We start from the raw sequence: 113,559 nt of genomic DNA, 5'->3' as shown, positions 1-113,559 counted from the left end.
CACACGGTATGACCAATACCGGACAGAATCCGCCCGGTATCCGGGAGATACTCGACGGCATGGCCCGACCCATTGCCCGCGTACTCACCCTCCTCGAACTCCTCCAGTCCGGCGGCACCCGAACGGTGTCCGAACTGGCCGCCCGGCTCGACGTGGACGAGCGGACGGTGCGGCGCTACGCCCAGCACCTCCTGGACCTCGACGTGCCCGTCGAGTCGGTGCGCGGCCGCTACGGCGGCTACCGGCTGGCCCCCGGCTACCGCATGCCGCCACTGATGCTGAGCGACGACGAGGCCCTCGCCGTGCTGCTCGGCCTCGTCGCCGGTCAGCGGGCCGGCCTGATGCCGAGTACGGGGGTGGCGAGCGAGACGGCCGCGGCCAAGATCCGCCGTGTGCTCCCCGAGCGGCTCGGCCGAGCGATGGACGCGGTCCTCGACTCCCTCACGTACACGGCTCGGCCCGATGCGCCCCCGGCCCCGCCCGGCCCGCCTCCCGGCGCCGTTCTGCTGCCGCTCGCCGACGCCGTGCGGCATCACCGGCCGGTCGCCCTCCGGTACACCTCCGCCGACGGGCGGCGCAGCGCGCGCACCCTGCATCCGCACGGCCTCGTCGCCCACTCGGGCAAGTGGTACGTGACCGGCACGGATCCCGCGGTCGGCGCGGACCGGACGTTCCGGCTCGACCGCATTTCCGAAGCGAGGGTGCTGCCCGGCTCGTTCGTGCCGCCCACCGGGCCCGATCCCGCCGAACGCGTCCTGTCCGGGCTCGCCGCGGCCCCGTACCGGCACGAGGTGAGCCTGCGCATCCAGGGGACGGCCGAGCAGATCCGCCGCCGTCTGCCCGCCGACCTGGCGGCCCTTGCGCAGCTGCCGCCCGGCGCGGGAGGAGATGGTGAACCCCCGCTTTTCCGCGCCGAGTTGAGGGTCGAGCGGCTCGACTGGCTGCCCGGCGTGCTGGCCGGGCTCGACCTCCCGTTCACCATCGAGCGCCCCGCGGAGCTCCGCACCCGGGTCGCCGCCCTCGCCGACCTGCTCGCCCAGGCGGCCCGATCACCCGATCCCAACGTGCCATGAAGCGGGGCCAGTTGAGGAGCCCGCGGAAACCCGGTGCGCACGGAGCCACCCCGTGCCAGGCTCCCCCGATGAACCGTGAACAGATCTCCGGACTCGCCCACGCCGACCACCCCATCGCGGCCCCGCTCGACGACGACGCCGTACGCCGGCTCCTGGAACACGGCATCCCGCGCGGCGACGCCCGCGTACTGGACCTCGGCTGCGGCGGCGGCGAGTGGCTGCTGAGGGCGCTGGCCGGACACCCCCGGCTGCGGGCGGAAGGGGTGGACATCGCCGAGAGCGCTCTCCGCCGGGCCCGCGAGGCAGCCCGGGAGCAAGGTGTCCACGAACGCCTCACCCTTCACCGCGAGGACGCCGCACGCTTCGCCGCCGAACCCGTCTTCGACCTGGTGATCATCATGGGCTCCGCGCACGCCTTCGGCGGCCTGCTCCCCACCCTCGCGGCGGCCCGCGCACACCTGGCGCCGGGCGGACGTGTGCTGATCGGCGATGGCTACTGGGAGCGCGAACCCGGCCCCGAGGCAACGGAGTTGCTCGGCGAGCTGGACGCCCTGCCCATCTTCCTGGACCGGGTCGTGACCGATGGATGGACCCCTGTCCACGGACACCTCAGCACCCGCGCGGAACTCGACGCCTACGAATGGGCCTGGACGGGATCGCTCTCCTCGTGGGCCCTGGACCATCCCGACGACCCGGACAGCGCCCAGGCCCTGGCGGCGGCGACGGTCCACCGCGCCGAATGGCTGCGCGCCTACCGGGACGCGTTCGGTTTCGTGTCCCTGGTCCTGCGCCGGACGCCGAAGGAGACCCGACGCGCGCAGTGAGAAGCGCTTTCAACCGGCTTCGGCAGCGGGCCAGTTCACGCGTGATCCCGTAACGCCGCGGCGATCAGGTCATGGATGAAACGCTCCGCGGGGGCCCGGCCCTCCTTGAGCCGGGGCAGGTCTTCGACCCCGAACCAGCCGTGACCGGTGTGCTTGGGCCACTCCAGGACGGGGTGGTCCAAGTCGCCGTCGACGTCCACGAGAAAGTCCGCCTCGCGCCGCGGTCCGCCGCCGTCGTCCCCCGTCCAGCCACCGACCGCCAGCAGCGCGCGCACCCGGCGCAGCCGCCGGCCCGTCTCCTCCTCTACCTCCCGGGCCAGGGCCTCCATCAGGGACTCCCCCGGTTCGACGTGGCCGCCCACGATGTCCCAGCAGCCGGGAAAGAGCCGGCGGTCGGGACCGCGCCGCTGGGCGAAGGCCCTGCGCTGCCGGTTGAGGATCACCGCGCCGACCACCCACACCTCACCGGCGGCCGGCAGCGGCACCTCGACGCCACTGTCGACCGCCACGGGACCGTACCGCCTCTCCCCCATGCCCTCACCGTAGGACAACCCCCCAGTCATTGCCTCGGGTTTACCCGCACTCCCTTCCCAAGCCATGTGACATATGCAATTTTACAGAGCGCATCATCAAGTCGCTTTCATGCAAGCCGCGTTCATGCCGAATGATCAGCCAGGCCCGCGGGTCGACGGGTCCGCTCCGCCACGCCCCGAGGCCGGGGCACCGTGTCCCCGAGCCGGGGACGCACGTCACGTCCCGGAGCCCGGGACGGCGGGGCGGCCCAGGCCCGCGGTATCCCCCACCGCCGCGCCCCGGGCGCGGCCTTCACACCGCTGGGAGGCGGCACGTGAACACCCGACCAGAGGGACTGAGACGAAGTCTCACCGGTTTCCTCATACTTGCCCTCGCACTCTGCCTGGGCCTCGCCGTGCTGGCGCAGCCGAGCCGCGCGGCCGCCGCGGACGGCTCGCCGGGGGCAGGCCGTACCGGCGCCGGGGCAAGCCCCGCGAAGCCCAACTCGGCTCCCAGGCCGCTGAGTTCGACGAGTGACGCGTCCGACCGCTCGGACGCCCGGCGCACCCCGATCGACCGGACGCACCTCCCCCCGAGCCGTCCGACCACCTCCCCGGCACCGCAGGAGGCGCGGAACAGGGCCGCGAAGGGAACCGCCGCGTCCTGCGCGCCGGGCGATTTCGGCAGCCGCACGGGACCGGCCCTGGTCGCCTTCGTCCAGGCGTCGACCACGACCTGTGTCAACACCCTGTTCAGCCTCACCGGCACCGACGCCTACAACGCGTTCCGCGAGGCGCAGATGGTCACGGTCGCCAACGCCCTTGCCGCCGGCGCCCGTTCCTACCCGGGCGACAACTCCACCAACGTGTGGCAGCTCGTGCTGTTCCTGCGCGCGGGTTACTACGTGCAGTCCTACAACGCCTCCGCCGTCGGCCCCTACGGCACGGCGCTGGCCACGGCCAGTGAGTCGGCGCTGGACACGTTCGTCGCGTCCCCGCACTTCATGGACGTCAGCTCGGCCAACGGCGACATCATGGGCGAGGTCCTGATCCTGACCGACAGCGCCAATGAGCAGGCCCGCTACCTGAGCACGTACAAGAAGGTGCTCAACGCCTACAACAGCTCCTACGACGCGTACTGGAGCATGGACACCGCCGTCAACGACGTGTTCACCCCGCTCTTCCGCGGCCACTGGAACCCGGCCTACATCGCGGCGGTCACCGCCGACCCGAGCATCATCGACACGCTGAGCGCCTTCGCCCACAACCACCTCGCGAAGCTCGACGACGCGTGGTTCTACCTGGACGCCAACGCCGGCAGCGAGATGGCCCGCTTCCTGGACACCCCCGCGCTCCAGGCGAAGGTGCGGCCACTGGTCAAGAGCCTGCTCGGTGTCTCCGCCATCACCGGCACGACGGCGCCCCTGTGGGTCGCGGTGGCCGCGATGACCGACGCCTACGACAAGGCGCAGTGCTCGTACTACGGCACCTGCGACTTCGTCGGCCAACTCACCGCCGCCGCGCTGCCGATCACCTACACCTGCGACGCCGACCACACCTTCCGCGCCCAGTCGCTCAGCGACGCCGCCCTGGCCGCAGCCTGCACCAGCGTCAAGGGCCAGGACGCGTACTTCCACGGCATCGTCAAGGACAGCGGTCCGGTGGCGAACGACCACAACACCAACATCCAGATCGTGACGTTCGCGAGCCCGAAGGACTACCAGACGTACTCCGGCTGGATCTTCGGCAACAGCACCGACAACGGCGGCGAGTACCTGGAGGGCGACCCCTCCGACCCGGCCAACCAGGCCCGTTTCCTGTCGTATGTGAAGAGCGTGGGCGACGGCTTCCCCGGCGACATCTGGAACCTCAACCACGAGTACACCCACTACCTCGACGGCCGCTACGACATGGCCGGCGACTTCAACGCCGGGCAGGACGTCCCGGACATCTGGTGGATCGAGGGCTTCGCGGAGTACGTCTCCTACAGCTACCGCGGCCTGCCCGACACCGAGGCCATCGCGGACGCCGCCCAGCACACCTACGCGCTGAGCACCCTGTGGCAGAGCTCGTACGCCAACTCGGACCTGACCCGCACCTACCCGTGGGGCTACCTGGCCACCCGGTACATGGTCGAGAAGCACCCCGCGGACGTCCAGAACATGCTCGCCAAGTTCCGTTCCGGTGACTACCAGGGCGCGTACGCCGTCTACGGCACCGGGATCGGCACGCGGTACGACGCCGACTTCAACACCTGGCTCGACGCGTGTGCCGCCGGCGCCTGCGGCGGCGGCACGGGCAGCGGCCCGACGGCGGCGTTCGACGCGGCCGTCGCGGGCCTGACCGTGAGCCTGACCGACCGTTCCACGGAAACCGGCGGCACCATCACCGCGCGCTCCTGGAACTTCGGCGACGGCACGACCTCCACGGCGGCCAACCCGTCGAAGACCTACCAGGCGGCCGGTACGTACACGGTCTCGCTGACCGTCACGGACTCGAAGGGCCTGACCGCCACCACCTCCAAGGCCGTCACGGTGACCGGCGGCCTGCCGAACTGCACGGACCCCGACACCCGCGTCCTCGGCCAGAACTGCTCGCGCTCCGCCCTCGCGGCCGGCACGGGCGGCCTCGACTACTTCTACCTCTACCTGCCGGCCGGAAAGGTGACCCTGAGGATCACCACCACGGGCGGCACCGGAAACGCCGACCTCTACTACAACCCCAACACCTGGGCGAGCAGCACGGCCTACACCGCCCGCTCGGTGACGTCGGGCAACAGCGAGAGCATCACCGTCACCAACACCGCGGCCGGATACCGCTACATCAGTCTGTACGGCCAGAGCGCCTTCAGCGGGGTGACGCTGACGACGGCGTACTGACCCGGCGGCTCACGGCTCAGGACCGCACTCTCCCCCGTGTCCGTACCCCGGCGACCACGGCCGCCCGGGTACGGACGCGGGTGTCCTTCAACTTCGCCCCAACCATGTCGAGTTGATGAGAAACGATGAGAACTCGCGACCGGCCGCCCCCATGTCGTACAGTCCCCCGGCACCCGCCCGAAGGCGGGGGCTCGATGTGGTGACCAGGGGGGATAACGGAGTATGTCGGGTTCATCAATGAGATCCGGTGAAGACGAAGGGGACGGCTGGGCCAAGGGGTTCGAGACGTACGCCGGTCTGGACACCCTCGGGCTTCCCCGCACGGCGGGCGCGGGCGGGGCGAACCGGTTCCGTCCGCTGCGCGGGCTGGCGCTGACCGTCGGCGTGCTGCTTCTGCTGGCAGCAGCCGCCGCCGTCCACGGCCTCTTCGTCGACGTGGACGCGTTCCGACTCTCAGGGCCCTCTTCGCCCGGGGGCCCCACCGCGCCGCCGAACGGCCTCGACGCCGCCGTGGACCGCGAAGGCCCGGCGTCCCGGCTCCAGTCGTGGGCCATGGCCGCCACGGCCGGTTTCTTCATCGCCTGGTTCCACCGGGCGAGGACGAACGCCGAAGCCCTCGACCCGGGGTCGTGCTCGACGGGCCCGGGATGGGCCATCGGGGTCTGGTTCGTGCCGCTCGTGAACTTCGTCATGCCCTGGCTGATCGCCCGTGACGTGACACGCGCGAGCGTCAGGTCGGCCCCCGCGCACACGGGAGGCAGGGCGCCGCTCGCGTTGTTGAACGCGTGGTGGCTCGCATGGGTCGCGTCGAAGGTGCTGCCCCTGATCGGCTCACGCCTGCCCGCGACGGGCGACGAAGTGGCGACCGCGCACCGGACCGCCGGCGCGTGCATCGCCACCGACGTGCTGAACCTGGCGGCCGCGGTCCTGGCGATCCTCTACGTATGGCAACTGACTAACCGTCAGGAGCGCGCGAGCGCGGCGTCGCCCGCCTGAACCGAGGGGCGGCGGGCGGGGGCCGGCCCTGCGTCCCAGTGGGGCGCCCGGGCCCGGGCGCGGCCTCAGAGTCGTCCGGACGCGGGAGCCTTGCCCAGCGCCGTCAGCGCGAGGGCCGCGACGGCAAGCCCGCCGCCCAGCCACATCACCGCGCCGACCCCGGCAGCGTCCGCGGCCAGCCCACCGGCCAGCGCGCCCAGGGCGATCGCCCCGTTGAAGACGCCGACGAACAGCGAAGACACGGCCTCCCGAGTCCGGGGAGCCGAAGCCAGCAGCCAGGTCTGGGTGCTGACCGACACGCCTCCGTAGGACAGGCCCCAGACGGCGAGCAGCACGCCCGCGGTCAGGGCGGAGCCGCCGAGCACCGGCACCAGCAGGACCGTGGCCGCCAGCACCGAGCTGATCACCAGCAGGGTGAAGCGCGGCGATCGCCCGGCACCCGCGCCGGCCGCGAAGTTGCCCGCCACGCCCGCGACTCCGTACATCAGCAGCAGCGTTCCGATCATCCCGGCGCTCACCCCCGAGACCTCCTCAAGGGCGGGGCGCACATACGTGTACGCGGCGAAGTGGCCGGTGACAAGGAGTGCCACGACGCCGAGGCCGGTCCGCACCCTCGGCTCGCCGAACAGCCGCAGCACACCGCCGAGCCGTACGTCCTGTTCGGCGGGCAGTGGCGGCAGCAGGACCGCCAGGGCGACCAGGACCACCAGCGCCAGCCCGCCCGCCGCCAGGAACGCCGCCCGCCAGTCGGCCAGTTCGCCGAGGTACGTGCCCGCCGGAACGCCGAGCACCGACGCGACCGCGATACCGCTGAAGATCAGCGAGGTCGCGGATCCGACGGACCTCGGCGGCACCAGACGCACCGCCAGGCCCGCCGCGATCGCCCAGACGCCGCCCATGCCCACGCCGACCAGGACTCGGGCGGCCACCATCACCGCGAATCTCGGAGACCGGGCGGCGAGCAGGTTGCCCACCGCCAGGACCGCCATCAGCGCACACAGCACCGTCCGTCGGTCGAACCGCCCCCACAGCGGTGTCAGCAGTGGCGCCGAGACCGCACCCACCAGGCCGGTGACGGTCAAGGTCAGTCCTGCGGTGCCCTCGGTCACCTTCAACGCGGCCCCGATGGGCGTCAACAGCCCCACGGGCAGCATCTCGGACGTCACCACCGTGAACGTCGCGCCCGCGACAGCGGCGACACCCAGCCGGCCGCGGGCCGCCGAGCGCTCCGGCACTCCGCTGGTTCCTGCGCTTTCCCCGATCTGTGCCATGTGCTGAGCCAACCCGCCCCGACCTCCGGGAACAACGGCCGATCCCTCATCCTTCGATAAGCGGGGCTACTGGATCGGTCGCGTCGCACCGCGGGGTGGCGGTCCGGCGGCGTGGCGGTATGGCAGCGTGGCGGTCCAGGGGTGGCGAAAGGGAACCATGAGCGCTATCGAGCTACGCGAGCTGGAGTCCTTCCTCGTGCTCGCCCAGGAGCTGCACTTCGGGCGGGCGGGTGAGCGGCTGTACATCTCCCAGAGCCGGGTCAGCCAGCTGCTGCGATCCCTGGAGAGCCGCATCGGCGCACCGCTCGTCGAACGCACCAGCCGCCGGGTGCGCCTGACCCCGCTGGGTGAGAGCTTCCTCGCCGGTCTGCGCCCCGCGTACGACACCCTGCGCGCCACGGTCGACGAGGCGCGGGCCGCCGCGCGGGGCGTGGGCGGAAAGCTCCGTATCGGCTTCCAGGGGACGATCGACGACTGCCTCGGAGAGGCGATCGCCCGGTTCGGCGACCGGTATCCCGACTGCGCGATCGATATCGTCGAGATCCCGCTCTGCGACCCCTTCGGACCGCTCCGCCGCCGAGAGGTGGACTGTGCTGTGGTCCTGCTGCCGGTGGCCGAGGACGATCTCGTCCTCGGCCCGGTCTTCTCCCGGCAGCCGCAGGCCCTCGCCGTGTCGGTCCGGCATCCCTTCGCTGCCCGGGAATCGCTGTCCGCCGAGGAGCTGGCCGACTGCCGGCTCATCGGCATCGCCGGCGGCGCACCCGAGTACTGGCGCCACGCACAGGCGCCCGGCCTGACCCCGGGCGGCTGCCCCGTGCCGGCCGGACCCAGCGTCAACACGCTCCAGGAGGGGCTGAGTCTGACGGCAACCAACCGCGGCGCCATGCTGCTGTGCCGGTCCACGGCCGAGTACCACGGGCGCCGCGACTCGATCACCTTCGTCCCGGTGCGGGGCCTGCCCGACTCCGAGCTGGGCCTCGTCCGACCCCGCCTCCGGCCCTCCGCGCAGGCGGAGGCGTTCGCCGGGGCGGTCGGCGAGACCACAGGGACGCCGAGCTGACGGGCACCGGAATCGGCGGTGGCCCGCGTTGATCGCGTGGTTGGTCGCGCCGCGCCCCAGAAATGCAGAAAACCCCTGATGAACAGGGGTTTCAGCTGGTGGGACGTTCACGAGTTCCCTTGACCAGGCACAACAGGACTAATTGATGTTGAGGTTCCCGCGGCCCGCAAGATCACTCCCCGAGAGCATGCATATGCATTTATTGAACCCGCACCTACGCCCCTGAGGTAGTAGGGGCCTTACCCGCTGAGGAGACGAGGGGTGAGTCTCCCTCGACTTCTCAGCGGGAAGCTTCATTCGTCGTCATCCCCGTCATCGAGGTCGAAGTCGAAGGCCAGCTGGCCCGACAGAGCGTCGTCCGGCGCGGCCGCAGCCTGGGGCTCCGTCGGATCCAAAGCCTCCTCGATCTCGTGAGGCAGAGCGTAATCGTCCGCGAGTCGCGCAAGATGGAGGATCAAGGGCAGAGCCAACCCCTCGCGACCAGCACGGTAGTCCTCGCTGAAACGCTGCTGGTGGACAAATACGGCCCATGCTTCCGCGTCGTCACCGGGCTGAAGGCACGCGACGGTCAGTTCGAGGAGGTCCGGGTTCCAGGCGTTCGCCGTCGGCCGGTAGGCGTTGTTGCCCGAGGCGTTGGTGTGCGGAGTCAGTTTGGCGTCGTCGTTGGTGAGGTTCGGCTGCGAGCCGGACTTGCCGGTCGTGCTGTAGAAGACGCGGTCCGAGTCACCCCGCACTCCGGGCCGCCACAGCCCCATCGCGATGCCCCCACGCTGCTGGCCCTCCAACTTGGGAGAGCGTTCCTCCGCCTCGGCCCAGCACTGTGCCGTTTCGTCCCGGCTGCCATCGGCGATCCGAACGATACGAAGCTGCTTGCCGTACAGACCGATCCGCTGAACGGGACCCCCGTCGAGGCCGAGCCTGTCCCGTTCCAGCCCGTCATTCCTCAGCCATGGCCAGCGCTTCCGGACGTCCTGGGCGTGGGTCAGAACGAGCGTCGGGGTACTGCGCAGCTGCGCGAGAGTCTTCTTGACGAAGGCCGCCATGAGGGCCGACTGCTCCGCGCTGTTCTTCTTGCCTTCGACCCTTCCCGTCAAAGACTTGAGGAGTTCGGGGTACGGCACCCATGCGTGCATGTCGGCCGACTTGCCCAGCACGCATTTCGCGCCCGGTCGGATGAGAACCGCGATCGGCGTGAACTGCTGCTTGCCCGTGGGCCCATCAAGGCGGCGTTCCACAAGGTGGAGGGCCACCTGGTTCAGGTTCGCGGGGATGAGCGTGTCACCGAGCGTGTGCTGGGGCACCAGCCGCATACCGGTCTGGCGCAGGCCGTCCGACCAGGCCGCGGCGGCACGCAGACCAGAATCGGCGAGAGCCTCCTCCATCTCCGCATCCGGGTCTGGTGGACGGATGAACTGGGTCACCAGGCCTGCGTCCGCGCAGCCGAGGCGGATCGCGTGCTTGGGGTCGGTCCGTCGCTTGGCGTGGCGGAAGGCATCCTGCCCGTCGAGCTCCACGAAGGCCAGCCGCACCCCGGGGACGGCTTCCCGAAGGGCGGCCATCGCCCGCGCGACACCGATACGGCGTTCCTCGACGGCCTTGTCGTGTTCCTGCCCCCGGCGCGGCACGCTGTCGCCTCCCAGCGGTGCGCCAAGAGCGCCCAGGGGCCGCGCGTGCAGCCGGACGGTCAGCTCCTCCGCCTCCCACACCCAGGTATCGGGGCCCTGCGTGTGCCGGTGCCCGGCCAGCCCCAGCCCCATCTCCGCCGCTGCGATCATCTGATCGCGGATGGCATCGTTCTGGTGGAGCACGACCGCGGTGAGGTCTTCCCCTTCGAGGGCTTCGGCCAGGCGTGCCCGCAGAACCTGAGCGTTGTGGGCCGCGTTCAGCTCACGCTGGTCCAGGATGACCGCGCGCTCTTCGGGATCCTTCTCTTCCATGTTCTTGGGAATGGACGGCAGCTTCTTGAGCTGCTTCTTGGGCGGCCGCGCGTACGCACTGCGCTCGAGCTTCGGAACGGAGACGAACTCGGGAGCGATCGCCTGCTCCGCCCACTCGATCAGCCGTCGGCGTTCACTGGGCATCAGTCCGGTGCCGATCGTGTGCCTGCCCATGGCCGCCTGGTGCCCGATCGCGATCCGGATGCCGTCTCGGCCGTGGATCCAGTGGTCGGCCTCCTTCACCAGCCGGTCCGGGGACGGCAGTGCGTCGAGTGCGCTGATCCCGGCGAGCATTCCTTCTGCTCCGCCCTGACGCCAGTCCGTGGTGCCGTTCTTCCACTCCAGCATGGCGACGGCGAAACGCTGCGGCTGCGGACCGTCGTGGACGAGGGAGTCGTCCGGGAGCAGGTACGCGGACACGCCCTTGCCGTACGGCATGTAGACCTTGCCGGTGACGAACCGACGCACGCCGGCGGCCACGTGGACGCGCGGGACGGGTGAGAAGGGAACGGTGCGCACGGTGATGCGGAGGGTCGCCGCGTAGTGGGCCGGCTTGCCGTCGCCGCCACCGCGCCGCCCGGGTACGTACTCGATCACGTTCGACATCAGCTCGGCGCCCCCGCTTCCCTGCCCCCTGGCCCCCGTGCGGCCGGCGACCTGTCGAAACGACAGCTGCTGCCCGTGGTGTTCGTACGGTCCCTGGCGCGCGATCCTTTCGGCGAGGACGTCGGGAAGCAACCGGTACACGTGGGGGGCGGGCAGAGCTGTTCCCCCGGGCGACACCTTCTGCTCAAGGAGGTCGACCCTGCCGGGCCGCCAGCTGAGAGCCGCGGTGTCGAGGTCACTAAAGCAGTTCATCAGCAGGGCCGCGGTCTCGGGATCGCCGGCATCGCGCGGGAGGCTCTTGAGCCAGGTGGCGATGTAGAGTTTCGTCACCGCCATCGGGTACGCGTCCTGGCAGTACAGCCAGGGGTTCTCCGAACCGAACCGTGCCGTGGAGTCGACCGTGACGATGTCCGGCGCGGTGGCGCGCATCAGCTGGTTGACAGCCGCTGTGGGTACGCGGCGCCGTCGCTCGGCCTGCCCCTCGGTCATTCCGCCGTGGTAGAGGCGCAGGAGTGGTTCCTCCCAGTGAGCAGGCAGGGAGAGAGTGTGCATCGGGACGACGAAGGGGCCCTGCGCCGGGTCGGGCAGGTACGCCGCCGGACGGTTGTACTTGTAGGCCATGGTGTCGGTTCTCCTCGGAGCAAGGCGTGAAGTCTTCGGACGCGACGCGAACACGTCGGGGGTGCGGTGTGGTGACGGATGCCGTCAGCCCATGTCCACCAGGGCGCGGTAGAGCGGTTCGTACAGCTCACGGACCAGGGACTTGTCGATCGGGGCAAGGTGCCGCTCCGCCGTGTTCCCGTCCTCGAAGAACGGGGCGAGCACCTCACGCATGCTCGCCAGCAGGCTGGTGTCGGGGGTGTCCGTGTCCTGGAATCCGGCTTCTCTGGGAGAGAAAGCCGCGTCGACGAAGACCACCCGGGCTGGCACGCCGCCGCGCACCAGACGACCGATGACCTGCCACATGACGACGAGCTGGTCCCAGGTGAACGCCGTCTTCTCCTCGTCCCGCAGGCTGGACCAGGCCAGCCGCCGGGTGAGGAAGCGGTTCCACTGACGGCGTGCGCGGCTGCGGAACGCCACAGCCGCCTGGTCGGGGGTGGCGGCGGCGAGCGCGTTCTGCCTGAAGGATCCGTCAGCATCCCGGAGTTGGCGTACGGCCCAGTCGTTGATGGACTGGATGGCGAGCGCGATGTCGTCGGGCCGAGGGTGTGGGCGTGCCAGGAAGTAGACCGTGCCGATGGCCGCCTTGCCATCGCGCAGAACGATGTTGTGTCCCCGCTCCACGGCGAGCAGCGGCGCGACGAGAATGTCGCCGCCGACCGAGGGGAAAGCCTTCACGTCACCGCGGGGCAGTGTCCGTGCGGCGGCGTCCTCCGGCAGCCGGGTCCAGGCGGTGTCGGAGTCCGCGTCGTCGGACACGAGTCGGGTGACGCGGCCGTTCCACTCGGGGATCTGGTTGAGGTACTCGGCGGCCCGACGTGCCTCGTCGTAGCTGCCGACGAGCAACAGGATGCGGCGGCGGTCCGGATCGTCGATCTCCTTCAGCTCGGCGTCCAGCATGCTCTCGGCGTCGGGCAGACTCCGGTCGGGCACCGCGAGCTGGTGCAGCATGTGCAGAAGGGCCTGTGGCCGTTCTTCGGGGTCGCAGCCGGACAGGCGCAGCGGCTTGGGCCGGTCGTTTCCGGTCCAGTACAAGAACTCCTTGCGGAACTCGCTGCCCAGGACGGCTTCGACTTCCTCGTCGTGAGGACGCAGAACGGCACCGACGTCGGCGTGCACGTGGTACCTGCTCGACGTGCCCGCCCAGCTCGTTGCGGACATGAGCAGGACATGCGGGCCCGGGCGGCCGTCCACGGCGCACAGGTCACCGAGCCGCACGAGCAGTTCGCGGCCCACGCCGTTGCAGTGGAAGAAGCGGAGTTCACCGCTGCGGTCACCATCGCGCTCACGGTCGTCGTGGCGGAACTGGAAGCCGAGCACGTTACCCATGGGCGACTCGGGGATGACCGCCTCGTAGTCCTTGGGGGGCCTGCGGGAGAGCACGTTCGAGGCGCTCTCGAGATTGAGGGCGGCCTCGACGCGCGGCCACAGCGTGGTCATGAAGTCGAGGCGGCTGTGCAGAGCGGAAAGGAGCAAGGTGAACTCGAAGCGCCGGGCCTGGAGGTCGGCGTCCGCGAGCACCGTGCTGTCGTCTCCGACGATGTCGGTGAGGGTGTCGCGCAGCCTCTCACGCGTCCGTGCTCCCTGGGGCGCGTGCAGGAGTTCCAGGGCGAGGTGGACGAAGGTGTTCACCAAGGGTGTCACTTCATCGTCGTCTCCCGTGCTCTGTTGCTCGTGCAGCGGGTCGTCGCGGAACCGGCCGAGCGCACCGTCCAGCGTCCGGGCCGCCGCCGGTGGGCGTTCGCCCTCCTTCCGCCCCGGGAACCAGCTGTCCAGCAGCAGGTTGTGGAGGGTGAAGGCACTGAAGTAGTCGACGCTGATCCACCGCCTGAGCTTGTCGTCCTTGACGAGCAGGGCGAAGAGGCGGTCGGTGGCGGCGCTGACCGTGTTGACGGCGTTGGTCCAGTCGTCGACGTCACGGGCGGACAGCTGGAGCCGGCCGTCCCGGGCCATCTGCTGGAACTTGTGGACGGCGACCTCGTCGAACCAGGAGTTCGGGGCCTTGCCCACCAGAGTGCTGGCCGGCGCGAAGGCCATGTCGAGCTGCATCTGCACCCGGTCGGCCTCGTCGACGATGATCAGGTCGCTGAGCCGGCATGCGAGTTCGAGGTACCGGAGCTGTTCCTGGTGCTGGTGCAGCGGGACGGAGCTGTGCACCAGACCGGCCGGGGTGGCGACCCACACCTGTGCGTCGACCAGATCACGAGCCCCGCGGTGGCGCGGACAGCGGTTCCACAACGGGCACAGTCTCCGCTGCGGCTTCGGACCTCGTGCGTCGCGCTGCGTGCTGTTCTCGTCATCGAGGAGGGGATCGCTGTCCGTGACCTCCTGCTCGGGGGCGGTGTACAGCGTGATGCACGGTGCTTCACGGACGCCGAGCGGGCGGCGGGCCTCCAAGCCGCGCAGCACGTCGACGGGGCAGGCGCTACTGAGGTAGGCGAAGCCCGCGTGGTCGTGCCCGAGCATGGTGGCGGCGCCGGCCGTGGCGGTGCGGCGGTGCAACCGGTTGATGTTGCGCTCCCTGGTGGAGTGCCCGAGGATCGGCGCAGCCCGCACACCAAGCCGGTTGAACTGCTCGACCACGGCGAGCGTCTCGGCCACATCGCCGACGACGATGGTGACTCGGCGGGGTGTCCGGGTCACGAGGTGGTAGGTCAGGATGTCCCGGAGGGTGGACTTGCCGGCTCCCACCATCCCCACGAGGTGCAGCAGCCGGTCGATCCTCAGCCGTCCCCGTTCGGTGAAGCGGCCGAGTTCCGCGTCGCGCACGAGCAGTTTCACCCGCCGGAGCCGCCCGGCCCAGCCGTTGCGCGCCCTCTCCGGTGCCGACGCCTCGAGGGCGTCCATCTCGTCGGCGGCCTTCTCGAGCTCTTCCCATGTGACGTCGACGGGCTCTCCACGCCCGGCCAGTGGTGCGTCAAGCGCGTGGGCGCGCGGCAGGGTGTCCGTCAGCAGTTCCTCGTCGAACACCACGGAGTGGGTACGGTCCTGCACCCGGAAGGTGTGCTCTCCCTCCTCGGCGAACGGAATGGACCGCGTCGCGAACCGCGGAGCGGTGCTGAGCAGTTCTTCGAAGATCTCGAAACGGCGTGCGGCTCGCGACGGCTCGCGACGGCTCGGTACGGAGCCGGGTCCGTCGATGTCGTATCCGCGCAGGTGCTGGGGGACCTTCAGGTAGTCGGTCAGCGCCTCCGACCAGGCGTGCCGTCGCCGCATGTCCCACAGATAGTGGCGGGCGCGCAGAACGCGCAGCCGCTGTTCGTCGGTGCGGACGTCTCCGAACACCTCGCTGTACGGGTAACCGCCCAGCAGCGGCCAGACATCGGCGGCCGTGCGGGTGGGGGTCACGTCCTCCAGGAGGTACAGGCCCAGTTCGACGTCGAGAAGGTCGCCGGGGCGGAAGCTGCCGAGGTTCGCCGGCCACACCTCGGTGAGCTGCTGCGGCGAGCAGCGCCGGTGCCATCCCCTACGGTCACGCACGGCGTCCTCCTTCGGTACGCGGGTCCCCCGCCTTGTCACGTGGGGTGGAGATCTCATCGGCGACCAGCCGCAGGAAGGCCCGGTCGTCCAGCAGGGTGACCCGATCGGCCAGGTCCTCCGGCAGGTTGCGGCGGAACTGTCGCCCATACGCCTCGTTGTCGCGGAAGCGGTAGCGGGGCACGACGAGGAACGCCCGGTCGTACGGCGGCTCGTTCCTGAACGGCGTGAGGGAGCGCGCCAGGAGAACGGGGTTCACCCGGTCCTTGACGTCCACCGCCCAGTGCTGTCGCCCCGGCAGGGGGACGCGCAGGTCGTACGCGTCGTAGTTGGGCCACATCTCGGCGGTGATTCCGAACTTCTTCTCCAGGGCGGCTTGCAGATCGGTCTCCGCGAGCCCGGGGCTGGTGATGAACATCCGCAGGGGACGGCTGAGCTGGAAGACCCCGCCTTTGTCGGCACGAAGCGGCGTGCCTTCGTCCGAGGTGCCGTCGCGGCGGCACCGGTCCAGTTCACATCGGTGGCCGCCGTGCAGCAGCGGCACCATCAGGCAGCGGCAGCGAGCGCACTGTCGGTACGTGCCGCGCCGCAGGTAGGAGGCGGGCACGGGCTCGTAGCAGCGCTTGATCACGTCGTGCAGCAGCACCCCGCAGTCGGGATCGCCGCCGAGCAGCGCCAGCTCGGCGCCGGTCAGCACGGGCCTGGAGGTGAGCAGAGCCCGGAACGCGGCGTAGGCCTGCGGGGCCTTGGCCGCACGGCACACGGCGAGTGCTTCCCGGATGCGTTCGTTCTCGAAGAGCTCGGCGGCCGGGTCGGCCGCGCTCACCTCCCACTCCAGACACAGCTGGTGCGGCAGCCGGGTCTCCGGATCGACGAGCAGGGCCGCTCCGGGAAAGTTATCGGGCGGCAGCTCCAACGGCCACTCGATCAGCGGCCGTTCACAAGCCCAGCGGACCATCTGCGGCACGCTGCCCGGCGGTTCCTCGCCCCGGCGCAGGCAGTGCAGGACGAGGCGGTTGTACGCGTTCTGCACCTTCGCCGGGTAGACCGGGTTGGGTACGGTCCTCTGCCGGGACAGGCACGCCAGGGCGCTGGCGATCTGTCGGAGCAACCCCTCGTCCGTGCCGACGGCGTCCTCGGACCGTGCGTCCCTCATGTCGGTCGTGGTCACGCCTCCCCCTCTCCCGCGACGGCGCCGTCGGGCGCGGCGCTCGGACACCACCGGGAGACCGGGCAGGACTGGCAATGCGGTCCGGGGCGGGCGTCCCATGTCTCGTCCTCCCGCCACGGACCGGCGTATCGCCGCAGCACCGACAGCGCCTTCCGCTGTCGGCCGGGGTCCGTCGGGTCGATCACGTGGGGATCGGAACCGTCCGGCCGGAGGATCTCCACCTCGACGCGCGAGCCTTCCGGATCGCCACCCAGCGCGCCCTGCGCCAGGAGCGCGACCGCCAGGGCGAGTTGGGGGTAGGTGTCGAGAAGGTCCTCGTGGTGGCGGCGCCGCTTCCGTGTCGTCTTGAGCTCCCGCCACACCCAGGAGCCGTCCTCCTGATAGAGCAGGTCGGGTTTGGCGATGACGACGGCCTGCGCCGCGGTGTCGTGGACGACCCGGAGGGCTTCGGGCTCGACCCGCTGGATAAGGGCGGCATCCTGGAAGGGACAGGCGTCGATGTGGTGGAGCAGCATGTCCCGACCGGTCGCGGCGTCCTCGTCGGAGACCCGCCAGCGTCCCTCTGTCCAGTTCTCGCCCTCCGGGGGCATGTCGCGGACCGCGCACGGCGGCCGTCCCGGGCGCCGGTGCAGCTTCTCGACCCAGCCGTGCACCGCCTGGCCGAGCCTGGCCGCGCTGCCGTACTCGTCGGACTTCGGCAGGTGCAGGGCACGGAGGAATCCCTGTGCCGGGCAGGCTGCGTGATAGCGCAGATCACTGACCGACACCTTCCTCAGCGGTGCCACCCGCGAGGAGAGCCCGAGGACACCGGGCCTGCGCGGCACGGCCTCGCAGCCCGTGAACTGCTTGCAGTCGACGCAGGATGAGCCGGGTACCGGCCTGCCGCCCGCCACGACACGGGCCACGTGCGCGTGTCCGTACTCGGCGTAGTACGCCTCGGCCTCCTCTGCCGTCCCGTCGAACTGCACGCGCGGCTGTCCGTCGGCGAGCCCGACTTCGACAACACGCACCCGCCCGGGCCGGGCGGTGGGTCCGTACGGCTGGAACGCGCGCGCCCACTTCCGCGGCCAGGCCGCCTGGCGCCCGTGAACGGCCACGTACACGGCGATGGCGATCTCGCCGGGCTCGGAGTCCTTGGCCTCGCCGTGCCGCAGCCGCCGGTACTCGCGCAGTCGTCCGTCGGCCGACTCGTACCTGCGCCACCAGGCGTACATCTCCCAGAACTTGCCGTTCTCCCGCTGGGCCACCCAGTACGGGCGGACCGGCCGCAGCCGCTGCTCACCGTCGCCGGTGCACGCTTCTATGTACGTACGGAGGGCGTGCTCGGCATACGTCAGGTGACCGGGGTGGAGGGCGGGGGTGCGGGAGCGCAGCCCCGCCAGGGCCTGGTCGGGTGTCTCACCGTGGAACTCGACCCGGTCGACGGCGTCCATCACCGGCCCGAGGGTGAACGTCTCGAGCTCCGGCTTCGGAAGCCGGAGAGGCCGGGTCGGCCACAGACCGGGCCGGGCCTTGGCGGCGGCGTGCGAGGGGCAGGTGTGCTCCTCGCTCCCACCGGTACCGGGCCCCACGCGCACGAGGCCGCCGTTCCCAGTCAGCCAGTGCGGCTTGTGCCATGCCGTCGTGTCGTGGCTCATTGCCTCCCCCTTGTCTCGGAACAGACGGCACCCTCGGTCCGGCCGGGTGCGCCGCCGCATTCGACCGTAGCAGGTAATCTTGGAACTCATTGGAAGTTCTTGGCATAGGTTGGTTGCTGCGCTAAGCTGCCCCGCATGGCGGCATCACTGGAGGAACTCGAGCAGCGCCTGTCCCACCTGCGCACCGAGCTGCGCGGTGCCGTGCGCGCACGGGACAAGGCCGAAACCGCGCGCATCCGTCGCGCGCTGCGCGAAGCCGAGGCCGCCTGGGAGCACGCCCTCGAGACCGAGGCGGAAGCGGACGGCGAGGCACTCCCGGCCGAGCCCCCGGCCTCGCAGACGTCGGCAACCACAGGCGCACCACGCCGCACGGAGCGCCCGACGCACGGCTCCGTCCCGATCCGCGAACAGGTCCACCAGGCACTCATCCTGCTGGGTGCCCCTGCCTCCCCGAAGCTCATCTCGTCCACGTACGAGGCGTTCTTCACCGAGTCGCTGGTCGCCACCAAACTCGCGTCCCTGCGCCGCGACGAGGAGCGCTCCTTCACCGCACAGGGCTATGCCCGCCCGTACTACATCTGCGCGGCACTGACCCACGACCGCCTGGTCCCCGCACGCGGACTCCTGGCCCTGTCCACCTGGCCCGTGGAGCGGCGGATCATCGGCCCGCTCAGCCCGCGTGCCGACTTCCTCACCCACGCGGTGGGAACCGCCGAGCAGATCCAGCGACTCACCACCACGGGGCATCCGGCCCCCGACGCGGCCTGGCGGCTGCTGCGCCGTTTCGCCCTCACGATCCCGGGCGCCTACGATGCCGCGGCCCCGGAACCCGACCCCGCCCGCGTGATCGCGGCCGCCCACGCCGAAGCGGCCGTCCACCAGCGGGAGGACGACCAGCAACGGCAAGCGGCCGCGCAGCGCGCCCGTCCCCAACTCTCCGACGTACAGCAGCTGTTCGGTGCGGCACCGATGCGTGACGCCCTGCGCGACGCGAGTGGGACCCTGTCCTGACGACCCCTTCACGACGGCGATGACGTCAGACGCCTCGCACGCCGGTGAGCTCCCGAAGACGTTCCCGAAGTAGAGACGATGCCCTCGCAGCAGTCCGAACCTCCCAACAACCGACTCGCGCGGCTGCGCGGACCGCAGCCCCCTCAGCCGTACACCGCCCGTAAGATCACCGCCCTGACCGCCAATCCCGCCTGCGCCCGCCGCGCCGTCCTCGACGCCGCCGGAGTGGACAAGGCGCTGCTCGCCCAGCAGGTCGGATACGAGCCGCGCTTCGGCCAGTCACCCTTCGCTCTCGCCCGCGAACAGGCGTTCCACGGCCTCGTGAAGTGGGGCAGCTACGCCGAGCTCATCCGGCTGCTGCGCGAGCAGCTCTGCGTCCCCGTGGCGGAGGCCCATGTCACCGACCTCAACGAGGTAGGGGGCAACACGGCCCTGCACCTGCGCGAGCGGGAGACCCGCCGCCTCATCGCGCACGTGGCCTCCGGCCAGGACGTACGGCTCATCCTCGACCGTCCCGTGCTCACCCTCGAAGTCGCCGGTCAGACGGCGTACTTGGAGCCGGACTCGCTCACCCACCGCATCGGGGGGAAGTTCCACGTCGTCCTCATCCGCTCGTTCGCGGCGATCGACGGCCAGGCCAATCCGACCGCCGTCGCCGAGACGGCCAAGCAGGCCGCGGTGTACGTCCTCGCGCTGCACCACGCCTTCGAGACGGCCGGCCTGCCCACCGAGCAGATCTCCCACGAGTTCCTGCTTGTCTGCCCCAAGGACTTCTCCAACCGCCCCTACGGCCGCATGATCGACCTCCGGCAGGAACTCGACGCTCTCCAGTTCCAGCTCTCGCGGCTGCGGCGCGCCGAGGACCTCGCGGCCCGGCTCCCCGAGACGACGACCCTGGATACGACCCGAAGCGCGGACGAACTCTCCTCTTCCATAGAGGCGTTGGACGCGTCGTACACACCCTCCTGCCTGTCCTTCTGCGAAATGGCGCGGTATTGCCGCGACGAGGCCGCCGAATGCGCCTCACCGGCCCGCCTGGGCAGCGGTGTGCGCAACGACCTGCCGGGCATCGACTCCACCCGCACCGCGCTCGACTACCTGGACGGCGTCGCCGCCCCCGGAGAGGCCGAGGCGGAAGCCACCGACCTGCTGCGCGCCGCCGCCCGGCTGCGCCGACTCCGCCGGGGGGCCGCATGAGCGTCCTGTCCACCGTCGCGACGCTCACGGCGTCCCGCACCGGCCGTGCCGAACCGCTGACGACCGTCCGCCACCAGCACCTGGACGAGAAGCCGTTCGTCCTGGTGCCGCTCACCCTCGCCGGCGAGGCATGCGCGCCCCTGGCCGCGCTCGCGGGTACGGACCCCGAGCACCCGACCCTGCTGACCGTCCACCAGCCGCGCAACCGCGCCGAACGCTTCCGGTTCGCCGAGCGCCTCGCCGCCCTCCTCCTCGCGTACATCGACGGGTGCCGGACGGAGACGGAGCCCTACACCGTCGGCCGCGGCAAGGAGAAAGAGGAACGCCTGCGCTGCCGGCGGGCCCCGCAGCTCCTCGTCCCGAACGGCGAGGGCATCTCGTATGTGCGCCTGCTCGGTCGGCTGACCAGGCTGCGCGCCACCGAGGGGCCGTACGCAGTCGAGCAGTCCGTGCCGACCCTCGGCAAGTGGCTGACCTGGTTCGCGGACCTGGCCGAGTTCCCGAACTCCGGTGTGCTCTTCGCGATGACCCGGCTGCTCGCCGCCAACTGGGCCACGGGCCAGAGTTCTTCCGAGGACTCCCACCTCGCGTCCCTGCTCGCCTGGATCGATCCGCCGGAGGGCAGCGACGGCGCGCGGGCGGCACGGGAGGCGGAGGACCCCGCCGTGTGGCCGCCGGCGGGTCCGTCCACGGACCCGGTCTTCGACCGGACCCTGCACGAGTTGATGACGCGCTACGACGAGGCGTCCGACGGCCGCGGACGCGAGGCGGTCGGCCGGCAGATCGACCGTGAGCTGAGCGGCCAGATGCTGCCCACCTGGCGGCTGATGTGGCGCGGCGTGGAGCTGCTCCGCGAGCTGCCGGAGGGCGCCCACGTCCCCGGCCGCTGGGCCCTCGACCGGCGCTGGTTCTCCGAGTACGCCGAGTACGTGGAGGCCGACGGCCGCCCGCAGGCCCGCCGCGACCAGGCCGTCCGAGCCGCCCGCCGCCTGGCCCGGCTAGAGGACGCGGTCACCCGCTTCGAGGCGCAGCGCGCGTACGACGACCCGCTGGTGATGGCGGAGTACGAGCTGACCGGCGAGGCGTTCACGGGCACGGTCACGACCAGGGATGAGGACCGCTTCGTCCCCGGCGACCGTCCCGGATCCCAGGTGTGGCGTCCGACGATCACCCTCCGCACCGGCACCGACACCCGCGTCGCCCTGGCGGTCGGCACGGCGGTGAAGTCCCCGGCCCGGCCCGGCCAGGAGGCCCGCATCCTCGAAGTCAGGCAGGAGGACGACGGCGGCCACACCGTGGTGCTCCAGCTCAAGGGCGGCTTCGACAGGAAGCGCACACCGCCGGCACCGCCCGGCACCCTCGCGGAGACCGGCGAGGAACTGACGTACACCGCGCTCAACCCCACGGCCATGCCGTCCGCCCTGCCCGACGAGGAGAACACCCCCTGGACCCACGGCGGTCCGCCCCATCCGTACGAACCCACCGACGAGGACGCAGAGGAGACCTGGGAGTGACCGCCCTCCTTCCCGACACCGTGGAGCCCGAAGCCCTCACCCCCGGCGAACGCGCGGACCGGGCGGTCGAGGGCATCCTGACCAGCCTCGACACCGCGCCCGGCCGGGGCGTCGTGGTGGACTCGCCGCCCGGAGCCGGGAAGTCCACGCTGGTGGTGAAGGCCACCGGGCACCTGACGTCCGCGGGCCACCAGCTCATGATCGTCGCGCAGACCAACGAGCAGGTCGACGACCTGGTGGACCGCATCGCGCGGGAGCATCCCGGCCTGGCGCTCGGCCGCCTCCACGCCGGCGGCCACGTCCTTCCGCCCCGTGTCACCCGGCACCCCAACGTCACCGGGAGCAGCCAGGTGGCGGACCTGCGCGACCTGCCCGTCGTGGTGTCCACCGCAAAGAAGTGGTCGTTCGTCACGCCGGACAAGTGCGCGCCGTGGCGGTGGGCCATCGTCGACGAGGCGTACCAGATGCGCTCGGACGGACTGCTGGCGACGGCCCCGCTGTTCGCCCAGGACGACTCGCAGGTCCTCTTCGTCGGCGATCCCGGCCAGCTCGACCCCTTCGCCACCGTGGAGTCCGACCGCTGGCACGGCCTGACCTGGGACCCCTTGCGTAACGCGGTCGACGTCACCCTCGCCCACAACCCCGACCTCGTACGCCACCAGCTCCCCGTCTCCTGGCGCCTCCCGGAGACGGCGGCACCCCTGGTCGAGGAGGCCTTCTACCCCTTCTACCGGTTCGTCCCCGGCACGACGGCACCGGAGCGCGTCCTGTCGTACGCCAGCCTGTCCCACGGCTCCACCCCACTGGACGACGTCCTTGCCCGGGCCGCCGACTCCGGCTGGGGCCACCTGGAACTCCCCGCCCGCCACACCCTCGACCAGGACCCGGAGGTAGCGGATGCCCTCGCGGCGACAGCGGCCCGGCTGCTGGAGCGCGGCGCGCTGGTCAACGGGGAGCCTCTGACCGCGGACCGCATCGCGATCGGCACGGCACGCACCGTGCAGGCGGACGCGGTCCGCACCCGCCTCGCCGCCCGCGGCCTGACCGACATCACCGTGGACACCGCCAACCGCCTCCAGGGCCGCGAGTTCGACGTCACCCTGGTCTGGCACCCACTGTCCGGCCGCCAGGACGCCTCCGCCTTCCACCTGGAGACGGGCCGCCTGTGCGTCCTGCTCTCCCGGCACCGCTTCGCCTGCATCGTGGTGGCCCGCGCCGGCATCCGGGATCTGCTGGACCGGCATCCACGGAGCAGTCCTGTGTATCTGGACGTGCCGCCGAAGTTTCCGGATGGGTGGCGGGCGCATCAGGTAGTGATGGGGCATTTGGAGCGGGGGGAGCACCGGGTGCGGGCGGCGTGAACATGGCACGAATGGGGTCATTGTCGGTGGCAGGCTGTACGGTCCACGAAGGCGTGGCGTGAGGGAGATATCCAGAACATGGCAGCAGTGATCGAAAACCCGATCATCAATTCGCCGTACGCGGAACCGGCCTGGCACTGGGAGCTGGACCAGCGGGGCCAGCCGACCGGCGAGCGGGTTGCGGGGCGCCGCCCGAGCGAGACCTGGATGCCTGTACCGCGTGCCAGGAAGGGACGCAAGACCGGCGCCGGCGTTCAGCACGAGCTGTTTCTCGACGGCATCCTGGAGGAGCGCAAGGGCCAGGACGTCATCGGCAACATCCGAGCCGAGGTCTCCCGCTGGCGCCAGGCGGGGTATCCGAACATCACGCCCACGACGCGTCGTCTTCTGGAGTACTGGACGGACGGCACCCGGGAGCGAAAGCTGTTCTTCGCCCAGGTGGAAGCCGTGGAGACCGCCATATACCTGACCGAGGTGGGCACGAAGCTCGGCAAGACGTGGATCGGCGCCCACCTGGACGAGGCCAATCAGGAGCACAACGCCGGCCTGCCCAGAGTCGCCCTGAAGATGGCGACGGGCGCGGGCAAGACCGTGGTGATGGCGATGCTGATCGCCTGGAACACCCTCAACAAGGTCGCCGGCCCGCAGGACCGCCGGTTCGCCAAGCGCTTCCTCCTGGTGGCGCCCGGTGTGACCATCCGGGACCGGCTGCGTGTGCTGATGCCCTCCGACCCTAACAACTACTACAAGGAGCGGGACATCGTCCCCGCAGACCTGTGGGGTGCGCTCGGTCAGGCTCAGGTGGCGATCACCAACTACCACACGTTCATGCTCCGGACGACGCGGGAGGGTCAGGGACTCGCGTCCAAGACCAAGAAGCTGCTCCTGGCCAGGTCCAAGGACGACCCCTTCCTCGAGACGCCCGCCATGATGGTCAACCGGGTCCTGCGCGATCTGGGCGGGAGCAAGGGCGAGATCATCGTCTTCAACGACGAGGCTCACCACTGCTACCAGACCCGCGGGGCCGCCCTGGAGGGGGCCATCACCGTGGACGAGTTGAAGGGGGAGGAGAAGAAGCAGGCCGAGGAGGAGAACAAGCACGCTCGTCAGTGGTTCGACGGTCTGAACCACATCATGCGCAAGACCGCCATCAAGACCGTCTACGACCTCTCCGCGACCCCCTTCTACCTGAACGGCTCGGGCTACCCGGAGGGAACCCTCTTCCCCTGGGTGGTCAGCGACTTCGGGCTCCTTGACGCCATCGAGTCGGGCCTCGTCAAGATCCCGCGTGTACCTGTGGACGACGACGCGGAACACAAGGACGTCTCGTACCTGAACCTGTGGGAGCACATCAGGGACAAGATGCCGACGCGCGCCCAGAAGCCGGAGACGCTCGCAGACAAGACGCTCCCCCCTGTACTGGAAGGTGCCGCCCACAGCCTGTACCGGAACTACGCACAGGCGTTCGCGCGGTGGGAGGAGGAGACCCAGGCCACCGGATCCACGCCCCCGGTGTTCATCATCGTCTGCAACAACACGACGGTCTCGAAGTGGGTGTACGACCAGATCGCCGGACGTGAGCTCCCGGACGCGGACGGTCTCGGCAAGCCGGGCATGCTGGAACACTTCTCCAACTACGACGCCCAGGGCCGCCGCTATGCCGTCCCCCGCACCATCCTGGTCGACTCGGCGCAGCTAGAGTCCGACAACCCCCAGCTCGACGCCCAGTTCAAGGCAGCGGCGGCCGAGGAGCTGGAGGCGTTCAAGGAGGAGTACCGCACCCGGTTCCCGGACCGCGACGTGGAGGCTCTGAAGGACGCCGACCTGCTGCGAGAGATCTTGAACACCGTCGGTAAGAAGGGCAGACTCGGGCAGGACGTGCGGTGCGTGGTGTCCGTGTCCATGCTGACGGAGGGCTGGGACGCCAACACGGTCACGCACATCCTGGGCGTGCGTGCCTTCGGAAGCCACCTGCTGTGCGAGCAGGTGGTGGGCCGCGGCCTGCGCCGCATCTCTTACGCGGTCAACGAGGAGGGGCTGCTGGAACCGGAGTACGCGGACGTGTACGGCATCCCGTTCCAGTTCATCCAGACCGATCCGAACCGGGAGCTGAAGTCCAAGCCCCGACCGGAGCCGAAGCACGTCCGGGCCATGAGGGACCGGGAGGACCTGCGCATCACTTTCCCTCGCCTGGAGGGATACCGGGTGGAGGTGGAGGAGGCGCAGTTCTACGCGGACTTCACCGAAGCGGAGCCGTTCAAGGTCGACGAGGGCGTCGCCACGCGGGCCGATGTGGAGGGCATCGTCGGAGAGCAGGCCCGGCACACGCTGGTCGATGGCAGGGGCATCCGCGTGCAGCAGGTCTCCTTCCAACTAGCCAAACACGCACTGGACTTGCTGGAGGATCCGAAACTCGGACGCAAACCGTGGATGTTCCCGAACCTGGTACGGCTCGCCAAGGATTGGATCACACACTGCGTCGGCACGGACAACCAGCGTGCCCTGGCGATCATCTCCCAGGTTTCCGAGGAACGGCAGCGGGCCGCTGAGTTGTTCTTCGCCGCGCTGAACCGCCAGGAAGGCGACAACGCGTCCAAGGTGCTGCCCATCTTCGCGCGCTATGCGCCGGAAGGCTCCACGGACAACGTGGACTTTTACACCACCAAGGCAGTCTACGAGGCCGACGAGGACAAGTCGCCGGTGAACTACGTCGTGCTCGACGGGATAGACGGCAACACGTGGGAGCAGATCCTGGCCACGCTGCTCGACGGCAACAAGAACGTGCAGTCGTACGTCAAGAACGACCACTTGGAGTTCGCGATCCCCTATCTCTTCGCGGGACGCACGCACCGGTATCTGCCCGACTTCATCGTCCGGCTGAAGCCCCGGGACGAGGACGACGAGCAGCGCCACCTGATCGTGGAGGTCTCGGGCTCGCGCAAGTCGGCCGGCAAGCGGGCGGTGAAGGCGGAGACCGCGCGGATGTGGTGCGCTGCCGTGAACAACCACGGCGGCTTCGGCAAGTGGGGCTATGTCGAGCTGTCTCAGAACCCGACCACGTTCAAGTCCGGCCTGGCGGCGGCAATCGAGGCGCTCTACGGCGACGGGGCGCTGACGGGTCTGTACGAGGAAGGGCTCAAGAGCGTGGACAGGCTCAAGAGCGACGATAACGAAGCGGACTGGGGCGACGACGACTACCCCTGGGACGACGACCTGTTCAGCGCGGCGCGCGAGGCCGAGGGCGAATCCCGGCAGCGGCAGCAGCAGCACGACGGCAACAACGACGAGGAAGGGAAGTAAGCACGATGGCCGCTCCCCGGAAGCGCAGTGCGAAGACCGCCGCGAACAGCACCAAGGCCGTGCAGGCCATACAGCATGAGGAAACACGAGTGAACAACCCGACGGCGGACGCGTTCGACCTGGTCACGGAAGCGGTCGAGGCTGCCATGACCTGGCGCGGCAAGCGGGACTTCGCCAAGGACCCCCAGCTTGTCTGGAAGGGCAAGGACGAGCAGGACCGCGAGGACCTGGAGGTCCCGGCGCCGCCGATCTTCCGGCAAGAGCGGATCGAACCGCGTTACCTCGTCAAACAGCTGATGGACGAGACGAAGAGGCCGCGGGAGAGCGCGGGAGGTGAGAGCGCTGGGGAAGAACTCTCACTCTTCGGTAGCGAGTTCTTCGACGACGGTATCCCGGATGAGCTGGACAAGGTTGACTGGTACAACCACCAGATGAACTGGACCAACCGCATGATCCTGGGCGACTCGCTTCAGGTGATGGCGAGCCTTGCGGAGCGGGAGAATCTGCGGGGCAAGGTTCAAATGATCTACTTTGACCCGCCCTATGGAATCAAGTTTAATTCGAATTGGCAGGTCTCAGTAGATTCTCGCGAGGTCAGAGACAATGACATCGCATCAGTCTCGCGAGAAGTGGAACAGATTCACGCCTTTCGCGACACTTGGGACCTAGGAATTCACTCCTATCTCGCATACTTGCGCGATCGGATCTCAATTTCCCGAGAACTACTGACAGAATCAGGTTCCATCTTCGTGCAAATCGGCGATGAGAATGTCCACCTGGTTCGCTCCATCTTGGATGAGGTATTCGATCCCACAAATTTCGTATCCCTCATTCCATTCACCAAGGCAGCTGCAGGCCTGGAATCAACCAGGAGGATTCCTTCACGCGTGGACTACTTGGTCTGGTACGCGCGAGACGCGAAGCGCGTCAAGTACCATTCCCTGTACGAAGAGCGAGGTGATGCACTCGAAGCCGGATTCGATTATATCCAATTTTCGGACGGCAAGTACAGGCGCGTCACCTCTGAAGAGCGATCCGGAAAGGCAGCACTACCTGACGGACGACTTTTCCGGCCGATCTCACTCACGAAGCCTGGGCCAGGTTCCAAGTATGAAATCGAGTTCAACGGGCAGAGTTACACCTCTGGAAAGCGTTGGTGGGGCACGCCAAAGGAATCACTGGAGCGACTCATCGCCGTGGGCAGGGTACTGCCTTTCGGTAACACGCTGCGCTACCTTAGCTTCGCAGACGACTTCCCCTACAAACCCATCGGTAACCTTTGGGCAGGGTTCGTCGGAGCATCCAATCCGACTTACGTCGTGCAGACCAACGAAGCCATCGTTCAGCGTTGCATCCTGATGGCAACAAATCCTGGTGATCTTGTACTCGACCCTACATGCGGATCCGGAACCACCGCCTTCGTGTCTGAGCAGTGGGGGCGGCGATGGGTGACCGTCGACACTTCTCGGGTGGCCATCTCCCTAACTCGACACCGACTCATGGGAGCCACCTTTCCGGCTTACCTACTTGCCGATTCCCCCGAGGGAAAGAAAAAGATCAGCGAACTTTATGGGACCCCGTTGGATCGTTCGCCATCCAAGAGCGACGTACGCAAAGGTTTCGTAACACTGCAAGTGCCGAGAATTCAGCCAAGCACGATCGCTAATTGCCCTGATATTCGCGAAGGGCTATCTAAGGAAAAAGTCGATCAGGCGATCCTTAGGAACGCTAAGGTCGAGACTATCTGGGATAAGCCACACGAGAATAAGAAGGCTGTTCGGGTCGCCGGAGCCTTCACCGTGGAGTCCTTGTCGCCACACCGCGTCCTCTCCGAGCAGGAGGTTCCCGCCTCCGAAAGGGGCGCCGAGATGATGCCGTCCGGCGCCTCGTACGAGGAGACGATCCTGGAGCACGTCAAGAAGGCGGGCGTGCAGAACGGCTACCGGAACGAGCGGCTGGAGTTCGAGTCGGTCGAACCGGTGTCCGGGCGGATACTGACCGCCGTCGGCATCCGCAAGGATGCCGAGGAGGGGACACCGGCCCGCGTCGGTATCGCGCTCGGTCCCGAGTACGGAACCGTCGACTCCCTCTTCATCAAGAACGCGGCCCGTGAAGCCCTCCGGTTCGGCGAGATCGATCTTCTGCTCATCCTCGGTTTCGCCTTCGACGCGAACGCGACCGAGGCGACCAACGAGATCAACCAGGAGCGAGGCGAGTTCTCCGTCATCCAGCAGCGTCAGGTCGGCAAGATGGCCGTGCTCAACGTCCGTATGAACCCGGACCTCGCCATGGGCGACGAACTCGCCAACACAGGCGCCGGAAACCTGTTCACGGTCTTCGGTGAGCCCGACATCGAGCTGACGGAGACGAACGACGGCCAGCTCGTCGCCGAGATTAAGGGACTCGACATCTACAACCCGACGACGGGTGACGTCCGCGCCGAGGGTCCTGACGACATCATGATGTGGTCCATCGACACGGACTACGACGCCGAGGCCTTCATCGTTCGCCACGTCTACTTCGCGGGCGAGAACGGGAAGTCCACGGGGCTCAACCCCTACGAGCGGCTCGGCAAGGCGCTCAAGGGACAGATCGACGACGAGGCGCTGTCCACCCTCTTCACCACGAAGTCCCGCCCCTTCCCCAAGCCCGAGTCCGGACGCATCGCCGTCAAGGTCGTCAACTACTACGGCGACGAAGTCCTCAAGGCCATCGACATCTGACACCACCACCGGGTGGGGTGCGTACCGCCACGGCACACACTCCACCCGCCACCGATCACGCCACACGAAAGCACCAGGTCACCGCACCAGCACCAGCACCAGCACCAGCACCACAGCCAGTTTCGGGGGGAGCAGTGCAGTTTACGGACGCCCAGCGCACCGCCATCGACACCCACGACGACAACCTCCTCATCGTCGCCTGCGCCGGTTCCGGCAAGACGGAGGTGATCTCGCAACGGATCGCCCGCCTGATCGGGCGGCCCGGTGTCCAGCCCAGGAACATCGTCGCCTTCACCTTCACCGAGAAGGCCGCAGGCGAGTTGAAGGAGCGTGTGCACACACGGATCCGCGAACTCCACGGCGAGGTGCACGGCCTCGCCGAGATGTACATCGGCACCATGCACGGCTACGCCCTCGACCTGCTGCACAGCCACGTGCCCGAGGCGTTCAAGTACAACGTCCTCAACGACGTGCAGACCCGCCTGATCATCGACAAGTACAGCACCCAGTCAGGGCTGACCACGACGAACGCGATCGTCCAGGGAACCCCGAAGCCCCTGCGGCGCTGGGTCAACTCAAAGCTGTACCAGCAGGTCATGTCGATCCTCCGGGAGGACGACGTAGATCTGGACGGGCTCCGCCCCGACGTGGCGGACGGGCTTGACAAGTACATGCGACTGCTCAGCGAACGCGCGTACTTCGACTACACAGCCATCCTCCACAATACCGCGGTCCTGCTCAATGACAAGACAACGACGAGGGCGACGAGTCCGTCCTGAGCCTCCAGCGGCACGTCAAGGAGACCGTCAGGTACGTCGTCATCGACGAGTACCAGGACACCAACCCGGTCCAGGAGCAGCTGATCCGCGGACTCACCCGCCACGGGGCGAACCTCTGCGTGGTCGGTGACGACGACCAGTGGCGCGGCAGTGCTGTCGAGAACATCCTCACGATCGAGAACCGCTACCCGGGCGTCCGCCGAGCCACGCTGAACGAGAACTTCCGCTCCAGCCCCGCCATCGTCGACCTCGCGCGCCGAGTCGTCGAGCAGATTCCGCCTGGCGAACGCCTCAGCAAGGCGATGACGGCCGCCGGCCACCAGACCTTCGACCGCGGCGACCTGCTGGCACTCGAATTCCCGGACACGGAGGCGGAGGCCGGCTGGCTCGTGGACCGCATGGAGCGGCTGCGCGGCGTGCCGTTCCAGGACCGGGAAGGCAGCGAGCCCCGAGGACTCGACTGGTCCGACTTCGCCGTCCTGTTCCGCTCCGTCAAGGCCGACGCCGGCCCGCTCGTCGAAGAGCTCCGACGCCGCGACATCCCGTATGTCATCAAGGGCCTGACCAATCTCTTCGAGACACCGGAGGTCCAGGCGGCCGTCAGCTGCTTCCGGTTCGTCGCGGGGGAGGCCGACGAGCAGGACGTGATCGACGCATGGGTCGACGCCGGCGTCGGGCTCACGGAGGGGGATGTCCGCGCCGGACTCCCCGTGCTCACCGCGGCCATGCGGTGGGACGCGTCCAAGCCCTGGGACCCCACCACGCTCCAGGGCGTCTTCCTTGATTTCCTCGAAGCCGTCGAGCTGCGCGAGGAGCGCCTTCCGCGCGATCGGGGCGAACTCGTCTACTACTACCTCGGTCGCTTCTCCACCGCGATCGGGGACTTCGAGCGCATCCACCTCACTAGCGAGCCCCAGCAGCGGTTCGACGCGTTCGCCAAGTGGGTCGAGTACCAGGCTCCCGACTACTACGAGGAGTCCGACGGGGACAACGGCTACGCCCAGCCCAACGCCGTCGTCATCGCCACGGTCCACCAGGCCAAGGGCATGCAGTGGCCGGCCGTCATTCTGCCCGCCCTGCGCAAGAACACCTTTCCCGCCTCCGGCCGGGGCGGACTCGGCGTATTCCATGTGGTCGAAGAGAGCCTCGTCCCGGGCGCGGCCCGATACCGGGGCACCGAGGCGGACGAGCGCCGCCTGTTCTACGCCGCTGTCACCCGCGCCCAGAAGTACCTGGCACTCTCCTTCGCCCCCACGGAGAAGCGCACAGGCAAGAAGCGTTCGGACTTCTTCAACGAGGCCACGCAGGTGCACACGTCCTGACGCGCGAGGTCCGCCCTTCCCGACGGACGGCTCACGCCAACCCCCATGCGTGGTATCCCCGAGGTCGTCATGTCCTTCTCGGACCTCAAGTACCTCTTCGAGTGCCCGTACTCCTTCAAGCCGCCTTCTGTACGGCTTCGACTCGCCTCTGCAGAAGGAACTCGGCTTCGGCAAGTCGCTCCACGACGTCATGGCGGAGATCCACAAACGGGCCATCGAGGGCGACATCGCTGCCCCAGAGGAGGCGGAGGACCTGGTGGACCGCCACCTCAACCTCCCCTTCGCGAACAAGGCGGCGGCAGACCAGCTCCGCCCCGCCGCCGAGACGGCGGTGCGGCGCTACCTGGAACGCCACGGCGCGACCCTGCACCAGACGAGATACTCCGAACAGCCCGTCGAGATCCACCCGGTTCCCGGCGTCACTGTGACCGGCCGTGTCGACCTGATCAAGCGACTGGACACGAACGAGACGTCGGTCGTCGACTTCAAGTCGAGCGAGCGCGCCCAGGCCGAGAACCTCACCCGTGACCAACTGCACCTGTACGTGCTCGGGTACCGGGAGCTGACGGGACAGAACGCGGATGTTGTCGAGGTCCTCAACCTCGACAAGGCGGGGGCGTGACACGCGCGAAATGGTGGACCCCGAGGTCATGACCGACCTCGGCAAGCGGGTCACCGAGGCTGCCGACTCCTTGCGCACCAACCGACTGCCCCCCTGGACAGTTGGTGTTCGTCCTGCGCCGGCTGCGACTTCGTGGGCATCTGCCGAAGCCGCGAAAGCTGACGGAACTCTGCCATCCCATTTGATGATCTCTGCGGCACTAATCCGATGCAACTTCCTTTCCACTGTCAGCAATTTCACGGGAGCCGGGGACTCCCACGCCTGGACGAGGGCTTCACCATCTACTGTTGTATCGACGACAGCGTGAGCACCCGCCACGTCCGGCACGAGGGTCGACAGGGACCGAAAGAGTTTTGTCATCCCTCTCATTCAGCACTCAGCGACACACGTATCCCTTGCCCCGTGCGTCTGGGTGCCACGTTAACGTCCTGCGCACCAAGATCACACCGAGCTGGACGACCTGCTCGATCGTCAGGTCCGGCGTGGGATGCTCCGATAGACGAAGTCGGGCGCGAACCCGTTGCAGGCCAACGGAGCATGCGGGGCGGTTGTGGGTCGCTCGGGACCGATGTCGCCCGGCAGGGTACGTGCCCGGTCAAAGCAGAAGTAGTCGCCGTAGGCGCGGGCCTCCTGTTCGCGGACTGCCCGCCGTGTCGGGCCGGGCCGGTCAGGTGGACCAGCCAGACCTGGCCTTCCTGGATCTGCCAACCGGACAGGGTGTCGTCTCCGCGGTGAACATCTCCACGATGCCCTGGTCTCGGCTCATTGCGGTCCGCACGATGACGCCGACCTGCTCCATCTCCTGCGCCAGCTCTGGCCGGACGAGGCTGTGCAAGCAGGCACCTTCTGCACGGTCGCGTCCAGTCGAGCGTTCTTGAGGACTGCGACTGCTTCCTCTGGCACCAGCAACGGTTCGGCCCCCGCGGGGTGCCGACCCTTGGCGGCCAGTCGCACGAGCTTGTCGATCAGGTCGAGCCAGTGCTCGAACACACCGGCGCCGAACCCGTCCGCCCGCCGGAGATCGGGCAGACAGGACCGCAGCGCGGCACACAGGTCCTCGTGGCTGCGGTATCGCCAGGTCAGACCGTTCGGGGTCGTCCATGAGCCGTCCGGCCAGCCGGGAGCGACCAGGCTGAGCAGTACCAGGACGGGATGGTCCAGGCCGTGGAGATTGCTCGCTGCGTACACGTTCGACTGGCCGCTGTCCGGGAGCGAGACCCGCCAGCATTCAGGCCATCGAAATCCCTTGCGGAACTCGAGACCATCCGGCCGCTCCTGCTGGGCGCCTACTCAATCCAGATTCGGCATACCGGAGCCCACAAGCCGACCAAGTTCGCCAGCTCAACTCCGCGATAAGACTCTCGTCGGCGCGGGATAAAACTGGCCGGTTAAGCGGCCGCATGTCAGGATCGGGCTGTGCCTGCTTTTCTGGACGCCGCCGAGAGTGCGAGGTGCCCTCCCGTGCCGCCCCCGCAGGATGCGGCGGGTGGTGTTCGTTGCGTTGCTGAGCTCGGACGGGCGGCTCGCTTTTGTGGCAGACGACTTGCCTGGAGCTGTTCCCCGATGGGTGCTCCTTTCAGGATCCGTCCGAGCCGCAGAGTCCTACCGTGAGGCGGCAGCACGCATACTCCGCAATGTAGTCGGCGCGATGCAGGTGCGCGCGGGCGCTGTTGAAGGTTGCCACTGGGCTCAGGTGCCTGTGCCCGTAGGTCGGAGCCGCTGAGAGGCGCGCGTGTTCATTTTTCGTCTCGCTGCGGCTGGTGATCCGCCGGAGCATCTGCCCTGGAGGGGAGCGACACACTGGGCACGGCCTGAGCAGTGGCAGGAGTTGTGCACGCGGTGCGATCTGCCAGATGTGGATGTGCTGTTGACGGGATACCTGGAGGGGTGGATCCCGGACGGGCGGATCACGTTGGGGCCTTGAGCCCCGGGCACCTCGGCGACCGCTGTCACTCTGCCCTGGCGATCGTGGTGGCGGTCTCCTGCAGGGCCGTGGCAATCGCTGGCATGTCCTGTTCGCGCAGACGTACGGCGGGTGCGTACACGGAGATCGCGGCGAGCGGCTCCCCGATGCGGTTGCGGATGGCCAGGCCTACGCCGTGCAGGTCGTGTGCACTTTCCTCGAGGTCTGCCGCCCACCCCCGGGGCTATGACTTCCTCCAACTCCACCTCAAGCAGCGGCCACTCAGTGATGCTTCCTGCCGCCGTGGCAGGGAGCGCGGCCGGGAGTGTCGCGCGTACATCTGCCGGGTCGCGCAGTGCGAGCAGGGCCTTGCCTGCCGCTGTTACGTGGGCGGGGAGCTCCCGTCCGAGCGGAACGCTGACGCGCAGGACGTGCCGGCACTCGACTCTGTCGAGTGGGCGGACGACGGCCGCATCCAGGGAGTACAGGCACACCGTCTCCTGCAGCTTCTCGGAGAGCTCCTCCAGGGGGCTGCGCGCCTGTCGTCGGACGTCCAGCTGGGCGATCGCGGTCAGTCCCATGCGTACGAGCTGCGGCCCCGCTGAGTATCCGTGCTGGCCAGCATCGTGGCGGAGGAAACCCGCGCGCTGCAGGGTAACCAGGATGCGGTGTGCGGTGGAACGTGAGATACCGAGCTCCCGGGCGGTTTCGGTAACACCGACTTCCCCCGGTCATACGCCAGGACTAGAACATCTAGGGCCTTCGTCACCGACGCCAAGGCCTCTGTCGCCGACAGATGCTTGCCATCCACCATGAAGGAACCGTAACGCTCAAACGTTCCCGGAGACCGGGAGCTTCGACAGAATCCACACGTCAGAATTCCGCGATGGCACGTCTCACAGTTCCGGTGCGGCATCGCACGAACCCGGCTAGCCAACTCTGCTCTGCGCCAAGACAGGTCGAGTCCTGCGATAACCTCGACCGGACTTGCCGTGCTTGAGCGCACTGTTGACCGTTTGATAGCACCTCACAAGAACTGCGTGCGTGCCACAGTGTGCCGTCCCTACACTGGCAGCGACCTTCCTTAGGAGTTCGCTATGGCGGGATACCGGACCAGCGCACCTGCGTCAGACAAGGGTGTATACATCGGCCAGGCCCGGCATGCCGTGAAGGAGCTGATCACTTCACTGCGCGGCGAGTTGGCGACATTGGAAGCTGTGTGCGCGATGATGTGCCAGGGCGCCGAATCCACCGATGGCCGCGAAGAGCCGCCGGCCACTGGCGAGGACGCGGAAACCTCCCAGGCTTCCCGGGAGAGTCCGTCTGAAGTTTCCGTCGCCGACGAGGATCCTTCGTCCGAAGATGCGCGCCCGGGGATTGGCACTCGGACCCTGGGGCCACCGCGTAACGGAAGCATGCGCGATGCGATCCTCACACTCCTGTGCGCTGCTCAAGAGGCAATGTCCATCACTGATATCGCGGCGGCGGTGCGCCCGGGAGCGGACGCGACGGTCCGCTCATCCGTAGGAAAAACCCTCAACCGCATGAAGCAACTTGGTGAGGTGGAAAACGTAGCACCGGGAATGTTCCGGGCCGTGCTGTCATCCCGAGCTGCTTGATCCACCCGAGAACGACCCTAAGCCAACAAGCAGGCCTCCCTCGATTAGCGGTCGAGGGAGGCCGCCAAACACGCGAACGGACGCTTCTCCTAGCAGGGTTCCGGTCCGTCGCGCACGTTCACTCTAGCGCTCCCATGGGTGGCGCTAGAGGGCGTCTACGCCATTCCGTACTTGAGCGTGCACGACTGACCTCAAATTGGCAAATGGGGATCAGTCATGAGCACATTGGGTCGCATTCGATCCGGGCCAAAGCGCCAGGCCCAGGGCCCGTTCCAGTCGGCAGACCGTCAGCACATCCGGCCAGGTGGCGCCCGCCAGCAGATCGCCGATGGTCTGTCTGCCGACGTTGCTCTGGGCGGCCAGGGCACGCAGCGAGAGCTCCGGCCTCTCGCGCAAGGCGGCGGCGAGGCGGCGGGCAATCGTCTGGACCACCGCCGCGGCGGGCTCCCCGGCGATCCGGGCATCCGGCCACTCCTCCGGATCGACGGCGTAGCTCCATGGCGGCGCCGTGCGCGCTCGGCCTCCGGTCATAAAGATGCATTCCTTCAGATCGTGATCGACACTGACACCAGCGGCCGGTTAACCGGCCGCCTGTCATGGGCCTTGCGCCTGGAGGTCGCTGTGTCGAATCGCCTGCTGGCTTACGCACAGACTGGCAGGACCGCACCAGCAAGCACATCGCATCGGACTGGCTGGCCAGGTAATCCGCGGATCATCGGCCGTTGTGACGGTGCAGTGCTGCAGACCCAGCGGCTGCGTACGACCTGGCTCGTCGAACCGCTGAATGCAGGCATTCCGCTGAAGGTGATCCTCAAAGCGTCGGGACTCGGGACCCTGCACAGCCTCTCGCGATACCTCGTCTTCCTCCACGACGTGCCCGAAGCGGAGGCATCCGATTTGTTGAGGGGGCGGCGGCATGAGCAGGAAGAACCAGAAGGACAAACCCTGCCGGCGTACCGGCCTCGCCTTACGCCCTGCACCGCAGGCCCCCGGCCGTACCCTCAGCGACCGCGTTGTGAGGCAGGTCTTCGACCTCGTGCGCCACAGCGGAGTACTGGAACGCCTTCCCTCCAACGAGCACCGGCCAGGCCCGAAGGGCTTCCCGTTCCGCACAGTGCTGATCGGCCTGATCCTGTCGCAGTACATGGGCAAGAGCGCGAACATCAACGACGCATGGGAGACACTCTTCTTCGCCCTGTCTCCAGGATCCAAGGCCCTCCTCTGGGGCAAAGAGCCGGACTACCACCAGGACCGGGCCTCGCTTGAGATCACCGCCGGGATGTACGTGAAGCGAGGAACGCAGAAGAAGCAGAAGAAGGCGGGACCCAGCGGCAAACCTGCGGCTTCCACGAACACTGGCACCCGGCGTGGCACGGCGAACAAGCCACCGCCTCGCAAGACCAAGTCGAAACAGGAGAAAAGGGCCAAGGCGCCGGAGAAGAGAGAGTTCCGCTACGCCATGCCGACCTCGCCGACGCCCACCCCGCGGTCTGCCTCGGCATGATCCTTCACACCCCGGGCACCGAACCCGGCCCGGCCGCCCTGCGCGCCATCCAGCCGGCCTTCGAACGAGGCCTGGTCAAAGACCTGTTCTGCGCCGACCGGGGCATCACCCAGGCCAAGCCTCACAACCTGCATCTGCAGCTGCTCAAACTCGGCCTCAACGCGGTGAAGCACTACAACGACGACAAGGTCGACCGGCAGGGAGAGTTCCGCGGCATGCAGCTGGTCGGCGGCGAGTTCTACTGCCCGCTGATGCCCACCCCGCTCATCACTGCGGGCGCCACATACATCGACAGCCGCACGGACGAGGACCGAGCCCATGCACTCAACTTGATCCAGTCCCGGAAGGACTACCAGACCAAGATCAAGGAGTACGGGCCCGCAGGGGACCAGCGTCGCCAGTGCCCCGCCCTCGGGTCCCACGCCACGGTCACCTGCTACCGCCGGCCCCAGCCACGCCCGTCCACCGTCGTCGACCTCGACGCTCCCACTGTCCGTACCCCGGCAGCCCTGCCCACCATCCCAAGGCCCAAGCGGGACACCCCCGTCTACCCCGACATCTGCAGGGGGAAGAGCATCACCGTCCCAGGCACCGTGTTGGCCAAGTGGCGGCAGAAATACCCCCTGTTCACCCCTCTGTGGCAGGAAGCCTGGTCCGGACTGCGCAGTCAGAACGAGGGCGGCAACGGCAACCTCAAGAAGTCCGCCCTCGACAGCATCGACAATCCCCAGCTCCGCCTGCCGCACGGACGCGTCGCACAGACCCTGCTCAACACCGTCATCATCTTCGTGGCGAACCTCAGAGCCATCCGACGGTTCCTCCGCGACCAGGGCATCCAGCCCCGCAAAGCCGGCACGCAGAGCGCCACAACCCAACCCAGTGAGCCTTCCGCCCCGCTCCAGGCGCGACCGCTTCCGGCCGAGCAGGTCGAGCCTCCGCCGCGCTCCGCCCCCTGTAAACCCCACATGCCTGCGTCACGGCTACCAGCCGTCGCGCAGGCATGTCCTGTTTCCGCAGGTGAGAGGTGCAGTGCCTGGACCGCCACCGCCTCACCCCCTCATCGGGCCGATCACGAGGCTCGAGGCCCCAGAAACGACGAAATACCGGCGAGTAACGTGACTCGACCGGTAATTCGTGAACGCTTCGGGACGATCTCGTGAACGTCCCCAGCTGGTGTCCGAGGGGGGACTTGAACCCCCACGCCCGATAAAGGGCACTAGCACCTCAAGCTAGCGCGTCTGCCATTCCGCCACCCGGACAAGGTGTCTGTCTTCGCGGTGTGTTCCCCGCGGCGACATAGAGAACTCTACCAGGGGTTCGAGGTGCTGTTCACCCGCATATTGCGTGGTCAGGCGAGCGTCAGGCCCCCCTCGCCGCGACCCAGTCGTCGTTCGCCTGCCAGGCGTACAGGGTGTTCCCCTCCATGTACGCGTAGTACAGGCCGCAGCGGGCCGCCACGCGCTGCTCGGCGTTCTTGGGGAACCAGGTCGACCTGATGGCCGGGGGGCGCGGTGCCGTGTCCGGCTTGTGGGGCGTGCAGGTGGCGGGAAGGGCGGGCGAGGGCAGCGTGGCCTTGATGAGGCGGTCGCCGCCGGTGGTCTTCATCGCGTACTCGATGCGCTTGGCCCCGTCCGGCAGCCAGCGGGGCACGGAGGCCCGGTCGCCCTTCGCCTCCTGGCCCGAGCGGTAGGAGGCGGCCTCGTCGTGGCGGTTCTGGTACCAGTCCTTCGCCGCCGGTACGGCCACGACCGCCGCGAATCCCAGGGCCACCAGGACCGACACGACCGTGATGACGATGGTCCGGGGCCGGCGGGGAGTGCGCTTCGGAGGCATGGCGATCGCTCCTGGTTCTGCTCGGGCGAGGGTGGGGTGATCAGGTGATCAGTCGAGTGCGTCGTGTTCGTTGTCTTCCATTCTTCCGGCGCGGATGTACCGATTCGTACTCCGTGAGGACCAATGTGTGTACGTCTGTGGGACCACTGGGTGGCGTGGCGGCCTCCGCCTCGCGACGCACGCCTAGCCTCGCCGGGTGAGCAACAGCAAGGGCGAGGGCAACAGCGACGCCGATGGCGGCGGCAGGGACGGCGGCGCGAGCGAGGGCGGCGGCGAGGGCGCCCGCGCCCGCAGGGGCAAGGGGTACCGGCGGCCGCGCGCGCTCTCGCCGCTGCGCGAGCACCTGCGCGACACCTTCTGGTTCGCGCCCACCGCCGCCATGGTGCTGATCTTCGTGCTGTGGACCGGCGCGTCCGCACTCGACGCGGCCATCGTCCGGCTGCTCCAGGAGCATCAGAACCTCGCCGAGATCGACGAACTCATCCGGATCGTCAATGACATCAAGCCCGTGGTCAGCACGGTCAGCTCGGCGATGATGACCTTCATCGGTGTGGTGTTCAGCATCTCGCTGGTCGCCGTGCAGATGGCGAGCGGCCAGTTCAGCCCGCGCGTGGTGCGGATCTTCGTCCGGTCCCGCATCACCAAGCTGACCTTCGCGGTCTTCCTGTCCACGTTCACGCTGTCGCTGCTCGTCCTCACCTCGTTCGAGAGCGAGGCCGAGGCGCGGCACGTGACCACCGTGCCCATCGTGCAGAGCGTCCTCACGCTGCTGATGGTCGCGCTGAGCCTCTTCCTGTTCATCGCGTACGTGAACTCGACGCTGCGGCTCATGCGCGTCGGACACGTCGTCGACCGGATCACGGGTGAGTGCCTGCGGGTCCTGGACCGGATGCCGCGGGGCGACTTCGACGAGGCGCTGGTGGGTCCGGAGCGCGGGCGCATCGGTTACGTCGGGCAGTCCGGGGTGCTGCGGGACGTCAACATCGCCCGGCTCGTGCGCGCCGCCAAGGCTCAGGGCGTGGTGCTCCGACTGCTCCCCCGCATCGGGGACTTCGTGGTGCCGGGTACGCCGCTGCTCTCGGTGCACGGGAGCGGGCAGGGCGACGGGCCGACCCGGAGCGCGCTGCGCTACACGGTGATGGTCGGCGTGGAGCGTACGTTCCACCAGGACCTGGCGTTCGGGCTGCGCCAGCTCTGCGACATCGCTCTGCGGGCGCTGTCCCACGCCATCAACGACCCGACCACCGCCGTGCTCTGCCTCGACCGGATCGTCCAGCTGCTCACGGTGCTGGCCAACCGGCCGCTCGGCGCCGTCGGCCATCCGGACGGCAAGGGCGAGATCAGGCTGGTGCAGGATGTGCCGAGTTGGGCCGACCTCGTCGATCTCGCCTTCGCCGAAATCCGGCTCTGCGCGGTCGGCAGCCCGCAGGTCACCCGTCGCATCATGGCGGGCCTCGACGATCTGCTCCGGATCGCGCCCGGAGAAAGGCGCCAACCGCTGTTGCGGCAGCGGGAGTTGCTCGCACAGGCCGTCATGCTCGCGGTCCCGGAGGCCGAGCGGGGCTTCGCCCTGGAACCGGACCGGCAGGGCATCGGGTGAGATCGCCATGCCGGTCCGGAGTCGTGGGGCCCTGAGTCCCGGAGTCGCGGGGCCCCTGAGTCCTGGGCCCGACGTTGGGGCTCGGCGCGGGGGCCCGGCTCGATGCGGGGGCCCGGCTCGATGCGGGGGCCCGGCTCTGTGCGGGGGGGGGCACAGCGCGGGAGGCCGGCGCGGGGGCCCGGTGTTCTACGGGATCAGCTGGTACGCCGGGAAGTTGCTGGGAGCGCGCTCACCGGCCGGGCCCTCGGTCACGGCCCGCACGAGCAGCTCGCCCCCGACGAACGCTCCGCGCCACGACGCGCCGAAGCCGCCGAACAGCTCCTCGCGGTCGCCGCGCGAGCGGGGCTTGCCCCTTCCGACCTTGAACGCCCGGATGTGCGGAGCCAGGCGGTCGTACGTCTCCGGGTCGTCGGTCGACAGAGTGGCGACCAACGCGCCGTTGGAGGCGTTCATCGCGGCGAGCAGCTCCGCCTCCGTGTCGACCAGCACGATGGTGTCGACCGGGCCGAATGGCTCCGCGTGGAAGAGCGGCGAGGACGGCGGCGGGTTCAGGAGGGTGACCGGCGGCAGATAGGCGCCGGTGTCCTGGCCTGGCAGGAAGCGGCCGTCGGCCAGGGTCGCGCGGTGCAGCGGGACGGCGCCCCGGTCGATGGCCTCGGCCACCTGGTCGCCGAGCTCCTTGGCCTTCGCCGCGTTGATGAGCGGCCCGAAGTCCAGTGCGGGCAGGGCCTGTTCGGGGTGCTCGACGGCCAGGGGATGGCCGAGGCTCACGGAGCGTACGGCCGGCAGGTAGGCGGCGAGGAACTGGTCGAACAGGGAGCGCTGGACCACGAACCGGGGGTAGGCGGTGCAGCGCTGCTTGCCGTAGTCGAAGAGCTTGGGGACGACTGCGGCGAGGGCGTCCCAGTCGCTGAAGTTCCAGATGCCCCAGGTGTTCAGGCCCTCCTGTTCCAGGATGTGCCGCTTGCCGAGGTCGGCGACGGCGGTGGCGATCCGGGCGCCCGTGTCCCGGCCGCCGACGAAGGAGACGCAGCCGATCTCCGGGGAGCGCACCAGGGCTTCGGACAGCTCTCCCCCGCTGCCGCTGACCAGCGTGATCGGGATTCCCTCGCGCACGGCCAGGGCGGCCGCCAGGGTGAGGCAGGCGACGCCGCCGTCGGTCGGGGCCTTCGCGATGACGGCGTTGCCTGCGAGCGCCTGCACCAGCATCGCGTGGACCAGGACCGACATCGGGTAGTTCCAGCTCGCGATGTTCGACACCGGGCCGGGGAGCGGGGTGCGGCCGTCCAGCATCGTGTCGATGCTGTCGGCGTACCAGCGGACGCCGTCGATCGCCCGGTCCACGTCCGCCTGGGCGAGGCGCCAGGGCTTGCCTATCTCCCAGACGAGAAGGAGGGCGAGCAGCTCGCGGTGTTCGGCCAGGGCGTCGAGGGTGGCGCCCACGCGGGCCCGGCGCTCGGCGAGCGCCACGTGGCGCCAGGCCCGGTGCTGATCGAGCGAGGCGCGTACTGCCTGCCCGGCGGCGGGCCCGTCGAGGCGGGGCGGGCCCGCGATGGGGGTGCCGTCGACCGGGGATGAGGCGGCGAGTGCCCGGCCGTCGGTGTGCCACTGGCCGGCCCAGAGGTTCAGGACACGGTCGTCCCGGAAGGCCTCGGGGGCGACGGCCCGACTGCGCCCCCAGGCGTCGGACCAGGCGGTGCCGGGCTTGAGAACGAGGGGGGCGGACTTCCCGGCGGGGCCGCTGCCAGGTGCGGGGCCGCTGCCAGGTGTCCGAGTGGTACCGGGTGCGGGGCGGGAAGCCGGTGCGGGGCTGGGGCTGGGGCTGGGTGCGGGGCTGGGACTGGGTGCCATGAGGGTCTCCGCTCTCGGTGCGCAGGCTGTCGGGGCGGGGGTGCGATGGCTTGTGTTACCGGACGGTAGTGAGTTGGAGGGCGGTTCGGCACGTACAGGGCGTGAAGGTGAGTGACGTCACGTGATCGCGGGGGGGGGGGCGGGCGTAGAGGCGGTGCCTGGGGCCGTGCGTAGGTGCGGGCTCGCCTCGCGCCTACAGCGGGGCTCGTTCGCCCGCCCCGTCCGCACCGCTCCACCCCTTCCCGTTCCCCTTCCCACCGTGCCACTCGCGGCCCCGCCGCGCGATGTCCGGCGGTGGTGCGCAGCTTGGGGCCGAGGCGCGACCTCTGCAGCGCCACCAACTACGACCTGGTCTGGAGCGGCAAGCTGCTGAGCGGCCTGTTCGGCGGCGGCCTCGGCTCCATAGCCGTGAGGTGATGCGGGCCCCTGCACGTACGGCCGCCCCGGAGCTGGGCCAGTCCGAGCCGGCCGCACCACGTCTCGTACGCCGCACGCTGTACGCCGCACCCCGTCGGCGCCTGCGTCGGCCCGGTGCAGTCAGGTCGGGTCAGGCCCGGTCGGACCGCTCGTGGTAGGTCGTGCGCGTGTGCTCGGTGTGGGCGCGCATGACCTCCGTGGCACGGCGCTCATCGTGCGCCGAGAACGCGGCGATCAGATCCCGGTGCTCGATCCAGGACTGCTTGCCGCGTTGGCGGGCGACCGGCGTGTAGTACCAGCGCACTCGTCGGTCGACCTGGCCCGCGAGCTCGGCGAGCACCACGTTCCCGGCGAGCTCCATGACCTTGGCGTGGAACTCGGCGTTGGTCGCCACCGCCAGGTCCACGTCGCCGTCCGCGGCGGCCTGCTCGCCCTTGGCGCACAGCTTCTCCAGGGCCGCGATCCCGGCCGCGCCGGAGTTGGCCGCGGCGAGCCGGGCCGCCTCGGCCTCCAGGACCGTACGCACCGAGAGCAGTTGGTCGGCCTCCTCCTCGGTGGGCTCGTGCACGAACGCGCCCTGCGCGGGCCGCAGATCGACCCACCCTTCGGTATTGAGCCGCTGGAGCGCCTCGCGCACCGGCTGCCGGGAAACCCCGAGTTGGCCCGCGAGTTCGCTCTCGACCAGGTGCTGGCCGGGGCGCAGGGCGCGGGTGGTGATCAGTTCGAGGAGGGCTTCGTAGACGCGCTCACGCAGCGGCCCGGGCCGCTCCAGCTTGGGCACGGTTCCCTGCGGCAGTCCTGCGGACACCATCGCCTACCCCTCTTGCACCACGGGTTGCACCACGGGCGTACGGCCGACCATGCAGATTGGTTATCGTCTACAGTCTACGAGCGCAATCCTCCCAGCACGTTCGCCGGCCTGATCCGGTCCCTGCGGGGCGCAACTCGGCGGCCCGGCCGGACGTCCTTCGGAGCATGGCTTCCACTCTGATTCTCGGCTTCGACCCGCACACCGTCCCCGGCCTCGACGGGGACGGTCTGCGCGCCCTCCTCGACGAGGAACTGGCCCGGTTCGCCGCGCACGGCATCGAGGCGTCCATGGCGCTGATCAAGCCGGACGACACGGCCGAGTCCACGGTGGTGGCCGCGCTGACCGAGCGGGCGTGGGACGTCGTCGTCATCGGTGGCGGCATCCGCAAGCCCGAACCGCTGCTCACCTTCTTCGAGTTGGTGGTGAACCTGGTCCGCCGGCACGCTCCGGGGGCCGCGATCGCGTTCAACACCAGCGGGGGCGACAGCGTGGAATCGGCCCGGCGCTGGCTCTGAGGCCGGTGGCGGGGCCCGGAGGTTCCTCCGGTACGGGGTACCTACGGAGGCCGTGCGGGGAGGGCGTACCGGGGCCGTACGGGGGTCCGTGCGGAGGCTGCTGCGAGGGCGTTGTCAGTGGCGGGTGCGACAGTTGGCCACATGCTCGCGATCACGGTGGACACGGAGAACGGCCGACGGCACAGCACGGTCACGGCAGCTCAACTCGCCGATCTGGTGCGCCAGATCGGTGCCGAGGGCGACCGGTTCCTGGTGCTCCAGCGGATACCGGATCGACCGGACGTGTTCGTCCAGGTGTGGCACGAGAGCGAAGCCACGGGCATTGGCTCGGGGGCGGGGGCCGGGTCGGGGTCCTACACGCTGGAGTACCGCGACGGGGCCTACGACCGGCACTTCCGGGCGACGCTCGGCTCACCGGACCCGGTGATCGCGGCCATGACCGGGTGGGCCCGCGCCCGCGCGGACTGGAACGCGGGGCTTGAGTGGGAGCGGATGGAGTTCGAACCTCCGGCCGCCGTCCCCGAGTTGGACCTCACGGATGAGGACCGGGAGCTGCTCGAAACCCACGTACGTCAGGTCATGACGGGTGGCTATGCGACGCGGGCGGAGCTCGCGGAGCTGGCCGAGGACTATCTGGTGTCCGATGGAGTCCACCCCATATCGCTCGCGCAGGCACAGCAGTTGGTGGACCGCATATGGCTGGAGCGCGTCGCCGAACAGGCCACCTGGCAGGGCGAGACCGACCCCGAGCGGCTCACCCGGGCCTTCGCCGCGCTGGAGGCGACGGGCATCACGGCGCGGGAGAACTTCACCTGCTGCCGCTCCTGCGGCCAGTCGGAGATCGGTGCGGCGGGATCGCCACGGGCTCGCGGCTTCGTGTACTTCCACGCCCAGAGCACCGACGCGGCGGCCTCCGGACACGGACTGACCCTGCACTACGGCGGGTTCGACGGTCTGCCGGAGACCACCGCGTCCGTGGGCCGCGAGGTGGTGGCCGCGGTGGAGCGGTGCGGCCTGTCGGTGGAGTGGGACGGTGATCCCGGCCGCGCCCTCGACCTCACACCGCTGGACTGGCGCAAGCGCCTGACTGGTTGAGCGCAGCCGGGCCGCGCGGTTGAGCGCAGCCGGGCCGCGCGGTTGAGCGCAGCCGGGCCTCGCGGTTGAGCGCAGCCGGGCCGCAGGAACCCCGTGAGTGCGGCGGCCTCGGCCCTGGCCTGCTCGGGCGGGCCAACCGCGAGGTGTGTCACGGGCAGCGTACGACCTGCCCCGCGTACGACAGGTTGCCGCCGAAGCCGAAGAGGAGGACCGGGTCGCCGGTGGTGATCTCGCCGCGCTCCACCAGCTTGGACAGGGCCATCGGGATGCTGGCCGCCGAGGTGTTGCCGGATTCGACGACATCGCGGGCGATGACCGCGTTCACGGCGCCGATCTTGCGTGCGACGGGCTCGATGATCCGCAGGTTGGCCTGGTGGAGCACCACCGCGGCGAGATCCTCGGGGGTGAGCCCCGCACGCTCGCACACCTGGCGGGCGATGGGCGGCAGTTGCGTGGTGGCCCAGCGGTACACGGACTGGCCCTCCTGTGCGAACACCGGCGGGCTGCCCTCGATCCGTACCGCGTGACCCATCTCCGGCACCGAACCCCAGAGCACCGGTCCGATCAACGCTTCCTCGCTCGCCTCGACGACCGCCGCGCCCGCGCCGTCGCCGACCAGGACGCAGGTGCTGCGGTCGCTCCAGTCGGTGACCGCCGTCATCTTGTCCGCGCCGATGACGAGGGCGCGCCTGGCGGTCCCGGTGCGCACCAGGCTGTCGGCGGTGGCCAGGGCGTGGGTGAATCCGGCGCAGACCACATTGAGGTCGAGAACCGCGGGCGAGCCCATGCCGAGGCGTGAGGCGACCCGGGCCGCCGTGTTCGGGGAACGGTCGGTGGCCGTGGAGGTGGCGACCAGTACGAGATCGATGTCGGCGGGAGTCAGGCCCGCGCCGGCCAGCGCCTTCGCTCCGGCGTGCGCGGCCAGTTCGTCCACGGGCTCGTCCGGCCCCGCGACATGCCGGGTACGGATGCCGACCCGGCTGCTGATCCATTCGTCGCTGGTGTCGACCAGCTCGGCGAGGTCGTCATTGGTGAGCACCTTGGCGGGCTGGTAGTGCCCGACTGCGACAAGACGTGAGCCTCGCATGCCGGTCATGGCGGATCCCCTCGGTACGAGCATTTACTGCTGACATCCGGAGCCATCCAGTCTTCGTGGCTACTGATGGGTACAGGGGCGCGAGATCCAACAGGATTCACTGCCGCACCTTTGGAGCCTTGTGTCAGCGTTTCGCCCCGGGACGCCCGCGCGGAGTGCGACGCGCGTCGTAACCCTCGGGAAGCGCATCCGCATACTGTAGACAATATTCTGCCGACGAATGACCTCTACGGTTCCGTCTTCCGCGCTCCATCTACCGCGCCTCCTCCTCCCCGGGACGGCCACCGGTCCCCCGGTTCCGACCCTGCGGGCGGTGCACGCGCCCGCCGCCCCCTCGCCCGGACGTCCGACACCCGAACAGACCGCCGATGCAGGCGAGTTGGAAGGAAGCACCGAAGGCCGCACTCGGATTCGGTCGGCCTCGCCGCACTCCCCGTACCCCCGCACCCTCGCAGGCTCGCGGCGCGCCGAGGCGGGCATGTCGGCGTACACCGACACCGAGCGCGTGTGCTGCGACGTCGGCGGCGACCTCACCCTCCATGTGCAGGACAATGAGAGCGTCATGGGTCAGCCCGCCGTACCACAGCCCGGTGACCCACGGCAGCCTCTGCACCATGGGCCGATTCGGCTTCCAGCACATGCAGACGCGAAACTGACGAGAGTGCGAACCTGAAAAGTTCGACGGGTTCAACGAGAGCGATCGAGGGACTGAGACATGGGACGGGTCACCGAGCGCCGCCGCGTCATCCGCATCCGGGACGGGGTGGTGTCGGCCCGCCCGGACACCCTGGTGGCCGAGGAGCCGCTGGAGATCCGGCTGAACGGAAAGCCGCTCGCGATCACGATGCGCACCCCCGGCGACGACTTCGCGCTCGCCGCCGGGTTCCTGGTGAGCGAAGGAGTGCTCGGCGCCGCGTCCGAGCTCCGGTCCATCGTGTACTGCGCCGGGGCCACGGCGGACGGACAGAACACCTACAACGTGGTCGATGTACGGCTCGCGCCGGATGTCGAGGTCCCCGACATCACCCTCGAACGCAATGTGTACACGACATCCTCGTGCGGCCTGTGCGGCAAGGCCAGCCTGGACGCCGTCCGTACCCAGGCCCGCTTCCCGATCGCCGACACTCCCCCGGTCCGGGTGGAGCCCGAACTGCTCGCGAGCCTCCCCGACCGGCTGCGCGCGGCGCAGCGGGTCTTCGACCGGACCGGAGGCCTGCACGCCGCAGCGCTGTTCTCGCCCGAGGGCGAACTGCTGGACATACGCGAGGACGTGGGCCGGCACAACGCGGTGGACAAGCTGGTCGGCCGTGCTCTCCAGGACGACCGGCTTCCGCTGTCGCACTGCATCCTGCTCGTGTCGGGCCGGGCCTCGTTCGAGCTCGCCCAGAAGGCGGTCATGGCAGGCATCCCGGTCCTCGCAGCCGTCTCCGCGCCGTCCTCGCTGGCCGTCGACCTGGCCGTCGAGTCGGGCCTGACGCTGGTCGGCTTCCTGCGCGGCAGCTCCATGAACGTGTACGCGGGGGACGAGCGCATCACCCTGCACTCGGGCGTCTGACCCCCTCTCCCGCTCTCCCGCTCTCCCGTTCTACCGCTCTACCGCGCGCGCCTGCGGGCCTCGGCGGGGGCCGGGATCATCTGGAGGGCGAGGGTGGCCGGGGGCTCGGCGACTCCGGGGCCACCCTGCTCGGCCCAGGCCAGGATGTCGTCGGTGGCGTCGTCGTCCAGGACCCAGCCGATCCAGGCCGCGCGGGCCCCGCTCTGGCGGGCCCGGCCGGACGGCTGCACCACGATCACATTGGCCTGGCCGCAGGGGCCGAGGCAGTCGGTGGTGCGTACGGCGATCCGTCCACCGGACTCGGCGGCCGCGCCACGCAGCCGCTCCAACTGGCGCGCGTGATCGGTGCCGGGGGTCTTGCGGGCGTCCCCGCAGCAGCAGCCGCGGCAGACGACGAGGGTGCAGGGACGTGAACCGGCTGCGGATATCGAGAACTTGGGCATGCGCTCAGCCGAACCCGACGGCGGTCGCGGCGACGACGCGGCCGAGGCGCGGGAAGTTCAGGGCGACCGCGGCCCGGTGCTCGTCCTCGGTCAGGGCCGCCATCGCGTCCTCGACGAACAGCAGCTCATAGCCGTGGTCGGCGGCGGCGCGGGCCGTCGACTCGACACCGAGGTTGGTGGCGATGCCGCCGAACACGAGGGTGGTGACGCCGCGTTCGGCGAGCGACTCGTGCAGACCGGTCCGGTGGAATCCGCCTACGGTGCGCTTCACCACGACCAGGTCGCCGTCCTGCGCGAGGCCGCCCACGAGATCACTGCCGGGCGGCTGCACGGCAACTCCGGGCCGTTCCACCCGCACCAGCACGACGGTCGACCCTGCCGCGCGGAATCTCTCCGCCAACTCCCTTGATACAGCGACCACTTGATCCCCGGAGCGGGGGGCGAGGGGCAGCGCGGTGATCCGGTCCATCAGATCGACGAGGACGAGCGCGGTGTGCGCGGGGTCGAGAAGGGCGGGCTCGCCTTCGAGTGCGGTCATGGCGGCACCGTACCGGCCTCGATGATCCACACCAGAGACCGGGGACCTGTTCTGGCCATGCCCGCACGGCGAACGGGGAGGACGAGGGCCCGGGGCGGACCGCCCCGGGAGGGAAACCCAGGGGCCGGGGGGGCAGCGGCCCGAGGGCACGGGCCCGGGGCCCGGGGCACAGGGCCCGGGGCACAGGGCACAGGGCACAGGGCACAGGACACGGGACACGGGATCGGAGGCGGAGGCCTGGAGCCGTTGAATCCCATTGCCTCCGAGCGCCCCTTCGTAAGATCATCACCGCATGGAGCCACCACCTCGGATCATCAGCCTGGACGACACGCTCGCGCTGCGCGCGTTCGCCGGTGAGGCGGACCTCGCGGAGCTGTTTCGCGTCATCGATGAGTCGCTGGAACACCTGCGCCCCTGGATGCCCTGGGTGTCCGAACACAGCCGGGACCGAACCGCCCAGTTCCTGACCAAGCGCACCGAACTGTGGGCGACCGGTGCGGCCTACGCCTACGCGATCACCCTCGACGGTGCCATCGTCGGGATGTGCGGGCTGTTCCGGCGTGATGAGAACCAGGACGGTCTGCGCGAGATCGGGTACTGGCTGCATCCGTCCGCAACCGGCCGCGGACTGGCCACCCGCACCACGCGGACACTGACGGAGCTGGCCTTCCGGCTGCTCGGGGTCGATGTCGTCGAGATCGTGCACGACGCCGCCAACCTGCCGAGCGCGGCCGTGCCCGCCCGGCTCGGCTTCACCGCGTACGAGCGCCGCCCCAAGGAGGCCCTCGCCCCGGCCGAGACCGGCATGGACCAGGTGTGGCGGCTGACCCGGGATCAAGTGGGGCACCTGACCCGGGACGAGGTGCCGCAGCCGGCCCGGGACCGGGTGCGGCGGCCGGGCCGGCCCGCCCTCACGGACGTTCCCTAGCTGCCCGCCCGTACGCCCGAGCCGCTGCCCTGCCCGGCGGGAGCCGGGTCCGCCTCCGCGGGCCGCGGCTCAGGCAGCGGGTCGCGGGCGCGGCGCTTGGCGATCACCGCGCAGACCATCAGCTGCATCTGGTGGAACAGCATCAGCGGCAGCACCGCGAGCGAGGCCTGGGCGCCGAACAGGACGCTGGCCATGGGGAGTCCGGCGGCCAGGCTCTTCTTCGACCCGGCGAACTGGATCGCGATCCGGTCGCCCCGGTCGAACCCGAGCCGCTTCGCCCCGTACCAGGTCAGTGCGAGCATCGCGGCCAGCAGGACGGCCTCCACACAGAGCAGTGCGCCGAGCCTGACCACGCTCACCTGGTGCCAGATGCCGCGCACCATGCCCTCGCTGAACGCGCTGTACACGACAAGCAGGATCGAGCCCCGGTCCACGTACCCGAGCACCTTCTTGTGCCGGACGAGGAACCCGCCGACCCAGCGTCGCAGGAACTGGCCGGCCAGGAACGGCACGAGCAGTTGCAGCACGATCTTCAGGAGCGAGTCCGCCGAGAGGCCGCCCCCGCTGTTGCCGAGCAGGCCGGCCGCGAGCAGCGGTGTGACCACGATTCCGGCGATGCTGGAGAAGGAGCCCGCACAGATCGCGGCGGGCACATTGCCACGGGCGATCGAGGTGAACGCGATCGACGACTGGATCGTGGACGGCACCAGACACAGGAAGAGCAGACCGTTGTAGAGGTCCGGCGTCAGGACGAACGGAACGAGTCCCCTGGCCGCCAGGCCGAGCAGGGGGAACGCCATGAACGTGCAGGCCAGTACGGTGATGTGGAGCCGCCAGTGGCGTACGCCGTCCATCGCCTCGCGGGTCGAGAGCCGGGCGCCGTAGAGGAAGAAGAGCAGCGCGACGGCTCCGGTCGAGGCACCACTGGCCACCGGGGCAGCCGCCCCGGACGCGGGCAGCACGGCAGCGAGCCCCACCGTGCCGAGCAGCGCCAGGATGTACGGATCGACCGGCAGCCAGGAAGGCAGCTTCGGGGTGCGGCGGCGGCTCATGTGCTCCACTTACGTGCTCGGGATGTCTGCATGTTGCTTACGTGCTCGGGGTGTCTGGGTGTTGCTTACGTGCTCAGGGTGTGCGCGCGTTGCTTACCTGCTCGGGATGTCTATGCGTTGCTTACGTGCTCGGGGCGCGTCTACGAGCTCGGTCGGCGTCGGCTCCCCATGTACGTACGCGTGCCGTCTCCATGGTCCTCCCGGCCCCTCCTATCGGGAATCCCGTACACCACTCTCACTGTCATCACGTTCCACGATGGGCAGCGCTAGCGTGGAGGGATGTACGACGCCACCCAGCTGCGGACGTTCCTCGCCGTCGCGCAGACCTTGAACTTCACGCAGGCCGCACAGCGGCTCGGGCTGCGGCAGTCGACGGTGAGCCAGCATGTGCGCCGCCTGGAGGACGCTGCCGGGCGGCTCCTCTTCAGCCGCGACACGCACAGCGTGCGGCTGACGGAGGACGGCGAGGCGATGCTGGGCTTCGCCCGGACGATCCTGGCCGCGCACGAACGGGCCGCCAACTACTTCACCGGGACGCGGCTGCGCGGCCGGCTGCGGTTCGGCGCCTCCGAGGACTTCGTCCTGACCCGGCTGCCGGAGATCCTCCAGTCCTTCCGTCGCGACCACCCCGAGGTCGATCTGGAGCTGACGGTCGAACTGTCCGGCACCCTGCACCGGCGGCTGGAAGCGGGCCGCCTCGACCTCGTGCTCGCCAAGCGGCGGGACGGCGACAGCCACGGCGAACTGGTGTGGACGGACGAGCTGTGCTGGATCGGGGCGCCGGGCCTGCGCCTCGACGCGGAGCGCCCGGTACCGCTGATCCTGTTCCCGCCGCCCGGCATCACCCGGGCACGGGCGCTGGAAGTCCTGGAGGAGCACGGTCGCTCCTGGCGCATCGCCTGTACGAGCGGCAGCCTCAGCGGTCTGATCGCGGCGGCCCGGGCCGGCCTCGGCGTGATGGCCCACACCCGTGGCCTGATCCCGCCCGGCCTCGACCCGCTGCCGCCCCGGGCGGGTCTGCCGGACCTCGGCGGCGTCGACTTCGTCCTGCTGCACAATCGGAGGGGCTCGGCCGCGCAGGAGGCCGCGGGCGCGCTGGCCTCGGCGATCCTGGCGGGCGGCGACCGGCTGCACCGGGGGCGCGGGACGGGCTGACCGCAGGGCAGGTCCCGTCTGAGAGCGCTCTCACCACGGAGCGTGGTCCGGACCAAACACGGTGCAGCCGTGGGCCGAGGGTGACCGGAGCGTACAGATTCCGTGGAGATTGCCTTGCGCAGAGCCTGCCTTTGAGTCAGCTGAGCGCCCGAGCAGTCCCCATGTGGGCCTGTTTCGGCCTCTGACCTGTGAAGACGCCGTACGTCTCGACTTACAGAAGACCCCTGCCACCGCACTTGCCCGTGGGGTACGGTCACCGCGCTGTGCGGAGCGCCACCGGGAGTGGCCACCCCGGAGGGAGGCAGGTCATTGCGCGAGTTCACGGTCCCACCCATGGACGCGGCGCCTCAGGTCGGCGGACTGGCGGACGCCGTCTTCGACCATGCCCTGGACGACCCGCGACGCATCGCCCTCTGCCGCAAGGACGGAGCGGGGCACTGGCAGGACGTGACCTCGGCCCAGTTCCGGGACCAGGTGTTCGCCCTCGCCAAGGGGCTGATCGCGGATGGTGTGCGCTTCGGGGACCGGGTCGCGATCATGGCTCGCACCCGGTACGAGTGGACACTCTTCGACTTCGCCCTGTGGACCATCGGCGCCCAGTCGGTCCCGATCTATCCGACGTCCTCCGCCGAGCAGGTCTTCTGGATGCTGCACGACTCCGAGGCCACGGCCTGTGTGGTGGAGCACGAGGACCATTCGATGACGATCGGCTCGGTCGTCGATCGCCTCCCCCACCTGAAACGGCTGTGGCAGTTGGACACCGGGGCGCTGGAAGGGCTGCTCGGTCTGGGCGGGTCCATCGACGACGAGGTGGTGCACCGCCACCGGCGGGCCGTGACGCCGGAGTCGGTGGCGACCGTCATCTACACCTCGGGCACCACAGGACGCCCCAAAGGGTGTGTGATCACCCACGCCAACTTCATGTTCGAGACCGACATGCTGATCTCCCGCTGGGAGCCGGTGTTCCACTCCCGCCCCGGCGACGAGGCGTCCACTCTCCTCTTCCTGCCGCTGGCCCACGTGTTCGGGCGCATGGTGGAGGTCGCGGCGATCCGGGGCCGGGTGAAACTGGGGCACCAGCCCGCCCTCTCCGCGTCCGCGCTGCTCCCCGACCTCCGGTCCTTCCGGCCGACCTTCATCCTCGCGGTCCCCTACATCTTCGAGAAGGTCTTCAACGCGGCCCGGCGCAGAGCCGAGGCCGAGGGGAAGACCGGCCCCTTCGACAAGGCCGTGGACATCGCGGTCAAGTACGCGGAGGCCATGGAGCAGAAGGCCTTCGGCGTCGGCCCCGGCCCCTCGGCGGCACTGCGCATGCAACACCAGTTCTTCGAGAAAACGGTGTACGGAAAAGTCCGCGAGGCGATGGGCGGGCGGGTGCGGCACGCCATGTCGGGCGGCTCCAGTATGGGGCGCCGGCTCGGCCTGTTCTTCGAGGGCGCCGGCGTCACGGTCTACGAGGGCTACGGTCTGACCGAGTCGACGGCTGCCGCGACCGCCAACCCTCCCGAGCGCACCCGGTACGGCACGGTCGGCCAGCCCATCCCGGGCACCACGGTCCACATCGCCGACGACGGAGAGGTGTGGGTCCACGGTGGACAGATCTTCTCCGGCTACCTCAACGAGCCGAAGGCCACCGAGGCGGTGCTGAGGGAGGGCTGGCTGTCCACCGGGGACATCGGCGCGCTGGACGAGGACGGCTACCTCACCATCACCGGGCGCAAGAAGGAGATCCTGGTGACGTCGGGCGGCAAGAGCGTGTCTCCGGTCGCCCTGGAGGAACGGGTACGGGCGCATCCCCTGGTCGCCCAGTGCATCGTGGTCGGCAACGACCGCCCGTACATCGCGGCCCTGGTCACCCTCGACCAGGAGGGTATCGACCACTGGCTCGCCATGCGCGGCAAGCCCCCGCTCACCCCGTCCGAGCTGGTCCGCGACCCCGACCTGGAGACCGAGGTGCGGCGCGCGGTGGTGGCCGCCAACACCCTGGTCTCGCAGGCGGAATCGATCCGTACGTTCCGCATACTGGCCCACCAGTTCACCGAGGAACACGGCCTGCTCACCCCGTCCCTGAAGCTGAAGCGCCGGGCGATCGAGGAGGCGTATGAGGCCGAGGTGGACGCGCTGTACCGGTGAGGCGGCGGGGCGGAGCGGCACTCCGGGGCGGCGGGGCCTGACGGGGATGAGGCGGCCGGGCCGGACGGCGGCGAGTCCAACGAGGACTGTGCCTCAACTCGACCTGGAATCAAGCCATTTGGGCTAGCCGTTCAGGAGATCGTCGAGTTCGGCGTCGAAGAGCCGGGCCGGGTCGAAGCCCATTCCGTTGAAGTGGCCCGCGGCTTCCAGGGACAGCACGCCGTGCAACCGGGTCCAGAACGTCACCGCCTTGTGGAGCACGGCCGGCGGGGCGGGATGACCCTCGCCCCACTGCCGGTGTTCGGCGAGGTGCGCCGCGAAGGGCGCCGGTTCGCGATCCCCGGGGAGCGCCATGCAGGCGTCGAGGAGCATGCGCATGATCTCGTCGGCGATGACGGTGGTGTCGTCGGGCGCGTGATAGCCCGGCACGGGGGTGCCGTAGACGAGGAAGTAACGGTTGGGATCCTCCAGGGCCCAGCCGCGCAGCGCGTGCGCGAGCTTGGCGAGGTCGGGGGCGAGCGGCGCGCCCTGGGCGCCCTTTCCGGATGCCTTACCGTCGACCACCGCACGCAGGGTGTCGGCCAAGCTGCGGTAGGCGTCCCGGACCAACTCGGTGATCAGTTCGTCCCGTCCCGCGAAATACCGGTAGAGCGCCGGACCACTCAGCCCCATCTGCTTCGCGATCGCGTTCAGCGACAACGCGGAGGCGCCCGCCGTGCCGATCTGCTCCCACGCATGCTGCTTGATCTCCGCGCGCACCTGGGCCCGATACCGCTCCCGCGGGGTACCCCCGCCACCCGTTTCCGCCACGACCAGCCACCTCTCCACATCCTCGCCACCACAGCCACCAGCTCCAGTTAGAGGCTATCACCAAGGTTATTGACGCCCATCCCGTGGGTATGTTAGACCTTATAACGAACACGACAGCACATAACCATAACCGTCGGGGAAGCAGTGGAGGACACCGTGAGCACCGTGGACAGCTTGAGCACCGCGAGCACCCTGGACAACGCGAAGGCCGAACGGCTCGTCGAGGTCGTACTGCCCGGCAGGGTCGAGCCGGAGGGGCTCCAGATCCGATACGGCGTCGTGCCCCCCGCCGGCCCGGGCCAGGTGGTCATCCGCATGGAGGCGACCGGGGTCTCCTTCGCCGAGCAGCAGATGCGCCGCGGGCGGTACTACGACCAGCCTCCGTTCCCCTTCGTGCCGGGCTACGACGCGGTCGGCACGGTGGTGGCGGTCGGCGAGGGCGTCGACGCGACACTCGCCGACAGCCGAGTGGCCGCCCTGCTCAAGGTCGGCGGGTGGGCCAGCCACATACTGATCGACGCGGCGGATGTGGTGCGAGTACCCGAAGGGGTGGCAGCGGCCGAGGCGGAGACCCTGGTCGTCAACGGCATCACCGCCTGGCAGATGCTGCACCGCAAGGCGCGGATCCGGGCGGGGCAGACCGTGGTGGTGCACGGCGCCAACGGCGGAGTCGGCTCGGTCCTCGTCCAGCTCGCCCTGGCCGCGGGCGCACGCGTGATCGGCACGGCCTCCGGCCGTCATCACGAGGCCCTGCGCGAGCGGGGAGTCGACCCCGTCGACTACCGCGATGAAGACGTCGCCGCGCGCATTCGCGCACTCGCGCCCGAGGGTGTGCACGCCGTGTTCGACCACGTCGGCGGCCGCGGCATCGTCGACTCCTGGCGCCTTCTCGCTCCCGGCGGCACCCTCGTCTCCTACGGCAGCGCCGCCACCCGCGACGACTCCGGCTCCAAGCAGTGGCCAGTGCTCAAGCTGCTCGGCCGGGTGTGGCTGTGGAACTCCCTGCCCAATGGGCGCCACGCCTACTTCTTCAACGTCTGGGCCGGGCGGGCCCTGGCCAAGAACCGCTTCCGGACTCGGCTGCGCACCGACCTCACCGAGGTGTTCGCCGCTCTCCAGCGCGGCGACATCACCGCCCAGGTCGCCGCCCAACTCCCGCTCGTCCACGCCGCCGAGGCGCTGCGACTGGCCGAGTCCGGCACGGTCGCCGGGAAGGTCGTCCTGACCCCCTAGACGCCACCACGCCGACAGCCAACAGCCAACAGCCAACAGGTGCGCCTGCCCCACCCCCACAGTGTTTCCGTAGTGCTCCCCCACACCGAAGCAACGAGACACCGCGAGGGACACCACACAGACCGCTGCCGATGCCCTCGCCACACCATCCGGCCCCACGGCGCAGCACCCGTCACACCGCGCCCCACCCGGCACCGGGCTCGGCAACCGGATCACGGGTGTGGGGGCAGGATGGACGCACCCCGCCCCCACGGTTTCCCTCAACCCGCGTACTGCGCAACGATTTTGGTGAAGGCATACGGGGACTGGCCGATCCCGCTGCACGAACTTCCGGCATCCCCGCCCGAGCCGCACTGGCGGTCCCGGTTGACCGCCCAGAAGGTGAAGCGCGCTATGTGGTGCTGTTTGGCATAGCCGAGGATGGTCTGGAAGTCGTTCGTGGAGACGGTCTCGTCGGACTCGTCGGTCTTGCCGTTCATGGAGGAGACACCGATGTGGCGGTAGGCGGCGTCGTCGCTGTAGCCATAGGCACTCTTCACGGCCGCCTTGAGTCCCTCAAGAGCGCTCACCGTGACCGAGCCCATGGTGCCGCTGTGGCCCTGGAAGTCGAAGGGCATGATCGTCCAGCCGTCATTGGCGAGACCTGCGGCGGCTCCCTTGTTGATGAGGTCCTTGCCGTTGCCGTCGGGCCCGTTCGTGGTGGTACCCATGGTCACGTATGTGACGATCCCGGGGTTGTTCGTCTTGACGATCTTGAGCGCGCTCACCACCCGCTGCCGCACCGTGGCGTTGGAGAACTCGGTGTCCTCGATATCGATGTCCAGCGCCTTGAGGTGGTACGCGTCGATCACCTTCTGGTAGGCGCCCGCGAGTGCCGAGGCGCTGGAGCACTTCTCGCCCAGCTTGTTGCCGCTCCAGCCGCCGACCGAGACGACCACGTCACCGCCCGCCCCGCGAATGGATTTGATCGCGCTCTCATCCGAGCCGCCGGTCAGGGCTCGCGAGCCGTCCCACTTCGGGTTGCAGCCGCCGTCGGACAGGATGAACGCCAGCGTGAACCACTTGACGCCGGTAGCTGCCATCACGTCGGTCGGCTTCTGCGGGTTGCCCCAGCCGAGGTACTCGTACGGGGCGACCGCCATCGTGCCGGCCACCGCCGGGGCGGCCTCCGCGGTGGGAACGGCAGGCGCGGCGGCGGCCTGGGGAGGCGTGGCGAGCAGGGGCAGAAGCAGACAGCCGAGAGCGGTCAGCGCCGGGACGAGTCGGCGCGGGGACAAGTCAGCGTTCATGGGGGGGGGTTCCTTCCACGCGAGTTGAGCGTGCGGGACCAGAGCTGCGGTTCACATAGGTGCTCAGCGTTCAGACAGCTGCCCTAGAGTTACGTCTTGTCGGGCCACGGTCAATGGTTTGGACCAAGCTGAACCAAGCTGGGCCAAGAAGGCCGGAGCCGCATCGGAGGGCCACCGCAGTCGGCATCGCACACCCTCCGGAGGGGCGAACCGCGTGCGGCGCTGTTCCCGGCGCAGGGAAGGGCGCGGGGCGCGGGAGAGAAACTCCCTGGGCCAGGGTCGGACACCGAGCGACTCGAATCGGACGGCTCGTCGGGAATGCGACGCTCCGCTCGTTCGTTGACCTGGGGAGTACCAACCGACGACGTAAGGATCGACCGCTCGTGAGCAAGGTCCCCTCCATCACCCTCAACAACGGCGTCGAAATGCCGCAACTCGGTTTCGGCGTCTGGCAGGTGCCGGACGACGAAGCCGCGAAGGCGGTCGCCACGGCCATCGAGTCCGGGTACCGGAGCATCGACACCGCCGCGATCTACGAGAACGAGAGGGGCACCGGCAAGGCCGTCGCCGCCTCCGGGGTAGCCCGTGAAGAGCTCTTCATCACGACGAAGCTCTGGAACTCGGAGCAGGGTTACGACTCGACGCTGCGCGCCTTCGACGCCTCGCTCGACAAGCTCGGCCTCGACTACGTCGACCTGTACCTGATCCACTGGCCGGTCCCGGCCAAGGACGCGTACGTCGACACGTACAAGGCGTTCGAGAAGATCCTCAAGGACGGCCGCGCCCGGTCCGTCGGCGTCTCCAACTTCCAGCCGGAGCACCTGGAGCGGCTGCTCGGCGAGACCTCGGTGGTCCCCGCCGTCAATCAGATCGAGCTCCACCCGCAGCTCGCGCAGACGGAGTCGCGCGCCCTGCACGCCAAGCATTCCATCGCGACCGAAGCCTGGTCGCCGCTCGGTCAGGGCCGAGGCCTCCTTGAGGTTCCGACCGTGGTCGCGATCGCGCGGAAGCACGACCGCACCCCGGCCCAGGTGGTGCTGCGCTGGCACCTCCAGATCGGCAACGTCGTGATCCCGAAGTCCGTGACGCCGTCGCGCATCAAGGAGAACATCGACGTCTTCGGCTTCGAGCTCGACGCGGACGACCTGGCCGCGCTCGCCGCGCTCGACGAGGGCAAGCGCCTGGGTCCGAACCCGTCGGAGTTCAACCTCGGCGCCTGAGCACCCGCGCTGATCAGTACGGACCAGTGCTGAGCAGCGCTGAGCAGCGCATCAAGAGGGGCGCCGCCCGACTCCGGTCGGGCGGCGCCCCTTCTGCCGCTTCCGGGCTCGCGTCGTTCGTCGGCCATCACCGTGACTCAATTGTCGGTTTCCGACTTTGGTTGGTCAGCTCCCAACCAAGAATGTTCATTCAAGTGCACCATCCAGGCAAAGCGTTCGACATCAAGCGCTAAATGCTCTTGTCCTGCCCATGACCTTCCCGATGGGATCGCGAAGACCGCCCCGTGCGGCCTCACCCCCACTCAGGGAGCCTTCATGCGCATAGCCCGCCCCCGGACTCGTACCGCAGCTGCGACAGTTGGGGCCACCGCCCTTGCCGCCGCCGCGGTGATAGCCACCCCGCTGTCCGGGTCCGCCACCGCCGCGCCTGCCGTCCCGCAGGTAAAGCCCGTTCCGGCCATCGCCGGACACCTGCTCGCCCACTCGACCAGCGGCCCGCTCAGCACCGAGCAGTGCCAGGCCAAGTGGAAGATCGCCTGCTACGGCCCCCTGCAATACCGCCAGGCGTACAACCTGAACCCGCTCTACAGGGCGGGCATCACCGGCAAGGGCCGCACGATCGTGATCGTGGACTCCTTCGGCTCGCCGACGATCCAGCACGACCTGGACGTGTACAGCAAGCAGTACGGCATTCCCAGCAGCAAGGTCGATGTGGTCAAGTGGGGCAACGTTCCCAAGTGGGACCCGAAGAACAAGGACATGACCGGCTGGGCCGGTGAGTCCACCCTAGACGTCGAGATGGCGCACGCGGTGGCCCCGGACGCGAAGATCGTCCTGGTGGAGACGGCGATCGCGGAAACCGAGGGCGTCACCGGTCTGCCCGAGATGATGGACGCGGAGAAGCACCTCATCGACCGCGGCATCGGCGATGTCATCACGCAGAGCTTCGGCGCCACGGAGAACACGTTCCCCGGCTTCGACAAGGGCGACTTCTCCAGCATCAAGAAGCTGCGGTACGCGTTCAAGGACGCCGCCGACCACGGCGTGACCGTGCTCGCCTCCTCCGGTGACGGCGGCGCCACCGACAACACCGCGGACGGCAGCGGCTACTACAAGGAGCGCGTCAACTCCTGGCCCTCCTCCGACCCGCTGGTCACCTCCATCGGCGGCACCCAGCTGCACCTCGACGACAAGGGCAACCGCCTCAGCCCTGAGAGCGTTTACAACGACAACGGTTCGGGCGGCGGCGGCCAGTCCCACGTCTTCGAGCGGCCCTCCTACCAGAACGGCGTGCGGGCGGCCGTCGGCAACCGGCGCGGCACCCCGGACATCTCGATGTCCGCCGCGGTCAACGGCGGCGCCTGGGTGTACTCCAGCTACGACCCGACCGCCGTGGGCTGGGACGTGTCCGGCGGAACGAGCGAGGCCAGCCCGCTGTTCTCCGGCATCGTCGCCCTGGCCGACCAGGCAGCCGGGCACCGCCTGGGCAACATCAACGACGCGCTGTACTCGCTCTACAAGAACGAGGGCTACAAGCCGGGGTCCGGCCTCGTCGACGTCAAGGACGGCACGAACAACAGCTACGCCGGCGTCACCGGCTACACCGCGGTGAAGGGCTACGACATGGCGACCGGCGTCGGCACCATCGACGCGGCCCGCTTCGTGCCCGCGCTGGCCCGCGAGAGCCGCCACCACCACTGACGGCCCCCGCACCCACGCGGCCCACATGTGACGCCGCCGCCCGGATTGCTTGGGCGGCGGCGTCTTGCCCTACCTCACGGTGGGGCAACAACTACCTTTTACATGCCGGGGGTTGGGAACTTTGCCGGGAGCACAACGCCCTGAAAAGCTCCCCTGGAAACAGGTGCGTCCATCGCGGGAAGAGGTACGAGGGTGACTCGGGCAAGCGGCGGCCCCAGCCGACGGTCCGTCCTGTTGAGTCTCGCCCTGGCCGCGCCGATCGTCGCGGCGGGCTGCGGCGGAAGCGTCGGCAAGCACTCCACATCGACAGCCACCCCACCGGCGGATTCGGATCGGGACACCACCATCATGATCATCCGGCATGGCGAGAAGCCAAATTCCGGCGATCCCGGATTCGACGAAGCCGGCAAGCAGGACAAGAAGTCCTTGACCCGACAGGGCTGGGAGCGCTCTCGCGCACTGCCCCGCCTCTTCGCCCATACGGTCAACACGGCGGGCGCGGTAGGTACCGCGGGCACGACGGTAGCGAGAGCGAGGGTAGGGGCGACGGACAGAGCGCGGTCGGAAGGACCAGACGCGGCAAGCCCTACCACTGCGGCTGGTACCTCCGGGCTGCCCGGTCCATCCGAACCATCCGAACCATCCAGCACGTCGAATGGCCCCTCCGCTGATTCGGCGGCCCTCCCTCGCCCCACGACGCTCTATGCCGCGGCGGACCAAGGCCCGCACGCCGGTGCGCACAGGATGCGGCAGACCGTCACACCCCTCGGCGAGGCCCTCCACGTGCGGGTGAACACGGAGTTCGCCGAGGGCAGCGAAAAGGAGCTGGCCGCCGCCGCCCTCTCGGCCGCGTCTCCGGTACTCATCTGCTGGGAGCACTCCAAGATCCCGGCGATCGTCGACGCGCTGGAAGCCGCACAGGTCGCCGGAGTTCCGGAGGAATGGCCTGACCGGTTCGATCTGGTGTGGGTGTTCACCCGACGATCCGGCCGCTGGACGTTCCGTTCCGTGCCCCAACACCTCCTGTCGGGGGACGCCTGACTCACCGCCCCCATAAGGGGATTGACAGGGCGACGCCCCGGAACAGCAGGAGGTGCCCGACAGGGACACCCGATAGAGGCAAGCGCCCAACAGAGGCATGGGACGGGCACCCCGCGCCGTTGGGGGGAGGTCGAGCGGCACGGGGTGCCCATCCGGGGGCCGACTGGGTTTAGCCGATCTGCGCCCCGTACGCCGAGAGCGCTTCCGGGACGGGCTGGAAGAAGGTCTCCCCACCCGAGGAGCAGTCGCCACTGCCGCCGGAGGTCAGGCCGAGGGCCGTACCGCCATCGAAGAGCGAGCCGCCGCTGTCGCCGGGCTCGGCGCAGACGGTGGTGTCGATCAGGCCGTCGACCTGGCCCTCCTGGTACGTCACGGTGGCGTTGAGGCCGGTCACCTGACCGCCGTTGACGCCCGTGGTGGAGCCGCTGCGCTGAACCTGCTCGCCGACGGTGGCGTCACCGGCCCCGCTGATCTGCTGAGACGAACCGTTGTACAGGTCCACCGCGCTCGGGTGATCGATGCCGCTGGTGTAGCGCACCAGGGCGTAGTCGTGGCCCGGGAACGTGGAGTCCTGGGTGACACCGATCTCCGAACCGCCCTGCTGGTCGGACCAGCTGGAGACGGCGTTGCCGCAGTGTCCCGCGGTCAGGAAGTACGGCTGGCCGCCCACTGTGACGTTGAAACCGAGCGAGCAGCGGGCACTGCTCCCCCAGATCGCGTCACCACCCGCGATGAGGGGTTGGAAGCGGCCTGCTGTTCTCTTCAGGGTGACCGTGTCGCCGAGACCGCGGACCACCTTGTCGAGCCGGGCCAGCCGGTCACCCGTGACGGTACGGTCGGCCTTGACGACCATCGTGTTGCTGACCGGATCCATCGACCAGGCCGTGCCCGGTATGGACGCCTGCGCCTTCAACTGCCGCCGTGTGGAGTCGAGTTGTGCCATCGAATGCTTGACGGTGCGCGCCTCGGCGCCCGCCGCACGAACGGTGTCGGCGGTCGCGGCGTCGACCACATTCACCACGAGCTTCTTGGTCTTGGCGTCATAGAACGAGCCGGCCGTACGGCCGGCGAGGGTGGTGTCGATCCGGTGCGCCAGCTGACCGGCCGATGCGGCGGTCAACGGGGCGACATTCGGTGCGGGGGCCGCGTCGGCACTCTGCATGGTGAGGGTCGCGCCGAGCGCCAGGGCTCCCGCCGCGGCGGTGGCCGCACGTCGGCCTGACATCCATCGCTGCTTCAACTCACAACCTCCTGTGGGGGGTTGAGCCCGGCCTCGGGTCGTACACCGGGCCCATTGGGGCGCGCCGACCCGGGCGCAGCGGCCAGGATCCCCGGCACACAGCGCGTCCATGTCAACTCGCCGGGTCGAGTATCGTCATCCATTGCTCCCTTGCGCAAGTAATGAACTAGCGCGATACGTGCGGGGGTTGGCGATACTTGAGTGCGAGCAGGGGTGTTGCGCGAAGGTCTGCGGGCCATTCGTGAAGGAACTTGGCGTGCTCGTAAGGACTGTGAAACGGCCGTCAACTAGACTCCGGCAAGGCGGCACCGGGCCCCGCCCGAGGCAGCGGGGCGCCTGCGCCGTACACGGGATAGCGGAGAGCGCTCCCGGCTCACACAGCAACGGGGAGCGCTCCCAACTCACCGGCCGACTGAAAGCGCTCCCAACTTGCGCGATGCGCGAGAGCGCTCCCAGCACACCATTCCGAGCGCGGCAGGTAAGAGCGCTCTCACCTCACCGCCCCACATCTAGCCCTTCCACGCCCCCCAGCACCCGCCGCTCAACAGCCCTCGCCGTCGGCGGAGCCACCCCTCGGCCCCGCCCCCGAGAGCGCTCCCTCCCAGCGGCTGATGTCACCCCGCGCCGTGAACGGCGGCGATCTCCTCGATCCGGTGCGCCAGTTGGAAGTCGCGCTCGGTGAGTGCGCCACCCGCGTCGTGGGTGTTCACGGACAGGGCGACCGTGTTGTAGCCGAGGGTGAGGTCGGAGTGGTGGCCGAGTTCCTCCTGGATCTGAGCGACGTGGACGACCATGGCCGTCGCCGCGAAATGTCCCGTCAGTCGGTAGCTGCGGGAGATCCGGTCGTGGTTGTCCGACAGCGACCAGCCGGGCAGTTCACCCAGCCGGTCCTCGATGTCCTTCTGCGACAGCGGCTCAACAGGCATGTCCGAATACTCCTTACGGGGTGGTGACATGACGGGGTGGAGTGGTGACGGAGAGGCTCCACATCCGTAGCGTCTCCCCTATGCGCGTACTTGTCACGGGAGGCGCGGGCTTCATCGGCTCGCACATTGTCACAGCCCTCACCACCCACGGCCACGAGCCGTTCGTCCTGGATCGGGCGGTCCGTCCGGAGGACGACGTACGTGATCCGGACGTGGTGGCACGGGCGCTGCGTGGAGTCGACGCGGTGTGCCATCAGGCCGCGATGGTCGGCCTGGGAACGGGGTTCGGCGACGCGGCCGAGTACGTGAGCTGCAACGATCTCGGTACGGCGGTGCTCCTGACGGCGATGGCCGACGCGGGGGTGCGCGACCTGGTGCTCGCCGGGTCGATGGTGGTCTACGGCGAGGGCCGCTACGAGTGCGCCGAGCATGGCGTCGTACGCCCTGGGCCGCGGCCGGTCGAATGGCTGGAAACGGGCCGGTTCGAACCTCAATGCCCCCACTGTCAAGCCGAGTTGAGCCCTGGACTGGTGGCGGAGGAGGCGCCGGTCGACCCTCGGAACGTGTATGCCACCACCAAGCTGGCGCAGGAGCACCTGGCTGCCGCGTGGGCGCGGGCGACCGGCGGCCGGGCGGTTTCGCTGCGCTACCACAATGTGTACGGCCCGGGGATGCCCCGCGATACGCCGTACGCGGGGGTGGCCTCGTTCTTCCGCTCGTCGCTGGCACGGGGCGAGGCGCCGCGCGTCTTCGAGGACGGCCGCCAGCGTCGGGACTTCGTTCATGTGCGCGATGTCGCGGGGGCCAATGTGGTGGCTCTGGAAGCGCTCTCGGGCCGCCCGCCGGGCGCGCTCACCGCGTACAACACGGGCAGCGGAACCCCGCACACGGTGGGCGAGATGGCGCGGGCGCTGGCGTCGGCGCACGGGGGCCCCGAGCCGGTGGTGACGGGCGAATACCGGCTCGGCGACGTACGGCACATCACCGCGGACTCGGCGCGGCTGCGGCGTGAGCTGGGCTGGAAGCCGGCGGTGGGCTTCGCCGAGGGGATGGCCGAGTTCGCCACCGCGGAAGCCTAGGCCCGCGCGGTTCGCCACCGCGCAAGCCCGGGCCCGCGCTACTGCCTGGCGGTGGCCGCCTCCACCGGGCGGGGCTTGAGTGCGAGGTGGCCGGGCAGAGCGGTGGCGACGAGCGCCAGCAGCGCGGCGACCCCGACCACGGTGGCGTAGCCGATCGGCACGACAGAGGGGGCGGCGGCGCCCGTCATTCCGATGCTGAACGCGACCAGGACGGCAAGGGAGATCCCGGAGCCGAGCACCGCCGCGATCAGCAGGACGGCCAAGCCCTCGATCCGGAGCATCCGCAGGATCTGCCGGCGGGTCGCTCCGGCGAGCCGCAGCATGGCGAACTCACGGACGCGTTCGGACATGGACATCGCCAGCGTGTTGACGACGGCGATGGCCGTGAAGGCCAGGACCAGTCCCATCGCGAGGTCATTGCCCTCCGCGTTGCTCTGCTGTTTGTCAGCCTGGATCCCGCTTGCACTCGAACGAGTGAGGACGGAGATGCCCTGGAACTCCCGGACGGAACTCACGAGTTCACTGTGAGTAACGGCGGGGCCTGACTGATCCAGAGAGATCAGGACGGCAGACGCGAGGGGGTTGTCCATGTGGCGTGCGAGCAGGTCGTGCGGGAGGGTTATGTCCCCGAAGCCGAGCCCGCGGGCGTATACCGCGGCGACGGTGAGCGTGGCTGGAGTTCCGTCACCGAGAGTGAGGCTGAGCCGACTGCCGGGGTGGAGGCCCAGCTGGTCTGCGGCGAGTTGGCTGACCGCGGCGGACCGGGCCTCGGTCGCGTTGTCCGCGCTGAAGCGGTCGATGCTGCCGCTTGTGACATCCGGGTTCCACGTCCGGGACAGGCCGCCCGGGGTGATGCCTTGGGCCGCGTACTTGTCGAGGCCGACACGCACGGTGCTGTGGACGATCTCGGTGGCGGCGGCGACACCCGGGGTCGTTCGGACCCTGCGGGCCGCTTCCCCCGGTACGCCGGGGCCCTGGGCGGTCAGCACCCAGTCCGCGCGAATGCCGTCGCGGGTCTGGGCGCGGGCGGCGTCAGCGAGGGTGGGCTGGACGAAGAGGACGGTGCAGGTCATACCGATCAGCAGGGCGAGCGGGGTGGCCGCCGCGGCCATACGGGCCGCGTTGCCGCGCAGGTTGGCGGTGGCGAGCCGGCCACCGGGGCCGCCGGCCGCGAGCGGGCCCGAGAGCAGCGCCGCCGCGGCCCGGACCACGACCGGACCGAGCAAGGAGACCGCTACGGAGAGGACGACAACGGACAGGAAAGTCACGGGGGTTGAAGCGGATTCCGTGCGCAGCACGCTCAGCACGGCGACGAGGACCGCGCCTGCGACGAGGGTCGCGAGGCCCGCGACGATCCGGCCACGGGCCGGACGGCGCTCCACCGATGCCTCGGCCATCGCTTCGGCCGGTCGGATGCGCGAGATACGGTGGGCGGAGATACGGGCCGCCGCCCAGGCGGCGAGCAGGGTCGCCGTGACGGCGGCGGCCATCGGGAAGACGCTGACGGCGCGTTCGAGGGTGGCGGGGACGGCACCCATCTCGACGAACCTGTCGTGCAACCAGGCTCCCAGTGGCAGGCCGGCGAGCGAGCCGAGCACCCCGGCGACGACGCCCACGAGCAGCGCCTCGCGGCCGATCAGCCGACGCATCTGCTGCGGAGTGGCGGCGATCGCGCGCAGCAGGGCGAGTTCGCGGTGGCGCTGCTGGATGGAGAGAGCGAACGTACCGACGACGACGAGCAGGGCCACGAAGAGGGCGGTTCCGCCGATGGCACCGCCCAGGGAGACCAGCTTGACCCGCGCTCCGGCAGCGTCCAGGAATTCGACCGGGCCACGGGCGTCCCCCGTGGATACCTGGGCCGTGGATGCCTGGGCCGTGGATGCCTGGGCCGTGGATGCCTGGGTCGAGCTGCCGGACAGTGCCTTGTGGAGCGCTTCGGCCAACTGGGCCGGTGCGATGCCGGTTTCGGGTGTGACACCGATGACGGTGATCTGTCCGGGGCGGTCGGCCAGGCGAGTCGCTTCGGCCGTGGAGAAGAAGAGGGAGGTCTGTTGGCGCAGCCGCCCGCCGTCGGCCGGCGCGGCGATACCCGTGACGGTGTACGCACGCGGGGACTGGGTCGACTGCACCATCAGCCGGTCGCCGAGTGCGAGGTGCGCACGGGTCGCGAGGCCTTGGTCGACAACGAGGTCGTGGGTGGCGGAAGGGGCATGCCCCTGGGTGAGCTCGAAAGGGGTGAGGGCTGCGGAGTCCCAGCTGTGTCCATAGGAGGCGCTCGCGGTATCGGGCCGGAGTTCGCCCTGCGAGCCCGCCGTCCGGCTCGGTGCGTCCGCCGCGCCCGACGGGGCGGTGGGCACCAACGCCCGGGCCGGGAAGGTGAGTTCGGGCGTCGCCGATTTGACTCCGGGGACGGCTCGGACGGTTCGCAGGGTGCTCTCGGGCAGCCAGGCTCGCTCGGCCACGGGCTTCGCCTTGTGTTTGACCTTGGTCCTGCCCTTCTTCTTCTCGACCGTGGTCTGGTGCACGTTCTGGTCCGCGGAGACGATCAGCGGTGCGGCGGCGTAGCGCTCGGGAGCGATTCTGCCGCGCAGGCCGGTTTCGAGGAGAGTGCCGCACGCGGTGATCAACGCAGCCGCACACATCAGGGCGATGAAGGCGCCCAGGAATCCGCCCTTCCGGTGCCGGATACTCGTCAGGGCGTAGCGCAGCATCATGACGCGTCCTCGGGGTTCGGCGGGGCCGGGAAGGCCATCAGTCGGGTGTGGACGGTGCGGGCACCCGGGGGCGCTTGGTCCGGGGTGCGCTTGTAGCGGTTGAGGAGTGCGATGTACTCCTCAAAGAACGCGCCCAGTTCGGCCTCGGTGATGGTCAGCTCGCTGCGGGAGTAGGCGAAGTCGTCGGTGGTGGAGGCTCGTTGGAGGCGCTCGAAGAGTTCGAGGTCGGCCGCATACGCGTGGCGGTTGAGCTCGTCCAGGACGGGACGCGTCTGGGGAGTCTGTCGGCTGCGCGGCGGGAAGCGTCGGTCGGCCGGGATCGCTCGCCACCATCGCTCGCCCCGCGGGCTCTGCCCTGCGGCGTCTTCGACAAATCCGTATCGGGCCAGTTCGCGCAGGTGGTAGCTGGTGGCGCCGGTGTTCAGGCCGAGGCCGCGGGCCAGGATGGCCGCGGTGGCGGGCCCGCCGAGGGTGAGTTGCTGGAGGATCCGCTGGCGCCGCGGCTGCGCCAGCGCCTTCAGCGCGGCCAGTTCCGTGATCTCGATGGGGCGCGGTGTTTGTGCCATGCGTACACAGTCGTCTGCGCACAGGTTCCTGTGCACTGGAGCGCCCCGGCGTCCTGAGGGTGGGGCTAACCCCCGGCTGGCGGTGCCCGACCCCAGGCCGCCCGTGTCGGGGTTGCCCGGTTCAGGACTGCTCCGGGGCATGGACGCCTTGCGTCAGGTTGCGTCAGGGTTATTCCGTGGAGGGCGCCCCTTGCGCGGGTCCGTTCCCGGCGGTGGCGCGCCGGTGTGGTTGGCCGTGCCAGTATGCGGCGGGGAGAGGCCTGGGACGGGTCAGTTCACGGCGTGGGCTGCGGGGAGGGTGAGTTCGAATCGGCAGCCGCCGGCGACGTTGCGTACTTCGGCGCGGCCGGAGTGGGCCTCGACTATGCCGCGGACGATCGCGAGGCCCAGTCCGGCTCCGCCGGGCGGGGTACGTGCCTCGGTGCCACGCCAGCCGGTGTCGAAGACGCGGGGCAGGTCGGCGTCGGGAATGCCGCCGCAGCCGTCCGTGACGGAGAGGGTGACCGCGCCGTCGCAACCCTCGGCGGCGACCGCGACCGTGCCGTCGGCCGGGGTGTGCCGGATGGCGTTGACCAGCAGGTTGGCGAGGACTCTGGTCATTTCCTTGCCGTCCACCTCGACGGGCACCGCATCGACGCGCTCGCCCACGAGGCGTACGCCGTGTTCACGGGCCAGGGGGTCCGCGCCGGCCAGAGCATCGCCGATCAGGTCGTGGACGGACATCCGGGCCGGGTTGAGGGAGAGCGCTCCGGCGTGGATGCGGGAGAGTTCGAAGAGGTCGCCCACCATGGAGTTGAGGCGTTCGACCTCGGTTCTGATCTGGCGGAAGTAGCGGTCCGGGTCCTTGGCCATGCCGTCTTCCAGGGCCTCGGCCATCGCGCGGAGTCCGGCGAGCGGGGTGCGCAGGTCGTGCGAGATCCACGCCACGAGTTCGCGGCGCGAGGTTTCGAGCGCCCGTTCCCGTTCGCGCGACTCCGTCAGCTTGGCGCTGGTGGCCGCCAACTCCCGGCTGAGCGCCGCCAGTTCGGCGGTCGCGGGTCCTGCCGGTGCGTCGAAGCTGCCGCCGTCGCCGAACGATCGGGTGGCCAGGGCGAGGCGGTGGCTGCTGGCCACGACGCGTCGGCCGAGCAGCAGCGCGGTCGCGAGGGAGGCGACGGCGGCCATGGCGACGACTACCGTCACCACGGTCAGGTCGTGGGAGTTCAGGAGCATCGCCCAGGCCACGGCGAGCGTGCCGGCCAGCATCGCGAGGACCGCTACGGCCGCGACGACGGCCACGGACGCGGTGAGCGAGCGATGGCGAAGCAGCCGCAGGGCCAATGCGCCGACGAGTCCGGCGGCCGCCGCCCCGAGGAAGGCGTACAGCGCGATGAGGAGGATGTCACCCATGGTCGGCTCCGTGATGTGCGCCGTTGTCGAGGCCGACTGCGGCGCCGGCGCCGAGGCCGGCTGCCGCGCCGGTATCGGGCTCGACGAGGGGGAGGTCGGGGTCGGCGTGGAGGCGGGGGTGGTCGGGGTCGCTCCCGACACCCCGCAGGCTGCCCGCGGCCACCTTCACCTCCCCGGCCGCCGCCACGGCCACCCCTGGCCGCGTCCCCGCTCCCTCCGCCGGCGCCTCCCCCTCGAAGCGGTAGCCGACTCCCCACACCGTGCGGATCAGGGTCGGCTTGGCCGGGTCGGATTCGATCTTGCCGCGCAGACGGCGGACATGGACGGTGACCGTGGACAGATCGCCGAACTCCCAGCCCCACACCTCGTGCATCAGCCGCTCCCGGGTGATGGCCTCGCCAGGACGGGCCAGGAGGTAGGCCAGGAGATCGAACTCCCGCAGAGTCAGGGCGAGTTCATGTCCGCCCTTCGCAGCGGTGCGGGCAGTGGGGTCGAGGGTGATGCCCGCGCGGGACACCGGTGGCCCCGGGCGCGCTGCCGCCGCGCGGGAGCGGCGCAGCACGGACTCGACGCGCAGGACGAGTTCGCGCGGGCTGAAGGGCTTCGTCACATAGTCGTCGGCACCTATCTCCAGACCGAGGATGCGGTCGTCCTCGTCGCCGCGCGCGGTCAGCATGATCACGGGCACCGGGCCCGTGGCGCGCAGTCGGCGGCAGACCTCCAGACCGTCCATGCCGGGCAGCATCAGATCGAGTACCACCAGGTCGGGGCGGCGCGCGGCGGCCGCGCGCAGGGCGGCGGGGCCGTCGACGGCGAGGTCGACGGCGTGGCCCGCGCGTTCCAGGTAGCCGGTGACGACCTCGGCGACGGTCGGATCGTCGTCGACGACCAGGATGCGGCTCTCGGTGCTGTGCATGGCATCCACCCTCGCACCGGGCGGAGGCGTCCGTCTGCGCCGGGTGAGCCTCAACCGGGCGATGTCCGCGTTTCGTAAGAACCCGAAATCCGTTTTGCCCGGTTTGGCTTCGTACGGTGAGGGCGTGACTGAATCCCCCTCCGCAACCCCCGGGTCGCCGCCGCTCACTCCCGCTCCGCCTTCTCCCTCCGCCCCGCGCGGCCTGGTCGCGGACGTCGTACTGCCCTGCCTCGACGAGGTCGAGGCGCTGCCCTGGGTACTGGCCCGGATCCCGGACGGCTGGCGGGCCGTCGTGGTCGACAACGGGTCGACGGACGGTTCACCCGACGTGGCCCGCGCGCTCGGCGCGACCGTGGTGCACGAGCCGCGCCGGGGCTTCGGCGCGGCCTGCCACGCCGGGCTGCTCGCCGCCGAGGCCGAGTACGTCTGCTTCTGTGACTGCGACGCCTCGCTCGATCCGGCCGAGCTCGTCCGGTACGTACGGGACGTGGCGTCCGGCGCCGCCGACCTGGTGCTCGGCCGGCGGCGGCCGCAGGGTCCCGGCGCCTGGCCGCCGCACGCGCGGGCCGGGAACCTGGCGCTCGCACGGATGCTGCGGCGGCGCACCGGGCTCCGGCTGCACGATCTCGGCCCGCTGCGGGCCGCGCGCCGTGAGGCGCTGCTCGGGCTCGACCTCACCGACCGGCGCAGCGGCTACCCGCTCCAGATGGTGGTGCGCGCCGCGGACGCGGGGTGGCGCGTGGCCGAGTACGACGTGCCCTATCTGCCGCGCACCGGTAGGTCCAAGGTGACCGGGACCTGGCGGGGCACCTGGCATGCGGTGCGGGACATGCGCAAGGTGCTGGCCGAACCGCCGGTGGCGGAGCGCGTTCCGGCGGCCGCACGATGAGCGCGGCGGCGGTTGGACGGGCCCCGGGTACGACGCTGATCATCCTGGCGAAGGCGCCGGTGCCCGGCCGGGTCAAGACGCGGCTCACCCCGCCGTACACCCCGCAGGAGGCGGCCCGTATCGCGGAGGCCTCGCTTGCCGACACCCTCGACGCGGCGCTCGCCACCCCCGTCGGCAGAAGGGTGCTCGTCCTCGACGGCGAGCCGGGGCCATGGCTTCCGCCCGGCATCGAGGTGCTGCCGCAGTGCGCGGGCGGTCTGGACGAGCGGATCGCGGCGGCGTTCGCGGCGTGCTCCGGACCCGCGCTGCTGATCGGCATGGACACCCCGCAGGTGAGCCCGGCCCTGCTCGCGCCCGCGCTCGCCGATCCCCGTCCGGGTGAGGCGTGGTTCGGGCCGGCGGAGGACGGCGGGTTCTGGGCGCTCGGCCTGACCGACCCCGATCCCGCGCTGCTGCTCGGGGTGCCGATGTCGGTGGCCGAGACGGGGCGCGTTCAGCGGCAGCGGCTGTCCGACGCCGGGCTCGCGGTGCGCGAGCTGGCGTGGCTGCGGGATGTGGACACCGCGGGGGATGCCCGTCTCGTCGCGGAGCTCGCGCCGCACGGCCGGTTCGCCCGTGCTCTCGACGTGAGCCACCCCGGCCGCCCCGGCCGCCCTGCGGCCTCTCGGCCCGCGGCGATCGGGGCCTCGGCCGCCCGGACAACACGGCCCTCGCCCATTCCGCACGCCCCGAACGCACAGCCCATGGCGGTCGGGCCCACCCCGAACGCACAACCCGTGGCAGTCGGGCCCACCCCGAACGCACAACCCGTGGCAGTCGGGCCCACCCCGAACGCACAACCCGTGGCGGTCGAGGCCGCCCCGAACGAAGAGCCGCTGGCGCCCGCACCGATCGCGGGCCACCCGGCCCCGGGGGCCGTGTCCGCCCAGGGCGAGCCCCTGACACCCGGGCCGCGCGCATGGTGAGAGCGCTCTCGGTCACCACCGCGGCTCCGGCCGCCTGGCACGCCGACCCCTACACCGATGCCCTGCGCTCCGGGCGCGGCCCGCTGTTCCTGCGCAGGCCCGACGGCTGGCTCTTGCCGCTCGATGTCGAACGCTGGTGTGCGGAGCCCGACTTGGCGGACCGTACGGTGCTGCGCCGCTGCCGGGGCGCGGTCCTGGACATCGGCTGCGGGCCGGGCCGCCTGGTGGCCGCGCTCGCCGCCGACGGGGTCGCGGCCCTGGGCGTCGATGTCAGCCCCGAGGCAGTCCGCCACACCCGCGACTGGGGCGGCAGCGCGCTGTGCCGCTCGGTCTTCGAGCGGCTGCCCGGCGAGGGGCGCTGGGACACCGCACTGCTCATGGACGGCAATGTGGGCATCGGCGGCGACCCGGCGAAGCTCCTCGATCGCGTGGCCCAACTCGTCGTACCTGATGGCCTGTTGATGGTGGAGACGGCTCCGTACGAGATCGACGAGCGACTCCGGGTCAGGGTCTCCGACGCACACGGCGCGACGGGTGGCGACTTCGACTGGGCGCGGCTCGGCACGAACGCGTTGCTGTCCTGCGCCCGCCCCCTGGGCTGGCGCCCGGCCGGCCGCTGGACCGCGGCGGGCCGCCCGTTCGTGGCCCTTCGGCGCGGCTAGAGGAAAGCGGCTGAAGGAAAGGCGACGCCGACCGTGCAACGCGCGAAGGGGCGGGGCAGGGGTTGCCCCCGTGGGAGTTCACCCCGTGGGAGTGCAACCCCGCCCCGCCCCAAGCGCGTTCAGGTCAGCTCACGTTGACCGCGGTGTCGTCGATGACGAACGACGTGGCCAGGCTGCTGTCCTCCACACCGTTGAACTTGAGGGTCACCGTCTGCCCCGCGTACGAGGAGAGGTCGAAGGACTTCTGTGCGAAGCCGGTGTTCTTGTTGAGGTTGGAGTAGCTCGCCAGGGTGGTCGAACCGGCCGTCACCGTCAGCTTGTCGTAGGCGGTGGTGGTGGTCGTCTCCTTGGTGTCGATGTGCAGGTAGTAGCTGAGGGTGGCGTGGCACCCGGCCGGGATGGTCACCGACTGGGACAGCGAGTCGGTGTGCGTGGTGCCGTAGCCGTTGAGCCAGGCCTTCCACGAGCCGGAGTGTGCGGCCTCGCCGCTGGAGCTGTCGATGACGCCCGCGGTCGCGGACCAGGGTGCGGCGCTACCGGTCTCGAAGCCGGGGTTGCCGAGCAGTTGGGACGCGGTGCAGCCGCCGCCCGAGGTGCTGACGTTCCAGGTGAAGGACGTGGCGCCGCTGGCGTTGGTGGAGTCCTTGGCGGTCACGGTGACGTTGGAGGATCCGGCGGCGGTCGGGGTGCCGGAGATCAGTCCGGTGGAGGCGTTGATGGACAGGCCGGCCGGGAGGCCGGTGGCGCTGTAGGTCAGCGACTGGCCGCTGTCGGAGTCCGTCGCGTGGATCTGGAGCGAGACCGCGGTGTTGACCTGCGTCGACTGGTTGCCCGGGTTGGTCACCGACACGGTGTTGCCGGTGCTGGTGCCACCGGTGAAGGCCGCCGTGCCGTTCGGGGTGCCGAGACCGGTCGGGCCGTCGTAACCGGCGGCCGCCTGGCACAGGTAGGCCGGGCTGCAACTGCCGTTGGCGCCGGAGGTGACGTCGTTGAGGGAGGAGGTGTGGGCGTAGGGGTAGGACGCCGGGACCGTGTTCGCGGCGGGGGTGCCGGCCAGCGCGTACACACTGGCGATGATCGGCGAGGAGGCGCTGGTGCCGCCGTACACGTTCCAGCCGGTGGCCTGGTAGCTGTCGTAGACCGCGAGGCCGGTGTTGGGGTCGGCGACCGCGGAGACGTCGGCGACGGTGCGCTTGGCGCAGCCGGTGTCCTTCTGCCAGGACGGCTTCGGGTCGTACGCCGAGCAGCCGGAGCCCGCGCCCTCGCCGCCGGAGCTGGTGCCCCAGACCGATTCGGACCAGCCGCGGGTGTTGCTGGCACGGCTCAGCGAGGTGCCGCCGACGGAGGTCACGTACTGGGAGGCGGCCGGGTACTCGACGCCGTAGCCGCTGTCACCGGAGGAGACGGTGATGGCGACGCCCGGGTGGTTGAAGTAGGAGGCGTCGGAGCTCGGGTCGGTCGAGTCCTCGCTGCCGCCGTAGCTGTTGGAGACATACTTGGCGCCCATGGTGACCGCGCGGTTCACGGCCGCACCGAGGTCGCCCATGTTCGCGGAGGTCGCCTCGACGAGCAGGATGTGGCACTGCGGGCAGACGGCGCTGACCATGTCGACGTCGAGGGAGATCTCACCGGCCCAACCCGAGTCCGCCGTCGGGTAGTTGGTGCCGCCGTTCTGGTCCACCTTCTTGAAGCACCCGTTCGCGGTGGTGCAGGCGGGCAGTCCGTACTGCGAGCGGTACGTGGCGAGGTCGGACTCGGCGTTCGGGTCGTCCTGCGCGTCCACGATCGCGACGGTCGCACCGGCGCCGGCACTCGACGGCAGGGCGTACGCGCTCTGCAGGTCGGTGGGGCCGTAGCCGGAGGGGGCCGCGTTCGGGGATATGCCGAGGTGGTGGCGCACGTCGGTACGGGCCAGCGCCAGGCAGGACATCACGCCGGCCTTGTCGGGCTGGGCGCACAGGCGTTGCACGTTGGCCGGCTGGGAGCTGCCGCTGTCGGTGGCCGCGGCGACGGACGGGGCGACGGCGATCAGGCCGCCGGTGACCAGGGCCGCCGCGGAGAGCGCGGCGGTGGCGGCCCGGCGAGTGAATCCGGGGAGGCCGAAGGGTCTCTTCGAGTACAAGGAACTGCCCTCCATGGGGGGTTGGTTCGCCGGATCGGGGCGAGCGGAGAGGTGCCGGGAGCTGGGTCTTCGGCGGAACTGATCCGGCGCGTTCGGCAGTACGGGGCGGGGGTACGGGTTACGGAGCGCGTGGCACGGAGTGCGGAGTGCGGGGTACGGCACTCCATAGCTCGGCGCTACGTGGTGCGGCTCCATGTGGTGCGGCACTACCTGGTGCGGCTGTGCATGGCGTCGCAATACGTGGTGCGGGAGCACGTGATGCCTGTGCCCGTGGTGCGGGAGCACATGGTGCCCGTGCCCGTGGTGCGGGAGCACATGGTGCCCGTGCCCGTGGTGCGGGAGCACATGGTGCGTAAACGGAGATTCGATCGGGCGCGGATGCGCGATCGGCATTACGGGTGCGGCACGTTCGGCGGTACGTGTGTGCATGTGCACGTGATCAGCGAGTGCGGCTTTGCGTGATCAGTGCTTGACGGTGGCACCTCGCGAAGACTGCCACCCGCTCAAGTGGTGGCAGGGACGAAGGTAGCGACGGCCGCCGGGTGCGACAACAGCGTTAGGCAAGCCCGAGGCAAAGCCTTGCCCTCGAAACGGGATGGATCACCGTGGGGGCGGCCCGCCGAATTCCAAAGGATCACGGGGCTGCTCAGAGCGGGTGTACGTGTATACGGTGGCGGGCAACTTGCCGTGGGAGGACGTACATGGAGCTGGACGGGGATGCGCATGGAGCCGGATGAGGGGTCCGTCAACGACCTCGTCGAGCTGGGTCTGTCCCGCTACGAGTCACGGGTCTACCTCGCCCTCGTCAGGCGCGACTCCTACACCGCGGCGCAGGTGGCGCGGGAGGCGGAGGTGCCGCGCCAGCGCATCTACGACGTCCTCGACGGCCTGGTGCGCGCCCAGCTGGCAGTGGCCCACCGAGGCAGGGTCGCCACCTTCACCGCGGTCGCGCCGGAGCTCGCGCTCACTCGCCTGATGAACCGTCAAAGAGAGTCACTGGAGCGGCTGGAGAAGGTGTCGGCCGGTCTCACCTCGATGCTCCTCCCCCTGTGGGCGGACGGCCGGGCCCACACGGACCCGCTCGACTACATCGAGGTGCTGCGTGACCAGCGGCAGATCGCCGAGCGCTTCGCCGACATCCAGGAGCAGGCCGACTCCGAGCTCCTCACGTTTTGCATGCCCCCGTTCGTCGCCCCGGCCGCGAACACGAGCGGGATCAAGGCGACGCGACGGCTGCGGCGCGCCAAGGGCACGGTGCGGGCGGTCTACACGCACGACGCGCTGGCCGACGAGGAGGTCCTGGAGAACGTGCGCCGCTTCGCCGAGGCGGGCGAAGAGGCCCGCTTCGCTCAGCGCCTTCCCCTCAAACTGGTCATCGCGGATGCCTCGTTGGTGCTGTGCGACATGCCGGACCCGGTCGCGGGGACGGGTGCCACGACCGCCCTGTACATCGAGCACCCCGCGCTCGCGGCCTGTCTGCGACTGGCGTTCCAGAGCGTGTGGGAGGCGGCGGAGCCGATGCGAGATGCGGCCCGGAACAAGGCCTGACCGCCCGCGGGCCTACCGGGCTGCCGCGCCTGCCCGACTGCCAGGGCTGCCCGACTGCCGGGCACAGGAACTGGCGGGCACAGGAACTGGCGGGCACAGAAACTGGCGAGCACAGCAACTGCCGGGCCATTGATTGGCTGTCAGGACTCGCGCGAGACGTCTCGACGGATCGATCGCAGTGCTCAACCTCCGTTGAATTTGCGGTTGTTCACCTTCCCCCTCCCCCAACGCACCGCGCCGATCATCCCCGCGAGAGCAGCCACCACCGCCAGACAGATCAGGAGACCGCGCACGTAATTCAGGGGCAGAACCGAGGAGTTGGCAGTCGGCAGCGGGCGGAGGAGGAGCGGGAGCGCGATCAGGACGAGGCAGCCGACGGTGAGCAGCGCGCCACGCGGCAGGCCGCGGTTCTTCAGGCCGCCGAGCAGCAGGCCCACGCCGAGTACCAGTGGCGCGATCAGCCCGTCGTGCAGAACAACGGCCCCGGCCAGCCAGATCAGCACGTCCCAGTGCGTGGCCTGACCCCAGAGCAGTACTCCGCCGAGCACCATCATCGCGAGCCCCGCCGCGCCGAGCGCGCTGCGCGTCGACAACGTACGCATCAGTGCCGTTCGCGTCTTCGTCATGAGCGCCGTACGCATCACAGCACCTCCAGCCGGCTGACCCATTTGGTCTGTAGGACGCCGGGGCGGTTCGGCGCGATGATGCGGGCCGGGTAGCCGTGATCCGGCGTCAGGACCCGCCCGTTGAGCCTGAGGGCGAGCAGGGTCAGCGGGTCGTGGGCGTACTCGCGGCCCATCTCCATCACGCGGTACGCGCCGTACCGCTCCAGGGACACCACCCGCACCCGCGCGTCCGGCGGCGCGCCGGCCCGGTGCAGCAGGTCCGTCATGCGAACGCCGGTCCAGTGGGCGGACTTGCTCCAGCCCTCGACGCAGGCGATGGGCAGGACGGATTCGTGCTGGGTGAGGGCGGCCAGTTCATCGAGGGTGAGGGTGTACGGAGTGGGCCCCACGACCGTCAACTGGTAGGCGGAGAGGTCGACTTGGGTCACTCCGGCCGCCACGGCGGTCCGGTTGACCGGGAGGGCCTGGGGTCCGTGGTCGGGGTGGCGCGGGGCGAGCAGGTCGAAGGCCTTGAGCGGAGTTAGGGACTGGCCGACGGTGGTGAGGGTGACCGCGCCCACGGCGGCCGCCACCCCGGTCAGGAGGGAGCGCCGGTCGGGGCCGTCGGCCGCGGGCAGGGTGAGTGTCCCCGGCGAATCGCGGCTCCAATGCGCCTTGATTTCGGGGTACTTGACGGCGATGTGCATCAGTAGCGCGCCGGCGAGCAGCCAGGCGACGGCGAAGTGCACGGGCACGAAGGAAAAGGGCCAGGGGTACCACTGCACGGTGTTCAGGAGGCCGGTGAACAGTTCGAAGACGGCTCCGGCGACCAGGACCGCGACCGAGAGCCGCTCCAGGGCGTGGCGCACGGAGCGCACGGGCGGCCAGGCGAACAGCCTCGGGTACACCGTCCACAGCTTGGCCAGGAGCAGCGGGATCGCGGCGATACCGGTCGCCACGTGCAGGCCCTGGGTGAGGCGGTATCCCCACAGGGGCCGACTGGGGAGGTCGTCGGCCAGCCAGCCGGGTGGATGCTGGAGGTAGTGGCTGACCAGTCCGGTGCCGAAACAGACCGCGATCGCGGCGCCGAGCCAGCGGCCGATCGAGGTCGCCGTGCGGGCGTCGTGCAGCCGGCCACGGAAGGTGGGCGGCCGCACTGCGGGGAGGCGTGGCTTCATGGCCCCATCCCACCGCGAGGAGCCGCCGCTCCGGGCGGGTCGACACCTTACGGTTCTCGAACGCCGATGCCCGGCACGGAAATGCGATGGCGCGATCAATACCGTGACAGGGTCGTGGATGTGTGGTTAGGATCTTTGGGCAGCATCGCGTGTCGGTCACCGGCCGGGTGAGACATGGAGGTGTCTGTGAGATGCCTGTTGGAGGCATTCCACCGTGTCAGTACAGTTGAATCACACGATCGTTTTCGCCCGCGACAGACGAGTGTCCGCCGAATTCCTCGGCGAGATCCTGGGTCTTGAGGTCGGGAAGCCGTGGGGGCCGTTCATCCCCGTCTCGACCAGCAACGGTGTCACTCTCGATTTTGCCACGGCACCCGAGGGAACGGACATCACGCCGCAGCATTACGCCTTCCTCGTGTCCGAGGAGGAATTCGATGCGGCATTCGAGCGGATCAAGTCAATGAAGCTGCCGTACTTCGCCGATCCCCATCAGCAGCACCCGAATGAAATCAACCACAACGACGGCGGGCGCGGGGTGTATTTCCCCGATCCGGCCGGACACGGAATGGAGCTTCTGACTGTTCCGTACGGCGGCTGGAAGTAATTCACCGCCGCCGGGTGGCCGGGCCGCCTCCGCATGTTCGGCCGAACCTTACGGTTCGCGGACGGCGGGGGCGGCCTGCCGTGCGGCGCGGTCCGGAGCTGGCAGGCTCAGGGTGTGACTCATGGATCCACCTTTCGCCCCGTCGTTCGCACCGGCGTCCTGCTCGCCGCGCTCACCGTGGTGCTCGCCCTCACCGTCCTGCACGACGGCTACAACACCGACCCGGGCGGGCTCTCCTGGTGGTACGCGGCTTCCTGGCTGCTGTTCGGCGTCGCCGCCTGGTCGCTGCGCAAGGTTCCGGTGCGCAGGCAGGCCGCGCTGATCGTCGCGGGCGGCATCGCCGTCGCCGCCACCGGACTCCTCGCTCCGCCGCGCACCAGCACCGACTCCTACCGCTACGCGTGGGACGGCCGGGTGCAGGCGGCCGGGATCTCCCCCTATGACCACGCGCCGCGCGACCGCGAGCTGACCGGGCTGCGCGACCCCTGGCTGTTCCCCACGGATCCGGCCCAGTGCGCGCTGCCCGACCATGCCCGGGTGGACGGTGGCTGCACCCGCCTCAACAGGCCTTCGGTGCATACCATTTACCCGCCGGTGGCCGAGGCGTACTTCCTTCTGGTGGACGAGATCTCACCTGGATCCGCCCGCATCAAGCCGCTCCAGATCGGTGGCGCGCTGTGTGCGGTGGGCACCACGCTCGTTCTGGTGCGCATCCTGCGGCGGCGCGGCACGGGTGGGGATCCGGGCACGGCGCCCATGCCGGTGCCGGTGCCGATGTCGGTGTCGGTGTCGGTGTCGGGCGCCGCGTACTGGGCATGGTGCCCCGCCCTGCCGGTGGAGGCGGTCAACAACGCACATGTCGACGTGCTGGCCGTCCTGTTGACGGTCGCGGGCATCGGCGTACTGACGGGCGGGCGCGGGGCTGGGCGGCTCGCCGCCCTGACCGGCGGGCGCGGCACGGAGAGCCCGGGTGCCCCGACCGGCGGGCGCGGGCCCGAGAGCGCGATCAGTCGGATCCGGGCCGCACTGGGTGGCGCGCTGATCGGCGCGGGCGTCGCGGTCAAGATGCTGCCTGCCGTGGTACTGCCCGCAGTGCTGCGGCGGCGTCCGGTCACCGTGGTGCTGTCGACGGTGGGCCTGATCGCGCTCTCCTACCTCCCGTATGTGCTCGCCTCACACTCCTCGGTCTTCGGCTACCTCGGCGGCTACACCCAGGAGGAGGGGTACGACGACCCCGCCGCGCGCGGCCGCTTCGCGCTGCTGCGCCTGGTGCTGCCCCCGAGCTGGTCCCTGCCGGTGACACTCGTCGTGCTGCTCGCGCTGACGGCGTACGTCCTGCGGTTCGGGAAGCCCGAACGGCCTTGGTCAGGAGCTCTGTTGCTGCTCGGCTCGGCGTTCCTCCTCCTCACGCCCGGATACTCCTGGTACGCCCTGCTCCTGGTCGCCCTCGTGGCGCTCGACGGGCGCTGGGAGTGGCTTACGGTCGCGGGCGCGGGGGCGGCCAGTTACGTGACGGCGCGGGCCGCGCCGGGTTTCCCGGTGGCGACGACGGCCTACGCGATCGCGGCGGGCGCGGTCCTCGCGGGTTGCGTACTGCGCTTGCGGCGACGCCCGGCGTACGACTCGGGTCCCGCCGAGGTGCTGTCCAACGGGCGGGTTAGTGTCTGAGGTATGACAACTGCCGCAATCGATACGGGAGTCGGGCCCCTGTTGCGCGGCTGGCGCGAGCAGCGCCGGATCAGCCAGCTGGAGCTCGCGCTGCGCGCCGATTCGTCGGCCCGGCACATCAGCTTCATCGAGACCGGCAGGTCACGCCCCAGCGAGGAGATGATCCTGCGCCTCGCCGAGCACCTGGACGTACCGGTCCGCGAGCGCAACTCCCTTCTCCTGGCGGCCGGTTACGCCCCGCACTACGCACAGACCCCGCTCGACGACCCGTCCATGAGCGCCCTGCGCGAGGGAATGGAACGGCTGCTGCGGGCCTACGACCCCTACCCGGCCGTGGTGGTGGACGCGACGTACACGGTGCTCGCCGCCAACCGGGGCATGGGCATCCTGCTCGACGGCGTGGCGCCGCATCTGCTCACCCCGCCGGTGAACGCGATGCGCCTCACCCTCCACCCCGAGGGCCTCGCCCCGCGCATCCACAACCTCCCCGAGTGGCGCGGCCATCTCCTGGAACAGATGGAGCGGCAGATCGCGTTGCTGCGCAACGACGACTTGCGCGAGCTGTACGAGGAGGTCGCCGCGCATCCCGTGTGTTCCGCGCGGCCGGTGCCACCCTCGCCCTCCGCGCCCTCCGCGCCCTCCTTGACCTCCACGCCGGCGAACGCGGACGGCTCGGGCGACGCGAGCGCTCACCCCGCGTTCCCCTTCGCGCTGCCGCTGCGCATCGAGCACGCGGGCACGGTGCTTTCCCTCATCTCGACCATCGCGACGTTCAATACGCCCATGGACGTCACCGTCTCCGAATTGGCCATCGAGACGTTCCTGCCGGCCGACCCGGAGACGGCGACTTACCTTCAGTCGCTCATGCCGTAGCCGGTACGCGGTCCAGGAAGCCGGCGACGGAACGGATCCGGCCGTCCTCGGCGAGGGTGATCACATCGAACCCGGCGACGGGTGCGGAGCCGTCGGCCACCGACACCAGTTCCCATCCGAACCGGGCGATGTCGTGGTTCCCGTCGACCGCGCCGAGCAGCCGGAACTCGAACCCCGGAAACTGCGCTCGTGCCCCCGTGATCACGGCGGCGATCGCCTCGTGTCCGGCGACCTCGACGAGCGGGTCGGTGTAGGTGCCGTCCTCGGTCCACCCGGCCGCCACGGCCTTGGCGATGCTCTCGGCAGGATCGGCGTTCCACGCCTCGAAGTAGCGGGTGACGGCGTTCTCGTAGCGGGTCTCGGACATGGAAATCAGCCTCCGTGAAGTACGTTCTACCGGTCGGGAACCCGGGACCCGACCGGAGTGCGCCGCCCGGGTCCCGATGTCGGCAACTCTGCCGGGAGGCGGGCGAGGGGTCGATTACCGGCGAGGTAATGGGGTTGGCCGCCATGGGCTTGGATTTCGGCACGTGCGGCAAGGCTTGCGGAACCCGTGCGGAACCCGTGCGGCAGCCGGTGCGGCAACCCGTGCGGCGAAGGGCGGAGGTACTGCGGTGGACGACAGCGATGCGGCTGACCGGCGTCCGGTCACTTCGGACGCCGCCGGGCCGCAGGGCACTTCGGAAGCCCCTTGGCCGCACACGGAAGCCCCTGGGTCGCCCGCGCGGGGCCCTGGGACGGAGGCGCCGGGCTCGGGCATTGCATCGGGCTCGGATTCGGGCTCGGATACGGGCTCGGGTCCTGGTTCTGACTCTGGTTCTGACTCTGGTTCTGGTTCTGGTTCTGGCTCCGGCTCCGGTTCTGACTCGGACGGGCTGATCTGGTACGCCTCGTACGGCTCCAACATGCATCTCGACCGGCTCGCGCACTACATCCAGGGCGGACGTCCGGAGGGAGCGGCCCGGTCCTACCCGGGGTGCCGGGATCGGCGGTGGCCGCCCGTCCGGTCGGTGCCGGTGGAACTCCCGGGGGCGCTGTACTTCGCGACCCGGTCTCCCGTGTGGCGGGGCGGCCGCGCCTTCTACGACCCTTGCGTGGACGGTCATATGTACGCCCGCGCCCACCTGGTGACGGTCAGTCAGTTCGCGGACATCGCGGCGCAGGAGATGTACCGGGAACCCGGGGCGGACCTCGACCTCGGCGAGGTGCTGGGCACGGGCCGGTCCACCCTCGGCGAAGGGCGCTACGAGACCCTCGTTCACGGCGGACAGCTCGATGGACGCCCCGTGCTCACGTTCACCGCACCCTGGCGCATGACCGAGGTGGACTGGACTGCCCCCTCGGCCGCCTATCTCCGACACCTGGCAGAGGGGCTCCTTGAGGCGGGTGCCTGGGACGAGAGCACGGTGACCACGTATCTGGCGGGGCGTCCGGGCACGGCGGGCCTGTGGACCGAGCAGGCGGTTGCCGGCCTCCTGACGAAGCGCCCCGTGAAGTGACCCCAGCGCCGTAACTTGGCCACGGCGCGCGGTAGTTGAGGGTGCCGCTGACTGAGGGCGCCCCTGAGGAGCCGCCGCAGCAGCCTACGTACCCTTGGCTCCGACGCGGGCGGCCCGGCGCAGGCACCGAGCACGGGCTTCACGGAACAGCGCTGGCGAGGGGGTCACAGGGATGACGGGCACGACGGAAATCTTGCGGGTGGCGGCGACCGGGGCCTCGGGCGCGCTCGTGCTGCGGCCTTGGCGGGCGTACGACGCGCAAACGGTGATCGAGGCCTATGGCGATCCCGAGATATCCCGCTGGACCACCAAGCCGATCGTCAACCGCGCGGACGCGCTGCGGTGGCTCGACATCCAGCGTCGGGGCATCGAGAGCGGGACTCGCCTCTCCTTCGCGGTCTGCGCCGGCCAAGAGCGGAATCCGGAGCTCGCGGAGCGCCTGGAACACCTGGGGCACGCAGAACGCGCGGAACCAGCGGACCCGGCGGACCCGGCGGACCCGGCGGCCCGAGCCGAGCAACTCCGGCCGCCGGGCGGAATCGTGCTGGGGAACATCTCCCTCAGATGGAGCGAGGCCTCCGGCCCCGAGACCGCCGAGGTCGGTTACTGGGTGATGGCTCACTCGCGCGGGCGCGGCGTGGCACCACGCGCCGTGGAAGCGCTCTCAACCTGGGCGTTCGAGAACTTCGCGGGCGACGGACTGCGCCGCATCAAACTGATCCACCAGGTCGACAACCTCGCCTCGTGCCGCGTCGCGGTGAAGACCGGCTACCACTTCGAACGGATTCTCCCGGCCGAACCGCCCTATCCCCGGGACGGCCACCTCCATGTGCGCGAGGCTTGCTGACCGGGACGCGCGGGCCTCCTCCCTGCCACCTCCCTGCCTCCTCCCTGCCTGGTTCCTGACCGATCCCCGCGGGACCCTCGCGGGCGAGGGAGGACAACCAGGCCGAACACCGAACGCGCCCGTTCCCCCGTCCGGCCCCACGTACGGCCCTGGGTCCGGGCGCTCGGCGAGCCTGGGGTGCCAAGATCTCCGGAATCAGTGGGTCCGTCATTCTTGGAGTCCTATGTCCGGCTGGTCACGCTCCCCTATCCGGTACGGCCTCGCGGTGCTCGCCGCCGCGCTCTCGCTGGGGTTCACCACCCCAGGTGTCCCGGGGCCCGCCCCCGTCCCGATCCCCTCGCCCTCGCCCTCGCCCTCGCCCGCCGATCCGTATCCGGGCCCGTACTGGGTGAACCCCGAGGGGCCGGCCGCCGAGCAGGTCTCCGAGTGGCGGCGGGCCGGCCGGGAATCGGACGCGGCGCTGATCGAGCGGATCTCGCTCCGGCCCCAGGCTGACTGGCCACGGCCTGAGGGGGTCGAGCAGCAGGTGCGCGACCTCACAAGCGCGGCCGCCCGGGCCGGACGGGTTCCGGTTCTCGTCGCGTACGACATCACGCATCGCGACTGCGACGGGGAGTCGCGCGGCGGCGCCGCGAGCGCGGCCGCCTACCGGACGTGGGTGGACGCGCTCTCGCGCGGCATCGGCGACCGTTCGGCCGTCGTCATCGTCGAGCCGGACGCCATCGCCCACCTGGTGAGCGGATGCCAGGGAGCGCCTTCCGCCGAGCGACTGTCGCTACTCGCCTATGCGGTAAGGGAGTTGAAGCGCGGGCCTGCGACCAAGGTGTACCTGGACGCTGGGCACTCCGCCTGGATCACCGACCAGTCGACCCTGCTTGAGCCGTTGCGGCAGGCAGGAGTGGAGCAGGCGGACGGTTTCTCGCTCAACGTCTCCTCGTTCCAGACGAACGCGGCCAGCGCCGAGTACGGGCACCGGCTGTCGGCCGCGCTCGGGGGCAAGCACTTCGTGGTCGACACCAGCCGCAACGGCAACGGCCCCTACTCCGGCACCGACAACTGGTGCAACCCGCCCGGCCGTGCCCTCGGTACCCCGCCCACGACGGCCACCGGGGACCCGCTGATCGACGCCTACCTGTGGATCAAGCGCCCCGGCGAGTCGGACGGCACGTGCCGGGGCGGCCCGAAGGCGGGGCGCTGGTGGCCCGAGTACGCCCTGGGGCTGGCCCAAGCCGCGCGCACATAGATCGTATGGAGATCGACCGGGCGTCCGGCCGTCCTGCGGGACGTTCGACCGGCTGGGAGCCGGACTGAGCCACCGAGAGCGCTCTCAGCAGCCCAGCCTCTCCCTCTGACCGGCCGGCCAGCACGGCCTGTCGCGCCGGCCGGCCCGCCGTCGCTAGCCGGTCTGCCGGTCGTCCTGGCGCTGCTGCCTCGGGGGCTCCTCCTCGCCCTCGGCCGGGCTCGTCCCGCCCTCGGGGGCGGGGACACCGGCGGGCCGTACCCGCGCGGCTTCGGCACGGATCATGGCGTTGAGCGCCGCGAAGGGGTCGATGGGCATGACTGAACCACCTTGCTGTGTAGGTGAGTTGGCTGTCCGACCTGGTTCCGTACGGAACGGTCAGCAGCGCAGCACCACACAGCGGACGCCCGTCGCCGTGGCAGGCGTACGGGCGTCTTCGTTCGGGGTGGTGGGCGTCGGCACCGGCTTCGGAGTTTCGGCGTCGACCGCCGTGGGACGGCCCGGCCTTGCGATGCGGCTCGGCTGGACGGGAAGTACGGCATCGGCCGCGTCGGGCACGCCTTCGTTCGACGGTTCGGGTGCCATGGACACCTCGGCCGAACCCACCGTCCGCCCCTCGCATGCCTGCACGCCGGGCGCCGCCCCGAACAGCGCGCCAAGCACCATCAGCACCACTAGGGCGCGGCGCAGGATGGCGAGGGAGGCGGACGGCACGAGGACAGCTCTGCCCAGCGGCACCGGTGACGTGCGCGAATCCGGGGCAGATCCGCTCTACCGGGTGACTCCTCTTGACGTATTGACCCGTAGCACCCGGCGCTTCGGAGCGGGGCGCCGATGCCGCGCAGCCGACTCGGCGCGACCGCAGCTCGGCGCAACCGACCCCGACCCCGCGTACTGACGCGCTAGGTCCCCGGCGGGGGGTTCTGCGGCCGGTCGGAGCCCAGCTGCTCGTTGAGCTTCTGCTGAGCCGTGTCAACCTGGCTCTGGTACTTGTTGCCGGTCTTCGCGTCGAAGGCGTCACCGGCCTTTTCGACGCCCTGTCGCGCCTGGTCCGGGTGGCCCTTGATCAGGTCCTTGAGCTTGTCGAGCATCGACATATCTGCCTCCTCGCGGATGCTGGCACATTCCAGCATCCGCGCATTCGTCGGGGTTCGCACCCCCAGAGGCCGCCCGCCCCGGGGGCGGGCGGAGGCACTGACGGCACACCGGCGTGCGCAGAACACGCGCCAGTCGCCCGTGCCGATGGCCCGCTGCCTCCTTCGGCGACGGTCGCTAGTCGCCCTTGCCGACGGCGAGACCCGTGCCGGTGGCGGTCGCGACGATGCCGTTCTTCTCGACGCGTACCGCGCGCAGGTGCAGGTCCCGCGCCTGCTTGGGGAGCGTGAAGGCGAAGGACAGACGGTCCGACAGCTCCGGGGGCCGCATGGCGAGCACTCCCGCGATCAGTTTCGGATCGACGCCGATCTTCGAGAGCAGCCAGGGGTGGTCCACCACCACGTCGACGAGGTTGACGTGGGTCAGCTGTTCGGCGAACCGGGGAGTGCCGACCAGCTCGTGCAGCTTCTGCTCGTTGTGCAGGGCCGACTGGACGTCCTTGTCCGGCACTCCGAGCCGCTTCACCACAGCCGGCACCGCGAGCAGCGCCTTCGCGCGGGCGGTGTCGCGACTGATGAGTTCGGCGGTCTCGCGGTGCAGGGTCAGGCCCCGGTCACGACCGGGTCGGTAGGTGGCGATGCCGGGCAGGTCGAGGCTCATGCCGTCGATGTCGGTGGAGAGGCCGTGGTCTCCGACCAGGCGCAGCCGGGCCTCGGCGCTGACCCGCAGTTCCTGTCCCGCGATGGTCAGCTTTCCGTCCGCACCGACCAAGTTGTCGCTGCGCCGGCTGAACTTGACCTGGGATGCGGCCAGTTCGCGGTTCATATCGTCGAAGGAGAGCGTGATCTCGCCATTGAGCCGGCCGATGACCGCGCCGCTGATGTCGCTCGGCAGCTTGCCGGTCAGCCGGATGTCGTGGGCTCCGGCCTGCACCTTCGCGAGCGAGATCCGGTCGGCCGGCACGTGGGGCACGGTCACGTCCACGCGCTCCAGCCGCTTGTCCAGGACTTGAGTGAGGAAGGGGAAGCCGTGGATGTCCACCTGGGGCGCGGCCTCCAGATGGAGTTCGGACTGGAGCTCCTGCTGCGCCTTCTTCTCGGCGTACATCACCGCGCACCGGTCCCCGAGGACCAGGAATCCGGCACCCACGGCCAGCGCGACGAGCAGTTTCGCGGTGCGGGGCACGGCGGCGAGCAGGCTGCTGCGGCGCCGGCGGCCGCGCCTGGCGCGGCGTCCTGGTTCGGTGCGCCGGCGGCCGCTCGGCGAGGCGAAGAAGTCCTGCGCGGCTTGAGCTGATTCCGCAGTGGCGTGCGACGAGCGGTGCCCGGCGTGAGACGAGTCGTACGCGGCGGGCGCGGCGTCGGCCGATTGCTGGGTCGTGCGAGCGGCGTCGGTCCAGGATGCGTCGGCCGGGTGGGGGTCCGGCTCGGGGTCGGCCAGTGCGGCCAGTTCGTCATAGGGGTTGCGGTAACGGGGGTGCATGCGGGTGGGGGTTCGCATCAACTCATCCCACCACACATGATCCACTCGCACGCAACCGCTACCGACGGTACGTCCGTTATGCCCCGGCCCCCGGGGTCCACGCGCCCCTTCCGGGGCCGGGGAGCGTGGCGAACAACACGTCAGACGCGGGACGCGCGGTGCTCGGACGGCTCGCGAGACTCGGACGGCTCGGCGGAAGTGGACGGCTCGGAGGAGGTGGACGGCTTGGCGGACTCGGAGGCCGAGGGCTCGGAGGGCGGGGTCTGGCCGCGCTGCTTGCGCGCGGCCATCCACGCGTACACGAGGACGCCCGCGAAGAGGAACAGCACGCCCTGGTAGACGGCCTCGTATCCGGAGCCCGCCACCAGCCACATGGAGAAGCCGAAGGCGAGGACGGCGAGGACCGCGTCGCGCACCAGGCGGGAACGGCTGACGCGGTCCGACTGGCCGGACGCCAGGAAGTAGATCTGAGCGGCCGTCGACAGGAGGTAGGGGACGGTGGCCGTGAAGGTGGTCACCAGGACCAGGATCTCGAAGACGCCCTTCGACCCGGCCGTGTAGTTGTAGACGGTGAGGAGCGAGGCGAGTACGGCGGTGACCAGGACGCCGACGGTCGGGACGCCGCGCCGCTTCTTGCCGAACACCTGCGGGAAGAGACCGTCCTTGGCGGCGGCGTACGGGGTCTGGGCGCTGAGCAGGGTCCAGCCGTTGAGTGCGCCGACCATCGAAACGAGGGCCGCGAGTGCGACCGCGGTGCCGCCCCAGGAGCCGCCGAACATGGAGTTCACGGCGTCCGTGAAGGGCGCGGTGGAGGAGACGAGCCGGTCGTGCGGGACCGTACCGAAGACGGAGAGCGTTCCCAGGAGGTAGATCACTGCGGCGCCGAGCGTGCCGAGGATGGTGGCGCGGCCGACGTTGCGGCGCGGGTCACGGACCTCGCCCGCACTCACGGCGGCGGATTCGACGCCGAGGTAGCTGAAGAGAAGGATCGCGGCAGAGGCGGAGATCGCGCCGAGCCCGGACTGGCCGTGGGCCTGGAAGGGGCCGAGGTTGGCGGGGTCGAAGAAGAACAGTCCGCCGACCGCGACGAGGAGCAGCGGGGCGAACTTCAGTACCGTGGCGACGAGTTGGACCGTTCCCACATACCGGGTGCCCGCGAGGTTGGCGAGGGCCGGGAGCCATTGGAGGACCAGGGCGGCGGTGATCGTGGCCGCTTTGGACTCGTGCACCGGTATGAGGACGTCGAGGTAGCCGACGGCGGCGACCGCGAGGGCCGCGTTGGAGACCCAGGTGGTGATCCAGTAGGACCAGGCGGCGAGGAACCCGGCGAAGTCGCCGAAGGCCGCGCGGGCGTAGACGTAGGGGCCGCCGGTCTGCGGGTGGCGTTCGGCGAGCCGGCCGAAGACCAGGGCGAGCGTGATCGCGCCCGCCGTGAGCACGGCGAAGGCGACCAGGCTGATGGTGCCGAACGGGGCGACGGAGGCCGGCAGCAGGAAGATCCCGCCACCGATGATGTTGCCCATGACCAGCGAGACGGCGACCGGCAGGCCGAATTGCCGGGCGTGCTTGCTCTGGGCTTCTTGCGTGGTCATGACGGGGTGGCAGGCCTCTCGTACGGGACAAACCTGACCATGGTCGGGTACGTGAGGCAGCGCACCAAATCAGCAGGTTTTGTCCTGTACTACCCGGTCAACAACCGGAAATGATCCTTCCGGTTGGGCTGTCCGCGGCGAATCCTCCGCCGTGGTCAGCGCCTCGGCGCCCACCGGGATCTGGGGGCCCTGGCCCTCGCCCAGCCAGCGCCGCAGGACGTGGTGGACCTGTTCCGCGCCGACCAGTTCCCCGCTGTCCGGCACCGGTGCGGACAGTTCCACGGGCGAGAGCAGGAAGGGGTGCGACTGCTCGCCGCCGAGGCCGCCGTGCGAACCGATCTGTTCCTCGAAGGCGTGCACTCGGCCGGTGGCCGGGTCGTACATCGAGTTGACCATGATGTCGGCGGTGTGCGGGAAAGTGTCGGTGCGCCGCACCGCATCGGCGGCGCCGCGGCCGAAGCCCTTCAACGGGCCTTCGTCGTCGGCGAGTTGAGCCAACGGCACCTCTGTCCCGCCAGCGCCCCCGCCTCCGCCGAGCAGCACCGCTCCGTGTTCCTCGCTGCGGACGAGCAGGAAGCCGATGCCGGGGTGGTTGGCCAAGGTGGTGAGCAGTGCCGGGTGCCGCCGGTCGATCTGCTCTCGGGTCAGGCGGCCCTCGGCGTCGGGGAAGGAGACCAGGCCCAGGTTGCCGGAGGCGAGCACGACCGGGTCGGACTCGCGCTGCGGCGGACGTTCCTCGCCCTCCTCGACCGGCCGGTGCAGCGCGACCCGCACCGCGTACCTGGCCTCAGCGCCGCTGCGGGTGCGGCGTGCCCGACGGGGCACGGGCAGCCCGCATCCGGCCCGCACCAGGTCCTTCAGAGTCAGCCCGAAAGCGCTCTCAAAAGTCTCGCCGGGGCTTTGGCCGTGGTCGGACAGGAGCACGATCCGGTAGGGCCGCGGGGCCTGTCCGGCCGCGCCGGCGATGAGGGCGAGAGAACGGTCGAGGCGCCTGAGGACCTGGTCGGTGTCGCGGCCGCGGGGCCCGGAGTGGTGGGCGACCTCGTCGTAGGCGACCAAGTCGGCATAGACGGCGGTGCGTCCGGCCAGCAGATCGCCCATGACGGCGGCGACGACGACGTCCCGCTCGACGACGGTCGCGAAGGCGCGGATGAAGGGGTAGAGGCCGCCGCGCTTGATGCGCGGGGTCTCCCTGCGGAGTCGGGCCCGGGTCGACTGGGTGAGTTCGCGGCCGACCTCGGCGACGAAGGACCCCGCGGTGCGGACCGCGTTGGCGGGGTCGGAGAAGTAGGCGAAGTATCCGGCGCGAGAGCGGTTGCGACGCCCGCGCCGCGCGGCCGCGGTCAGCACGAGGGCCACCTCCTCGGCGCCGCCCGAGAACAGGTTGCCGCGGCTGGCCCCGTCGACGGTGAGCAGCCCGCCGTCGCCGGTGCGCTCGACGGCCCGGCGCTGGAGCTCGACGGCGGAGGCCGGCCGGTTGGAGACCATCACCTCGCCGCTCTCCTTCTCGTACCAGCGGAAGGCCGGCACGTCGAAGTTGCTGCCGTGCAGGATGCCGAGCTGGCTGGCGCCGGTCTGGCTCGACCAGTCGGTCCGCCAGGGGGTGAGCCGGTGGGTGCCCTGGAGCCAGGCGGCCACGGTCGGCATCAGGCCGCTGTCGACGGCGTGCCGCAGCGTGCGTTCACCGACGCCGTCGAGCTGGATGAGGACGAGTCCCGGCGGCTGCGGCGCCGAATCGAGGCCGCGTCTGCGTCGGCGCCGGTCGGCGAGCCGCGAGAGCCGGCGCCGATACGCGTCGTCGTCACGGACGGCCAGCGAGGTGGAGGTCGCCGACGCCACGGCCGACATGACGGCGGCGACGATCACCGCGGTCTCCGGCTCGGCCGCGCCATGACCGGTCGGGATCAGGCGGAGCGCGACCAGGAGCAGGGAGCCGTTGAGGAAGAACACCAGAAGGCCGAGCACCAGCGCCGGCACCAGCAGGAACGCCCGCACCACCAGCGGCCACACCAGCGCGCTGAGCAGCCCGAACGCGCCCGCGCCCCACGCCGCGGTGAGCGCGACCCGGGTGATGCTCTCACCGTTGTCGGAGGTGAGCTTGAAGTCGGGCAGGATCCCGGCGAGCAGCATCATGGTGAGCGTCGAGACGACCCACACCACGATCACCCGGAGCAGGGCGCTGCCCGTTGTCCGCCATCGCCCCACTGCCGCCTGCCTCTCGCCTCGCCCGTTCCTCCTCAACCCTGCCATAAGGGGAGGTGGGAGACGTTGCGTCGTGGAGAGCGGCCCGGCTCAGCAGCCGTCGTATCCGGCGGTGGGCATCGACAGGCGGCGGTGGATGTGCGCCTTCCTGGCCCCGTCGTAGCCGGGCTCGTCGAGGCAGGCCGTCTCCAGGCGCACGCCGCGTCTCGCGCACTCGGCGGAGAACTCCGGCACGGACGTGAACGCCCTTGCCAGCACACGCTCGTTGGGCGCGACGAAGACATGGACGAGGCCCGCGTCCACGTCTGCCCACAGGCCCGCGTGGTCAGGTTGCAGACCGTAGAAGAGGAGCTGCCGGGTGACGGCATAGCCCCGGCCTGCGGCCCACTGCGCACACATCTCGTGCTGGCTGCGGGTGTCCACCAGGAAGGGGTCGTGATCGAGCTCTTCGAGCGGGGTCAGACTGGCGATCGCCGTCACTCGCACGTCGTCCGAGCCGGTCGTGCCGTCCTTGCCGGTCGTGCCGTCCTTGCCGGGCGTGCCGTCCTTGCCGGGCGTACCGTCCATGTCTTCCCCCTGTACGAGCTGCCGGTGGCCGACCCTACTCCCCGCTCCCGCTCCTCTCCCCCACCTCTTCCTCGGCGTTGTCTCTTCCCCGGTCGCGGCCGGGATTTCCCGACCGGGCCCGGCCCTGCGGGCAGGCGAGGGGCGGCCGGGCCGTGTTTGCGCGCGGGGAGACTTAGGCTCGTCATCGGTCGTCATGCGTCGTCATGCGTCGTCGTCGAGCGGAGAAGAGGTTTTCGTGCCGGTGGAGATCACCTGGTGGGGTCATGCCACCTGCACGATCGAGGATTCCGGGGTGCGGCTGCTCACGGATCCGCTCTTCGCGCGCCGCCTCGCGCATCTGCGCCGGCGCCGGGGCGCGGTCCCGCCGCCCGAGGCCGCGGTGGCCGACGCGGTGCTCGTCTCGCACCTGCACGCCGATCATCTGCATCTGCCCTCGCTGGCCCGGGTCGCGCCCGGCACCCGGCTGATCGTTCCGGCCGGGGCGGCCCGCTCGGTGCCCGGGCTGCGACGGCTCGGTCCGCACATCACCGAGGTGCGGGCCGGTGACACGGTCCAGATCGGGGGCCTTCGGGTGCGGGCCGTTCCCGCACGGCACGACGGGCGTCGGCTGCCCGTGGGACCGCTGCGCTCCCCCGCACTCGGTTACGTCGTCGAGGGGGAGGCCAGGACGTACTTCGCCGGGGACACCGGTCTCTTCGACGACATGGCCGAGGCCGTCGGAGCGGTGGACGTGGCGCTGCTGCCGGTCGGCGGCTGGGGCCCGCACCTGGGGCAGGGGCACCTCGACGCGGGTCGCGCGGCCGAGGCACTCGCCTCGCTGGGAGCGCTCTCGGCGGTGCCCGTGCACTACGGCACGTACTGGCCGATCGGCATGGACGGGGTGCGGCCGCACGAGTTCCACGCACCGGGCGAGGAGTTCGTGCGGCAGGCGGCGCGGCTCGCTCCGAAGGCGGCGGTGCACCGGCTCGGACACGGTGAGAGCGTGCGGATCGAGGCCACTCGATGAGCGCCGACCGGCTGCTCGCCGTCGCCACCGTGGTGACGCCCGAGTCGACCCAGCAGGCCGCCGGCTACCCGACGCTCTTCGTCCTGGTCGCTCTCGGGTCGCTGCTCCCGGTGGTGCCGACGGGCGCGCTGGTTTCGACCGCGGCGGTGGTGGCCTTCCACCAGACCGCCTGGTTCTCGCTGCTCCTGGTCTTCGTGGTGGGGGCGCTGGCCGCGTTCATCGGCGACGTCGCGCTGTACTGGCTCGGGCAGCGCGGGGTGCGTTCGAAGAACGGCTCGCGATGGCTCGGTGCGCTGCGCGGCCGGGTCGCGCCGGACCATTTGGAACAGGCTCAGCGCAAGCTCGACGACCACGGAGTGGTCGTCCTCGTCCTGTCCCGCCTGGTGCCTGCCGGGCGGATCCCGGTGATGCTGGCCTGCCTGCTCGGCGGGATGCGGCTGAGGGCGTTCATACACGGCGACATCCCGGCGTGCCTCGCCTGGGCGGGTGCGTACGGCCTCATCGGCATCCTCGGCGGCTCGCTCTTCGACGAGCCGTGGAAGGGCGTGGTGGTGGCCGTGGTCCTGACGCTTCTGATCAGCGGTGCTCCTGCAGGCTGGCGGCGGCTGCGGCGCCGCAAGCGGGGGCCGGTCGCCACGGAGGGCGGGTGAGAGCGCTCTCGGGCGCTCATCGACGTTGGGGCCGGGCGTCGGCGTTCGCGCGTAGGCAGGCACCGTGTGGCTCTGAGAGCGCTCTCAGAGCCACACCAGCCCATTGCGCGAGCCCATCGCCCCAGCCGTCACCATCGCCGTGCGAGAGCTTCGGCCCAGCCACACCTCAGGACTCCGCCAGCACCCGTGAGCCGCCGACCGGCAGGTCCCACAGGTCCTCACGGGGGTGGCCGGCGCGCGCCCATGCGGCTCTCACGCGGGTGAGCGGTTCCAGGACCGGTTCGGCGGACAGGACGAAGGCGGCCCAGTGCATCGGCGCCATCCGCCGGGCACCCAGGTCCGCGAAGGCCTGCACGGCTTCTTCCGGGTCGGTGTGGACGTCCTGGAGCCACCAGCGCGGGGCGTACGCACCAATGGGGAGCAGCGCCAGATCGATTCCGGTGTACCGGCGGCCGATCTCCTTGAACCAGTGCCCGTACCCGGTGTCCCCCGCGAAGTAGAGCCTGCGCTGCCGGCGGTCGCCCAGGATCCAGCCGCCCCACAGCGAGCGGCAGGTGTCGGTGAGCCCGCGCTTGGACCAGTGGTGGGCCGGTACGAAGTCGAAGCGGACGCCCTTGTATTCGGCGGCCTCCCACCAGTCCAGTTCGGTGACCTGGTGGAAACGGCGTCGCCTGAACCATCCGCCCAGGCCTGCCGGAACGAAGAGCGGGGTGTCGCGTGGGAGCCGTTTGAGGGTGGGGGCGTCGAGGTGGTCGTAATGGTTGTGGCTGATGACGACGGCGTCGACGGGCGGCAGGTCCTCCCAGCGCACACCGACCGGTGTGATCCGGGGCGGGATGCCGAGGATGCGCCGCGACCACACGGGGTCGGTCAGGACGGTGAGCCCGCCGATGCGGACGATCCAACTGGCGTGCCCCGCCCATGTCACGGCCAGCGTGTCGGTGTCGGCCACCGGCAGCGGACCCGGCGCGAACGGCAGGTCGGGGATGGCCCGCAGCCCTTCGGGGCGGGGCCGGATGGCACCCTCGCGAGCGAGCCTGGCCATGGCACGCACGCCGGGGAGCGGGGCGGTGAGCCGGTCGGCAAACGACCGGGGCCAACGCCGAAGCTCACCGAGCGGACGCGGTGCCGGCCCCGCGTCCTGCGCAGTACCCGGTTCCTGAGGTTCGGGCAGTCCGGGTGGTTCGGGCAGTCGGGGTGGATCGGGCAGCCCGGGTGGATCGGGCAGCTCAAGGAACTGAGGTGCCTGTTCCGTCTGTTCCTTCTCGTCCGTCTGTTCCGTCTGTTCCGTCTGTTCCGTCATCGAGGCAACTCCGTTCGGTGGCGTCGCACGGGTCGGTGGCAGGGCGGGCGGTGCGTACCCCTGTGGCGGGTGGGGGATGGCCGGTGCGGGAGCAGCTTGGCGGGGGCGCGGCGGCGGGCGGTCACGGGTCAGCGCAGCTCGGTGAGTACGGCGGCGAATCGGCTCAACGCCTCACGCACGTGCGGCAGTTGGAGTGGGTCCGCCGCTTCCAGGGAGTCCAGGCGCTGCTCCTCGGTCGAGCCGAGGAGCGGGCCGGTGGAGAGGCGGACGCGCAGGGCACCGAGTTCGTCGCCGAAGCGGTGACCGCCGGGGGCGGGCGCGGCCAGGCGGGCCGTGAGGTAGTCCTCCAGTTCCATGGAGTCGGTGACGCCGTGGGCGGCCAGGCGGGACCGGAACGGGCCGAGGTCGGCGTAGAGGTGGCGGCCGGCCTGCGGGGGTCTGGCCAGGGCGCCGGCGTCGAGTACGGCCTGGTGGGCGGCGGCCGCGACCCGGCCGTGCAGGGCCGCGGCCCGGCGGGTCCGTTCGACGACGGGGGCCGGTTCGGTGAGGGCGAGGGCGGCCGCAGCGGCCAGCGGGGCTGCCACGACCGCGCCGAGCGCGGCGAGGACGTCGAGGGTGCGGGCCCGGCGCGGGGCGTTGGCCGCGGTGTCGGGGAAGCGGGCGACGGCGGCGGGCCAGCCCGGCGGGGTGAAGGCGCCACCGAGGTCGGCGAGGACGGTCACGTCCTCGGGGCACATCTCGGCGGGGCTGATCGGCACCGTCTCGTGCGGGTGGTGGACGGTGTCGCGCCAGGTCTCGTCGCTGATGATGTGCAGTCCCTCACCGACGGCCGCCTCGCAGGCCTCCCGTACGGTCTCGGGCGGCGCGACGGTGGCGGTCGGGTCGTCGGCCACGCACAGCAGGAGCAGCCGGGGCCTGCCGCCCTCGGCGCGTACCCGGCGGACCGTTTCGAGCAGGGCGTACGGATCCGGTACGCCACCGCATTCGGCCGGGGTCGGCACATGGTAGGAGGGCCGGCCGAGCAGCCGGGCCTGCGGGCTCCACCAGGCCGGGCACGGCCGGGGCAGCAGGATGTCACCGCCGTACGCGCCCAGCAGGGCGATCAGGAGGGCCTGGGCGCCGGGGGCGGCGACGACCCGCTCCGCCGGGGTGGGCAGGCCGCGCCGCAGCCAGTAGCCGCGGGCCGCCTCGCGCAGTTCGGGGCCGCCGCCGGGCGGCTCCGGTTCGGTGCGTGCGGCGGCGCAGGCAAGGGCTTCGGCGAGTTCCGGGAGCACGGGCAGCCCGGGTCCGGGCGCGGGCGGGCCGTAGCGCACCGGCCCGCGCCCTGTGGCCGCCGTCCCCTGCATCCCGTTTCCTCCTCGGGCTTCGTCCGGCACGGGCCACACCTTCCGCCATGCCCTTCCCTGCCTTTATACGGAGGTTTGGCCCGCCCCGCCGCTTGTGCGGGCGATGCGGGGGCCCGGGCGCGACGGGGCAACGGCGGGGGTCAGTGGCCCGGACCGGCGAGGGCGGACAGTTCGGATTCCAGGTCCCGGCCCTTGGCGCGTACGACCGCTTCGGCGACTTCGGCGACTTCGGCGCATTCGGCGACTTCGGCGAGTTTGCGGTTGGTGCGCTGCGAGATGGCGCGAAGAAGGCCGAAGGCCTGCTCGGCCTCACAGCCCAGGACGTGCATGACGATGCCGCTCGCCCGGTCGATGACCGCCCTGGAGCGCAGCGGTCTCCAGCTGTCCCACCTCGGCGAGCGCCGCGCGATAGCGGCGGTCGCGGAGCAGGCCGGTGGTGATCTCCTCGACCAGCATGCCGACGGGCCCGCGCACGCTCCGTTCGAGGGCGCCGGGCCGGTATCCGAAGAGGCTGACGGTGGCCTCGATCCCGGACCGCCGGTAGGGCAGGGTGACGCAGGAGCGTACGCCCGATTCGCGGGCGAGGGCGCGATAGCCGGGCCAGCGGCGCTCGGTCAACAGGGCTTCGGTGTCCACGGGTTCACCCGTTGCCAGCGCGCTCGGGATCGGACCCGTCGCCGCAGGCAAGCTGGACGGAGGCGAGGGGCGCGAGGTCAGGGTGGGTCGCCGTGATGTCTCATGGCGTCCGCCTTGATCCAACTCCCGCCCGGAGCACCGGAGTCGGCGCCCGCCGTGGCCGCCGGGGTGCTGTGCGGGCGGTTCGCCGACTGGATCGTGGCCGGTCAGGATCCGGCGGGCTGCCCTCTCGGCGTCGAGGCGGCGTGGGCCGGAAACGGGGCGCTCCAGGTGCGGCCCGAGGACATCGCGTGCTTCCGTCGCCATGCCGCGGGCATCCCGATTCCGGCCCGCGCCGAGGTGTCGTCCCTGATGTGCGCACCCATGGGGGCGCCTGGGGCGGTGGCGGGGGTACGCACTCTGTTCCGTACCGGATCGGCTCGGCCCTTCTCGATGGAAGAGGGGCGAGCCATGGATGTGATGGTGCGTCATATCGCCCGCGCTATACGGCGGTCCGGTCCTGACGCACCGACAGAAGCGGGCCCCTGCGCATCCGTTGACGGGCTCGATAGGACCTCCCTGGACGCGTCGCGCCCTGCGCGCCCTTCGCCCGCGGTGCGGCCGCGGCCCTGAGCCGCGCCTTCGCCCTGCTCCTCTCGGCCGACGTGCCATCGGCCCTGCCCCCCACGGCTTCCGTACTCCTCGACGCCCGCCCCCGCTCCCGCATCCGTTCCAGTTCCCGTTCGCGTCCCGGTTGCCGCTCACGTCCCTGTTCCCGCTGCGGCAAGGCCTCGTGCCTCATGGCTTCGCGCCTCAAGGGCGCCCGCCCCAAGGCCTCTTGGCCCATAACCTCTTCCCGCAGCCGACTACAGCAGCGCGTGATCAGCCGGGACACGTGCATCTGTGAGATGCCGAGGTCCTCGGCGATCCTGCTCTGCGTCATGTCCCGGAAGAACCGCATGTAGAGGATCTTCCGCTCCCGCTCGGGAAGACACCGCAGGCCCGGTTTGACGGCCTCGCGGTCGACGACGATGTCCAGGGCCGGGTCGGCGCTCCCCAGGGAGTCGCTCAGGCTGTATCCGTCGTCGCCGCCCGGCAGTTCGGCGTCCAGGGACAGCGCGCTGAAGCTGTTGATGGCTTCGAGCCCCGCTCTGACCTCGTCCTCGGTCATGCCGGTGTGCTCGGCGAGGTCCACCGTACTGGGCTGCTGGGCGCCGCCGTTGGCGGCGAGCTCCTGGGTGGCCGCCCGCACCCGGCCCCTCAAGTCCTGTACGCGGCGCGGCACATGGAGGGTCCACATGTGGTCGCGGAAGTGGCGTTTGATCTCGCCGGTGATGGTGGGCACGGCGTAGCTTTCGAAGGCGGCGCCCCGGTCGGGGTCATAGCGGTCGACGGCCTTGACCAGACCGAGTGCCGCGACCTGACGGAGGTCCTCAAGGGCTTCGCCCCGGTTGCGGAAGCGGCCTGCGAGGCGCTCGGACATGGGCAGCCAGGCGCGGACGAGATCCTGGCGCAGGGCGTCCCGTTCGGGTCCGTCGGGCAGCCCCGCGAGCCGTTCGAAGGCGGCCGCGGTCCTGGGTGCGTCGTCGTGCGGGTGCCTGTGGTTCGCCGTGCCGGTGTCAGTACGCATATGCGATCCAGCTCCCTGGAATCCCTGGAACGGTGCGGCGGTGGTTTGTCACCGGGGAGCCTTCGGCCGGGCAGCGTGACACGCCCGGAGCGGACAGCCGCTCCCACGGACGTGCCTCCGGTCCGAAGCACGGGATTCGCCTGCCCGGGCCCCTTCGGGTCAAACGTGGCGTAAACCCCAAGGTCAGGGAAAGTGTGCTCCCCGCAGCGCTTCTCGCAGTTTCTCACGCGTGAGCGCCGGTACCCGGTCCGGGCGGGGACAGCCCCGCGCGCCGAGCGGCGGAAGCCGACGCGCGGGCCGGTCCTCGGGGCCCCGCCCCAGGTCGGGGTCGGGGTCGGGTCGGTTGGGCGGGAGGCGGCCGGGTAGTCGCGTGCCATGACTGACTCTCCTTGGCACAAGCGAATCGGCGCCCGGGACAGGGCGCTCTTCGACTTCGCGGCGAGGCGGCACTGGCCGGCCGCGGAAGCGGTGCTGCCCCGGCTGAGCCGTTCCGCCAACCACGGTGTCCTCTGGTTCGCGGCGGCCGCCGCGATGGGCGCGACCCGCTCACCTCGGGCCCGACGTGCGGCACTGCGCGGCGTCGCCTCGCTCGCTCTGGCCTCCTTGACGGTGAACACCGTGGCCAAGCACTCGGTCCGCCGGGCCCGTCCGCTGGCCGACGCGGTGCCGCTGGTACGGCAGTTGAAGCGTCGGCCGATCACCACGTCCTTCCCGTCGGGCCACTCCGCCTCCGCCGCGGCGTTCGTCGCGGGTGTTGCCCTGGAGTCGCGGGCGTGGGGCGCGGCGCTGGCCCCGCTGGGGTTCTCGGTGGCCGCCTCCCGCGTGTACACCGGGGTGCACTACCCGGGCGACGTACTGGCGGGGGCCGCGCTCGGCGTGGGTGCCGCTTTCGCCGTGCGCGGCCTCGTACCGACGCGCTCTCAACTCCCGCCGCCGGGACGGCCGCACGCGGAGGCACCGGCGCTGCCCGCGGGCCGGGACCTGGTGGTCGTCGCGAACCGCGCGTCCGGGAGCGCTCTCGCGAAGGCCGCGCTCGTGCGCGAGGCGCTTCCGCTCGCGGAGGTCGTCGAGTGCGATCCCGACGATCTGCCGACGGCGTTGGAGAAGGCGGCCGGGCGTGGCCGGGCGCTCGGGGTGTGCGGCGGTGACGGCACCGTGAACCTGGCCGCGGCGATCGCGGCCCGCGCCGGTGTGCCGCTCGCCGTGTTCCCCGGCGGCACCCTGAACCACTTCGCGCTCGACCTCGGCATAGAGGAGGTCCAGGACACCTGCCGGGCGCTGGTGGCGGGCGACGCCGTGCGGGTGGACCTCGGGCGGTTCCGGCCGGGCCCCGACGGCGCTGATGCCGGGTACTTCGTGAACACGTTCAGCCTGGGTGTCTATCCGGAGCTGGTGAGGGTACGCGAGCGCTGGTCGCCCCGGATCGGCGGCTGGGCCGCGGGCGTCCTCGGCGCCTTCGAGGTGCTGCGCGCCCAGAAGCCGTTGCCGGCGGACCCGCACGGCAGCCGTCCCGCGCTGTGGCTCCTGTTCGCGGGCAACTGCGTCTACCAGCGGCTCGGCCCGGCGCCCGTGCGCCGCTTCGACCTGGCGGACGGACTCCTCGACGTACGCGCGGTGCGTGGCGGCCGGCTGCCGGGGCTCCGCCTGCTGGCCGCCGCCCTCGCGGGTCCGCTGCACCGCTCCCCCGTGCACGCCACGCGCCGCGCGGGGCGCCTCGATGTCGCGGGTCTGGCCGAGGGAACATCTCTGGCGTACGACGGTGAAGTCGCTTCGGCTCCGCCCGAGTTGACGCTGGACAAGCTCCCGGAGGCGCTCACGGTCTACCGCCCGCAGGTGCGTCCCTGACGCAGGGGACTCATGGAGGGCTCGTCGGGGATCGGGCTCGGGAAAGGTACTACCTGGGGAGGAGGGGGCCGAGCGGGCCGAGGTCGATGTTGAGGTCCTCCGGGCGCAGTCCGAACTTCGACCTCAGTTCGCCCATCCGGTTCTCCAGGAGCATGAGGGTGAGCCCGATCCGCTCCTCCTGGTCCTCGGTGAGTTCACCCGTTTCCACGCGGCGCAGAGCCTGGCGCTCCATGAGCTGGCGCAGCAGTTCCACCACGGTCAGGACGAGGCGGGCGAGATCGCGCTCCACGGTGTCGGGGTCGAGTTCCACCCGGCGCCGCCTCCCGCTCCCCGTAGCGCTCCCCTCACCGCTTCCTTGGCCAGTCCCCTCATCAGGCCCCTCATCGCCCCTCTCCTGCGCGCCCTCCGCGCCCGCCGGGTGTCCCGGTCCGCCGCCGGGCGCGTGCCCGGTCACGTCGTTCAGCAGGTCGTCGATCACAAGGACTCCTCGTGCTCGTGCTCGTGCTCGTGCTGGAACCCGAACTCGGCGAACGGGGAAGGGACTTCGGCGCTGACCGAGCTCACGAGGGCGTTGAGGTCGATGCGTACGAGGTCCACGTCCGCGATCCTCAGCGTGAGGTCGCCGGTGATGACCACACCGCCGGCCAGCAGCCGGTCGAGCAGGTCGACCAGGGCTATCTCGCGCTGTGCGAGCGCATCGCCTTCGTTCACGACCCCTCCTGCTCCGATCGGCCCCGCCCCGGCCCCACGTCCTGCCCCACGTCGGGGCCGCTGTCCGGGCTGCCGTCCGGGCCGCCGACGAAGGAGTACGGCGCCCAGGGGCCGGTCAGTTCCACGCGTACGCCCTCCCCCTGCGGGGTGCGGTCGCGCACAGCCGCGACGAACTCGTCGCTGTGGTCGCGCGGTACCAGGTAGGCGGCGTTGAGAACGTTCTCGCCGGATGCGCCGGAGAGCCGTCCGCTCTGCGGTGGGTGCAGGCGCCCCGCCTCGGCGCGCTCGCACAGATCGGCGTGCAGAGCCCGGGAGAGCGCTCCCGCCCGCTGCCAGCTCCGGTCGCGGGTCTGGCGCTGACCGAGCCGCCGACGGAGGTACTCCCGCCCGGTGGCGGCCGTCACCTCCGGTGCGGGCTCGACCCGTTCGGGCACGGTGGAGTCGGCGTACACCTTCACGCCCCATTCGACGCGCCCATCCAGACGCTCGATGGCGGACTCGAAGCGAGCGCTCCCGGAGTCGAGGAGCCGGCGCACCCCGTCCTCGTCGCGGCACACCGTGGCGAGCCTGAGCGGCACGGGGCAGCTGACGGTGGCGAGCGCGGAGACCACGGCCTGGTGATTGCGGGCGACCCCGGCGAGCCAGTCCAGGTCCTCCAGATGGGCACGGAGCGGTTCCGCGTCGAAGTGCGCGGCGGGGACACGGCTCACCGCGGCGCACAGCCCGCGGTGCTCGATCAGCGCGGGCGGCTCTCCGTCGAGAGCGCGCACATCCGAGGGGAGCGCGGCGGTGAAGGGCCGGGTCACGGCGTACACGTAGAGCAGCTGCCCGTCGATCATCGGTCACCGCCTTCGCCCGGAGTGGAGCCCTCGCTGCCCTTGGCTCGCGGGGAACCTCCGCGTTTCCGCGGCCTCGCCTCGGCGGCGGCGATCTCGGGAGCGCTCTCAGCCGTCCGGGAGGCAGCCTCCAGAGCGGCTATGCGCGCTTTCAACTCGTCGTTCTCGCGGGACAGTTCACGACGGCGGGCACCGCTGGAGAGGGCGGGATCGTCCTCCCACCAGTCGATGCCCATTTCCTTCGCCTTGTCGATCGAGGCGACGATGAGGCGCAGTTTGATGGTGAGGAGTTCGATGTCGAGGAGGTTGATGCGGATGTCCCCGGCGATGACGATTCCCTTGTCGAGGACGCGTTCGAGTATGTCGGCCAGGTTCGCACCGCCGCCATCGGGCTGGTACGCGTCGGGAAAGCGTGCCGGGGTCGCCATCAGGTCCTCCGCGGATCGGCCACACCTTGGGCGTGGTGTTCGAGCCGGTCGAGGAGTTCGTCCTCCCGACGGTCGAACTCGGCCTCGTCGATCTCACCGTTCGTCAACTGAAGCTCCAGCGCAGCGAGTTCACGCCGGACGGTCGCGGGGTCGTAATACTGCCGCTCCGCCTCCGCGGCGACCTGCCCCAGCACCCAGAAGGTGCCGCGGACGGGCGCCGCGGGAAGCAGCAGCAGTTCCTTCAGGAGTCCCACGGGTTCACCCCGTGAAGCTGTAGGGAGGCAGGGGGCCGTGCACCTGGACGACGAGGTGCGGGGCACGCTCGCGCAGGGCGTCCACGGCGGCCACGAACTCGGCCGTGGCGTCGCGCGGCACGAGGTAGGAGATGTTGGCGAGCCAGCCGGTGGACTGCGGGCCGGGGCTGCGCTCCTCGGCGGCACCGTCGAGAGCGCTCTCGACCAGGGCGGCATCGGACACCTCACGCTGCTGCACGGCTGCGGCGATGCGCTCACCGAGTCGCAGCTTGTCCTCGTAACTTCCGCCGCCGGACTTCCGGTTGGCCTCGCTCATCGCCCGCAGCTCGGCGTTGTCGGCGAGCACCTGGTGCAGCACCGCCTCTTCGTCGTGCGTGGCCTTCACGTTGTACTCGACCTTGCCGTCGAGGGCTTCCAGCCGCTCCAGATAGCGCTCCTCGTGCTCGGCGAGTACGGCGCGCACGGCTTCGTCGTCGGCCGAGACACCACCGAACCGCATCGGGAGCACGGCGCCGCCCGCTCCCGCCTCGGCGAGCACGTTCTGGTGGGCCAGCAGGTCGCGCCGCTTGGGCCTGAGACCCTCCGGCGCGTCGCTGACCAACGCCACCAGATCACCCTGCTCGACCGTACGGACCGGGCGCGGCGGGTCGCCGATGCCGCCCATCCGCTCCGGAAGGCGGCCATGACCCCGGCGGGCGATGCCGTAGACGTACGTGGTCATTCCTGCTCCTCCTTGCGACGCGTGGTGGTACGACGGGACCGGGGCCGGGGTGATTCCTCGCCACCGTCGCGCGCCTCCTTGAAGGCCTCGGAGATGGTCTGCGCCGCCCCCGAGAGCGCTCCCTTGGACTTGCCGCGGGCGCCGGACTCGGTGATCTCACCGACCAGGTCGGGCAGGCCGGGGCTGCGCTTCGGTCCGGCTTCCAGGTCGAGGCGGTTGCACGCCTCGGCGAACCGCAGATAGGTGTCGACGCTGGCGACCACGACTCGTATGTCGATCTTCAGGATTTCGATGCCGACGAGGGAGACACGCACGAACGCGTCGATCACGAGCCCTCGGTCGAGGACGAGCTCCAGGACGTCGTAGAGGCCACTGGAGCCGCCGCCACTGCCGCTTTGTTGTGCCGGGACAACCGTCATGGTCTCCGGCCCTCCTTGTCTGTTGGCGTCATGTGTTCTGTGTCGTCTGGCTGATGGCTGAGCCGTCCTGCCGGCCGTCTCGCGAACGGCTCATGACGGGCCGTCAGTTTCCTTTGTCGGCGCGGCCTCGTTCGTAGCGGCGCAATCGGCGGTAGCCGGTGAGTTCGCCCCGGGGGTCCAGCTCGACCTCGTAGGAGGCGAGCAGGCTCATGGTGTCCGGGACGCGGGACAGTTCGAGCACCTCGATCCTCAACTGCCAGCCGTCTTCGCTGCGTTCGAACGACGAGACCGACTCGGCGGGCATGCCGATGAGCTCGGAGAGCTGGGCTCGGGCGCCCCGCAGGACCTCCATCGCACTCGGGAGGCCGTCATCCTCACGCTCACGGCTCTTCGCGGCGGCCCTGGTGGTGGTCTTCGTGGCGGTTCTCGATGGGGTCTTCGCGGTTCTGGGTGACGTCTTCGGGTCGTTCTCGCCTTTGTCGTCGTTCGCGTCTTTGTCGTCGTTCGCGTCCTTGTCGACCACGTTCACCTCCCGGTTGGAAAGTTCGGGTAGCCCCTGAGCGCCGGGTCAAACCCCCCGCGCGCGGTCAGTGGCCGGTGTCGTGCGGAGTGTCCAGCGGCCCCCGGGGCCGCTCGGGGACGCTCGGCGGGGTCACCGAGGGCATGACCGGAGCGCCCGGCGGCACCCCGGGCTCCAGCGGTGCCGCGGGCTGGTCGGGGAGCGCTCTCCGGCTGGTTCGGGCACCCCGGCTCAACAGCACCGCGGCACCGAGCAGCAGTACGGCGACGATCAGTGCGGCCGCCCAGTAGGGCAGCGCCATCGCGAGGACGAGGAGTAGGAACGCAGTGAGGGCGGCACCACCGTAGAGCCCGGCGGCCCCGGCTCCCGCGTACATCCGGGCGGACCGGCGCTGCTTCTTGGTCTGTTCGCGCAGCTCGTCCCGGATGGCGTCCCGGACGACCTGGGAGAGCTGCTCCGGCAGGTTCGGCAGGTTCGTGTCCATGGCGCCCGAGTACCCGCGCGGGCGTGCGACAGTCACTCGGTAGCCCCCTTGGCGGGAGTCACTCGGTAGCCCCTTGGCAGGCCTCGGCAGGTCTCCGCGGGAATTCCGTGGCCCTCCCGCGAGCCTTCCGGCCTCCTTGCAGATCCGGATCCCCCTCGGGTCTTCCGCCTTCCCCCTGCCGCATCCCGCCTCCCGCCTCCCGCCTCCCGCCGCACCTCCGCACCTCCGCACCTCCGCTGGCCATCTCCGCTCATCCACCTGCCGGCCTTCCCTCCGTCCAGCCGCAGATCCCGCGCCACCCACGCCGGAGTCCCGCCCCCCCGGCCCTGGTGTCCATATTTCAAGACAGGGATCTCATTATCTGGAGCGCAGTTCTAAACTGGGATCACCAACGGGGCAGTTCACCGTTCGGCCGCAGTGCGCCGAGTGGTGGGCCGCTCGCCGTCGAGTTCTCGGAGAGGGAGTCCGCTCATGTCCCAGGAGACGTCCCCGGCCACGCCGGGCGAGACCGCCGTCTACACCCACGGCCACCACGAGTCGGTGCTGCGCTCGCATACCTGGCGCACGGCGGCCAACTCGGCGGCGTACCTCGTCGGTGAGCTGAAGCCGCACATGCGGATCCTGGACATCGGCTGCGGACCGGGCACCATCTCGGCGGATCTGGCCGCGCTGGTGCCGGACGGCCATGTGACGGCGGTCGACCACGCGCCCGGCATCGTCGAGCAGGCCCGCGCGTACGCCGCTCAACGCGGCCTGGACAACATGTCGTTCGCGGTGGCGGACGTGCACGCGCTCGACTTTCCCGACGACACGTTCTGCGTGGTCCACGCCCATCAGGTACTCCAGCACGTAGGTGATCCGGTGCAGGCGCTGCGCGAAATGCGCCGGGTCACCAAACCGGGTGGCATCGTGGCGGTGCGGGACAGCGATTACGGCGCCTTCACGTGGTTCCCCGCGTCACCGGTACTGGACGGATGGCTGGAGCTGTACCACCGGGTGGCCCGGGCCAACGGGGGCGAGCCGGACGCCGGGCGCCGCCTCAAGTCGTGGGCGCTGCAAGCGGGTTGTACGGACGTCACGGCCTCCGCGAGCACATGGTGCTTCGCCACCGAGGAGGAGCGGGCCTGGTGGGGCGGCCTGTGGGCGGACCGTACGGTCGCCTCCTCGTACGCGGAGCTGGCGGTCGACGGCGGCCACGCCACGGCCGAGGAGCTGGCCGCGATCTCGGGGGCGTGGCGGGAGTGGGGCGGCCGGGACGACGCGTGGTTCATGGTTCCGCACGGTGAGATCCTCTGCCGCGTCTGACCCGTGCCGTGTCCGATCGGCGCCGCGTCCGGCCGGTGCCGTGTCCTGCCTGTGCCGCGTCCGATCGGCGCCGCGTCCGGCCCGTGCCCCCCTCCGGCCGGTGGCGCGTCCGGCCGAGCGGCCCCGCTATGGGTTATGGCGTGTGCAGCACGCGGGGCGGGCCGGGCGGGGTACTCGGGCCGGCCGGCGCCCGGTCCGGGGCGCCGGTGTGGGCGGGCGGGACCGGGGCCGGGTCGAGCGGGTCGGCGGGCAGCAGCGCCAGCAGGCATACGGCCACGACGGCCGCCGCGACACCGAGCGCGGCGAAGGCGAGCCTGCGGACCCGGCGGACTCCCCGGGTGCTGCCCTGCGGTGGCGGGTCGCGGCGCAGGTCGGCGTGGGTGACGAGGGCGCTGCGGGCCAGAAGCGCGGCGCGCACCCGTCCGTCGGTCGCGAACCGCCGGTCGTCGGTGTTCGGCATCATCGGGCAGCCTCCCCCAGTTTCTTCTCCAGGACGTCCAGCGCGCGGCTCGCGGTGGACTTGACCGTGCCTCGGGACAGACCGAGCGTGTGCGCGATCTGCGCCTCGGTCAGCTCCGACCAGTAGCGCAGCACCAGGACCTCGCGCTGACGTTGCGTCAGCAGGGCTATTGCGTTGAGGACTTGGCGATGTTCTTCGGCGAGCATCAGCCGTTCGTCCACGGGTGCGCCGGGCCCCTGGTGGGGCGGGGTGTAGGCGCGGGAGGTACGGCGTCTTCGCAGCACGGAGCGCGCCGCGTTGATCACGGCGGTACGCAGATACGCCCCCGGGTCCTGGAGCCCGTGCAGCGAGGTGCCGTGGGTGCGGCACAGTGCGGCGAAGGCGTCCTGGACGACGTCCTCGGCGGTGGGCAGGTCGTCCACCAGGAACAGGGCCAGCCGCACCATGTCGAGCCGGCGCGCCAGGTACAGCTCGGTCAGGGTGGGGGGCGGTTCGTCGCCGTGCGCCGTGCCGTTCCCCGTTCCGTTCACCGTGTCGTACCGCGAAGGGACGGCGCGCAGCCGGTGCGGCGGTGCGGGCGCCTCCTGGGTGCGGGACATCCGCGCGAGCAGCCATGTCCACCAGGGAGAGCGCGGTGCTGCGGGCAGGGCGTAGTGCATGGGCCTCGATCCGTGTCCGGGAGGGGGCGGGAGCGGGCGGGCCGGCGCATGACCGCCGGCCCGCCCCGTGGTGCTGTGTGCTGCCGCTACTTGGCGACGCCGCTGCCCGGCTCGATCACCTTGGGCGCGACGTCCGACGAGGCGCCGACGGCGGGCCCGGCCGTGGCGGCCCCCGTGCCCGCGCCGGTGACCTTCGCGGCGCCGGAGGCGGTGGAACCGCCCGCCGCGGAGCGGCCCGCAGCGGAGCCGCCCGACGCGGAGCCTCCGGCCGCGGAGACGGCCGGAGCCGTGTCGCCGCTCGTGGCGGCCTTGGGGGTGGCGACCTGCGGGCCGGTATCTGCGGCGGCCTGCGCGGCGAAGGCACCGCCCAGGAGCAGTGCGACACCGGTGACGGCGGCGCCCAGGAATCGGGGGCGGGTGCGGTGGTCGCGCTTGACGTGCTGGGACATGTATCTCTCCGGGGAAGTGGGGAATCACGCTCTGGACGAACGCACTGGACGAAGCTCTGAACGAACTGTTGAAGGGCGCCTTCACCCCACCAGACGTGCGGCGACTCCCGAGGTTGCGACCGAGTCCGGGAGACTTTCACGGCGTGGGTCCGGCCACGGGGTGGGAGGCGGCACCGTCGGCACCGCCGCCGTTCGGGAGCGCCGGATCCCCTGCCGGGGGCTCTCGCCCCCAACTAGGCTTCGGGGCATGGAGATTCTGGGCACTACGCTGCGCATCTGCGTCGACGACCTGGACAGCGCGATCGTCTTCTACGAGCGCGTCACCGGAAGTCAGGCGCTCCGCTTCGACCGGGGCGGGGTGTCCGTCGCCGCCGTCGGCGCCTTTCTGCTGATGAGCGGTCCCGAGGAGGAGATCGAGGTACTGCGCAAGGTCGCGGCGACGGTGGCCGTCAAGGACGTCGACGAGGCGAATGCCACGTTGACCGCGGCGGGTGCCCAGGTCGTCGCCGGGCCGGTCGCGACTCCGGCGGGCCGCAATCTGATCGCCCTGCATCCCGACGGATCGGTCTTCGAGTACGTCGACCGCAAGCCGGCGTACTGAGCGGGCCCCGACCCTACGCAGGCCGGGCCCCGCGCCGGCCCGGCCCCGGCCCCGGCCCTGGCGCGGTGTGGTGTGCGGGGTCGGCTGCCCGCCGTGCGGGGCTGTTCGCGCAGTTCCCCGCGCCCCCGAGCAGCACCGATGCCAGGCCACCCCGCCCTTCAGCCCGCCCACCCGGGACGCCGAAACCCCTCTTCGGCCGCCCACCGTGCGGGGCTGTTCGCGCAGTTCCCCGCGCCCCCGAGCAGCACCGATGCCGGACCACCCCGCCCTTCAACCCGCCCACCCGGGACGCCGAAACCCCTCTTCGGCCGCCCACCGTGCGGGGCTGCTCGCGCAGTTCCCCGCGCCCCCGAGCAGCACCGGGTGCCGGGCCCCTCGGCCGCACGGCCTATGAGGTTTTCCGCGTGCCCGGGGAGCGAGGGCGGGCCGGGTTCTACGCGTCCAGTACCAAGTCGGACGTCGGGATCGACTGGCAGGTCAGGACCGAGGTGTCGGGCAGTCCTTCGTCGGGGGGCACCAAGTGGGCGGCGTTTCCGGACAGCACCCGGCACGCGCAGCTTTCGCACTGGCCGACGCGGCAGCCGCTCGGGAGCGTGAGGCCGTCGGACTCGGCCGCTGTCAGCAGCGTGCCGGACTGCTTGGTCCAGCGGACCGTGCGGTCGGAGCGCGCGAACGTGACGGTGAAGGCTGCGTCGTCCGGCAGGTCGACCTCCCGCACCGCCGCCCGGAAGCGTTCGCTGAAGATCTCGAACGCGGGGACGCCCCGCGCCCGCAGCCCGGCCGTGAGGGAGTCGAGCATGGGGGCGGGGCCGCACAGGTAGAACCGGGCCCTTCGGGCGATCAGGTCGTCCGCGATGGATTCGGGCGTGATGAAACCCTCGTGGTCGTGGGTGGTGGCCAGGACATCGTCGGGGGCCGGGGTCGTGTAGTGGTTCAGCACGGTCAACTGCGGTATGCGAGACGCCAGTTCGCGGATGCGGGCGCGGAAGGGATGGTCCGCCGAGTTCGCGTTGCCGTAGTGCAGGACCACCTCGGGGACCGTGCCGCCCCGCGCCGCGAGTGTCTCCAGGTAGCTGAGGAAGGGGGTGATCCCGATGCCGCCGGCGACGAGGACCACGGGCGAATCCGTGTGGGTGGGGATGACGAACGTGCCACCGGGGCGGGCGAGATGGAGCCGGTCGCCGACCTTCAGGGTCTCGTGGACGTATCCGGAGAAGACACCGTCGGGAACCCGGCGCACCGCGAGCTCGTAGGCGCGGCGGCCGGGGTCGAAGGCCGCGCCGACGAGGGAGTAACTGCGGCCCAGCGCAGGGGGCTTGACCGTGCCGTCCGCGTTCTCGGCGCGTACGGTCAGGTGCTGGCCGGGGCGGAAGTCGGGCAGCGGGCCGCCGTCCGCCGCCGCCAGGCGTACGGTCCGCACTCCGGGCCCCGCGGTGCCGAGCGCGGCGACCACGAAGGGGCGGGTACCGTTCCACTGGCCGTCGGCGGGTGCCGGGGCGATGCGGCAGGCCGCGGCGCGCAGCGGTACGGAACCGCTCAGTGGGTCGGCGTCGGCGTGGTCGATGAGACGGTTGAGGTTGTGGCCGCTCGCGTGCAGCGGGTCCGCTCCGGGCAGGCCGAGGTCGGGTGCGTCCTGCCACCAGCCGTACTCGCCGACGACTACCGCCGGATGCAGCGAGTCGTCGAAGCGGGCGCGCAGCCGGATCGAGCCGAGCCGGGTGGTCAGGTCCACCCACTGGCCCTCGGTGATGCCGTACGCGGCGGCGGTCTCCGGGTGCAGGTCCACCGAGGGGTCGGTGGCGCGGCGGCGCAGCGAGCTGACGGAGCGGTGTTGGCTGTGGACGAAGTAGCCGTGTTTGGCGCAGGTCAGGGCTAGGGGGAAGCTCGCGTCGACGGGGGCGGGGTCGCGGTGTTCCGGCACCGGCGGATAGCCGTGGTCGCGCAGGCGCTGGGAGTACAACTCGACGCGCCGGGTGGGGGTGTTGAAGCCCGCTACCCGCCCGCCGTCGGGGGCGGCGTACTTGCGGTGGGCGAGCGGACGGGGAATCCGTACACCGCCGGGGGTCTCGCGCAGTTGTGCCGCGGTCAGGCCGAGCGGCTCCAGCTGCCAGTTCCAGGCGGCCTCGACGTCCCCGTGGAAGAACAGCTCGCCCATGCCGAGTCGGCAGGCCAGGTCGAAGACGATCTCGGTGTCGGACCGGGAGGCGCCCTGCGGCTCGACCAGCCGGGGCCGCAGCTGCACCTGTTCCTGCGCGCGGTGGCCGATCTCGAAGCCGAAGCGGAGTGCTTCGCGCTCGTAGGCGCTGTTGACGGGCAGGACAATGTCGGCGGTGGCGCTGGTCGGGTTGGCGAACAGGTCCAGGTGCACCTGGAATTCGAGCTGCCGCAGGGCGCGGGCCACCCGGTCCGAGTCGGGCTGGGCGACCACCAGGTTGGAGCCGAAGGCCATCAACGCCCTTACCGGGTATGGATGTTGGTCTTCGATGGCCCGGCAGAGGTCGCCCGCGTTGATGTAGCCGGAGGCCGGCGGCCCGAGCGGGTGGCGGTCCAGGCCGAGCGCCTTGGCTCGCTGTTCGGGGGCGAACTGGCCGATGTTCGTGGCGGAGTTGTAGGGCGGCGGCGGCACGACGTGGTTGCCGCCCGGTGCGTCGAAGGAGCCGGTGAGGGCGTACAGGGTGGCAAGGGCGCGTTCGGTCTGGGAGGCGTTGGCGCTCTGGCCGACGCCGGTCCAGCCGTAGTACGTCACCGAGCGTGCGGCCGCGATCTCGGCGGCGAGCGCGCGGATCTCGGCCTCCGGGATCCAGGTGGTGCGTGCCACCTCTTCCACCGGCCACCGCGCACAGGCGGCCGCGTACTCCTGGAACGCCGGGACGCACTCCACCCGGCAGCCGTCGGCGGTGCGCACCTCGACGGTGCCGTACAGCGCGAACCGCTCCGGCCGGTCGGCCGCCTCGCGGGTGTCGTACGCCTCGACGCGACCCGTGTCCAGGTCGAGCACGGCGAAGCCCTCGGCGTCGGCGGCCCCGGACAGTTCTCCCGCGCGCAGGAAGCGGCCCGTGTCACGGCGCACGAGGAGGGGCCCGTTGGTCCAGGAGCGTACGAACTCCTCGTCGTAGGCGCCCTGTTGGATGAGAAGGTGGGCGAGCCCCAGGGCCAGGGCCGCGTCCGTGCCGGGGCGTACCCGCAGCCAGTGGTCGGCGCGCAGGGCGCTGGTGGAGCGGCGCGGGTCGACGACGGCCAGCTTCATGCCCCGGGCCTGTGCGGCCGAGACGGCGGCGGACTGGGCCAGCCAGGTCTTGGCAGGGTTGAAGCCCCACAGGAGTGCGAGGTCGGCGTGGTCGTAGTCCGGCGGCGGGAGCGGGGTGCCGAAGGTGAAGGCGTGGGCGAAGTCCTTGTGCCAGTTGCAGATCTCGGCGCTGTAGACGGTGTTGGGGCTTCCGAAGTGGCGTACGAAGCGCTCGATCCACTCGGTCGCGTCGGAGACGGCCGTGCCGCTGGGGGTGGCGACCGCGAAGGCGACGGCTTCCGGGCCGCTCTCGGCGGCGATGGCGGAGAGCTTGGCGGCGATCTCGGTCATCGCCTCGTCCCAGGAGATCTCCACCCAGCCGGGGTCGGGGTCGCTCTTGGGGTTGGTGCGGCGCAGGGGTGTGGTCAGGCGGCGGGTGCTGTGGGCGATCTCGGGAGCGGCCCGGCCCTTGGGGCACATGGCGGCGCCCGTGGGGTGGTCCGGGTCGGGGCGGACGCCGGTGAGCCGGCCGTCCTCCACGGTGAAGATCGCACCGCAGCGGGACTTGCAGAGCGTGCAGAATCCGCGCTTCTCCTCGACCGCCATGACAGGGCCTCCGTACGCCGGCGTCGTTGCCTCCCCCATTGAAGCCCTGTTTGATCGATCATTTCGGCGGGCCTTGGGCCCCTGTGCCAGGGCCCAAGGGCCCGCCGGGGCCGGGAGATCCTGCCCCGGCCGTTCGCCGGGCAGCAGCCCCTAGTCCTCGGGGCGCATCCGGTACTGGTAGCGGTCCGGGAGGGGGTCGTCGGTCAGGCGTGCCCACACCTCGTTCAGTATCTCGGCGCCCTCGCGCAGGTCGGCGACCTCGAAGCCCGCGTCGAAGAGGGCGCGCGCCGCGTCCGGCTCGCCCTCCGCGAGCAGGAGCTGGGCCTCGACCAGACGGAAGCGGCCGCGCGCTCGCACGGCGGGGCGCAGCCGGTCCCATATCGCGCGGGCGTCCGCCGGCCGGTCCGCCGCCAGGAGCGCCTCGATGGCCTCGCGGCCGAGCGCGGCGTCGGCCGCCGTCCAGGGTTCGCCCTCCCGGCGCTCCTGGCAGAAGTCGTCGTACGCCTCCGCATAGCGGTCGGCGGCACGGCTCGCGTGGCCGGCCAGCTGGTCGGCCACGGCGAGGCAGCGCAGCAGCGGCCAGCGGGACGGGGCGAGCGGCAGGCCCCGCTCCCAGCTGCGGATGGCCTGGGCCCGGTCGCCCGCGTGCCACTGGGCGACGCCGAGGTGGTATTCGGTGAGGGGGTCTGCGGGCGCCGTCTCCAGCATGTCCCGCCAGTGCGCGGCGACCAGGGTGGGTCCTGGCGGGGTCACCCTGCGCGGCTCGGGAAGTACCCCGTTGTGCAGCAACTCCAGCCACGGGCGCTGTTCCTGAGTGAGCGTCAGCTCCGGGAAGGGGGTGCCGGGCAGCTTCGCCCCGGTCCGCAGCACTTCGAGGGCGCCCCAGCCCGATCCGGTGGCCAGGCGCTCGCCGGGCTCGGTGTCGGCGAAGGGGCGCCAGGCGGCGTACGCCTCCTCCACCGTGGCGCGGGGCAGGGCCCGCTCCAGCCGGTCCTCGGCCTCGGCGCGGGCGGCGGCCCAGTCGTCGCCGTGCACCAGGGCGCCGTCGGCGCTCAGCGGGCCGTACGCCTCCAGCCAGGCGAATTCGGCGCCGGGGTCCAGTGGCACGTGCTCCAGCTGGGTGCGGGCCAGGCCCGCCTGGATCTCGGCGTAGCCGACGGTCCCGGGCTCGGTCAGCCATTCCTGCCAGCGGCGGCCGCCACGGCCCGAGCCCCACAGGAAGAGCTTGCGGCCGCGCAGGGTGTCCGTGGAGGTCTGCACGAGACCCTGGCCATTCCCATCGAGCGAGGCGATCCAGCGGCGGGCGCCGTCGGGGACTTCGTAGAAGTAGTCGGCGGGGTGTTCGCTGCGCAGCGGGTAGGTGCGGTCGGCGCCGTCGAACTCGGGCACGGGCACCCGGCGCAGGGTGCGTTCGTACCCGAAGTGCCAGGCCTCTTCGGCGGGGGCCAGGACGCGGGTGCGCTCGCCCTCCTCGACCGCGATGTTGGACCACCAGTAGACGGGGGCGGTGCGCTCGTGCGGGTTGCGGACGCGGACGCCGACGTACAGGAAGTCGGAGTCGTCGGGGAGCCAGAGGTCGACCTGGAAGGGGAGGTCGCGCAGCCGCTCCCACTCCCACAGGCGGACCATCTGCCCGCCGTCCGGCGCCGGCACCAGGGCGGCGTGAAGCGGGGCGCAGGACAGGGTGGTGTGGCCGGTGGCGCCGATGTTCCACTCGATGCCGCCGGAGAACCAGGCGCC

The 113,559-nt window shown here is 70.5% G+C and carries 96 protein-coding genes, 1 tRNA gene and 5 pseudogenes (1 of these 102 only partly in view); 46 read left to right on the top strand and 56 right to left on the bottom strand.

What is annotated here, in order from left to right; all coding sequences use genetic code 11:
- Positions 1–59: 59 nt before the first annotated feature.
- Both CG740_RS13190 and CG740_RS13185 read left to right on the top strand, forming a co-directional pair.
- Positions 60–1,073, top strand: coding sequence for a helix-turn-helix transcriptional regulator (locus tag CG740_RS13190; protein WP_100575435.1), 1,014 nt, complete (start codon positions 60–62; stop codon positions 1,071–1,073).
- 68 nt (positions 1,074–1,141) lie between these two features.
- Positions 1,142–1,897, top strand: a complete 756-nt coding sequence (locus CG740_RS13185; protein ID WP_100575269.1) for an SAM-dependent methyltransferase — start codon at positions 1,142–1,144, stop codon at positions 1,895–1,897.
- Positions 1,898–1,932: 35 nt separating this feature from the next.
- On the opposite strand, the gene CG740_RS13180 is transcribed toward CG740_RS13185, so the two are convergent.
- Complete coding sequence (locus CG740_RS13180) at positions 1,933–2,430, bottom strand: NUDIX hydrolase (protein ID WP_100575434.1); 498 nt, start codon at positions 2,428–2,430, stop codon at positions 1,933–1,935.
- 314 nt (positions 2,431–2,744) lie between these two features.
- Here CG740_RS13180 and CG740_RS13175 point away from each other — a divergent pair, with 314 nt between their 5' ends.
- Together CG740_RS13175 and CG740_RS13170 are read left to right on the top strand one after the other, a co-directional pair.
- The gene (locus CG740_RS13175) at positions 2,745–5,288 is read left to right on the top strand and encodes a collagenase (protein ID WP_234376229.1); all 2,544 of its coding nucleotides are present in this window, start codon (positions 2,745–2,747) and stop codon (positions 5,286–5,288) included.
- A gap of 237 nt (positions 5,289–5,525) precedes the next feature.
- Positions 5,526–6,284 (top strand): DUF4328 domain-containing protein, encoded by a 759-nt coding sequence (locus CG740_RS13170; RefSeq protein WP_159030290.1) that lies wholly within the window; start codon positions 5,526–5,528, stop codon positions 6,282–6,284.
- A 65-nt stretch (positions 6,285–6,349) separates the two neighbouring features.
- On the opposite strand, the gene CG740_RS13165 is transcribed toward CG740_RS13170, so the two are convergent.
- The gene (locus CG740_RS13165; protein WP_100575266.1) at positions 6,350–7,555 is read right to left on the bottom strand and encodes an MFS transporter; all 1,206 of its coding nucleotides are present in this window, start codon (positions 7,553–7,555) and stop codon (positions 6,350–6,352) included.
- Between the two features lie 157 nt (positions 7,556–7,712).
- Here CG740_RS13165 and CG740_RS13160 point away from each other — a divergent pair, with 157 nt between their 5' ends.
- Positions 7,713–8,615, top strand: coding sequence for a LysR family transcriptional regulator (locus tag CG740_RS13160; protein WP_100575265.1), 903 nt, complete (start codon positions 7,713–7,715; stop codon positions 8,613–8,615).
- A gap of 293 nt (positions 8,616–8,908) precedes the next feature.
- Here CG740_RS13160 and CG740_RS13155 read toward each other — a convergent pair whose 3' ends face one another.
- The 4 genes from CG740_RS13155 to CG740_RS13140 all read right to left on the bottom strand — a co-directional run bounded on the left by CG740_RS13155 (position 8,909) and on the right by CG740_RS13140 (position 18,106).
- Positions 8,909–11,779, bottom strand: coding sequence for a pPIWI_RE module domain-containing protein (locus tag CG740_RS13155; RefSeq protein WP_100575264.1), 2,871 nt, complete (start codon positions 11,777–11,779; stop codon positions 8,909–8,911).
- 84 nt (positions 11,780–11,863) lie between these two features.
- Positions 11,864–15,301, bottom strand: a complete 3,438-nt coding sequence (locus CG740_RS13150; RefSeq protein WP_100575263.1) for a signal recognition particle — start codon at positions 15,299–15,301, stop codon at positions 11,864–11,866.
- Positions 15,294–16,469, bottom strand: a complete 1,176-nt coding sequence (locus CG740_RS13145; protein WP_100575262.1) for a restriction endonuclease-related protein — start codon at positions 16,467–16,469, stop codon at positions 15,294–15,296. Before CG740_RS13145 ends, CG740_RS13150 begins: the two co-directional genes overlap by 8 nt.
- A complete protein-coding gene (locus tag CG740_RS13140) occupies positions 16,466–18,106 on the bottom strand; it encodes a PD-(D/E)XK nuclease family protein (protein ID WP_100575261.1) in 1,641 nt (546 codons plus the stop codon). Before CG740_RS13140 ends, CG740_RS13145 begins: the two co-directional genes overlap by 4 nt.
- Positions 18,107–18,241: 135 nt before the next feature.
- On the opposite strand from CG740_RS13140, the gene CG740_RS13135 reads away from it, so the two are divergent.
- The 9 genes from CG740_RS13135 to CG740_RS41870 all read left to right on the top strand — a co-directional run bounded on the left by CG740_RS13135 (position 18,242) and on the right by CG740_RS41870 (position 31,935).
- Entirely contained in the window at positions 18,242–19,117 is an 876-nt protein-coding gene (locus CG740_RS13135) for a hypothetical protein (RefSeq protein WP_100575260.1), read from the top strand.
- Between the two features lie 78 nt (positions 19,118–19,195).
- A complete protein-coding gene (locus CG740_RS13130) occupies positions 19,196–20,314 on the top strand; it encodes a hypothetical protein (protein ID WP_100575259.1) in 1,119 nt (372 codons plus the stop codon).
- On the top strand, positions 20,311–21,828 hold the full coding sequence (locus CG740_RS13125) for a hypothetical protein (protein ID WP_100575258.1): 1,518 nt from the start codon (positions 20,311–20,313) through the stop codon (positions 21,826–21,828). The genes CG740_RS13130 and CG740_RS13125 overlap by 4 nt, the downstream gene beginning before the upstream one ends.
- The gene (locus CG740_RS13120; RefSeq protein ID WP_100575257.1) at positions 21,825–23,189 is read left to right on the top strand and encodes an AAA family ATPase; all 1,365 of its coding nucleotides are present in this window, start codon (positions 21,825–21,827) and stop codon (positions 23,187–23,189) included. Before CG740_RS13125 ends, CG740_RS13120 begins: the two co-directional genes overlap by 4 nt.
- A 78-nt stretch (positions 23,190–23,267) precedes the next feature.
- Entirely contained in the window at positions 23,268–26,489 is a 3,222-nt protein-coding gene (locus CG740_RS13115; RefSeq protein WP_234376228.1) for a BPTD_3080 family restriction endonuclease, read from the top strand.
- Positions 26,490–26,578: 89 nt separating this feature from the next.
- On the top strand, positions 26,579–29,212 hold the full coding sequence (locus tag CG740_RS13110; RefSeq protein WP_234376227.1) for a site-specific DNA-methyltransferase: 2,634 nt from the start codon (positions 26,579–26,581) through the stop codon (positions 29,210–29,212).
- 134 nt (positions 29,213–29,346) lie between these two features.
- Positions 29,347–29,991, top strand: a complete 645-nt coding sequence (locus CG740_RS41880) for a UvrD-helicase domain-containing protein (RefSeq protein ID WP_234376226.1) — start codon at positions 29,347–29,349, stop codon at positions 29,989–29,991.
- Positions 29,988–31,313, top strand: a complete 1,326-nt coding sequence (locus tag CG740_RS41875; protein ID WP_442802826.1) for a 3'-5' exonuclease — start codon at positions 29,988–29,990, stop codon at positions 31,311–31,313. The genes CG740_RS41880 and CG740_RS41875 overlap by 4 nt, the downstream gene beginning before the upstream one ends.
- A gap of 49 nt (positions 31,314–31,362) precedes the next feature.
- The gene (locus CG740_RS41870; protein WP_267895401.1) at positions 31,363–31,935 is read left to right on the top strand and encodes a PD-(D/E)XK nuclease family protein; all 573 of its coding nucleotides are present in this window, start codon (positions 31,363–31,365) and stop codon (positions 31,933–31,935) included.
- A gap of 762 nt (positions 31,936–32,697) precedes the next feature.
- Here the strand turns inward: CG740_RS41870 and CG740_RS39630 are convergent.
- From CG740_RS39630 to CG740_RS41860, 3 genes and pseudogenes are all read right to left on the bottom strand, one after another.
- Positions 32,698–33,123 (bottom strand): hypothetical protein, encoded by a 426-nt coding sequence (locus CG740_RS39630; protein ID WP_159030289.1) that lies wholly within the window; start codon positions 33,121–33,123, stop codon positions 32,698–32,700.
- A gap of 761 nt (positions 33,124–33,884) precedes the next feature.
- Positions 33,885–34,067, bottom strand: a pseudogene (locus CG740_RS41865) (IclR family transcriptional regulator domain-containing protein); the annotation flags it as partial.
- 25 nt (positions 34,068–34,092) lie between these two features.
- A pseudogene (locus tag CG740_RS41860) lies at positions 34,093–34,557 on the bottom strand (IclR family transcriptional regulator); the annotation flags it as partial.
- Positions 34,558–34,935: 378 nt separating this feature from the next.
- On the opposite strand from CG740_RS41860, the gene CG740_RS39620 reads away from it, so the two are divergent.
- Positions 34,936–35,457: a hypothetical protein gene (locus CG740_RS39620; protein WP_159030287.1), complete on the top strand. Its 522-nt coding sequence runs from the start codon at positions 34,936–34,938 to the stop codon at positions 35,455–35,457.
- Between the two features lie 210 nt (positions 35,458–35,667).
- On the opposite strand, the gene CG740_RS13085 is transcribed toward CG740_RS39620, so the two are convergent.
- On the bottom strand, positions 35,668–35,988 hold the full coding sequence (locus tag CG740_RS13085; RefSeq protein WP_079259476.1) for a helix-turn-helix domain-containing protein: 321 nt from the start codon (positions 35,986–35,988) through the stop codon (positions 35,668–35,670).
- Positions 35,989–36,373: 385 nt separating this feature from the next.
- On the opposite strand from CG740_RS13085, the gene CG740_RS13080 reads away from it, so the two are divergent.
- The gene (locus CG740_RS13080) at positions 36,374–36,961 is read left to right on the top strand and encodes a hypothetical protein (protein ID WP_159030286.1); all 588 of its coding nucleotides are present in this window, start codon (positions 36,374–36,376) and stop codon (positions 36,959–36,961) included.
- A complete protein-coding gene (locus tag CG740_RS13075; RefSeq protein ID WP_100575252.1) occupies positions 36,958–38,121 on the top strand; it encodes a hypothetical protein in 1,164 nt (387 codons plus the stop codon). The genes CG740_RS13080 and CG740_RS13075 overlap by 4 nt, the downstream gene beginning before the upstream one ends.
- A gap of 11 nt (positions 38,122–38,132) precedes the next feature.
- Here the strand turns inward: CG740_RS13075 and CG740_RS13070 are convergent.
- A tRNA-Leu gene (locus tag CG740_RS13070) sits at positions 38,133–38,220 on the bottom strand.
- A 100-nt stretch (positions 38,221–38,320) separates the two neighbouring features.
- The gene (locus CG740_RS13065; RefSeq protein WP_100575251.1) at positions 38,321–38,794 is read right to left on the bottom strand and encodes a hypothetical protein; all 474 of its coding nucleotides are present in this window, start codon (positions 38,792–38,794) and stop codon (positions 38,321–38,323) included.
- Positions 38,795–38,990: 196 nt separating this feature from the next.
- Here CG740_RS13065 and CG740_RS13060 point away from each other — a divergent pair, with 196 nt between their 5' ends.
- The gene (locus CG740_RS13060; protein ID WP_234376224.1) at positions 38,991–40,394 is read left to right on the top strand and encodes a DUF2254 domain-containing protein; all 1,404 of its coding nucleotides are present in this window, start codon (positions 38,991–38,993) and stop codon (positions 40,392–40,394) included.
- A 186-nt stretch (positions 40,395–40,580) separates the two neighbouring features.
- Here CG740_RS13060 and CG740_RS13055 read toward each other — a convergent pair whose 3' ends face one another.
- Together CG740_RS13055 and CG740_RS13050 are read right to left on the bottom strand one after the other, a co-directional pair.
- Positions 40,581–42,245 carry an aldehyde dehydrogenase family protein gene (locus CG740_RS13055; RefSeq protein WP_159030285.1) on the bottom strand — a complete coding sequence of 555 codons (1,665 nt, stop codon included), beginning with the start codon at positions 42,243–42,245 and terminating at the stop codon, positions 40,581–40,583.
- A 547-nt stretch (positions 42,246–42,792) separates the two neighbouring features.
- Positions 42,793–43,473 carry a GntR family transcriptional regulator gene (locus CG740_RS13050; RefSeq protein WP_100575250.1) on the bottom strand — a complete coding sequence of 227 codons (681 nt, stop codon included), beginning with the start codon at positions 43,471–43,473 and terminating at the stop codon, positions 42,793–42,795.
- Between the two features lie 164 nt (positions 43,474–43,637).
- On the opposite strand from CG740_RS13050, the gene CG740_RS13045 reads away from it, so the two are divergent.
- Positions 43,638–43,988 (top strand): hypothetical protein, encoded by a 351-nt coding sequence (locus tag CG740_RS13045; RefSeq protein ID WP_100575249.1) that lies wholly within the window; start codon positions 43,638–43,640, stop codon positions 43,986–43,988.
- 141 nt (positions 43,989–44,129) lie between these two features.
- Complete coding sequence (locus CG740_RS13040; RefSeq protein WP_100575248.1) at positions 44,130–45,083, top strand: DUF6891 domain-containing protein; 954 nt, start codon at positions 44,130–44,132, stop codon at positions 45,081–45,083.
- Positions 45,084–45,231: 148 nt separating this feature from the next.
- Here CG740_RS13040 and CG740_RS13035 read toward each other — a convergent pair whose 3' ends face one another.
- Positions 45,232–46,170 (bottom strand): beta-ketoacyl-ACP synthase III, encoded by a 939-nt coding sequence (locus CG740_RS13035; RefSeq protein WP_100575432.1) that lies wholly within the window; start codon positions 46,168–46,170, stop codon positions 45,232–45,234.
- A 490-nt stretch (positions 46,171–46,660) separates the two neighbouring features.
- Between CG740_RS13035 and CG740_RS40875 the strand changes: the two are divergent.
- Positions 46,661–46,835 (top strand): annotated as a pseudogene (locus tag CG740_RS40875) (2Fe-2S iron-sulfur cluster-binding protein); the annotation flags it as partial.
- Between the two features lie 59 nt (positions 46,836–46,894).
- On the top strand, positions 46,895–47,734 hold the full coding sequence (gene fdhD / locus CG740_RS13030; RefSeq protein ID WP_100575247.1) for a formate dehydrogenase accessory sulfurtransferase FdhD: 840 nt from the start codon (positions 46,895–46,897) through the stop codon (positions 47,732–47,734).
- Positions 47,735–47,772: 38 nt separating this feature from the next.
- On the opposite strand, the gene CG740_RS13025 is transcribed toward fdhD, so the two are convergent.
- Both CG740_RS13025 and CG740_RS13020 read right to left on the bottom strand, forming a co-directional pair.
- Complete coding sequence (locus CG740_RS13025) at positions 47,773–48,177, bottom strand: (2Fe-2S) ferredoxin domain-containing protein (protein ID WP_100575246.1); 405 nt, start codon at positions 48,175–48,177, stop codon at positions 47,773–47,775.
- 4 nt (positions 48,178–48,181) lie between these two features.
- A complete protein-coding gene (locus tag CG740_RS13020; protein ID WP_100575245.1) occupies positions 48,182–48,715 on the bottom strand; it encodes an isochorismatase family protein in 534 nt (177 codons plus the stop codon).
- Positions 48,716–49,007: 292 nt separating this feature from the next.
- Here CG740_RS13020 and CG740_RS13015 point away from each other — a divergent pair, with 292 nt between their 5' ends.
- The gene (locus CG740_RS13015; RefSeq protein ID WP_100575244.1) at positions 49,008–49,643 is read left to right on the top strand and encodes a GNAT family N-acetyltransferase; all 636 of its coding nucleotides are present in this window, start codon (positions 49,008–49,010) and stop codon (positions 49,641–49,643) included.
- On the opposite strand, the gene CG740_RS13010 is transcribed toward CG740_RS13015, so the two are convergent.
- A complete protein-coding gene (locus tag CG740_RS13010; protein ID WP_100575243.1) occupies positions 49,640–50,695 on the bottom strand; it encodes a bile acid:sodium symporter family protein in 1,056 nt (351 codons plus the stop codon). The genes CG740_RS13015 and CG740_RS13010 overlap by 4 nt on opposite strands.
- Before the next feature lie 279 nt (positions 50,696–50,974).
- Between CG740_RS13010 and CG740_RS13005 the strand changes: the two genes are divergently transcribed.
- Entirely contained in the window at positions 50,975–51,850 is an 876-nt protein-coding gene (locus tag CG740_RS13005; protein WP_100575242.1) for a LysR substrate-binding domain-containing protein, read from the top strand.
- Between the two features lie 333 nt (positions 51,851–52,183).
- Positions 52,184–53,983, top strand: coding sequence for an AMP-dependent synthetase/ligase (locus CG740_RS13000; protein WP_100575241.1), 1,800 nt, complete (start codon positions 52,184–52,186; stop codon positions 53,981–53,983).
- Positions 53,984–54,106: 123 nt separating this feature from the next.
- Here the strand turns inward: CG740_RS13000 and CG740_RS12995 are convergent, their stop codons facing one another.
- Positions 54,107–54,793 (bottom strand): TetR/AcrR family transcriptional regulator, encoded by a 687-nt coding sequence (locus CG740_RS12995; RefSeq protein ID WP_100575431.1) that lies wholly within the window; start codon positions 54,791–54,793, stop codon positions 54,107–54,109.
- 165 nt (positions 54,794–54,958) lie between these two features.
- Here CG740_RS12995 and CG740_RS12990 point away from each other — a divergent pair, with 165 nt between their 5' ends.
- Positions 54,959–56,026 (top strand): medium chain dehydrogenase/reductase family protein, encoded by a 1,068-nt coding sequence (locus CG740_RS12990; protein WP_234376223.1) that lies wholly within the window; start codon positions 54,959–54,961, stop codon positions 56,024–56,026.
- A gap of 260 nt (positions 56,027–56,286) precedes the next feature.
- On the opposite strand, the gene CG740_RS12985 is transcribed toward CG740_RS12990, so the two are convergent.
- Positions 56,287–57,315, bottom strand: coding sequence for a chitinase (locus tag CG740_RS12985; protein ID WP_100575240.1), 1,029 nt, complete (start codon positions 57,313–57,315; stop codon positions 56,287–56,289).
- 383 nt (positions 57,316–57,698) lie between these two features.
- Here CG740_RS12985 and CG740_RS12980 point away from each other — a divergent pair, with 383 nt between their 5' ends.
- The 3 genes from CG740_RS12980 (at position 57,699) to CG740_RS12970 (ending at position 61,277) form a co-directional block, all read left to right on the top strand.
- Positions 57,699–58,535, top strand: coding sequence for an aldo/keto reductase (locus CG740_RS12980; RefSeq protein WP_100575239.1), 837 nt, complete (start codon positions 57,699–57,701; stop codon positions 58,533–58,535).
- A 315-nt stretch (positions 58,536–58,850) separates the two neighbouring features.
- Positions 58,851–60,236, top strand: a complete 1,386-nt coding sequence (locus CG740_RS12975; RefSeq protein WP_100575238.1) for a S53 family peptidase — start codon at positions 58,851–58,853, stop codon at positions 60,234–60,236.
- Between the two features lie 744 nt (positions 60,237–60,980).
- Entirely contained in the window at positions 60,981–61,277 is a 297-nt protein-coding gene (locus CG740_RS12970; RefSeq protein WP_100575237.1) for a hypothetical protein, read from the top strand.
- Positions 61,278–61,446: 169 nt separating this feature from the next.
- Here the strand turns inward: CG740_RS12970 and CG740_RS12965 are convergent, their stop codons facing one another.
- Together CG740_RS12965 and CG740_RS12960 are read right to left on the bottom strand one after the other, a co-directional pair.
- Entirely contained in the window at positions 61,447–62,517 is a 1,071-nt protein-coding gene (locus tag CG740_RS12965; RefSeq protein WP_442802822.1) for a S1 family peptidase, read from the bottom strand.
- A gap of 614 nt (positions 62,518–63,131) precedes the next feature.
- Complete coding sequence (locus tag CG740_RS12960; RefSeq protein WP_100575235.1) at positions 63,132–63,443, bottom strand: 4a-hydroxytetrahydrobiopterin dehydratase; 312 nt, start codon at positions 63,441–63,443, stop codon at positions 63,132–63,134.
- Positions 63,444–63,523: 80 nt separating this feature from the next.
- Here CG740_RS12960 and CG740_RS12955 point away from each other — a divergent pair, with 80 nt between their 5' ends.
- Complete coding sequence (locus CG740_RS12955) at positions 63,524–64,522, top strand: NAD-dependent epimerase/dehydratase family protein (RefSeq protein WP_100575234.1); 999 nt, start codon at positions 63,524–63,526, stop codon at positions 64,520–64,522.
- Positions 64,523–64,560: 38 nt separating this feature from the next.
- On the opposite strand, the gene CG740_RS12950 is transcribed toward CG740_RS12955, so the two are convergent.
- The 4 genes from CG740_RS12950 to CG740_RS12935 form a co-directional block, all read right to left on the bottom strand.
- Positions 64,561–67,236 (bottom strand): FtsX-like permease family protein, encoded by a 2,676-nt coding sequence (locus tag CG740_RS12950; RefSeq protein ID WP_100575233.1) that lies wholly within the window; start codon positions 67,234–67,236, stop codon positions 64,561–64,563.
- A complete protein-coding gene (locus CG740_RS12945; RefSeq protein WP_100575232.1) occupies positions 67,233–67,802 on the bottom strand; it encodes an ArsR/SmtB family transcription factor in 570 nt (189 codons plus the stop codon). The genes CG740_RS12950 and CG740_RS12945 overlap by 4 nt, the downstream gene beginning before the upstream one ends.
- 270 nt (positions 67,803–68,072) lie before the next feature.
- Positions 68,073–69,191: a sensor histidine kinase gene (locus tag CG740_RS12940; RefSeq protein ID WP_100575231.1), complete on the bottom strand. Its 1,119-nt coding sequence runs from the start codon at positions 69,189–69,191 to the stop codon at positions 68,073–68,075.
- Positions 69,184–70,086 (bottom strand): response regulator transcription factor, encoded by a 903-nt coding sequence (locus CG740_RS12935; protein WP_442802825.1) that lies wholly within the window; start codon positions 70,084–70,086, stop codon positions 69,184–69,186. The genes CG740_RS12940 and CG740_RS12935 overlap by 8 nt, the downstream gene beginning before the upstream one ends.
- Before the next feature lie 145 nt (positions 70,087–70,231).
- Here CG740_RS12935 and CG740_RS12930 point away from each other — a divergent pair, with 145 nt between their 5' ends.
- The 3 genes and pseudogenes from CG740_RS12930 (at position 70,232) to CG740_RS12920 (ending at position 72,623) form a co-directional block, all read left to right on the top strand.
- Positions 70,232–70,996, top strand: coding sequence for a glycosyltransferase family 2 protein (locus CG740_RS12930; protein WP_376211092.1), 765 nt, complete (start codon positions 70,232–70,234; stop codon positions 70,994–70,996).
- Positions 70,993–71,619, top strand: a pseudogene (locus CG740_RS40870) (TIGR04282 family arsenosugar biosynthesis glycosyltransferase); the annotation flags it as partial. The gene CG740_RS12930 and the pseudogene CG740_RS40870, both read left to right, overlap by 4 nt.
- A gap of 335 nt (positions 71,620–71,954) precedes the next feature.
- On the top strand, positions 71,955–72,623 hold the full coding sequence (locus CG740_RS12920) for a class I SAM-dependent methyltransferase (RefSeq protein ID WP_100575229.1): 669 nt from the start codon (positions 71,955–71,957) through the stop codon (positions 72,621–72,623).
- Between the two features lie 124 nt (positions 72,624–72,747).
- Here CG740_RS12920 and CG740_RS12915 read toward each other — a convergent pair whose 3' ends face one another.
- On the bottom strand, positions 72,748–74,760 hold the full coding sequence (locus CG740_RS12915) for a putative Ig domain-containing protein (protein WP_100575228.1): 2,013 nt from the start codon (positions 74,758–74,760) through the stop codon (positions 72,748–72,750).
- Between the two features lie 165 nt (positions 74,761–74,925).
- Here CG740_RS12915 and CG740_RS12910 point away from each other — a divergent pair, with 165 nt between their 5' ends.
- The gene (locus CG740_RS12910) at positions 74,926–75,207 is read left to right on the top strand and encodes a hypothetical protein (protein ID WP_100575227.1); all 282 of its coding nucleotides are present in this window, start codon (positions 74,926–74,928) and stop codon (positions 75,205–75,207) included.
- A gap of 261 nt (positions 75,208–75,468) precedes the next feature.
- A complete protein-coding gene (locus CG740_RS12905; RefSeq protein ID WP_100575428.1) occupies positions 75,469–76,293 on the top strand; it encodes a TrmB family transcriptional regulator in 825 nt (274 codons plus the stop codon).
- A gap of 182 nt (positions 76,294–76,475) precedes the next feature.
- On the opposite strand, the gene CG740_RS12900 is transcribed toward CG740_RS12905, so the two are convergent.
- Both CG740_RS12900 and CG740_RS12895 read right to left on the bottom strand, forming a co-directional pair.
- The gene (locus CG740_RS12900; RefSeq protein WP_234376219.1) at positions 76,476–76,919 is read right to left on the bottom strand and encodes a hypothetical protein; all 444 of its coding nucleotides are present in this window, start codon (positions 76,917–76,919) and stop codon (positions 76,476–76,478) included.
- 14 nt (positions 76,920–76,933) lie between these two features.
- The gene (locus CG740_RS12895) at positions 76,934–78,076 is read right to left on the bottom strand and encodes a molybdopterin-dependent oxidoreductase (protein WP_100575226.1); all 1,143 of its coding nucleotides are present in this window, start codon (positions 78,074–78,076) and stop codon (positions 76,934–76,936) included.
- A gap of 214 nt (positions 78,077–78,290) precedes the next feature.
- On the opposite strand from CG740_RS12895, the gene CG740_RS12890 reads away from it, so the two are divergent.
- The 3 genes from CG740_RS12890 (at position 78,291) to CG740_RS12880 (ending at position 81,221) form a co-directional block, all read left to right on the top strand.
- On the top strand, positions 78,291–78,680 hold the full coding sequence (locus tag CG740_RS12890; protein WP_100575225.1) for a VOC family protein: 390 nt from the start codon (positions 78,291–78,293) through the stop codon (positions 78,678–78,680).
- Between the two features lie 114 nt (positions 78,681–78,794).
- Positions 78,795–80,348, top strand: a complete 1,554-nt coding sequence (locus tag CG740_RS12885) for a glycosyltransferase 87 family protein (protein WP_234376218.1) — start codon at positions 78,795–78,797, stop codon at positions 80,346–80,348.
- Between the two features lie 3 nt (positions 80,349–80,351).
- Positions 80,352–81,221 carry a helix-turn-helix domain-containing protein gene (locus tag CG740_RS12880; protein WP_100575223.1) on the top strand — a complete coding sequence of 290 codons (870 nt, stop codon included), beginning with the start codon at positions 80,352–80,354 and terminating at the stop codon, positions 81,219–81,221.
- Here the strand turns inward: CG740_RS12880 and CG740_RS12875 are convergent.
- Positions 81,211–81,588 carry a nuclear transport factor 2 family protein gene (locus CG740_RS12875; RefSeq protein ID WP_100575222.1) on the bottom strand — a complete coding sequence of 126 codons (378 nt, stop codon included), beginning with the start codon at positions 81,586–81,588 and terminating at the stop codon, positions 81,211–81,213. The genes CG740_RS12880 and CG740_RS12875 overlap by 11 nt on opposite strands.
- Positions 81,589–82,126: 538 nt before the next feature.
- Between CG740_RS12875 and CG740_RS12865 the strand changes: the two genes are divergently transcribed.
- From CG740_RS12865 to CG740_RS12855, 3 genes are all read left to right on the top strand, one after another.
- Positions 82,127–82,720, top strand: coding sequence for a histone deacetylase (locus tag CG740_RS12865; RefSeq protein ID WP_100575220.1), 594 nt, complete (start codon positions 82,127–82,129; stop codon positions 82,718–82,720).
- Positions 82,721–82,892: 172 nt separating this feature from the next.
- Positions 82,893–83,567: a GNAT family N-acetyltransferase gene (locus CG740_RS12860; protein WP_100575219.1), complete on the top strand. Its 675-nt coding sequence runs from the start codon at positions 82,893–82,895 to the stop codon at positions 83,565–83,567.
- A 223-nt stretch (positions 83,568–83,790) separates the two neighbouring features.
- Positions 83,791–84,810: a glycoside hydrolase family 6 protein gene (locus tag CG740_RS12855; protein WP_100575218.1), complete on the top strand. Its 1,020-nt coding sequence runs from the start codon at positions 83,791–83,793 to the stop codon at positions 84,808–84,810.
- Positions 84,811–84,963: 153 nt separating this feature from the next.
- Here CG740_RS12855 and CG740_RS40315 read toward each other — a convergent pair whose 3' ends face one another.
- The 7 genes from CG740_RS40315 to CG740_RS12825 form a co-directional block, all read right to left on the bottom strand.
- Complete coding sequence (locus CG740_RS40315) at positions 84,964–85,125, bottom strand: hypothetical protein (RefSeq protein ID WP_199846427.1); 162 nt, start codon at positions 85,123–85,125, stop codon at positions 84,964–84,966.
- Positions 85,126–85,185: 60 nt separating this feature from the next.
- Entirely contained in the window at positions 85,186–85,521 is a 336-nt protein-coding gene (locus tag CG740_RS12850) for a hypothetical protein (RefSeq protein WP_100575217.1), read from the bottom strand.
- 188 nt (positions 85,522–85,709) lie between these two features.
- Positions 85,710–85,904 (bottom strand): antitoxin, encoded by a 195-nt coding sequence (locus CG740_RS12845; RefSeq protein WP_100575216.1) that lies wholly within the window; start codon positions 85,902–85,904, stop codon positions 85,710–85,712.
- A 175-nt stretch (positions 85,905–86,079) separates the two neighbouring features.
- Complete coding sequence (locus CG740_RS12840; protein WP_100575215.1) at positions 86,080–87,402, bottom strand: LmeA family phospholipid-binding protein; 1,323 nt, start codon at positions 87,400–87,402, stop codon at positions 86,080–86,082.
- Between the two features lie 122 nt (positions 87,403–87,524).
- Positions 87,525–88,976 carry an amino acid permease gene (locus CG740_RS12835; protein WP_100575214.1) on the bottom strand — a complete coding sequence of 484 codons (1,452 nt, stop codon included), beginning with the start codon at positions 88,974–88,976 and terminating at the stop codon, positions 87,525–87,527.
- Between the two features lie 69 nt (positions 88,977–89,045).
- Positions 89,046–91,226, bottom strand: a complete 2,181-nt coding sequence (locus CG740_RS12830) for a phage holin family protein (protein ID WP_100575213.1) — start codon at positions 91,224–91,226, stop codon at positions 89,046–89,048.
- 42 nt (positions 91,227–91,268) lie between these two features.
- Positions 91,269–91,745: a hypothetical protein gene (locus CG740_RS12825; protein WP_234376217.1), complete on the bottom strand. Its 477-nt coding sequence runs from the start codon at positions 91,743–91,745 to the stop codon at positions 91,269–91,271.
- Positions 91,746–91,980: 235 nt separating this feature from the next.
- Between CG740_RS12825 and CG740_RS12820 the strand changes: the two genes are divergently transcribed.
- Positions 91,981–92,751: an MBL fold metallo-hydrolase gene (locus CG740_RS12820; protein ID WP_100575212.1), complete on the top strand. Its 771-nt coding sequence runs from the start codon at positions 91,981–91,983 to the stop codon at positions 92,749–92,751.
- Positions 92,748–93,401 carry a DedA family protein gene (locus tag CG740_RS12815; protein ID WP_100575211.1) on the top strand — a complete coding sequence of 218 codons (654 nt, stop codon included), beginning with the start codon at positions 92,748–92,750 and terminating at the stop codon, positions 93,399–93,401. The genes CG740_RS12820 and CG740_RS12815 overlap by 4 nt, the downstream gene beginning before the upstream one ends.
- Positions 93,402–93,567: 166 nt before the next feature.
- Here the strand turns inward: CG740_RS12815 and CG740_RS12810 are convergent, their stop codons facing one another.
- The 5 genes and pseudogenes from CG740_RS12810 to CG740_RS12790 form a co-directional block, all read right to left on the bottom strand.
- On the bottom strand, positions 93,568–94,704 hold the full coding sequence (locus CG740_RS12810) for an MBL fold metallo-hydrolase (protein ID WP_100575210.1): 1,137 nt from the start codon (positions 94,702–94,704) through the stop codon (positions 93,568–93,570).
- Positions 94,705–94,832: 128 nt separating this feature from the next.
- Entirely contained in the window at positions 94,833–96,050 is a 1,218-nt protein-coding gene (locus CG740_RS12805) for an aminotransferase class I/II-fold pyridoxal phosphate-dependent enzyme (protein WP_100575209.1), read from the bottom strand.
- A 140-nt stretch (positions 96,051–96,190) separates the two neighbouring features.
- On the bottom strand, positions 96,191–96,379 hold the full coding sequence (locus tag CG740_RS40865; protein WP_234376216.1) for an ANTAR domain-containing protein: 189 nt from the start codon (positions 96,377–96,379) through the stop codon (positions 96,191–96,193).
- Positions 96,360–96,686 carry a hypothetical protein gene (locus tag CG740_RS40860; RefSeq protein ID WP_234376215.1) on the bottom strand — a complete coding sequence of 109 codons (327 nt, stop codon included), beginning with the start codon at positions 96,684–96,686 and terminating at the stop codon, positions 96,360–96,362. Before CG740_RS40860 ends, CG740_RS40865 begins: the two co-directional genes overlap by 20 nt.
- Positions 96,687–97,509: 823 nt before the next feature.
- Positions 97,510–98,295: pseudogene (locus CG740_RS12790) on the bottom strand (RNA polymerase sigma factor SigF); the annotation flags it as partial.
- 375 nt (positions 98,296–98,670) lie between these two features.
- Here CG740_RS12790 and CG740_RS12785 point away from each other — a divergent pair.
- On the top strand, positions 98,671–100,140 hold the full coding sequence (locus CG740_RS12785) for a bifunctional phosphatase PAP2/diacylglycerol kinase family protein (protein WP_100575207.1): 1,470 nt from the start codon (positions 98,671–98,673) through the stop codon (positions 100,138–100,140).
- A gap of 49 nt (positions 100,141–100,189) precedes the next feature.
- On the opposite strand, the gene CG740_RS12780 is transcribed toward CG740_RS12785, so the two are convergent.
- From CG740_RS12780 to CG740_RS12740, 9 genes are all read right to left on the bottom strand, one after another.
- The gene (locus tag CG740_RS12780) at positions 100,190–100,450 is read right to left on the bottom strand and encodes a gas vesicle protein K (RefSeq protein WP_100575206.1); all 261 of its coding nucleotides are present in this window, start codon (positions 100,448–100,450) and stop codon (positions 100,190–100,192) included.
- Between the two features lie 164 nt (positions 100,451–100,614).
- Positions 100,615–100,851, bottom strand: a complete 237-nt coding sequence (locus CG740_RS12775; protein WP_100575205.1) for a gas vesicle protein — start codon at positions 100,849–100,851, stop codon at positions 100,615–100,617.
- Positions 100,848–101,690 (bottom strand): GvpL/GvpF family gas vesicle protein, encoded by an 843-nt coding sequence (locus CG740_RS12770; protein ID WP_442802821.1) that lies wholly within the window; start codon positions 101,688–101,690, stop codon positions 100,848–100,850. The genes CG740_RS12775 and CG740_RS12770 overlap by 4 nt, the downstream gene beginning before the upstream one ends.
- On the bottom strand, positions 101,687–102,115 hold the full coding sequence (locus CG740_RS12765; protein WP_100575204.1) for a gas vesicle protein: 429 nt from the start codon (positions 102,113–102,115) through the stop codon (positions 101,687–101,689). Before CG740_RS12765 ends, CG740_RS12770 begins: the two co-directional genes overlap by 4 nt.
- Positions 102,115–102,369: a gas vesicle protein GvpG gene (locus tag CG740_RS12760; protein WP_100575203.1), complete on the bottom strand. Its 255-nt coding sequence runs from the start codon at positions 102,367–102,369 to the stop codon at positions 102,115–102,117. The genes CG740_RS12765 and CG740_RS12760 overlap by 1 nt, the downstream gene beginning before the upstream one ends.
- A gap of 4 nt (positions 102,370–102,373) precedes the next feature.
- Entirely contained in the window at positions 102,374–103,090 is a 717-nt protein-coding gene (locus tag CG740_RS12755; RefSeq protein ID WP_100575202.1) for a GvpL/GvpF family gas vesicle protein, read from the bottom strand.
- On the bottom strand, positions 103,087–103,509 hold the full coding sequence (locus CG740_RS12750) for a gas vesicle structural protein GvpA (RefSeq protein WP_100575201.1): 423 nt from the start codon (positions 103,507–103,509) through the stop codon (positions 103,087–103,089). Before CG740_RS12750 ends, CG740_RS12755 begins: the two co-directional genes overlap by 4 nt.
- Before the next feature lie 103 nt (positions 103,510–103,612).
- The gene (locus CG740_RS12745) at positions 103,613–104,038 is read right to left on the bottom strand and encodes a gas vesicle protein GvpO (RefSeq protein WP_376211157.1); all 426 of its coding nucleotides are present in this window, start codon (positions 104,036–104,038) and stop codon (positions 103,613–103,615) included.
- A gap of 58 nt (positions 104,039–104,096) precedes the next feature.
- On the bottom strand, positions 104,097–104,513 hold the full coding sequence (locus CG740_RS12740) for a phage holin family protein (protein WP_100575200.1): 417 nt from the start codon (positions 104,511–104,513) through the stop codon (positions 104,097–104,099).
- A gap of 471 nt (positions 104,514–104,984) precedes the next feature.
- On the opposite strand from CG740_RS12740, the gene CG740_RS12735 reads away from it, so the two are divergent.
- A complete protein-coding gene (locus tag CG740_RS12735) occupies positions 104,985–105,818 on the top strand; it encodes a class I SAM-dependent methyltransferase (protein WP_100575199.1) in 834 nt (277 codons plus the stop codon).
- 133 nt (positions 105,819–105,951) lie between these two features.
- On the opposite strand, the gene CG740_RS12730 is transcribed toward CG740_RS12735, so the two are convergent.
- From CG740_RS12730 to CG740_RS12720, 3 genes are all read right to left on the bottom strand, one after another.
- Positions 105,952–106,281 (bottom strand): hypothetical protein, encoded by a 330-nt coding sequence (locus CG740_RS12730; protein ID WP_100575198.1) that lies wholly within the window; start codon positions 106,279–106,281, stop codon positions 105,952–105,954.
- Complete coding sequence (locus CG740_RS12725) at positions 106,278–106,937, bottom strand: RNA polymerase sigma factor (RefSeq protein WP_100575197.1); 660 nt, start codon at positions 106,935–106,937, stop codon at positions 106,278–106,280. The genes CG740_RS12730 and CG740_RS12725 overlap by 4 nt, the downstream gene beginning before the upstream one ends.
- 86 nt (positions 106,938–107,023) lie before the next feature.
- Entirely contained in the window at positions 107,024–107,386 is a 363-nt protein-coding gene (locus CG740_RS12720) for a hypothetical protein (RefSeq protein ID WP_100575196.1), read from the bottom strand.
- 247 nt (positions 107,387–107,633) lie between these two features.
- Here CG740_RS12720 and CG740_RS12715 point away from each other — a divergent pair, with 247 nt between their 5' ends.
- Positions 107,634–107,987 (top strand): VOC family protein, encoded by a 354-nt coding sequence (locus CG740_RS12715; protein WP_100575195.1) that lies wholly within the window; start codon positions 107,634–107,636, stop codon positions 107,985–107,987.
- 433 nt (positions 107,988–108,420) lie between these two features.
- Here CG740_RS12715 and CG740_RS12710 read toward each other — a convergent pair whose 3' ends face one another.
- Together CG740_RS12710 and CG740_RS12705 are read right to left on the bottom strand one after the other, a co-directional pair.
- A complete protein-coding gene (locus tag CG740_RS12710) occupies positions 108,421–111,819 on the bottom strand; it encodes a molybdopterin-dependent oxidoreductase (RefSeq protein WP_100575194.1) in 3,399 nt (1,132 codons plus the stop codon).
- A 150-nt stretch (positions 111,820–111,969) separates the two neighbouring features.
- A protein-coding gene (locus CG740_RS12705; protein ID WP_100575193.1) for a DUF5107 domain-containing protein crosses the window boundary here: on the bottom strand, positions 111,970–113,559 show its 3' portion. The gene runs 378 nt beyond the window's last position; only the last 1,590 of its 1,968 coding nucleotides appear in the window; its start codon lies beyond the right edge, outside the window — the gene reads right to left on this strand; its stop codon occupies positions 111,970–111,972.

This window comes from Streptomyces sp. CB01201 (assembly GCF_002803085.1).
GTDB lineage: Bacteria > Actinomycetota > Actinomycetes > Streptomycetales > Streptomycetaceae > Streptomyces > Streptomyces hundungensis.
This window is presented reverse-complemented; position numbering and strand designations above follow the sequence as displayed.

What these genes read in the sequence shown, in the direction of transcription:
- CG740_RS13190 (WP_100575435.1), top strand. Translation starts at nt 60, where the DNA reads ATGGCCCGACCCATTGCCCGCGTACTCACCCTCCTCGAACTCCTCCAG.
- CG740_RS13185 (WP_100575269.1), top strand. Translation starts at nt 1,142, where the DNA reads ATGAACCGTGAACAGATCTCCGGACTCGCCCACGCCGACCACCCCATC.
- CG740_RS13180 (WP_100575434.1), bottom strand. Translation starts at nt 2,430, where the DNA reads ATGGGGGAGAGGCGGTACGGTCCCGTGGCGGTCGACAGTGGCGTCGAG.
- CG740_RS13170 (WP_159030290.1), top strand. Translation starts at nt 5,526, where the DNA reads ATGAGATCCGGTGAAGACGAAGGGGACGGCTGGGCCAAGGGGTTCGAG.
- CG740_RS13165 (WP_100575266.1), bottom strand. Translation starts at nt 7,555, where the DNA reads ATGGCACAGATCGGGGAAAGCGCAGGAACCAGCGGAGTGCCGGAGCGC.
- CG740_RS13160 (WP_100575265.1), top strand. Translation starts at nt 7,713, where the DNA reads ATGAGCGCTATCGAGCTACGCGAGCTGGAGTCCTTCCTCGTGCTCGCC.
- CG740_RS13155 (WP_100575264.1), bottom strand. Translation starts at nt 11,779, where the DNA reads ATGGCCTACAAGTACAACCGTCCGGCGGCGTACCTGCCCGACCCGGCG.
- CG740_RS13140 (WP_100575261.1), bottom strand. Translation starts at nt 18,106, where the DNA reads ATGAGCCACGACACGACGGCATGGCACAAGCCGCACTGGCTGACTGGG.
- CG740_RS13135 (WP_100575260.1), top strand. Translation starts at nt 18,242, where the DNA reads ATGGCGGCATCACTGGAGGAACTCGAGCAGCGCCTGTCCCACCTGCGC.
- CG740_RS13130 (WP_100575259.1), top strand. Translation starts at nt 19,196, where the DNA reads ATGCCCTCGCAGCAGTCCGAACCTCCCAACAACCGACTCGCGCGGCTG.
- CG740_RS13125 (WP_100575258.1), top strand. Translation starts at nt 20,311, where the DNA reads ATGAGCGTCCTGTCCACCGTCGCGACGCTCACGGCGTCCCGCACCGGC.
- CG740_RS13115 (WP_234376228.1), top strand. Translation starts at nt 23,268, where the DNA reads ATGGCAGCAGTGATCGAAAACCCGATCATCAATTCGCCGTACGCGGAA.
- CG740_RS39620 (WP_159030287.1), top strand. Translation starts at nt 34,936, where the DNA reads ATGGCGGGATACCGGACCAGCGCACCTGCGTCAGACAAGGGTGTATAC.
- CG740_RS13085 (WP_079259476.1), bottom strand. Translation starts at nt 35,988, where the DNA reads ATGACCGGAGGCCGAGCGCGCACGGCGCCGCCATGGAGCTACGCCGTC.
- CG740_RS13080 (WP_159030286.1), top strand. Translation starts at nt 36,374, where the DNA reads ATGAGCAGGAAGAACCAGAAGGACAAACCCTGCCGGCGTACCGGCCTC.
- CG740_RS13075 (WP_100575252.1), top strand. Translation starts at nt 36,958, where the DNA reads ATGATCCTTCACACCCCGGGCACCGAACCCGGCCCGGCCGCCCTGCGC.
- CG740_RS13065 (WP_100575251.1), bottom strand. Translation starts at nt 38,794, where the DNA reads ATGCCTCCGAAGCGCACTCCCCGCCGGCCCCGGACCATCGTCATCACG.
- CG740_RS13055 (WP_159030285.1), bottom strand. Translation starts at nt 42,245, where the DNA reads ATGGCACCCAGTCCCAGCCCCGCACCCAGCCCCAGCCCCAGCCCCGCA.
- CG740_RS13050 (WP_100575250.1), bottom strand. Translation starts at nt 43,473, where the DNA reads ATGGTGTCCGCAGGACTGCCGCAGGGAACCGTGCCCAAGCTGGAGCGG.
- CG740_RS13045 (WP_100575249.1), top strand. Translation starts at nt 43,638, where the DNA reads ATGGCTTCCACTCTGATTCTCGGCTTCGACCCGCACACCGTCCCCGGC.
- CG740_RS13040 (WP_100575248.1), top strand. Translation starts at nt 44,130, where the DNA reads ATGCTCGCGATCACGGTGGACACGGAGAACGGCCGACGGCACAGCACG.
- CG740_RS13035 (WP_100575432.1), bottom strand. Translation starts at nt 46,170, where the DNA reads ATGCGAGGCTCACGTCTTGTCGCAGTCGGGCACTACCAGCCCGCCAAG.
- fdhD (WP_100575247.1), top strand. Translation starts at nt 46,895, where the DNA reads ATGGGACGGGTCACCGAGCGCCGCCGCGTCATCCGCATCCGGGACGGG.
- CG740_RS13025 (WP_100575246.1), bottom strand. Translation starts at nt 48,177, where the DNA reads ATGCCCAAGTTCTCGATATCCGCAGCCGGTTCACGTCCCTGCACCCTC.
- CG740_RS13020 (WP_100575245.1), bottom strand. Translation starts at nt 48,715, where the DNA reads ATGACCGCACTCGAAGGCGAGCCCGCCCTTCTCGACCCCGCGCACACC.
- CG740_RS13015 (WP_100575244.1), top strand. Translation starts at nt 49,008, where the DNA reads ATGGAGCCACCACCTCGGATCATCAGCCTGGACGACACGCTCGCGCTG.
- CG740_RS13010 (WP_100575243.1), bottom strand. Translation starts at nt 50,695, where the DNA reads ATGAGCCGCCGCCGCACCCCGAAGCTGCCTTCCTGGCTGCCGGTCGAT.
- CG740_RS13005 (WP_100575242.1), top strand. Translation starts at nt 50,975, where the DNA reads ATGTACGACGCCACCCAGCTGCGGACGTTCCTCGCCGTCGCGCAGACC.
- CG740_RS13000 (WP_100575241.1), top strand. Translation starts at nt 52,184, where the DNA reads ATGGACGCGGCGCCTCAGGTCGGCGGACTGGCGGACGCCGTCTTCGAC.
- CG740_RS12985 (WP_100575240.1), bottom strand. Translation starts at nt 57,315, where the DNA reads ATGAACGCTGACTTGTCCCCGCGCCGACTCGTCCCGGCGCTGACCGCT.
- CG740_RS12975 (WP_100575238.1), top strand. Translation starts at nt 58,851, where the DNA reads ATGCGCATAGCCCGCCCCCGGACTCGTACCGCAGCTGCGACAGTTGGG.
- CG740_RS12970 (WP_100575237.1), top strand. Translation starts at nt 60,981, where the DNA reads ATGCGGCAGACCGTCACACCCCTCGGCGAGGCCCTCCACGTGCGGGTG.
- CG740_RS12960 (WP_100575235.1), bottom strand. Translation starts at nt 63,443, where the DNA reads ATGCCTGTTGAGCCGCTGTCGCAGAAGGACATCGAGGACCGGCTGGGT.
- CG740_RS12955 (WP_100575234.1), top strand. Translation starts at nt 63,524, where the DNA reads ATGCGCGTACTTGTCACGGGAGGCGCGGGCTTCATCGGCTCGCACATT.
- CG740_RS12950 (WP_100575233.1), bottom strand. Translation starts at nt 67,236, where the DNA reads ATGATGCTGCGCTACGCCCTGACGAGTATCCGGCACCGGAAGGGCGGA.
- CG740_RS12945 (WP_100575232.1), bottom strand. Translation starts at nt 67,802, where the DNA reads ATGGCACAAACACCGCGCCCCATCGAGATCACGGAACTGGCCGCGCTG.
- CG740_RS12940 (WP_100575231.1), bottom strand. Translation starts at nt 69,191, where the DNA reads ATGGGTGACATCCTCCTCATCGCGCTGTACGCCTTCCTCGGGGCGGCG.
- CG740_RS12920 (WP_100575229.1), top strand. Translation starts at nt 71,955, where the DNA reads ATGGTGAGAGCGCTCTCGGTCACCACCGCGGCTCCGGCCGCCTGGCAC.
- CG740_RS12915 (WP_100575228.1), bottom strand. Translation starts at nt 74,760, where the DNA reads ATGGAGGGCAGTTCCTTGTACTCGAAGAGACCCTTCGGCCTCCCCGGA.
- CG740_RS12905 (WP_100575428.1), top strand. Translation starts at nt 75,469, where the DNA reads ATGGAGCCGGATGAGGGGTCCGTCAACGACCTCGTCGAGCTGGGTCTG.
- CG740_RS12900 (WP_234376219.1), bottom strand. Translation starts at nt 76,919, where the DNA reads ATGACGAAGACGCGAACGGCACTGATGCGTACGTTGTCGACGCGCAGC.
- CG740_RS12895 (WP_100575226.1), bottom strand. Translation starts at nt 78,076, where the DNA reads ATGAAGCCACGCCTCCCCGCAGTGCGGCCGCCCACCTTCCGTGGCCGG.
- CG740_RS12880 (WP_100575223.1), top strand. Translation starts at nt 80,352, where the DNA reads ATGACAACTGCCGCAATCGATACGGGAGTCGGGCCCCTGTTGCGCGGC.
- CG740_RS12875 (WP_100575222.1), bottom strand. Translation starts at nt 81,588, where the DNA reads ATGTCCGAGACCCGCTACGAGAACGCCGTCACCCGCTACTTCGAGGCG.
- CG740_RS12865 (WP_100575220.1), top strand. Translation starts at nt 82,127, where the DNA reads ATGCATCTCGACCGGCTCGCGCACTACATCCAGGGCGGACGTCCGGAG.
- CG740_RS12860 (WP_100575219.1), top strand. Translation starts at nt 82,893, where the DNA reads ATGACGGGCACGACGGAAATCTTGCGGGTGGCGGCGACCGGGGCCTCG.
- CG740_RS12855 (WP_100575218.1), top strand. Translation starts at nt 83,791, where the DNA reads ATGTCCGGCTGGTCACGCTCCCCTATCCGGTACGGCCTCGCGGTGCTC.
- CG740_RS40315 (WP_199846427.1), bottom strand. Translation starts at nt 85,125, where the DNA reads ATGCCCATCGACCCCTTCGCGGCGCTCAACGCCATGATCCGTGCCGAA.
- CG740_RS12845 (WP_100575216.1), bottom strand. Translation starts at nt 85,904, where the DNA reads ATGTCGATGCTCGACAAGCTCAAGGACCTGATCAAGGGCCACCCGGAC.
- CG740_RS12840 (WP_100575215.1), bottom strand. Translation starts at nt 87,402, where the DNA reads ATGCGAACCCCCACCCGCATGCACCCCCGTTACCGCAACCCCTATGAC.
- CG740_RS12835 (WP_100575214.1), bottom strand. Translation starts at nt 88,976, where the DNA reads ATGACCACGCAAGAAGCCCAGAGCAAGCACGCCCGGCAATTCGGCCTG.
- CG740_RS12830 (WP_100575213.1), bottom strand. Translation starts at nt 91,226, where the DNA reads ATGGCAGGGTTGAGGAGGAACGGGCGAGGCGAGAGGCAGGCGGCAGTG.
- CG740_RS12825 (WP_234376217.1), bottom strand. Translation starts at nt 91,745, where the DNA reads ATGGACGGTACGCCCGGCAAGGACGGCACGCCCGGCAAGGACGGCACG.
- CG740_RS12815 (WP_100575211.1), top strand. Translation starts at nt 92,748, where the DNA reads ATGAGCGCCGACCGGCTGCTCGCCGTCGCCACCGTGGTGACGCCCGAG.
- CG740_RS12810 (WP_100575210.1), bottom strand. Translation starts at nt 94,704, where the DNA reads ATGACGGAACAGACGGAACAGACGGAACAGACGGACGAGAAGGAACAG.
- CG740_RS12805 (WP_100575209.1), bottom strand. Translation starts at nt 96,050, where the DNA reads ATGCAGGGGACGGCGGCCACAGGGCGCGGGCCGGTGCGCTACGGCCCG.
- CG740_RS40865 (WP_234376216.1), bottom strand. Translation starts at nt 96,379, where the DNA reads ATGCACGTCCTGGGCTGTGAGGCCGAGCAGGCCTTCGGCCTTCTTCGC.
- CG740_RS12785 (WP_100575207.1), top strand. Translation starts at nt 98,671, where the DNA reads ATGACTGACTCTCCTTGGCACAAGCGAATCGGCGCCCGGGACAGGGCG.
- CG740_RS12770 (WP_442802821.1), bottom strand. Translation starts at nt 101,690, where the DNA reads ATGATCGACGGGCAGCTGCTCTACGTGTACGCCGTGACCCGGCCCTTC.
- CG740_RS12765 (WP_100575204.1), bottom strand. Translation starts at nt 102,115, where the DNA reads ATGGCGACCCCGGCACGCTTTCCCGACGCGTACCAGCCCGATGGCGGC.
- CG740_RS12755 (WP_100575202.1), bottom strand. Translation starts at nt 103,090, where the DNA reads ATGACCACGTACGTCTACGGCATCGCCCGCCGGGGTCATGGCCGCCTT.
- CG740_RS12750 (WP_100575201.1), bottom strand. Translation starts at nt 103,509, where the DNA reads ATGACGGTTGTCCCGGCACAACAAAGCGGCAGTGGCGGCGGCTCCAGT.
- CG740_RS12740 (WP_100575200.1), bottom strand. Translation starts at nt 104,513, where the DNA reads ATGGACACGAACCTGCCGAACCTGCCGGAGCAGCTCTCCCAGGTCGTC.
- CG740_RS12735 (WP_100575199.1), top strand. Translation starts at nt 104,985, where the DNA reads ATGTCCCAGGAGACGTCCCCGGCCACGCCGGGCGAGACCGCCGTCTAC.
- CG740_RS12730 (WP_100575198.1), bottom strand. Translation starts at nt 106,281, where the DNA reads ATGATGCCGAACACCGACGACCGGCGGTTCGCGACCGACGGACGGGTG.
- CG740_RS12725 (WP_100575197.1), bottom strand. Translation starts at nt 106,937, where the DNA reads ATGCACTACGCCCTGCCCGCAGCACCGCGCTCTCCCTGGTGGACATGG.
- CG740_RS12720 (WP_100575196.1), bottom strand. Translation starts at nt 107,386, where the DNA reads ATGTCCCAGCACGTCAAGCGCGACCACCGCACCCGCCCCCGATTCCTG.
- CG740_RS12715 (WP_100575195.1), top strand. Translation starts at nt 107,634, where the DNA reads ATGGAGATTCTGGGCACTACGCTGCGCATCTGCGTCGACGACCTGGAC.
- CG740_RS12710 (WP_100575194.1), bottom strand. Translation starts at nt 111,819, where the DNA reads ATGGCGGTCGAGGAGAAGCGCGGATTCTGCACGCTCTGCAAGTCCCGC.